The following is a 93,512-nucleotide window of genomic DNA, read 5'->3' as shown; positions in this document are numbered from 1 at the left end:
TGTGACGATACCAACGCAAACATAAATCCTAACGCTACTGAAATTGCGAATAATGGCTTTGATGACAATTGTGATGGAAATCAATTAACAGATGACTCGTTATTAAACATTGAAAATTATAATACAATTGACAATCTAGAAATTCAAGAAGGTATTTCAATCTACCCTAACCCAAGTAATAATGGGATATTTTTTATAAAACTTAAAGATGAAAACATTGAAAATAATGATTCTGAAAACATTGAACGTGTTTATATTTATAACACTTCTGGAAAAAAAGTATATGAAAAAGGTTTTCAACAAAATAACAGCGTTGTATCAGTTAATTCTTCTCTAAAAAATGGAATTTATATATTACAAATAAGAACAAATAAAAATACCTTTAATGTAAAAATAATGTCTAATAAAGAATAGAATCAAAAAACAATATTTGATTTTTGATATTTAAAAACGGTACAGAATTCTAAATTACTGTACCGTTTTTAAATATAAAGAGTTTACGAACTAATACCTACTTATAATCAAATTAAAAAATAAATACATTTTAGGCCGTACTGATCATTTACTCAATTAACTGATAGTATTAATTAATACATTTCCTTTTTCAATAATTCTGGAAATTTCTTTTTAAACTTATTTAATCTAGGAATAGACACCGCTTTTACGTAGCCTTGATTTGGGTTTCTACGCTCAAAATCTTGATGATATTCTTCAGCTTTATAAAACTTTGTAAACTTTATTACTTCAGTTGCAATTTCTCCATCATAAACATGTTTATTTAATTTAGCTTTTATATTATTAATTGTTACTTTTTCATCAGCAGTTTTATAGAAAGCTATTGAACGATACTGTGATCCATAATCCGGATGTTGACCATTAACAGTTGTAGGGTTATGGGAACCAAAAAAAACAGTTACCAAAGTTTCAAAACTTACTTTTTTAGGATCATAATATACAGCTACAGTTTCTGCATGTCCCGTTTTACCTGTTCCAATTGAATTATAGGTTGGTTTATTCGTTTTGCCGCCAGCATAACCAGAAATTGCCTCTTCTACTCCACTTACGCTTTCAAAGATAGCTTCTACACACCAAAAACAACCACTTGCAAAATAAGCTACTTTAATTTCTTTATTTTGTATATAAACTGATTTCTTCTTAACTTTTTCCTTATTGATAAATGCAAAACAAGACATTAGTAATAAACAAATACCAAGTACAACTTTTAAAAATTTCATTTGTCTAAATTTTATTTAGTTTACTGTTAAATTATAAAAAAACTTGCTCTCATAAAATAACTAGTTTTTATATTTAAAATAGTATCGAAAATTACTAGTTTTTCCGATACTATTTTATAGAACCTTTAATTCAAAAAAGATTGAATTACCTATTTGGTCGTAATATTACTTAGCTTCATACAATTGTTTACAACTTTAGCATTTTGTTAAGAAAGCTTCTTGTAAAACATGAAGTAGATACTTACTTTTGTTACACAAATTTAATTAAATAAATGGAGCATTTTATAGTTTCTGCGCGTAAATATCGTCCTCAAAACTTCGAGGATGTTGTTGGGCAACAAGCCATTACAAACACGTTAGAAAACGCTATAAAAAACAATCATTTAGCACAAGCTTTATTGTTTACTGGACCACGAGGAGTAGGTAAAACTTCTTGCGCAAGAATTTTAGCAAAAAATATAAACCAGCAATACGCTGAATTATCTGACGATGAAGATTTTGCTTTTAATATTTTTGAACTAGATGCTGCTTCTAACAACTCTGTAGATGACATTAGAAACTTAACCGACCAAGTTCGTATTCCGCCGCAAACAGGTAAGTATAAAGTATATATTATTGATGAAGTTCACATGCTTTCTCAAGCTGCTTTTAATGCTTTTTTAAAGACATTAGAAGAACCTCCGGCACATGCAATTTTTATTTTAGCAACCACAGAAAAGCATAAAATTATACCTACTATTTTATCTCGTTGTCAAATTTTTGACTTTAAGAGAATTGGTGTTTTAGATGCAAAAAACTATTTAAAAACAATTGCTGAAAAAGAAAATATTACTGCAGATGATGATGCTTTGCACATAATTGCTCAAAAAGCAGATGGAGCTATGAGAGATGCTTTGTCTATTTTTGATAGAGTTGTCAGTTTTTCTGGTAAGAATTTAACAAGAGAAGCAGTAACAGAAAATCTAAATGTATTAGATTACGAGACGTATTTTAATATGACAGATTTGTTACTAGAAAATAAAATTCCAGATGTTTTAATTGCCTTTAATGCTGTTTTAGGAAAAGGTTTTGAAGGACATCATTTTATAAACGGACTAGCAACTCATTTTAGAGATTTATTAGTAGCTAAAGATAAAGCAACCATTAGTTTATTAGAAGTTGGAGATACTACAAAAAAGAAATATTTACAACAAGCAATTAAAGCTGATATCCCTTTTTTAATGCAAGCCATTAACAAAGCAAATGATTGTGATTTAAACTACAGAACTAGTAAAAACCAACGATTACTGGTAGAATTAACGTTAATGCAAATTGCCTCTATCACTTTTGATGGAGAAAAAAAAAAGTCAGCTAACTACATAATTCCTGCAACTTTTTTTCAAGCACTTTCTCCTGCTGTTAAAGAAATTTCAAAACCTATTGAGAAGAAAGCTATTACAGTAAGCAAAGTTGAAGGATCAAAATCTAAACTTACAAAACCAATTTTAAGAACAACAGTAAGACGTTCTTCTTCCCTTTCTTTAAAAAGCGTTCATCAAAAAAAGGAGGTAAAAAAAAGTGTTATTGAAGAAAATTATGACAATCATCCAAAAGATGCTTTTACAGAAAAAACACTTCAAGAATTTTGGAAAAAATATACTTTAATCCTTCAGAAAAAAGGAGAAAGCAGTATGGCTTCTATTGTTGGTACAGATATACCTATTTTAGTAGATAATTTTAAAATTCAGTTTACGCTTCCTAATAAATTGATGCAAGATCAATTTAAAAAAGGAAGATCTAAATTATTGAATTTTTTGAGAGAAAAACTGAATAATTACGGAATATCAATAGAATCTAAAGTAAATGAAACTATTGAGAAGAAGTTTGCTTATACTCCTCAAGAAAAATATAATAAACTAAAGGAAATAAACCCTTTATTAGAAAAATTGCGTCAAACTTTTGAACTAGATTTGTAAGAATCTCCAATACTTTTACCTAAATAAAATAAAACAAAATTTTGTTTTTCTTCATCAGATTTCTCAAACTCTGGTATCAAATACAAACCTTTTCCTTTTTCAACAAATAATGGAATTGATTTTTCTTCTTGTGAAAATAAATCTAATATGCGATCATACTCTTCTTCTGATGAAATTTCTACTTCATTAATTTGAGGGTTTTCTCTATAAGCTTCACTTAAATTAATATAATCATCATGTGGAGTAAAAAAGCTTTCTCTTTCAACTTTTGTTGAATTAACTGCCTCTAATGAAGTTGCTAATCTATAAGAACCATGTTCTCCAAAAGCTTTTGAAAAACTTGTTATTGCATGATTATTTACGGTATCACTACCTGTCATTGCTATTAAATAACCTACATCATTCAACTCAATATTATTTGTTAAATTATCATCATAAATATCTACATTTAAAGCTTCTAAGTTTTCGTTTAAAGCTTTTTCTATAAAGTTTTTATTAGAATCTATCAATACAACCCTTTTACCTTTATCCTTTAAAAAACTTGCAATTAATCTAGTTGGTTTTGAAGCACCAACAAACATAATAGCATCAGAACTTGTAAGAAAAACTCCTACTATTTTCGCAAAAAACCTTGCAGTAGTAGCATTTAATAAAACTGTACCTAACACAATCATAAAAACTAAAGGTGTAATATACTCAGCTCCTTCTACCCCCTGTTTTAATAATTTACTTCCAAATAAAGAAGCAATACCAGCAGCAACAATACCTCTAGGCCCTACCCAACTGATAAATAGTTTTTCGTTTAGTTTTAATTTTGAACCTGTAGTACTTAAAAAAACAGCTAAAGGTCTAACTACAAAAACAACAACAGCAAATAAAATGGCCGTTTTCCAGGTATATAAAAGCATTAAATCATCAATATTGATATTAGCAGCTAGTAAAATAAAAAGAATTGAAATTAATAAAACGCTCAAAGATTCCTTAAAATATAATAGTTCTTTTATGTTTTTTAATTTACCATTTCCTAAAACCATTCCCATAACAACAACTGCTAATAAACCAGACTCATGGGCAAAAAGTTCTGATTCTACAAACACCAATAATACTGTAGAAAGTGATACTACATTTAATAAATAATGTGGAATTAATTTTTTATTAACCGCATATGCTAAAGCATGGGCAAAAGTAAACCCGAAACTTGTTCCAAATAACAAAATTTTACCAAACTCCATCAATGCCGTTTTTGTAAAACCTCCTTCACCACCAACACTAATAAATTCAAAGACCAATACAGCCACCAAAGCTCCAATTGGGTCAATTAAAATTCCTTCCCATTTTAAAACAGTTGAAATATCTTTTTTAAGTGGAATATTTCTTAAAATTGGTGTAATTACTGTAGGTCCAGTAACAATTATCAAACCAGAGAAAAGAAAACATAATTCCCAGCTCAAATCAAAAACAAAATGTGCAACAATACCAGCGCCAAAAAAAGTAACAGCAGAACCTAAGGTAATTAACTTTGTAATTACTGGTCCAACATTTTTTATTTCACTTCTTTTTAAGGTTAAACCTCCTTCAAATAAAATAATACTAATAGCTAGCGAGACAAAATAATACAAACCATCTCCAGGAAATAAGCCTTTTTTTCCATTCCAAATTGGCTCAATCCATTTACTTCCATCTTCACTTAAATATTCGGCTGCAATTGGCCCAACAAACAAACCAATTAAAATTAAAGGTAATATTGCAGGAATTTTAAACTTCCATGCAACCCATTGTGCTAAAATCCCTAATATAATGATACCTGCTAGCTCTAACATAAATTACTAAATATAATTAAAAAGTAAATTTAAGAATGTTTGAGCTTCTTAAAAACTTATTTAATAGTTTTTTCTTGTTTAAAGTTTGCTATATTGTCGAATTAACCAAATGATACTAACTTCTTGCAGAAAATAGATAAGATTCTAATCGGAATAGCCTTTTCACCCAACTTAAAACCAAACATTTTTGAAGCTGTTAGGCTTGCTAATATGTTTAATGCTGAACTGGTAGGTGTTCATGTAGGTAATAAAAATGAACAAAAAGTAGTAGCTTTAGAAAAGCTTTTGAATGAAGCAGATGCTCTACAAAAACCTTTTAATGCTATCTGGCAAGGTGGTAAACCCGTTGATGTTATTCTACAAACTTGTACTAAACAAAATATTGATTTATTGATTTTAGGTGCAATTCAACAAGAAAACCTATTTAAATATTATGTAGGTTCAATAGCTAGGAAAATTACTAGAAAAGCCCCTTGCTCTGTTCTTTTACTCATAAAACCTTCAGTTGAAAGAGTTATTTGCAAACATATAATTGTTAATGGTTTAAAAGACTTAAAAACAGAAGAAACTATTAAAACGTCTATATTTATTTCAAAAAAATTAAACTGTAAAAAATTAACCATTGTTGAAGAAATAAAACAAGAGGAAATTCATGTTGAAGTAAATGACGATAGGTCTTTAAGAAAAGTAAATATTGTAAAAGAAAGAATTAAAAATAGAGAAGATAGGCGTGTAAAAAATATATTAAAAGATGTAGATTGTGATAGTCTTTCAATAAACACGCAAAGTATTTTTGGAAAAAGAGGATACTCAATTGGGCATTATGCAAAAGTAAAAAGAGCTGATTTATTAATTATGAATGCACCCACAAAATTAGGTTTGTTAGATCGAATTTTTCCGCACGATTTAGAATATATTTTATCAGAATTACCAACAGACGTTTTAATTGTAAAATAAATGAAGAAGAAGAATACATTTAAAACATTTGTTTCAGATATTCCAAAAAACTTATTTTCCGGTTTTGTTGTTTCATTAATAGCACTTCCATTAGGTTTGGGGTTAGCACTAGCTTCTGGTGCTCCGCCAATTTCTGGAATTATTGCAGCAATTGTAGGAGGAACTGTTGTTTCATTAATTGGAGGGTCTAATGTTACAATAACAGGACCAGGTAATGGTTTAGTTGTTGTTATTTTAGCTGCAATTACAACGCTTGGTAATGGAGACATGCATCAAGGTTTTTTATTTACACTAGCAGCCATAGTAATTTCAGGAATTTTACTAATTATTTTAGGCTTTTTAAGAATGGGATCTTTAGGCGATTTCTTTCCATCGTCAGCAATACAAGGTATGTTAGCTGCAATTGGAATAGGAATTTTTGCAAAACAAATCCATGTTATGTTTGGAAACACATCTGTAAAAGGAAGTATTATCCAACTTCTAATAAAGGTTCCAGAGGGGATTATCAATCTAATTAAAACAGATAATTCTAGCATGTTTTATGCTGGTTTAGTTGGTATTGTAAGTTTATTGATTATGATTTTTTATAGCAAAATTAGAAATCGATATTTTCAATTAATCCCTGCCCCAATGTGGATTGTAGTTTTAAGTGTTGGTATGTATTATTATTTTGATGTTTTTGCTGCCGCTGAATATCCAATTGATAAAAGCATATTGATTAATTTACCAGATAACATTTTATCTAATTTTGCCTTTCCTGATTTTAGTAAAGTATATGAATTAAGTTTTATAAATGCTGTGATTTCAATTACTTTAATAGCAAGTATAGAAAGCTTACTAAGCATTAAAGCTGTTGACAAATTAGACCCCTTAAAAAGGCGTTCTAATGTAAATAAAGATATTAAAGCATTAGGTTTAGCTACCGTAATTAGTGGTTTTTTTGGCGGATTAAATGTAGTTACTGTAATAGCAAGAAGCTCAGTGAATGTTAATAATAATGGTTCTAACAGATCTGCAAACTTTTTTCATGCTTCATTTTTAGTTGCTTTTATATTATTATTTGCTACTGAATTACGTAAAATTCCATTGCCAGCTTTGGCTGCTATTTTGGTTTTTACAGGGTATAAATTAGCATCACCAGATAATATAAAAAAAGTTTTTAAGGTTGGTAAAGAACAATTATATATTTTCTTAATCACCTTGTTTACTACTATTGCAACCAGTTTAATTACCGGTATTTTAGTTGGAATTTTAGTAACATTTATTATTCATATTATCATAAATAAAAATGCGAATTTATTTTTTAAAAACGTTTTAAAACCAAATGTTTTAATGTTTAAAGAAGATGATATTTATTATGTAAGTGTTAAGAATTTTTCTAGTTTTTTAAACTATACCAAATTAAAATCTAAACTAAATCAAATTCCGGAAACAGAAGAAGCTATCATTGATTTTTCCTTGTGCGATTTTGTAGATGATTCTGTTATGGAAAATATGAGTAATTATGCGCAATCCTTTGCTAGAAAAGGCGGTCATTTAGAAGTTATTGGTTTAGACGACTCAAAATCTATAAGTAATCATCCGTTTTCTTTGCGTAAAATAATGCCAAAACAAATAAATCAAATCAATAAGGTTTTAACAAAAAGACAAAAATCTATTGAAAAAATTAGTGAAGAAATGCACTGGAAATACGATGCTTTTTCTGCACAAGAAATGGAAGAGCTACCAACTTTTGGGTATTTTAAAACAAGAGAAATTAGCAAAGTTACCAATGTACTTTCTAATAAAGATTGCACCATTTTTGATGCACATTTTTCTGAAGGAAAAATGATTGCAAAACAAACTATTAAAGCTACAATGTTACATATTCATACCCAAAAAAATATTCCAAATTTTACTTTAGACAAAGAAGGTATTTTTGAATATATTTTAGATTTTGCTGGTTATAAGGATATTAATATTGATAAACATTCAGATTTTAGTAAACGTTTTTATTTATCAGGAAAAAATGAAGAAAAAATTAGAGCCTTTTTTACAGATGAACTAATTTTGTTTTTTGAAAGCAATAAACAATACCATATAGAAGCTTCTAAAAACGGACTTTTAATTATTGGTGATGAACGTTTAGCTAGTGTTAAAGAAATGAAAGCCCTTGCCTATTTTGGTATTGGTTTAGAAAAAACATTATAATATTTATGTTAGGTTTACAATTTGAAACAGAAACATCTTGGGCGGAAATAGCCAAAGATAATCTTCAACAAATATTAACAGATCATGCTTTTTTAGAACAAAAAGCTGCTTCTAATGCTGTTTCTATTATTATAAATTATTCTGAAGAAACTGAGCTTGTAAAAGAAATGAGCAATATTGCTATTGAAGAAATGCAACATTTTAAAATGGTGCATTTATTAATGGTAAAACGAGGCATGGTTTTAGGACGAGAGCAAAAAAACGATTACGCCATTAGATTGCAAAAATTTTTTAATAAAACTAAAGATAGAACAAATGCATTAGTGCAACGTTTATTAGTTGCGGCTTTAATTGAAGCTAGAAGTTGCGAGCGTTTTAAAGTATTTTCTGAAAATATGGAAGATGAAGAATTATCTAAATTCTACAAAAACTTAATGATTTCTGAAGCCAACCATTATACTACTTTTTTGCAATTTGCAAGAGAATACCAAGACAGAGATATTGTAGACGAAAAATGGAATGCTCTTTTAAAATTTGAAGCAGAACTTATGAAAGAACGTGGTAATTCTGCTAAAATTCATGGGTAATTAACCTGTTAAACACTTGAAATAAAATGTTTTCTAAAGACGAAGCAGCGTTAATGCGCAAAGAATTTTGGACAAGTTTTGGAAAATCGTTTCCAAGAAAATGGTTATTGTATAACACTAAAATAAAAGGATTCTCTTTTAAGTTTGTTGGCGAAAGAAAAAAAGCCATGGTTTGTTTGGATATTGAACATCCAGAAGAAATTGCAAATGAACTTCTTTTTGACCAAATGATTTCTTTAAAAACTTTGCTAGAAGCTGAACTACCAGAAGTAGTTTTTAATGATGCCTATGAATTAGAAAGTGGTAAAATAATTCATAGAATTTATGTTCCTTTTGATAAAAAATTTAGCATTTATAATAAAAATACATGGAGAGATTGTTTTGAGTTTTATATAGAAACAATGTCTAAATTTGAGCTTTTTTTTTATGAATATGAAGATTTTATTAATCAGGCTATTTAAAATTACTTGTAATTACTGAACGAGTAAAAATCTATCTAAATAAAGCTTTAATCTTTTAGCTAATGATAGACTACTTTAAAAAGTCTGCGTTAAGGATTGGAGCTTTGTTTGAGCTCTTTTGTGAAGTATGAACAAAAAGCGAGTGCGTAAAGCCTGACTTGGTCCTGAATGCTTTCAGGAAAAAGTAACGCCCAAATACTCCTTAAACTAATATTTTATAAAGAGGAAAGACCTTGAAACAAACTCAGTGCAAAAAAAAATCGCCCTAAATGAGCGATTTTCAATTCAAATAAATATATAGGATTTAGCTTATAAATGATATGCTAAATGGATAATTTGGTGGTTGGTTATTACTTGCTTTTATGGCATTTGTAATTGGAAAAATTAAGTAAAAAATTGCAATTACAATGATACCAACAATACCTAAACCTAATAATAAAATTAATGGAATACAGATTAAAAGGTAGATAAACATTGATATTCTAAAGTTTAAAATGGCTTTACCTGTTTCGTCCATATTCCTGATTTCGTCTTTTTTTGTGAGCCACAATATTAGTGGAATCACAAAACCTCCTATACCAGAAACAAAATCTAATAATTGACTTAAATGTGTTAAAACTAATAATTGTTTGTTTTCTTTCATTGTTATGTTTTGTTGTTTAGTGTACTTATTAGACGCATAATTAACTGTTTTGTTACAAAAAAAATACACAAACCTTTAATTATCAATCTTTTTACTATTAAATAGTATTTAATAAAAACTACTTTCTTTAAGATTACACTTTTTTAAACTATAAAGTAATTCACTTTTGTTTTTCAGAAAAAATCTTTGTGTATTTTTGCAACATGATTCAACAAGATACTATTATTGCTTTGGCTACTCCTGCCGGAGTTGGCGCTATTTCTGTAATTAGACTTTCTGGCGAAAAAACTATTGAAATTGTTGATGCTTTTTTTAAATCGATTAAAAAAGAAAAGTCTTTAAGAAATCAAAAATCACATACTATTCATTTAGGTCATATTATTAATAAAGGTGTTATTTTAGATGAAGTGTTGGTGTCTGTTTTTAAAAACCCTCGCTCCTACACTGGCGAAAATGTTGTTGAAATTTCTTGTCATGGTTCTAGTTTTATTCAACAAGAAATTATTCAATTATTTTTAAAGAATGGTTGTAGAATGGCTGATAATGGAGAGTTTACCATGCGTGCTTTTTTAAACGGAAAGATGGATTTAAGCCAGGCTGAAGCTGTAGCAGATGTAATTGCGTCAAATTCTGCAGCAAGTCATCAAATGGCAATTCAGCAAATGCGTGGTGGAATTAGTAATGAGTTAAAAGAACTACGAGCACAATTATTAGACTTTGCAGCTTTAATTGAGTTAGAACTCGATTTTTCTGGTGAAGATGTTGAATTTGCTGATAGAACAAAATTTAAAGAATTAGTTGCAAGAATTACCTTTGTTTTAAAACGTTTGATAGATTCTTTTGCTTTTGGAAATGCCATGAAAAATGGAATTCCTGTTACAATTATAGGGGAACCTAACGTTGGAAAATCTACATTATTAAACGCACTTTTAAACGAAGAAAAAGCCATTGTTTCTGATATTGCTGGTACCACTAGAGATGCAATTGAAGATGAATTGATTATTGATGGAGTTGCTTTTCGATTTATAGATACCGCAGGAATTAGAGAAACGGAGGATGTTATTGAAAGTATTGGAATTAAAAAAGCCTACGAAAAAGCAGAAAATGCCCAATTAATTATATTTTTAATCGACTCTAATAAGTTTTCTTATTCTAATGAAGATTTTTTACAAGAAATTAAAACGATTCAAGAACGTTTTCCAAACAAACGCTTGTTAGCTATTGCTAATAAAATTGATACTTTATCTTGTCATGATTCTGCAATTTTACAATCAGAAATTGAGAATTTAATTCTTTTATCAGCAAAAAATAAAACAGGAATCGAAGCACTTAAAAACGAGCTAACTTCTCTTGTAAATACAGGTGCTTTAAGTAATAACGAAACTATTGTAAGCAATTCGCGTCATTTTGAGGCTCTAAATAATGCTTTACAAGCAATTACATCTGTTCAACAAGGCATTGATTTAGAAATATCTACCGATTTATTTTCTATTGACATTCGTGAGTGTTTACGTCATTTAGGTAATATTACTGGAGAATATGATGTAGATAAGGATATTTTAGGACATATTTTTTCTAATTTCTGTATCGGCAAGTAGTTATTGACTCATAAAAGCTAACAGAAGTCAATAAAAGTCAACCATTTAGTACTTTATCACACCTTCATAATGAGCTAAATTAGCTTCTATAAACTTCTATTGGTTAAATATTTGTATCTCCTGTGTACCTTTTACTAAAAATTGGTCATTTTTTACTAAAAATTTCTTCTTATTCTTTTTTAAAAGGAAACTTGATGAGACTTCCTGAGACTTGTGGTGACGAATAGAGACTTTTTGAGATAGTTTATTATTTTACCATATATGGTTTAAAAATTTCAACCAAATGCTTTTGAAGTTTCTCTAATTTATCTTGTGGTACAAATTTTTCGTTTTCAAAACTTGCTGCATAACCCCATCCTTTATTTGTGAAATTTAAGTTTTTAAATAATGTCTCTTTATAAGGTATTTCTTTTTTTACGAAAGCTATTAACTCAACCATTCTTCCATATTTATAGTTTGGCTTTTTTTCTTCAGGGGCTTCTTTATTATCTATAGTTCTTACTAAATGTGTAACATATTTTTCATTATTTATACCCATTGTTTGGTATAGAACTATGTAATCACCTTTGTTGGTTTTTAAAATATTACCTCGATATTTATCTGGATAATGTAACTTAAATTTATCTCCTACATTTTTACCAAAATATGCTTCTCTTTTGTCTTTCTCATGAAGCTTATCAGTGATGTTTTTAACCCTTGTAATTCTCCTAAAATCCATAAAATTCATTTTTTTGTTAACCCAAAGATAAAAAACTTGCATCTATATTTTTAAAGAAAGTATTGCTCATCAACAATTTCTTTAATAAAAATTGTCAAACCTGATAGAAGCCTAATATTTTGGCCCTTTTAATTTAGACAAAATGATTTATCGACATATTTGTAACCTGTTATGAGTAGTAATATTTACTTAAAAAAAACCTGTATAGAATGTGGCAATCAATTTATAGCTAGAACGACTGTAACTCTTTGTTGTTCTGGAAGATGTAGAAAAAGAATATGGAAAAGAAAACAAAGGGAAAAGAAAATTAAAAAAGCAATTGAAGTTGAAGAAAAGACGATACCTCAGCATATTAAAAATAGTGATTTAAAGGGTAGAGAAATCTTTTCTATACTCCAAGCATCAAAATTTATTGGGGTTAGTAAATCTACTATCTATAGATTATTTGATGATGGTAAATTAAAAAAAGTAAAAATAAGGAGTAGAATATTTATAACTAGAAATAACATCGAAAAAGCATTTAAAATATGAAGACTGCAAAAGTAAAAGTGAGATTTAAAATCTTAAAAAGTGGCTCAATGAAAAGTACTTATTTAGACATTTATCCTGCTATAATACATCCAATTTCAGGTAAAGTAACAAGGCGTGAGTATTTAAGAATGTATGTTTATACTAAACCTAAAAATGAAGTAGAAAAAATACACAATAAAAATGTTATACATAGAGCAAACATTATTTGTAATGAAAGACAAAACCAAATCTATAATAACGACTTTGGTTTCTTGGCTTCTGAGTTAGATAATAAGTGTTTCCTAGAGTATTTTGAATCTTTAGCAAGAAAACGCGGAAGAAGTAGCTCCAGTCAAGCCAAATGGTTAATCGTACTTAAATATCTTAAAGAATTTTCTTCTGAAATTAAAATGAAAGATTTAACTATTCCTTTCATTCATAGATTTAGAGATTTTCTTTTAACTAGAAAACACTTTAAAATAAAAGATCAAACCATTTCTCAAAACTCTGCCAGTTCTTATTTTTCTAAAATTACTTTTTCTATAAAATGTGCTTATAAAGATGGGATTATTAGACAAAATATAGCTCCAAAAATAGAACGCATAAAAGCTATTGATGTTAAAAAAGAGTTTCTAACTACCGAAGAAGCAACAAAACTAAAAAATACACCTAGCAAAGATAATGTTCACAAAAGAGCTTGTTTGTTTATGATGTATACTGGGCTTAGAGTTTCCGATATCATTAACTTAAAATGGTCTGAAATTGAACACTCTAAAGAATTGGGTCATTATATTAGATTTCAACACCAAAAAACTAAAAATCAACAAACATTACCCTTTAGTGAAGATGCTTACCAACTATTGCCTAAAAAGGGTGAGGGTAATGTGGGTGTTTTCTACAACTTCTCCAAAAAATATTCTTTGTTGAAAGCTTGGGCTAAAAATGCTGGTATCACAAAAAACATAGGCTACCATACTTTTCGGCACTCCTATGCAACTATGCTACTTAGTAATGATGTATCAATCTTTACAGTTCAACAAATGCTCAACCATCGTAGCATTTCCAATACAATGCGATATGTCAACCTTTTAAATGATAAGAAAATAACCGCAGCAAATGCAATTAAATTTTAATAATTATGAATAAACTAGAAATTTTAAACAGACTAAACAGTATTTCAATGGACTTGCTAATCTCAGCAGTAAAAATTGAATATTACCATGAAACTCCAACAAAATTAGCTTTACAGATCAAAGAATTACATCCAGATACAATTGAGCTACCTATAAAAAATATTGCAGTAACCTATAATGGGTTTGAAGACAAAAATCACTTTGAGCAGTATCTTAATAAAAAATATAGTTATTTAAAAACAATTCTCACCATTTACTCAACTACTAAAGGTCTTGATATTTATAAAAATGAATTTTCTAAAACAATTGGAGAAATTAGGGTTTGGCAAAACTATAGACACACTTTTTATTCTAGAAACGATTCGCAAATAACATATAGCCATCATTCTAAATTTGATAAATACGAAACCAATTCTGATATAGATATTTACCAACAAATACAAATTTCTGATTTTGTGAAAATTCAATTGGCTTATCTTAAAAAATTACATCAATTACTTACTATTGGTAAAGAACAATCCGAAGTTATTGAAAATATAGAAGATTTGATACCAAGCAACAGTAAAAGGGAGCATCTTAAGAAATGGTTAATTGAGAATGATTATTGTGATGATTCTTTTGTTTGGACTCATAAAACAGGTCCTTACAAATCTAAAGTAGCTTGTCTTTTAAGTTATGTAATTTCACTTAAGGGCTTCACGTATAAAAAACCGAATGATGATGAAATATTTAATGTCGCTAGAAATACATTTAAAATAACGTTTGGTAAAGACACATTAAGAGACGCTCCAAACAACAGTGAAATTCGAGCTGAGTTTAAAAATCTAAAGATTTAAAGATTTTCCGTTTTTCAGCTAACTATAAAACGGAAGGCTACCTCTAACTAATGTTCCAACTTTGCAGTATTAAAACTGTAAAGTATGGAACATTTTTTAATTATAAAGTCATCAGAATTAAGGAAACTAATTCATGAAGAACTAGTTGACTTCTTTCAGCACATACAAATTACTCCTATAAAAAAGGAAGTTGAATATTTAGGCATAGTGGAAGCATCTAAATACCTTAATGTTTCTCCTCATACATTAAGAAGAAAAGCTAGAAATAGTGAAGTCCCATGCTATAAAAGAGGTAACAAATGGTTGTTTTCTAAATCTGAACTTAAAGAATACATAGCAGAAGGTAAGGTACTAAGTTTAACTAATAAAGCAACTTGGTAATGGTAGATTACACTTACTTATATAAAGTTATTAGGTTAATTGATTGGTTGAAACCGCTTCCCTCTCATTATATTTTCAATGAGTTAACATTTTACCCTCATAGGAATAATAAAGGTGTTATAAATTATTATTTCGCTGAAGATGATTTAAAGTTAATGCATTTCATTTATCCAAATGAATATCGGATAAAGAATTCTCTACATAAAGCTTACGAATTGTTAATTGGCAAATCTGATAATAATCACTCTTATTTTGGATATGCTGAACTTCTAACTATTGTTGGTTACTTAGAAAAAAAGTACAAACTAAATCTTTCAAAAACTTATATCCGAAAAATTGAATTGGGTGTCAACATCAAAGTTTTAAATGATGCTATGATTTACATCGATAGGTTAAAATCTTACCAACATAGGAAAGAAGCAACAAAAATGATGTCTAGAACAAGTAAACATTATGGCAAGCAAGTAGATTTATCACAACAACGATTTAAACTCTATCATAAATCCTCTCCTCTCCTACCTTACAAATTAGCTACAGAAGATAATCTAATTAGGTTTGAGATGGTCTTTAAAAAGATCGTTACAATCAATAAGTATGCTTCAACTTTAGAAAGACTAATTAATCCTAAAAACTTTAATGATTTAGTAACCTTACTTCAAAAGAAATTTGATGCTCTACAATTTGAGAATACTCACAATCTATCTAACCTAACTAGTGCCGAACTCACTTTATATCATGCTGGTAATTCTACTAGATATTGGCAACAATACTATAAAAGTAAAAATAAACACACCTATGCTACCAAGAAGCAACGATATAATAAAATCATCAAGCAACTTGAACTTGAAACATCTAATCAAGATGAATTGATAATCGAATTAAAATCAAAAATAAAACAAGCCTTAGAAAAACAGAAAGCATCAGCTTGTTATATACCGTAAGAATTAACTCAAAACAATAAATATTAATCATAAAATTTTAAAAAAATGGAAACAAAAAACGAAAAACAAACAGTAGATCAAAAAGTGGATAGTTATAATGATGAAAACAAACCAAAGTTATTGATTATTCATGATCATCTTCTTAAATCTTATAATTTCAGACATAATGTTGTGAAAGGTGTAACAGAATATACACATCGTAAGGATGATAACGGAATCTATAAAGAACTTGATGAAATGTTTATTAACTCTCAGGTTTCATTGTTCAAATTAGGAGGGTTAAAAGCTACATATTCAGAAGTTTCTCAACTTCTTAATTCAAACTTAGTCGAAAAACATCATCCATTTGAAGAATACTTTAACAACTTACCGAAATGGGGTGAAACTAATCCAAGTGAAATAGAAAAATTAGCAAATACTATTGAAACTGATGAACAAGAACATTTTGAATTGTGTCTAAAAAGATGGTTGATTGCAGTTGTTGCTTGTGCTACAAAAACTGAGATAGTTAATCAACAAATGATTGTATTATCTGGTAAACAAGGTCTTGGGAAAAGTACTTGGATAGGTAAGTTAATCCCTAAAGAATTATCAAATTATTACTATTCAGGTTCTATTAACGCCAGTAATAAAGATACTTATGTCTATTTAGCTGAAAGTTTTATCATAAATCTTGATGAACTTACTAATATGAATAAAAAAGAATCTAGTAAATTTAAAGAAATCATTACACAAGGCACTATAAATATAAGAAAAGCATTTGCTAAAACAGCAAAAATTCTTACTCGTAGAGCTTCGTTTATAGGCTCTATTAATGAGTCTGAATTTCTTTATGATTTAACTGGTTCTAGAAGATTCCTTTGTTTCATCACTGAGAAAATCAACTATTCAAATGATGTAAATATTGACTTAGTCTACGCCGAAGCTAAATATCTTCTAGAAAAAGGAGAAAAATATCATTTTGATAAAGAAGAAATAGATTTAATTGATAAAATGAACGATAGGTTTAGGGTAAAAAATCCAATTGAGATTAAATTACTAGATCAGTTTAGTTCAATTAGACAAATCGAAATACCTAGTGAATATGGGCTTAAAGAAGAAGAAATTTTGCTTTCACTTAGACCAATTAGTGTATTGATGAAAATTCACCCTAACAAATATAAATATCAACCACCAACTATGGTAGAGTTAAAAACAATTGGTAGTATTTTAACTATGCATAAATTTAAATCGAAAATGATTAAAGGCAGAAAATATTACGAGCTACACAGGAACATTCCTAAAGTTGATGGACAAAAAATATATTTTGGTATAGATCCAAATGAAAAACATTGACGCTAAAAATTAAGTGGTTTAGACTAGTTTTAAGCCACTTTTTTATTGAAAAACTATCAGTGTTTGTATTTTGTTAAAAAGCTAGTATTGGTATAACTTAAATGGACATTCATAAAATAAAACTGTTAAAATACATTAACAGTTGGAGTACTTTTTAAAAAGTTAAAATCTGTTATAGAAGTTTAGTACATTTGCTATTGAAAATATTAGCGTTAGCTATTTATTCTTGTTATCGAAAACCGCCAATTTCAAAATACACACAAGAAAAATAGACTTAATGCTCATGCTTTGGCGTGGGCTGTGTTTATTTGTGTGTAGGGTGCTTGGCGGTACCTCGATAACAGTAAGCTACAGTACCCACGCTTTTCTGTTTTATAACCTACTCTTTGGGACTGAGGGTATAAATTAAATTTATATGAAAGTTTTAAAGTATGTATTAGCTGTAATCTTTATTCTTGGTGGTTTTTGGGGTATAGACTCTGATAACTATATTTCAGGTTTTTCTTCTATTCTATTAGGATCCATTCTAATTCCAAAAATATCTTCTATTCTTAGAAATAAATATAAAAGATTTAACCGTAAAAGAAATCGTTATTCCAATTATGCTGCTCTTATAATTATGATTGTACTTTTTAGTCAACAATCAGGTGTTATGGATAATACTAGTATTAATCCACAGAATAAATTTGCTGAAAGTCAACAAAAAAGAATAAAAGAGGAGCAACATATTAAGGACTCTTTAGATATTATCTTAAAAAAAATTAATTTGTCAGTTTGCAAGGTGTATACTGCTATTAATAGCATTGAACTACAAGCAATAAAAGATGCAGATAAAAAATACCCTAATTTTGGAGATCAACACTTTAAATATTCTGAAAAACTAAGGATTAAAAGAACCAACAACTATATAAAAGAAAAAGGTATATCAGAATTACTTGTTGACAAAGCTATTGTATACTCAACTGTATGTTGGGAAAAAGAAAGGTTAAAACGAGTTGAAGAAGCAATACAACAAAAGAAGGAAAGAAAGTACAGGAAAGAAAAAATCCAAAAATGCTATGAAAACACTTGTAATGAATTAGGCTATAAAATTAAGAAGAACTTAAACAGCCCTAAATCATTTGAATATGTTGATTGTAAATATTTGGGCGCTAATGGTTCTAATTTTACAGTTTTATATCGTTACAGAGCTACAAATAGTTTAAATGCATTGATTCTTTCAGAAGTAAAAGTTATCATAAATAGTGATAATTGTAATATTGTTGAGGTAATAGAATAAATATTATTTTGATGGAATGAAGTTGAAAAAGCGCCTTTTAGGTGCTTTTTTTATGCATTTTGTAGTTTTCTGTACTCAACTTGTACCTTCTAAACTGTTTTTATTATAAGGTTTATATGCTGGGTCAACAGTTAGGAGAAATTTTATACTTTCTGGTACAGAAAGTAATTGTATTTTTTTACTAAAATTTAATTTTCAAACATTATATTTGACCTATAACGGACAAGTCTAAAAAAGGTTTTATGATGCTTGGTAAAAAGCTTAAAGAATTACGAGAGGAAAAAGGCTTAATGCAGCGTGAGGTTGGTGCAATTATAGCAGTTGACGGTGCTTTTATTAGTAAAGTTGAAAATGGTGAAAAACCAATTAATAGAGACCATTTAAAAGCATTAAGTGAGTTTTTTAATATTCCTGAAAATTTACTTCAAACACTTTGGCTTTCAGACAAAATATATAACCTATCTAAAGATGAGCCATCAGCAATAGAGGCTCTTAAAATAACAATTAAACGTATTAATAAATACGAATAAAATATATGAAACACGAAAAAATAAAATTACCTCGATTAGAAAAGCTTCTAATGGATGTTGCGGATGATTTAAGGGGTAAAATGGATGCATCAGAATATAAAGAATATATTTTTGGTATGCTATTTCTTAAAAGAATGTCAGATGTATTCGACCAAAAACGTGAGCAATATAAAAAAGGAGAATACAATCACTTAGACGAAGAAACATTAAATGAAGTACTTGAAGATAAATTAACTTACGGTGATACTTTTTTTGTACCACAAAGAGCAAGATGGCACGAAGGTTTTATTGATTCAAATGGTGTGCAACAACCACCTATTAAACACTTGCAACATAACATTGGGCAAATGCTTAATATGGCATTAGATGCAATAGAAGAATCTAATCCAGATACTTTAGCAGGTATTTTTAAAGGTCGTATTAATTTCAATAAAGAGGTAGATGGTAAACAGATAGTTAAAAATGCAGACCTTAAAAAAATAATAGATAAGTTCAATCAATTTCCTGCTTTAATAAATGAAAATTTTGAATTTCCAGATTTACTTGGTGCAGCTTATGAATATTTATTAAAACACTTTGCTGACGAAAGTGGAAAAAAAGGTGGTCAATTTTATACACCTAATCAAGTAGTACGTTTATTAGTTCAGTTAATGAAACCAGAGGTTGGTATGTCAATTTATGACCCTACAGTTGGCTCAGGTGGTATGTTAATCCAAACACATCAATACATAGAAGAACAAGGACAGAATGCAGATAATTTAGAATTGTTTGGTCAAGAGAACGATCCTACAGTTGTTGCTATTTGTAAAATGAATATCATTCTACATAACATTACAAAATACAATATTGAATATGGTGATACTTTAGACGAACCATTAAATGAAAAAGATGGTCGTTTAATTCAGTTTGATAGAGTTATTGCAAATCCACCATTTTCTCAAAATTACAACAAAGCAACAATGCAATACCAATCTCGATTTAGTTATGGTTTTGCACCAGAAGATGGTAAAAAAGGTGATTTAATGTTTGTACAGCATATGCTGGCAAGTTGTAAAAAAACAGGTAAGGTTGTTGTTGTTATGCCTCACGGTGTTTTATTTAGAGGTGGTAAAGAAAAAGAAATTAGAGAAGCTATGTTAAGAGCTAATGTCCTAGAAGGTATTATTAGTTTGCCACCTCAATTATTTTATGGTACAGGTATTCCTGCCTGTATAATGATTTTTAATAAAAATAAACCTGATGAATTAAAAGACAAGGTATTTATTGTAAATGCAGACAAAGATTATGCAGAAGGAAAAAAACAAAACAATTTAAGACCAGAAGATGTAGAGAAAATCGATTATGTTTTTACAAATAAAATTGAAGAGGACAACTATTCTAAATTAATTGATGTTTATAAGCAAGAGGATGATAAGATTACTACAATTGAGGGTAATGATTGGACTTTAAATATTAGACGTTATGTAGATAATACACCACCACCAGAACCTGAAGATGTAAAAGCGCATTTATTAGGTGGTGTTCCAATTACAGAAATAGAAGCTGTTCAAAAATCACTATGCCCTAAATTTCGTTTTGATGGTTATCAATTATTTAAAGATAAAAATGAGATTTATAAGGATTTTAATATATCTGAAAAATCAAAAATAAAGCAGGCAATAGAAGAAGATAAAAATGTAGAGGAAACTTTAGTAGAATTAGGTGTGCATCTTGCAGATTGGTGGCAAATAGCAAAGAATGATTTCTCAACCTTAGCACCAAATGGAAATGGCTCTAAAGCAAATCTTCCTGCTGTTCGTTTAGAGTTGTTAGAAACAATCAAACAAAAGTTTGTACCTGTTGGTGTATTAGATAAGTTTCAAGTAGCAGGTGTTTTTGTGAATTGGTGGGATAATATTAAATACGACTTAAAAACAATTATGCAAAATGGATGGGATGCAGGTTTAATTCCAGACGAGTATTTAATAAATGAGTTTTTTAAAGAAGAAAAGGAAGCGATTGAATCTAAAGAAATAGAACAAGCAGAACACGAGGCTAATTTAGATGAATTGGTTGAGGAAGCTTTAAATTTAGTAGAATTTGAACCTGATGAAGAAGAAGGAGAAGTAAAACAAACACCTACATTAGCAAAGGCAGAATTAAAAAAACAAATTGATTATTTAGTTAACGAAAAAAAGAACTTAGAAGAAGCTAAAGAATTTCAAGAGGTTGATAAAAAAATAAAAGATTTAGAAGCTAATATCAAAGCCTGTAAAAAAGATATAAAAGAGAAAGAAATTGAACTTGCTCTTAAATTAGAACTAAAACGTTATGGTGCTGATGATGTAAAAGCAGAAAGCAATACACTTTTAAAAACAACAACTACTGAGTTATCAAATTTAGACAAAGATATTAGTGTTTTAATAAATGAATTTAAAGAAGATTTAAAAGATATAAGCAATTATGATAATATTAAAAAATCTACAACTGCATTAGAAAAAGAGTTAAAGAAAAATAATACATATGTTGAAAAATTAAATTTAGTATTAGAAGCTAAAAAACAATTTAAAGAAATTACAAAAGGTTATAACAGTCGTATTAAAGATCAAGGAATATTAAAAGCAAAAATTGAAAGTGTAGATACCTTATTAGTAGATATAGGTGGTATTATTAGTATAGAGGAGGCTCAAAAGCTAATATTAAAAAAGCATTTCGATATTATTAACGACCAATTACAACGCTACTTAAATGCTGAAAAAAGAGCCTTAGTAAGTGCATATGAAAATCTATTTGTTAAATATTTTGCTTCTGCTCAAAACATAGAAGAGAGTAGACAAACTACGATGAATGAGTTGAATGATTTTCTAACCAAATTAAATTATTTAAACTAATGTTAGAAAAGCAAATTAATAACCCTGATGGATGGATTTTAGATGAATTGGGTAAACTTATTTTAGAAAGAAAAAAGTCTTCTTTAAAAGTATCAGACGCAACTAATTTTGGTAATTATCCATTTTTTACTAGTGGTGATGCTGTTTTGAGGCATATTAATAACTTAATTGATGGGGCAAATATATATCTAGCAACAGGTGGTTTGGCTAATATTAAGTATTTTGAAGGGAAAGCAGCTTATTCAACAGATACTTTTGCTATAAGGACAATTGATAAAGTAAATACAAAATATTTGTATTATAACTTATTGCATATTATCTATTATATTAATGCGAATTATTTTCAAGGAAGTGGTTTAAAACATCTTCAAAAAAATGATTTAAGAAAGCATCAATTATTATTTCCTGAAAGTAATATAGAACAACAAAAAATTGCTGATATTTTATCTAAAATAGATATTGCTATTAATAATACTGAACAACTAATTTCTAAATATTCTAGAATTAAAAAGGGGTTATTGCAAGACTTACTTGTAAATGGGATTGACAAAAAAGGTAACATCAGAAATGAGAAAACTCATAGTTTTAAAGATAGTCCTTTAGGTAAGATTCCTGTAGATTGGGATTGGTCATACATAGGTGAATCTTGTTATGTCACAAAACTTGCAGGTTATGAATTTACAAAATATATGAAATATCGTGAAGATGGTGAAGTGATAGCTTTAAGAGCATTAAATATAAAAAACGAGAAATTATTATTAGATGATGTCCGACGTATTTCTCAAAAAGTATCAGATTTTTTGGTGCGTTCTCAATTGCATAAAGGAGATGTGCTGATTACATATATTGGAGCTTATATAGGTGATGTCGTAAAGATAAATGAAAGTAATAAATATCATTTAGCACCAAATATTGCTAAAATAGTTTCTGGTAAAAAATTGAGTTCAGATTTTTTAGAAAATATACTAAGGTCTGAAAAAGTTCAATCTTATTTCAAATCTTTGATTACAACTACAGCAAACCCAAGTTTAACAATGGGACAAATAAGAAAGTCTTATATAATATTTCCCAAGGATAAAGACGAGCAAACATTAATAACATCAAAAATTAAAAAAATGAAAGATTTTATAGATGTACTTTCAAGTGATTTGCATAAATATCAATCTTTGAAAGCGGGTTTAATGCAAGATTTATTAAGCAGTAAAGTAAGAGTTAATCATTTATTGGAATCTAAAGAAAAAGAAAACGTATGATATTAAGCAACGATACAAAATACAGAGGTAATATTGGTTCTACTTTAAAACTAGATGAATTAAGTCACGTAGAAAAACCATTTTTAGAGCAATTAAAAGGCTTGGGTTGGTCTAAAGCTAACAATGAGGTGTTAGAGTTGCAAATGCAACAAAAACCAGAGCAAAGTTATCGTACATCGTTCTCAGAGGTAATTTTAAAACCTAAATTACGCCAATCTTTAAAGCAAATAAATCCTTTTCTTACTGAGCCACAAATAGACGAAGTTGTTCGTAAAATAAGTACGTTTGATAAAAACAGCTTATTAGAAAATAATCAAAAAGTACTTAACTATTTATTAGAGAACACTACAGTATCTAAAAACGAACAAACGGGAGAGTTAAGTCCAACAGTAAGGTTTATAGATTTTGATAACATAGAGAATAATATTTTTACAGCGATTTCTCAATTTAAAGTTGTCGTTACAGGTACAGACCATCATATAATACCAGATATGGTGCTATTTGTTAACGGTTTACCTTTAGTGGTAGTAGAAGCTAAATCATCTAAAGTTAAAGAGCCAATTCCAGAGGCTATTGACCAAATATTACGTTATTCAGAACAAAGAGGAGATACAGGAGAAGGTAATAAAGAGTTGTTTTTTTACAACCAATTTGTAATTGCAACGTGCAGAACAGAAGCTAAATTTGGTACAATTACGACAAAGATAGAAAAGCACTTTTATAGATGGACAGATCCATACCCTAAATCATTAAATGAATTAGAACACGGTAAATCCTCACCAAACGACCAACAACGTTTAGTAGCAGGTATGTTAGACCCTAAAAATTTGTTAGATATTTTAAGGGTATTTATTGTTTTTAAAACAGATGATAAAGGAAGAAAAATAAAAGTAGTTGGTAGGTATCAACAATTCCGTGCAGTTAAAATAGCAACAAAACGTTTAATTGAGGGTAAAAATCCAATTGAAAGAGGTGGTATTGTTTGGCATACACAAGGTTCAGGGAAATCATTAACAATGATGTTTATGGTACGTGAAATGAAATTGATGCCAGAGCTTATGTCTTGGAAAATCATATTTGTAACAGACCGTACACAATTAGAAGAACAATTATCTGAAACAGGTCATAGTATTGGGTTTACTATAAAGTCAGCAAATTTTATTAATCCAAAATCTACACCTAATGGTAAGAGTTTAAAAGAATTATTAAGTAATGATAATTCAGATTTGGTAATGGCTATGATTCATAAATTCCAAGAAAATGGTGATTTAAATGGATTAGAAATATTTCCAGAGCTAAATAAAGGAACTAATATTTTAGTAATGACAGATGAGGCACATAGGTCTCAATATTCGTTGTTAGCAGCCAACTTAGATAGAGCAATGCCAAATGCTACATCTATTGGTTTTACAGGTACACCAACAAGTAAAACAGAAAAAAAATATAAAGATTATATTGATAAATACACAATGCGTCAAGCTATCGATGATGGTGTAACTTTAGAGATAGTTTATGAGGGTTTTACACATAATGCAGAGGTAGATGATAAGGAAGGAATGGACGCTAAATTTACGGATGTATTTAGTGAATATCAATTGACAGAACGTTTACAAATATTAGGTTTTGGTTCTCGTGATGCTTATTTAGATAATATTAATACCATACAAGAAAAAGCACAAAGTATGGTAAATCATTATGTAGACCAAATATTTTCAGGTGGGTTTAAAGCTCAAATTGTTGCCAATTCAAGAGAAGCAGCAGTACGTTATAAATCTGCTATTGATGAAGCTTTAAAATTAAAAGTAGCAGAATTAATGATTGATAATCCTTTGCTTATCAATTTAGATATTTTAAAGCAATTGGAGTGTGCTGTTGTTATTTCTGGAAGTCATAATGATAAAACACATATCAAAGCATACACAAATAGAGATTATCATAAAAAGAGCGTAAAACGGTTTAAATTACCATTTGAGGCAAAAGATGAAGAGGATACAACTCTAAATGGTAATGTAGGTATTGTAATAGTAAATAATATGTTGCTTACAGGTTTTGATGCACCAATTGAGCAAGTAATGTATTTAGATAGAGTAATTGTAGCACACAATTTATTACAGACAATAGCAAGGGTTAATCGTGTAGGTCCAGAAGGTAAGGATAAAGGTTTTGTAGTAGATTATGTAGGTGTAGGTCATCATTTAAAAAGAGCATTAGATACTTATGCCGAAAAAGAAGTTGAAGAAATTATAAGTTGTATTTCAGATGATGAAACTGAATTAAATGAATTAATAAAAGCACATAAAGATATTTGGGAATTTCTAAAGGATAAAGATTTAGACGACTTATCAGATTCAGATGCTTTTTTCGATGTTTTCTATGATGAAGATATTCGTTTTGAATACATTAAATTATACAATACACTTACATCTTGTTTTAATAATGTTTTACCACGTAAAGAAGCATTAGATTTTTTTAGTGATTGGAAGTCATTTACAGAAATTAATGCTTTAGCAAATAAACATTTTAGAGATGGTAGGTTTAGTATGAAAGATATTCCACCAAAATTAAGAGGTATTGCAGATGAGTTTTTAATTTCAAAAGGAATAGAACAAAAAGTAGCACCAATATCAATTATTGCTGATGATTTCTTTGAAAAAGTAAAAACAAGAAAAAGAACTAAAACAAAAGCAGCAGAAGTAGAACACGCAATTCGTCATTTTATTGATTTAAATATAGATGAAGATCCAGAATTATTTGCATCCTTTGCTCAAGCTCTAGAAGAAATACTAAAAAACTTTAAAGGTAATTGGAAGCTTATTTATGAAGAATTAGAAAAGTTAAGAGAGAAAATAAGAAATAGAGAGAAAGAAGAAACTTTTGGTTTAGACCGTAAAAAGCAAATGCCTTTTTTCAGAATATTTAAAGCTGAGTTATTTGAGAATAGAGATTTGAATGAAGATGAGGTTGCCCAAAACGTAAATCTAACACAACACATTTTTAATTTAGTTGCAACCGAAATTAAGCTTACAGGTTTTTGGGATAGTACACCAGCACAATTAAAATTAAAAGCTGAATTACAAAAACTATTATTATCACAAGACTTTAAAACAATACCTAATATCATAAAAAAAAGAAAGGAATTGATTTCAAGAATAATGGAGTTAGCTAAAACTAATCATTTTAAAATCGTTCGAGAATAATGGTATTGGAGTACAAAATAAAATATAGTAGTCGTAAAACTCTTAATATTACAGTAGAGAGAGATAGGACTGTTATTGTGCGTGCACCAAAATATTTAACAGAAGAAAAAATACATAACATAGTTCAATCTAAAAGACAATGGATTAAAGAGAAATTAAATCATTCTCAGAAATATCCTATAACATCAGAATTAAAAGAATTTGTATCAGGTGAATCATTAATGTATTTAGGTAAAAATTATCAGCTTTTAATAGTTGATGAAGAATTTGAAGGAATAAAATTTAATCAAAGATTTAGTATTTCAAAAAGCAATCAATCTAATGCCAATGAGTTGTTTAAAAATTGGTACTTAAAACAAGCATTAATAAAAATTGAGCCTTTAGCAATAAAGTATGCAGAAAATTTAGGAGTTAAATACAATGCTTTTAAAACTTCAGAAATGAAATATCGTTGGGGTTCTTGCACACCTGCAAATAACATCATTTTTAATTGGCGTATAATCAAAGCACCAATGTATGTATTAGAGTATTTAGTAGCCCACGAATTAGTGCATTTAATGGAAGATAACCATACACCACGTTTCTGGAATATATTATCAATACAAGTGCCTAATTATCAAAAAGCAAAGAATTGGTTAAAGAAAAATGGACAATTATTAGAAGTAGACTTTTAAATTAAAAAATAATATGGAAAAAGCAATAATAGTAGCATCAGGTAAAGCAGATATAGGAAAATCTTTGACTTTATCTAAACTTGGTAAAATGCTAAATCCTTCTCTTTCAATTACTAGAAAAGATTACCAAATCTGTTTTGACTATAAAAACATTAAAATCGGGCTACAAACTTTTGGAGATACTGAGTTTTATGTAAAAAATGGGTTAACTGATTTTCTGAAAGAAGATTGTGATTTAATAATAATTGCTTCAAAAGGTTTTGGGAAAACTGTCACAGCAATTGAGAATTTTGCTGGCGCTAATGATTATAGGGTAATATGGACTACTCCTTATAGAGTATGGGATGGTTCTATAACTACAGATGATATTAAAAGGTATAGTGCTTCTCACCTATTCCAAATGGTTGATGATGTAATTTCAAACATAATATAAATTTCTATGGTAAAAACCCCTTTATATCCAGAATATGGAACAGTAAAACAAGTACTAAAAATACTTGATGGTGTAAATGTTAATGATTTTAAAAATATGTGGAATTCCATTTGGGGTTTAAGAGGTACACCCCAAAATACAGTAAACTGGAAAGATCCTGACTTTTGGATAAAAGATCGTTTAGAAGGAAAGGATAAAGAATTAGCATTAAAAATTTGGATTGAGAGTAATAAAACAATTAACCCAAGATATATAAGAGGTACTCAATTCTTTATGAATGCCTATAATTTGATTCAAGAAAAAAATACAATTTTCGTTCTAACTAATGATGGTAAAGAGTTTATTTCAAAAACTGAAAATGATTTTATTTCTCTCATAGATAAAAAAGAAGGATTAGTGCAAATATTAATGCAATTATCATACTTAGAAAAAGAAAAAGTTAAAAGATCAGATTTATTAAATGATTGGAAAAATTACCTAATCAACAATTCTAATATAAAAAAAGACTCTGTTGTTAAGGATACTTTACGTAGAAGGATAGTTAACTTAATTGGAAGGGACTACATAAAAAAAGAAGGTAATCTCTACTCTATGACTAATAAAGGTGAAAACTACCTTACTAAAGTGATAAAAAATTCTTTATCTATTAAAGAAAATAATGAATCTAAATTAGTTAAACTAAAGGATCAACTTATAAAAGAGCAACGTAAAGAATTAAAATCCTTCTTATCAAAAACCCATCCATATCAATTTGAACACATAGTAAAGCATTTACTAGATGAAATGGGATACGAAGAAGTTGAAGTAACTTCTCCTACAAATGATAAAGGTGTTGATGTAACAGGAATTAGTCAAAATGGTATTACTACTGTAAAAGAAGTAATTCAAGTAAAACGTAATAATAAATCAAACATCACTAGAACAGTTTTAGACAAGCTAAGAGGTAGTTTACATAGATTCGATGCTTTTCAAGGTACTATTATTACTTTATCAGATTTTGCTAAAGGTGCAAAAGAATCTGCATTTGAAAAAGGAGCAGCTCCAATTACTTTAATTAATGGTGAAAAACTAATTGATTTATTGATTGAGCATAAAATAGGTATAAACCCTAAAACTGTCGAATACTATACTGTAGATGAAAATTATTTTAATGATGAAATAGAGGAAAATATAGAATAATTCACTCATTTGTATCTCCCAAAATAATTAGGCTAATAAATCATTGCTCACCAATACTTTCTTTAAATGGTTAACTTTCTGTATCGGGAAGTAAATTACTTTTCTTGATTAAATTTTAATATAAAGATCTTTAATAAAAGAAGGCTGTCAAAAAATGACAGCCTTCTTTTATTTATTTACAGCAAAAATTTCTTTTAATTGCTTTACCATATTACCGTTTCCAGAAACAGTAATCTCGCCTACTTTATCTGCTATTTTTTCTACATACTCCATTTCTTTTAATTTATACAACATTTGGTTGTCTTCCATTAATTTTGCAGTATTTAATAAGCTCCTAGTAGAAGCTGCCTCTTCTCTTCTAGTAATAACATTAGCTTGCGCTTTCTTTTGAGCAATTAAAACCTGATTCATGATTTCTTTCATATCACCAGTTAAAATTACATCTCTTATTCCGCAGTTAATAACTTGCACACCTAATTGAGTTGTATTTTTAGATACTTCATAAAACACTGCTGTTGCAATATTTTCTTTTTTCTCTAACAATTCATCTAACGTAAAACCACCTACATAAGTTCTTAAAGCTAATTGCATTAAAATGTATAATTGCTTTTCATACTCTTTATTTTCTAACAAAGCTTTTTCAATATCAACTACTTTATATTGTGTATAAAAATTGATTCTAATATTCGCTTTATCCTTAGTTAATAACTCTTGCCCTGCAATTTCTAACTGTAATTGCCTCATATCTGCTTTAGCAATTTTAATTGTAGTATCGTTTTTCCAAAATCGATACGTTCCGCCAGTTAAGGTTTTAGTATAGATGTCATCAACTAATAATATTGCTTTTTCATAAGCTGTTACTTCAAACAATCTAATATATTTGATAAATTCATAATTACTAAACAAAGCTTTATCAATCGTTTCTGTAATGTAAATTTTACTTATATCAATAGTTTGAAATTTTCTATTTATAAAACCTTTCCAGTAGAAATATCTTCCTGCTTGTAAAACTCTAGTAAAATTATCGTTTTCATATATCAATACTAACTCATCATCTTTTACATCAACAATTGCAAGCATATTTGCTAAAACGGTGTCTTTTAATAAAATTTCTATAGCTACAGTTGCATTAAACTCTTTTGTTAAATCATAAATGATTATATTCTGATTTAAGAATAACCAATGAGTTCCTTGAGTAATTACCTTTTGATAATCACCATTTCTAAAAACTAAACCTACTTTTCCTGCATTAATTCTTACTCTTTTCATTTTTTCTATTTTTTTATTCTGAATTTTCTATTTTTTAACTTCAGAATGATTCAACATTTAACAATCTCTGTAACGGAGAAATATGTTCTTTTTATTTAAAAACGATACGTTGAAATGCTCATCAACTAACGAAAACCTTTATTGAAAAAAATAGGTTATAATTCTTTTTTAAAAATGGATTAAAATCATAAATGAAATCAACTGATTTATAAAAAACCATTACTTTCTATAGTAACAATTAAAAACTTCAAGTACATTTTTGAGTGTTTATTAAAAAACACATTAAAACATATCGTTTTCTTTTTTGTTCATCAGTTTTACAAGATGATGAGCTTAAGGGACTTTACTCAAGTCATGAGGTCGGAATCGAACCGACTCGCCGTGAGGCTTACCATAGTTAATAGATTATCAGTCTACTGCGTTTGACCACTCCGCCATATCCTTTAGGATAGTGGGATTCGAACCCACGTACTTTTTCTATTGCTTTAACCGAACTGAGCTACATAACTTTCGTTATGGAAGGATTCGAACCTTCGTACATAGAGTTACGATTATTTTTTGGTGAATAATCAAAACCTTCAAGGCTAGTTGCATATAAAAACCGAATACAAAACTGTACGGATTTATACAATGGTGCTATACAGAAACACACAACAAGACTTGCTTGATGTAGAAGTGGTAGGACTCGAACCTACACATTTATAATAAAATCAGATTTTAACTCAATGAAACTATTTTTTTAAATCGGTTTCGTTGAATTAGCAAACTCATTTCAGTCTGACGAGCCAACCAATTGCTCAACACTTCCTTTATTTTAATGAACTTTTAATTAACCTCACTTTACTCCTTGTTAAAGTGAGGCACTACTCTACTATTTTGCAATTTTCCCACATTTATATGCAATTTTTTTCATAATTACACTACAAATATTATATCATACTACGTAATCTATCTGCGTAGTATAATTTATTTTACTTTTTCTTAGTTTTTTTTATTCTTTTTTGATGCTTTATTATTCTTTTTCTTTGACATTTTTCCTTTGATTCTAACTTTTTGATCATTAATAGTTTCAATAAATTCCGAATTAAAGGCGTACACTCTTGCTTGTTTTATAAAACTTAAAGCTATTTTATATTCTTTCAACTGTTCATTCAAAACTGCTTTTTTTGAGTATAACATGGCTTTGTCAGATCCTTTTACTGTTAATGCAAAATCTATAAAATCTTCAGCATCTTTTACATCTTCATTCCATAAAAGCACATTAATGTAATGCGAATACACTTCAAATGCATTAATATTTACTGATAAAACCTCTTTGTAGTACAAAATTGCTTCATCATATTTGTATAATTTTTCTGCATACACTCTTCCCATCAAGGTTAAAGCCATAGTGTTTTTATCATCATAAGATAAAGCATAATTTAACGCCTCCATTACTTCTTCTAAATCGTAAGGGTAGTTTTCTAATGCTTTAAAAACATAGTTGTTTGTTAATGTCCCCATTTTATTTTATTTTATTTGTTTTCGTAAATCGTTTTTTAATTGATTACGTGTTGCTTTAAAAAATTTCTCTTTCTTTTTTTGTTTAAAATCTGAACCTGTAAATATTCTTACCGGATTGCCTCTTTCTAAACTCAAATGGTTCTCCCATTCATTTTTTACAGATATTTTTAATTGATTCGTATTGTGTACCCTAATTTTTTCTTTTAATCGTTCTATTGCTATCTTTTTATTTTGATGTTGAGAACGACTATCCATAACCAAAACTTGAGTTCCTGTAGGGATATGTTTTGCTCTTATTGCAGAACTCACCTTGTTTACATGTTGCCCTCCAGCACCAGAACTGCGAATAGCTTGAAATTGAATTTCATTTTCATGGATATTTTTTTGTTGAAATTGATGCAACTCATAACATCCAATAAACCAATTTTTACGTTTATTATATTTTCTAAATATTGATGTTCCAATCCATTGAATTGAGCCCAACCAATCGTTTAAAAACACAGGAAGTTGCTTTCCTTTAATTTCTAAACTGACAGATTGTACTGTGCCATTTTCTATTCCGTTTTCTTTATGAATAATTTGATACGCAATCTTATTGTTTATCAATTCTTTTAAGAATAATTTTAGCACTTTGGCAACAACCCAAGCACATTCTGCTGGTCCTTTTGCTGCAGTAAATTGTATTATTTTTGTTTCCATAATTATTTGTCCATTCTTACAATCTTTGGTGTAAATGTTCCTAACACCTCTACCAATTCTTGCTGATTTGCCATTACTTTTTTAATGTCTTTATATGCCATTGGAGCTTCATCTATTCCACCACCTATAAGACTTACATCATTCATTTTTAATTGATGTTTAATTTCACTATTAGTAAATTTTTCTTTACACTTTCTTCGTGAAAATAAACGCCCTGCACCATGTGAAGCTGAGTTGATACTTCCTGTATTACCTAAGCCTCTAACAATATATCCCGGAGCCGTCATAGAACCTGGAATAATACCTAATTGCCCTTTATTTGCAGGAGTTGCACCTTTTCTATGTACTATTCTTTCTATTCCATTTACTTGTTCTTTCCATGCAAAATTGTGATGATTCTCAATTTTTGCAACTGGTTTTGCTCCTAACAATTTTCCTATTCGTTTATGAATATCATCATGACAAGCTTTGGCATAATCACCTGCTAAATTCATTGCCAACCAATATTCCTGTCCGTCGTGCGTGTTTAAATCTAACCACGCTAAATGCTGTACATTTTTAGGTAAAGGACATTGTTTTGTTGCCAAATACGTATAATGTTTTGCAATATTTGCGCCTAAACCACGGCTTCCACTGTGAGTCAATAGACCTACATATTCACCAACTGGCACATTAAACTCGTTGTTTGGTTCTGTAATATTTACAACACCAAACTCTACAAAATGATTTCCGCCTCCAGATGTCCCTAATTGTTGAAAGGCTTTTATTTTTAAGCGTTTTAGTAACGGAATATCTTTAAACTCAGTACGTTCAAATATTTCATGATCGTGTTTTATTTTGTGCGTTTCTCTCATTCCGAATTTTGTATGCTCAGACAAGATGTTTTCTAACTGATGTCGCTTTCCTTTTAAATAAGATGCTTTTATTGGATAGATTGTTAAACACATTCTACAACCAATATCTACACCAACTCCATAAGGTATTACCACATTATCTGTTGCCAACACCCCGCCAATTGGCAAACCGTAACCTGAGTGTGCGTCTGGCATTAAAGCACCTTGCACCGCAATTGGTAATTTTAAAGCATCATACAATTGATATTTTGCCTGGTCATCAATTTCGTTTTCGCCATAGATTGTAAAAGGAGCTCTTGTGTTTTTTAATTGATGAAATCTTACTTCTACTGGTTTTATTAACCCCTCAACAACTTTTCCCCAAATGGCATTTCCTTGAAATCTTTCTGGTTCTAAAAGCACCTGCTTCGCTTCTTCTAAAATGCGTTCTTTCTTTTCTTTTTTACGATATCTATTGATTTGACCTAAAGCAATATTGATACTATTGTTCTTTGGAAAGCCTAATTTTATAAGGTCTTTTCCTTTTAATTTATTTCCCATGATTTAATTTTGAGATGTTTAATTCTATAGAATCCAACTTTTGGTTGATTCCATAACTTTTAAATCGTACTTCGGAAAATCTTTAGGAAAAAATAACCATAAAAAAAGTCCGAAAGTTTACAACTTCGGACTTTTCATATATATAGCGTTTACTATTTATGTTTGTGAAAGTCGCGAAGTAAACAATAAAAAGAACCTGGTTCTCTTTGTATGTTTTTTGTTAATTGATTGTTGAACATTATACTTCGTTTTAATATTATTTGTTGCTTTATTGCGATGCAAACCTATAACGTATTTTTTAATTAAACAAATAAAATTTTAATTTATTTGATTGATAATCAAAGTTTTACATTATTTTTAAGCAATAAAATTCTTGTCCGCCATTGTGCAGATATTGTGAGTTTAGATAACTCTTTGATTGTTTGATATGTAGCTAAAACTTACACGATGTATTGGCATCTATTGGTTTTTGAAAAAAATCATAAAAAAAAGCGTCCAAAAAATTAATTTTGGACGCTTTTACTATCTTTTAAAAGTTTTTTACCTAAAACATCGACCAAAAAAGTCGCAGTTTAGCGCCCGTTTTATGTGATTTATATATGTTCATAGGTTATTACTTTTGTTTTTTACGTTTTATTGTGGTGCAAAGATAGAATTATATTTTATAATAAACATTATCATTTTGACCTATGTCTTCTTCAAATTTGACTTCAGAATAATATTCTTGACTAACTAAATCATAAGCTGCTCTGTTTTTTATATGTCCTTTATATCCTGAATATTTTAAAATGAGAATTGCTACTAAAAGATGTACTCTGTGTGCATATAAATTTAATTCAGGTAGTTTATCTTTAATTGAATCCTCTTTAAATGGAGTTTTACCATGCAAAAATTTATTTCTACTTGATAGAACGTCTTTTAGCCTTTTTGGTAGATCTATATTAAAAAAATCATAAGCTAAAATAAAAATATCTTTATTAGCTGGAGAATTTAAGTGATTCAATTTTTTAAACAAAATTTCATACTCTTGTTCTAAAACTTCATTTTTGTTATCCTTTAAAGAAAGTAATAATTCATTCTTTATATTATTTAATTCATTTATATTTTTTATTGGTTTAAAAAAATCTTTATTTTTCTTATGAATAATTCCTACAATTGTTTCAAGTGCAACAAAATATATAGAACATCTAATTATAGGCGATTCAATTCCATTCGCTTCGATTAACAAATCTATTGTTCTTTCTATTTCTTGATTTAATTTAAGGTTATTAACAAGATTAGATAATGATTTTTCAGGAAATAATGCTGAGGTTAATTTATAATCATTATTAAAAGAATTATTAATAAAACTTCTAAATTCTTTAGGATTAATTATTTCCTTTTCAGTAATTATAGAATCTTGTAATGATTCATAAAATAATTCTTCTCCAACACCATTTTCTGTAGAAAAAATAAACCTTTCTTTTTGATACCAATTTCCAGTAATGAATGCAAGTATTTTAATAATAGAATCAATGTCAAATTTAAAATTCTTAAAATTAGTTTCGCCTAAATTCTCAATTACAATATAGTTTTCATTTTTGTCATTATGGCTATATATTTGATATGAAACATCTTGAACATTAATTTGTACCAATCCTGAACCATAAAATGTTTTATCACAAGAATAACTTTTACTGCTAAAAAGTGTAGTAATATGATCTTTACTAATCTTATATATAGCCTTATAATATGAGTTCTTTTTTACTGGAAAGTTAGAATTATAGACTTCTCTTAATCTCCCAATTATTTTTTTGCTTTCGACAAATGATTTTCCTTTAAAATAAAAAACACTTTCTTTAGGAATTATATACTTTTGCTTTAAAGAAAAAACTTCAAAACTTTCGTCAAAGCCTAACTTTTTAAAAGTTGATTTTTTAGAACTAACTTTATCTTTTAAAATTAACTCAAACTTTATATAATTTTCTTCGGCAACAAAACTAACTTTAGAATTATTTATTGGAAAGTTAGAATTTTGATTTATTGTAAATTCATTTTTTAAGAAATTTTTAATTATTAGTAATTCCTTTTCTATACTCTTTCTTATTTCACTTTCCATTATTTTCTATTTCTTCTGCGCTTTTTCCAAGGCGCGTTCTTTTTCCAGTCACCAGCCATAATACAACCGTAAGGTAACACTTCATCAATAACTTTACCTAAACCAAATTCTTCCATTTGATTTCTAACGTTTTCTGCATTTTTATAAGCAGATGGCAATTCGGTAATATCTATCTCTTTAGAAAAAAATCTAACGTCTAATCCTTTCGTTTCTTCTTCAAAAATCTCTTGAATGGTTCCTGTTTTACTTTTTCTATGTTGTGTTCTACTTACATTTCGTCCTGCTCCATGTGGCGCAAAACCTAAATTAGTTTCTGTTGTTTTTCCTTCCACAATTAAAACAGGTTCGCTCATGTTTAACGGTATTAATCTAGGACCTGTAATATCTGGCATAAATTTAGAGTCTAAAGGAGTTGCGCCTTTTGCATGGTAAAACAAATCTCCATCTTTAAATACAAAATTATGCTCATTCCAAAATCTATTTTCCTTTTCTATTGCTAATTTTTCTAACGTTGCATCGTGCAAAACCTCATGATTTAACTTTGTCCATTTTCTTATAATTTGTAAGGCTTCCCAATAATTTTTTCCTTCTTCTGTATCAAAAGGAATCCAAGCATTTTGTTTTAAAGTTTCTGGTGATAATTCTTTCCTAAATTGTTCAGCAATATACATTCCTCTACTATACAAATTAGCGCCAAAACCTCTACTTCCATGATGTGTAATTAACATGGTATTACCTGTGTTCTTAGATTTTCCAACAAACAGAAAGTGATTTCCATCACCTTGTGTACCTAAGTGAGTTCTTGCAGCAGAAATACATTTTTGATTGTTTAAAAAAGGATTCGCTTCAATCTCGGCTAATAAATCAGTAGGTAGACGAAACTGAGTATTTCTATCTCTTCCTCCTGGTCCAAAATGTGTTATACTGTGGGCTGCATCTAAAACATCTTTTGGATTTGCCTTTCCAAAATCGGTTAACATTACAGAACAACAAATATCTGCAGAATGCATTCCTGGATGAATTGCATTTTTTGCAACTACAATTCCACCAACAGGAATAGTTCCTTTTGATCCTGTTGGACAAGCATCAGGCATAATTGCACCATTTACAACAGTTGGTGTTTTCATTAATGTTTCCATAGATGCAGTAACTGCATTTACATTAATTGCTTCTAATTCGTTTTCAGCTTTTATATTGATAATTACATCCGCAGGATTTTCTAATAAATCAATAGTTGGTTCCGTTTTAAATTGCTCTAAATATTCCAACATTTCAACTTTTGACAATTCATTTTTGTTGATAAATTCAATTGCTTCTGGAAACCATTTTCCAGATTTAAACCCTAATGTAATAATTTCTTTTCCTGATATTTTCATTTTATTTTCCATTTTCTAATTTTTAAGCTCTCTAAACTCCTTGTTTTACAGAGCGATTTTTTCTTTGAAAGAATATTCTTTCTTATAATTCTGATACAAACATCTTACATAAATACGCAATCATTTTGCGCAGTTAAAATTAATTATTATTTTTATTAAAATTATTTACAATGGCTTCTAATAAAAACGCTTTAATAAGATATAAAACAATTGACCAATGTCTACGAAATACAGGTAAACGCTGGACTTTAGATAATTTAATTGATGCTTGCTCTGATGCTTTATATGAATACGAAGGAAAAGACGTGTATGTAAGCAAACGAACTATTCAATTAGATATTCAATTAATGAGAAGTGATAAATTGGGTTATAATGCACCTATTGAAGTGTATGAACGTAAATATTATCATTATGCAGAAGAAGGATATAGTATCAAAAATATTCCTGTAACGGACAATGATGTAAAGATTATGAATGAAGCTATACAGGTTTTACGCCAATTTAAAGATTTCTCTTTATTTAAAGAAATGGATGGTGTTTTACAGCGTTTAGAAGATTCTGTATATTCATCACAAAAAGATAAAAGAGCTATTATTCATTTAGATAAAAATGAGCAATTAAAAGGACTTGAATACATAGATCCAATTTATGAAGCTATTCAAAATAAAAAGGTTATAAGAATTACATATCAATCTTTTAAAGCTCGAAACCCTAGTGATATGAGGCTTCATCCTCAATTACTAAAAGAATATAATAACAGATGGTTTTTATTAGCTACACATAAAAAACAATTTATAACACTTGCGCTTGATAGAATTTCTAATATTATTAAAGAAGAAACTGCTGAATACAATGATTTACAAATTGATGGTGATGAATATTATAAAGATGTAATTGGAGCTACTGTTGCAAATACTCGACCTCAAAGAATTCAATTTTGGATTGATAAACATAATGCTCCCTATGTAATTACAAAACCATTTCATCATACACAAAGATTAATAAAAAGAACTGATAATGGTGTAATTTTTAATATTCTAGTTCAAATTAACTTTGAATTAGAACGGAAAATTTTAGGTTTTGGAGACTCCATAGAAATACAAAAACCAGAAAAACTTCGTAAAAGAATGATTCATAAATTAAATAGGTCTATTAAAATATATTCTCAAAATAAAGATAACTCATAAAAATAATTTTACTATTTAATTTTATTTACACAACAGCTATCAACATTACACTTGCAATATTTTCTATTATAAATATGTAAAATTACCAGTGCTATTGCTGGTATATATATTGTTACTTCCGGTAAGTAAAAAAGATCTATTTTTTCATTTATAACTACTGTAAATAACAAAAACCAACTTATCCATAGCGCAAATTTCATCCATTTTACTTTGGTTAATTTTGTAGACCAATAAATAGAAAAAAAAGAAATTACTAAAAAAAATAGATCAATAAAACTCCACCAAATAGGAGTTTTTAAACAACAGGCACTCATACCTGTTTGTGCAATAAAAATAAAAGGAGTAGCAATACAATGCATTAAACATAAAGCACTTACAAAGCTTCCTAAAATATCCGATTTTTGTTTTAAAATTATCATTTTTAATTTTTTAAACAACTAAGTCAAACTCAATTTTTTTTATATTTAGTTTAACTTAGTTGCTACTATTTAAGTTATTATTAAGTAAAATGCTTTAAGTTTTTTAAAACTCCAAAACCTATTAATAATATTATAATACAAGACATATAAAGAATATTATCAAAAAGATTAAAAGTGGTTTTAGATTTATAAAACACTGGTTTATACCTAGTCCAATCTATGGAGTTTGCGGATTTTTTATCAAAGATTTTAGGATAGAATTGCAAGCGCAAATCTTCATGAAACTTTGTTGTTGCATTTAAAAACGCTATTTGATCTGTTAAACTTGTATTTGCAATAGCATTCATAGATAATTGTACTTGTAATGGCGGAAAAAATTGTGCAATCTTTTTACTTAACGATTCTCTTTTTTCGATTTTAAGATACATTTCGTCTCTTTCTTGCTTAGACTCATCATCGCCCATTTGTTGCATTGCATAATACCACAACCAAGAAAAACCTTCTTCTTGTAGTTCATAATGAGAAAATTGAGGATAATGTGCATAAAATTTATCTAAAGTTTCTCTTTTATCAGTATCCCATTTTTTATGATACTCATCTCTTTGCTTAATGGTCATTGTAAAAGCTTCATCTACAGGATATGTATTGGTAATATAGTTATTTACCAAAACAGGTAAAAAAACAACCAAGACCAACCAAGTACTTAACAATACAATTGCATTTGTATTTGACGATTTTCTAAATAAAATGATAAAAAAGCAAACTGAAAACCAAAATAATATATACAAATAACTCATTACTATCATTTGTAAAAAAGACCTATCAAAAGGAATTTCTAAAATAATTTTAGCTAAAAAGAATAATAGCCCTAAAATTATTGCTACAAAAATTACTCTTAATGCTATTTTTTGTAATAAAAATTTAAAAGTAGATTTTCCTTGAATCGTTATTAACTTCCAAGTACCATTCTCCTCTTCTTGTGATAAAATATTAAAATTTAAAGCAATTATAATCAGTGGAAAAAGAAAAATAATTAAAAAACTAATATCTAAATTACCAACACTTAATTTCATAGGGTTAACTAAGTCTGTATCATATTTTTGTCCTTCAAGATTTAAAATTGTTACATTTTGTATGTGAGAATTTAGATCGCTTTGCCCAATAGATATACCTGCTAACGAATTTACTGGGTTAATAAATGAAAACTTTAAATAATACAACAACAGTCCTAAATCGTCTTTATGAAGATTGGTTTGAGTTTTTATATGTTTCTCTTGCTCTACTTTTGTTTTAGCAATTACTTCTTGCTTTTGATTTAGAAATTGTTTTCCTGTTCCAATACCTAAAAATCCTAAAACCATCAATATAACAAAAGCCAATAAAACCGTTTTAGATCTAAAAAATTGTTTGATTAATATTGTATACATAATTAGATGATTTTAAAAAGATTAGAATATTTTGTTATAAATAACAGCATAAATAACAACCAAAAAACAAGGGCAATAATTGCCGGTAATTGTGTACTAATTGTTTTACTTATAGATATATATTCATAGTTAAATTTAGGCACAGTTTTCCAGTAAGACTTATCTATCACATTAATTTTACCCTCGCTACTTGTAGCTTTATTGCTAATGAACTTCATCTGTAGTTCATTCATATATTGAGATTGTTTATATCTGTAATCTTCTGTTTGTGATAAAAAACTTACATATGTATTAAAATCTGTACCAGAAAAACTCATCGATAAATTCTTAATTGCCAAGTAAGGATTAAATATGACCAAACCGTTGGTAATACTGTTTTGTTTTTTATAAGTATCTATTAACTTATTGTGCTGTTTATTATAAATTATGGCAGATTGCTCTTCCCCTTTACTCATTACAAAACCACTATAATTAATCGGTAAATCTTTAACATTTGTAACGTTATATACTTTTAAAATAGAATCTCGTAAACTATTAAAATAAGGATCATCTGGATTGTGGCTGTCTCCTTTTTTAGAAATTTCTTCTTCAACAGCCGCTTTAAATGCTATTTTAGAAAGGTTTGGGTACACAGAATTTCCTACAACTTGAGCCATTTTAGGAATAATTATAAAAAACAACAACCAAATACCTAGTAAACTTAATAATGCCTTATTAGAGTTCTGACTTTTACCAGATATAATTACAGTTACACAACATAAAATCATGTAAAACAAAATATAGCTTAGTGTAATCAATAAAGATCTTATGGCTACTGAATTCTCTAGATTATGATTCTCTAAAAAGCCAATACTCCATAGAGCAATAAATGCTGGTAAAAAGAAAATTGCCGAAACAAAGAACAAACCCAAAGATTTTCCTAAAAGAATTTCTTTAATTTTTGCACCCTGTATATGTATAATTTTTAAAGTTCCGTTTTCTTTTTCTGATGTAATTGCAGCATATCCTAAAAAAAAGATAATTAAAGGTAAAATAAGTTGCAACAACATGGTAATGTTTAAATCGCCAAAACGAACTAAGCCTGTTGATAAACTTGCTTCAGAAAAGTTAGCTGTATGCTGCTTATGCGCTTCTAAAAAAATGGCATTACCAGTATAACTTTCTATACCAGAATCAAAAATACTTAATGGATGTTGTGCACGAAACACAAATGATCCAAAATGTGCCATTCTATGAGGATGCTTATCAGGATTATTATCCCAGCTTTTTCTTGATTCATCTTGATGATGTTCAACAACATGTTCATGCTCATCAAAAGCAAGCCAACTATTAGTGGTTACATACGCTAAAACTGCTAGAAAAATAAACAATAGAATAAAAAGACCTTTTTGATGAAAGGTCTTTTTAAAAAATTGTTTTGCTATTAAAATAACAACTTCTTTTTTCATAAAAATTAGAAATTATAAGTAGCATTTAACAGTACATTTCTTGGAGCTCCAGGGCCTAATCTTGATGGATTTAAGCCACCTAACCAATAAGTACTATTAAATAAATTATTTACTTTTAGTGTTAATTGAACACCTGTATTATTTGGTTTGTAATAAACAGCAGCATCAAATACTGTGTATTCTGGTAATAAAACTCTATCTGTAGCATATGTTGGATTGTACCAAGTATATTTTTTATCTACAAACTGAGCTCCCAAACCAACACCAATACCTCTTAAATTTTTGCTTGTAAAATCATAACGTCCCCAAAAATTAAAATTGTGTTTTGGAGCACCTCCAATACGTTCTCCAACAAACTCTTCTATAGCATCTTCTACTATTTTTGCATCATTATAACCATAAGAAGCTGTTAATTGAAAATTTGGAGAAACATAACCAGAAATATCCATTTCAAAACCTTTACTACGTTGTTCTCCTCTTGTAGTTAAATTTTCTAAATCATAAGTATCTCCAAACAAAATATTCTTTTGAATGATATCAAAAAAAGCAATGTTTGCAAATACTTTTCCATTCAAAAATTCTCCTTTAGCACCAATTTCTTTTAAGCTACTTTCTAAAGGATCAAACTTACTTGGCGATGCTGACCAAAAGAAACCTTCTGCAGTTGAAGACAATGATACTGTATTTGTGTGAGGCTGAAAACCTTCTAAATAAGTTACATAAGCACTAATTTTATCACTTATTTCGTAAGTTAAACCAATTCTAGGTACAAAAGCACTTGTTTTAAAAGCTTCTTCATCACCTTCATAATCAAAAATATCTTTAAACCATTCGTATCTTAAATTTAGTAATGCAGAAAACTTACCAATCTTAAATTGATTTTGAATATAAATACCATCTGAAGTAGTTAAATTTGCAGGTAAATATTGTGATAAATTAGAAGTAGCATAATTACTTACATCTCTAGCACCATTAAAAGGATTTTCTAAATCAAAATACGCAGCAGCTGGTACAGGCATTGTTACACCATCTATTGTCATTTGCACATAGTTATCTGGATTTGATGGATCGTAATTTGCTTGCCCTCCATTTACAGTTAAATATCTTCTAGCTCTAAACCAACCAGCTCCAGTTTTTCTTTCCCAACGTGTGGCATCATATCCAACTAAAAACTTATTGGTTATATTTCCTTTTTTAATATCGTAATTAAAATAAGCACTAAAATTATCTGTCTGCCAAAATTGTTGCCTTTCATCGTATCTTAATCTTGCAAGCGTAGTTATTACGTTGCCATCAATATCAACCATTGTTCCACCAACTCTGTGTTCTGCTAAATCTTCATCCCAAGTTTGCTTCATGTATTGTGCATTAAAACCAAAGTTATCTGTAAACTTTTTGTTAAAGCTAGCCATAAAGGTTAGCTCCTTGGTTTTATAATGGTCATTAGACGCACCAACATTCATAGTAATTGGCGTACTATTAATATCATATTCGCCATTAATGGCACCAAAAATAGGTTGTCCTCTATCTAAATTACCTTCAGAGTTATTATAAATCATTTCTACATTTAATGATGTACTCTCATTTGGAACATAACTTAATGAAGGTGCAAATAAAATTGCATTGTTATTTACAACATCTCTAAATGAATCTGCATCTTGGTAAGCTGCATTTAAACGATATAATAATGTTTTTTCTTCATTTAAAGGTCCAGTAAAGTCAGCTGTTGCTCTAAACGTACCAAAACTACCTGTTGTTGCAGATACTTCGCTACGTTTTTCATCCAAAGGCTTTTTGGTTACCATATTTACTGTACCACCTGGATCTGCACTAGAAAACGTAACTGATGATGGCCCTTTAATAACTTCCACTCTTTCTAAATGTGAAGTAATAGGTTGTAAAAAGTAGTATTGACGTGTACGCATTCCGTTAACTACCTGTCCATCATCTGCTTGAGTTATACCTCTAATATTATAATGGTTGTAAATACCTGTTGCAGAAACATTACTTACAGTTTTTACAGCATCTACTAACTGAAAAGCTTGTCTATCTGAAATTAACTCTTTGGTAACTGTGGTAACTGCTTGTGGAAGTTCTTTATTTTTTATTGCCGTTTTTGTAGCAGAAAAAGAATAATCACTATTATAATCTTTACGGATTCGACCAACAACCTCTATAGACTGTAAAGATTCTGATGATTCTTTAAGTACGATTTCTCCTAAATTTATATTTTGATTAGCTAGTATTGTTACTTTTTTTGTAAAAGGTTGAAAACCTAGATAAGTAATACGAATATTATATGAACCTGTTTCATTAGTTTGGATTGTAAAATTACCATCTAAATCTGATGTTACCCCGTTTTGTTTTTTTGCTGAATTAATTAAAATTATGTTTGCGCCTTCTATAGAAACTTTTTCAGTATCTATAACTTTACCTGATATTTTAGCTTGAGAAAAGCCTAATTGTACAATCAGTAAAAATATTAATAATGTTGTGTATTTGTTATTCATTTTAAATTTGTGTTAGTGTTTTTAAATTGTTTTTATGTATAAATCTTGTAATTCTTGTGCTGTTATATTTTCTGTTTTGGTTGTATGTATTAAAGTACCTTCTTTCATGATTCCTATTTTAGAACCAATGTTTACTGCATTAAAAATATCATGAGTTGCCATTAAAATACCAACACCTGTTGCAGCCAATTTTTTACATGTTTTAGCAAACTCTACAGATGCTTTTGGATCTAAACCAGATGTTGGCTCATCCATTAAAATAAAAGAAGCATTTTTAGACAAAGCAACAGCAATACCTACTTTTTGACGCATTCCTTTTGAGTAAGTAGAGAGCTTTTTAGTGTAAGATTCTTCTTGTAAATTTGCCTCTTTTAAAAACTGAATCAGTTCTTCCTTTTGATATTTAAAACCAGCTAATCTGCTAAAAAAATCTAAATTTTCTAATCCTGATAAATTGCTATACAACTGTACAGTTTCTGGTATATAAGCTATTGAACTTCGTATAAATTTATTATCTAAAACAGAAACATCGTTAATAAATGCTTCTCCCGAAGTTGGCGCTATTAAACCTAAAAAGATATTAATAGTAGTGGTTTTACCTGCTCCATTTTGTCCAAGTAGACAAAAAATTTCACCAGGATTTACTTTAAGACTTAAGTCTTTGAGCGCAGAAGTATCATCATAGCGCTTACAAAGCTTTTTTGCTTGTAGCATAATTAAAATTTAAAATGTTAAGTTGAAAAAATGTTATTTAAAAGACAGAGTACTCTTTAAAAAGAACTAAATACTACCTAATAAATAGAAAAAAAGACATATCAAACAATCATCAAAAAATGGATTCATACACATTTTATTGTGTACAACATTTATTGATGCTGATTAGTATGTTAAACTGTAAAAGTTGGTGGTGCTCTCGATTTCTTTAAATAAAAAATGATGGAAGTAAAATCATCTTCTTTTTTAAAGATAGCATCTTTTATTAGTTTAGGAGCTAATAAACTGTAAGTAAAAGTTGGTGTTTTAGATATTTCTATATCTAAATAAATATCACATAAAGAACAATCTATTTCTGAATCTGATATCTGCTCTAGTTCTAAAGAAAAAACTGAACCTTGATTAGTACCTGAATGATCAAGAGAATGCTCAAGCGCTATAAGATGAGTCAATAAAATGACCGCAGATAAACCTAAACTAAATATCCTCTTTAAATAATTCACGCTGTAAAGATATAAGTTTCTTTTTATTTTGTTTTTAAAAAAGTATGATATTTTTTTTAAAGAACTAAAAAGCATTACTAATTAGAAGTATACCAAAATGATAACTTTAATAATAATTTGTAAACTTATGTAACAAAAAGACATTTAAAAAAATGAGAGATACAGCTTTAACAGACCTAAACTACTATAAAACCTGTAAAATGTAGCATATTAAATTGTATTATGATGGGTAGAAAAAAAATAAGTCCAACAAAATAAATTTTGAAGGACTTATTTTAAAAAAAACAATTATTATTTTTTACTAGAAGATAAAAACTTTGGTTTAATTACCAACATTGCCCAAGCCCAGTTTTGAGAACCTGCAGCAGCATCTTCTGTGATACCTTTTAATTCATACATTCCGTCTGTTGCAAACATTTGAGAATATCCAAGAACTAAAGCATAGCCTTTAAAAGCTTTCTTGTACACAATGTCTATTTCTGTCCCTAAAGATTTTTCTCCACTTGTTAAAGCTTGTTCTCCACTAAAGTTTAATAACTTTACTAGCAAGCTAGATTTTTCTCCTAATTTAAAGTTTGCACTTGCGTGTATATCTGTTAAACCAATTGAGTTTGCATGATTACCAACATAAAAATAATCCATAAAACCATTAAATTTATGATTGGTTCCGTATAAAGGAAAAAATGCTGCAGAATCATCTGTTGCTCCACTAATACTTTCTATACCTAAACCTAAACCAACTTTTGGAGACGCTTTATAAGAAAGGTCTAAACCTAATAAATGTGCACCTTTTACATCAACACTACCTTGTCTTTCACCTGTTTGTAAATAAGCATTTGCTGCCAAACCAAACTTTCCTTTTTTGTAGTTTAAATTAGTACCTAAAGTTGTTAAATTATTTACACCATCTGCTGCACCTAAATCATCATATTTTTGAAATCCATTATTCATTAACAAGAAACTTCCTTTAAAGTTTTCCCAAGCCTTGTTTAAATGTAGCATTTGCATTGTTTTGTATGAGAAAAAACCTGTTGTTGTATAATCTGTTCCTGTAGAAACAAACCCTGTTGGATTTGAATAATCTTGATTATATGCCAACGCAAAATCTAAACTAAATTTATCTTTTTTATACTTTAATAAAGCTGCATCATGATTACGACCTTGCTGTGCCCAATCTAAACCTCCTAGAATTCTTTGATCGTCATAAGATAATACTTGACGTCCTAATTTTGTAGACCAACCAGCACCTAATTGCAATTCTGCCCAAGCTTGAAAAACGGCAAAAGAATTATTTTGATCGTAAGGTAAAATTTGCCTGTTTTCTCCCCAAACCATAACGTCTTGTAAACTAATATATACTTTATATGCATCTGTTTTATAACCAGCATTTAATCTTGCTCTTGTAGAAATACCAAAACCAGCATCTGCATCGTCAGAAATTAAATTTCCAAAACCATTTCTATATTCTGTTCTTGGTCTAAATTCTGCATCTAATGTAAATTGTGCTTTTGCAAATTGAAAACTTGCTAACAATAGTCCTAAAATTATGTGCTTTTTTTTCATTTTTTATTTGTTTTAATTTTTGTGTGTTGTATTTATTTTAATGTTCTAAAAAATCTATTAAATGTTTTCTATATGCATAATAATCATTGTGTTCTAAAACTGATTTTCTTGTTCTAGGCCTTTCAAAATTGATATCTAAAACATCTCCTATTTTTGCTTTTGGTCCACTTGTCATCATAACTACTCTGTCTGCTAAAAAGATTGCTTCATCTACATCATGAGTAATCATAACTGCTGTAATTTTTTCTTTGTTCCAGATTTCTATTAAAATATCTTGTAATTCTCCTCTAGTTAAAGAATCTAACATTCCAAAAGGTTCATCTAACAATAATACTTTAGGTTTTATTGCAAACGCTCTTGCAATTCCAACTCTTTGTTGCATTCCTTGAGATAGTTCGCTTGCCTTTTTATGAAAAGCATCTTCTAAACCAACTTTCTGTAAATAGTATTTAGCAACATCTGTTCTTTGTTGTTTTGTTGCACTTGGAAAAACTTGATTTACTCCTAGCATTACGTTTTGTAAGGAGGTCATCCAAGGCATTAAACTTGGCGATTGAAAAATAACACCTCGGTCTGGCCCTGGTCCCTTTATATGTTTTCCTAATACAGAAATATTACCACCAGATATAGGGTTTAAACCCGCAATCATAGAAAGCATAGTTGTTTTACCACAACCTGAATGACCAATAATAGTAACAAATTCTTCTTTACGTATTTGAAGATTTAAATCTTCTAAAACCACATAATCTCCTTTTGGTGTTGGATATACTTTTTTTAAATCTTTTAGATCTAACATTACCTCATTAGAAGGATATTTCTTTGCTAAAACCTCTTTTGTACGACTACTTTCTGTTATAATGCTCATCTTTTTTATCTAAATTGATTAACAAAATCTTTTGGAGTTAATTCTGGTAGCACATATTCTTTTTTAGCTTCAGATTTTCTTTCTTCTCCAATTCCCATTAAATATTCAATAATTGCGTTTCTTGTCTTTTTAAAACTTTCGCTATCATTCATTTCTGTCTTATCTCTTGGACGCTCTAGATCAATCTTAAATTCTGGTCCTAAAGTTGCATTTGGTCCCGGACGTAATGGAATAATTCTGTCTGCCATATAAATACCTTCATCAACATCATTTGTAATTAATAAAGCTGTACGCTTATCTTTACCCCAAATATTTAGAATTTGATCTTGTAAATTTCCACGGGTTAATGCATCTAGTGCACCTAAAGGTTCATCCATAATAATCATATCTGGCTTCATTGCCAAAGCTCTTGCTACTGCAACTCTTTGACGCATTCCTCCTGATAATTCTTTCGGTAATTTATTGATTGCTGGCGTTAGATTAACCATTTCAATATAATAAGCAGCTTTACGTTTCCATACCGATTTTTGGCGTTTTGGAAACGCAGCTTTAACTGCCATAATAACGTTTTGTTCAACTGTTAACCAAGGCAATAAAGAATAGTTTTGAAAGATTACTCCACGCTCATGACTTGTACCAACAACAGGTTTTCCTTTAAACAAAACCTCTCCGCTGGTTGGTGCTATTAAACCATTAATTAAATTTACCAAAGTTGTTTTTCCACTTCCTGTAAAACCAACAATAGCAACAAACTCTCCTTCCTCTATTTTCAAGTTAATGTTAGACAATACTTCTGTCTCATTTTCTCCTTGACCATAGGTTTTATTAATATTTTTAAGCTCTAAATATGCCATTTTTTTGATGTTAAATTGTTGAACTGAATAAATGTTTAATTGATTTTCTTAATATTACTCTTTTAAACAAATAAACAATTACATGTTCTTAAATTGCATCTTGTTTATCAAAAGACACCCAGTTTTGAATACTTAACATTATTCTGTCTAACAAAAATCCGATGATACCAATTGCAAACATTGCTACAATAATTTTTGCATTAGAATCATTAGCTCCATTTTGAAATTCTTCCCAAACAAATAACCCTAAACCAGGACTTTGTGCTAATAATTCAATTGCAATTAAAACCATCCAAGCAACTGATAATGTAATTTTTAAACCTGTAAATATTAATGGTAATGAAGATGGTAAAACAACTTTAAATATTTTTTGAAACGTACCTAGTTTTAACACTTTTGCTACATTTATAAAATCTTTATCTACAGAAGAAACCCCCATAGCAGTATTTACCAAAGTTGCCCACATAGAACATAAACCAACACTTATAAATGAGATGGTAAATGAACTATCATCTGTAGAACCAATTAATACTGTTTTTACAATCATAAAAACCAACAAATACCAAACTACAGGAGATACTGGCTTAAAGATTTGTATAAACCAATTGAAAGCACTTTTTAAAGTTGGACTTAATCCTATAAAAATACCTAGCGGTACAGCTATTAACAATGCTAATAGAAAACCAGCAAATACGGTTTGCAAACTTCTAAATATTTGATCTACAAATGATGGTCTTCCTGTATACACAATAGCATCTTTACCTGCTGCAATTCTTTTTTCATTTAAAGCTGCCGTTTTTTCTATAAAAGCAGCTTTGTCTGCACTTATAATATTATGGTCTCTTAATAAAGATTGAAAAGATTCCCATACTTGAGCAGGAGATGGCAATGTATTTGGCTGACAACTAGATTCGCCAGAAGCTATACAGGTTTTTAAAGCTTCTGCTGCTGCTTGACCTTGATCTTTTAATGCTTTTTCAATTTTAAATTCGGCCTCAATATTATATAATGATTTTGAACCTAAATGCCACATACCTAAAAATAAGAAAATGGAAGCAAGAGGCACCACAGCCTTGCGTAAGAAGTTTTTAAAATCTTCTTTTTCTAACTTTCCAGTAAATAAATCTTTTATACTTGTTAAAAAACCTAAACCTATAAATTTAGTCACTCTTCCTAATGCTATACTTGCTTTCATAATTTCTTAAAAAAATGGAGATTATTTTTTATCCTTGTTTCCTATTTTAAAACTATTGATGTATCCAATTGGATCTTTAGCATCATAAGTAGTACCGTCTATAAAATCTGCTGTTGCTGGTTTGTAACCATCAGTTGCAGGAATATCTGTTGCAGGTATATTACCTTCTTCAACTAAAAGTTGTGCTGCTTTTTTCCAGATATCTGGTCTGTATATATCTTTAATAGTTGATGAATACCAATCTGCTGATTTTGCATCAGGAATTTGCCCCCATCTTCTCATTTGTGTTAAGAACCAGATTCCATCAGAATAAAAAGGATAAGTTGCATTGTATTTATAGAATACGTTAAAGTCAGGCATATCACGCTTATCTCCTTTTTCGAACTCAAAAGTACCTGTCATAGAATTTGCTAAAACTTCTACTGGCGCTCCAACATATTGAGACATTGATAAAATTTCTACAGCTTCTTTTCTATTTTCTGGTTTATCTAACCATTTACCTGCTCTAATTAAAGCTTTGGTTACTGCAATTGCAGTATTTGGATTTTCTTTTACAAACTTATCCGTCATTACAAATACTTTTTCAGGATTGTTTTTCCAGATATCATAATTTGTAACTACAGGAACACCTATTCCTTTAAAAACAGCTTGTTGATTCCAAGGCTCACCTACACAATATCCATAAATCGTACCTGCTTCTAGCGTTGCTGGCATTTGTGGCGGAGGTGTTACTGATAATAAAACTTCAGCATCAATTTGACCTTGTACGTTTTCTTTAGTGTACATACCTGGGTGAATTCCTGCAGCTGCTAACCAATATCTAATCTCATAATTATGAGTTGACACAGGGAAAACCATTCCCATTTTAAACGCTTTTCCAGAATTTTTATATTCTGTAATTACTGGTTTTAAAGCATCAGCTTTTATTGGATGAATTGGTTTTCCATCAGAATCTTTTGGCACATTTGGCTTCATTTTAGACCAAACATCGTTAGAAACAGTAATTCCATTTCCGTTTAAATCCATAGAAAAAGGAGTTACTAATTTAGCCTGACGTCCAAAACCAGCACCAGCTGCAATTGGCTGACCTGCTAACATGTGTGAGCCATCTAATTGACCATCAATAACTCTGTCTAAAACATTTTTCCAGTTAGACTGCGCTTCAACAGAAACAAATAATCCTTCATCTTCGAAAAACCCTTTTTCTTTAGCAATTGCTAAAGGAGCCATATCTGTTAATTTGATAAAACCAAAAGTTAACTGAGGCTTCTCAATTTCTAATGTTTTAGTTTTTGATGTTTTAGCAACAACCGTTTCTGTTGCTGTCTTTTTGGTTTCTTTACCCCCGCAAGCAAATAGTAACATTGCTGCTGGTAAAATGTAGGTTGATTTTTTAAATAAAGATTTCATTTTATGATAATTTAATAATATACGTATTAATACTTATTTTTTTAACAAATATATAAGTATACACACTTGCAACTTATGACAATACACATATTTATACCTCTTTTTTAAACATAAAAAAAGATGCTATAAAACATATAAAAACCACAAACAATTCATTATTAAATCTTTATTTTAAAAAATAAGTACGTATAAAGTTTACGTACTTATTTTTAATGTAAATTTTTATACGTAAAAAACCCTTCAAGTTTTTAAAACTTGAAGGGTTTGCTATAAGGATCAGTAAAAAAAGAATTTAATACACTCAGAAAGAAATATTTATTTAGGTGATTTAAGAATCTAAATAATAATTATGCTCACTAATTTCGTTTTTTAAATTTTGAATATTGGTGATGCTTATTTTTTTGGCTTGTGCAGTAATCAACCCTTCTTTTTTAAGTGCAGAAAAAATTCTAATGACTTGCTCTTCTGTAGTACCTGCATAATCTGCATATTCTTTTCTACTTAAAGGTAAGTTTAAAAAACCTCTTAAATTACCAAATTTTCTATGGATGTAAAGTAGCGTATCTATTACACGTTCACGAACCGTCATTTGAGAAATAGACTTTACTTTAGATTCGCTTTTATTTAATTCGTTTGCATAAAAAAGCATCATATCATATCCAAATTTTGGGTTTTTTAACAACGCTTCTTGTAAATCATCTTTAGAAAAATAACACAAAACTGCATCTTTTAAAGCAATTGCACCAATTGAATAATATTCTTCTGTACCAAAACCACGATGACCAATAATTTCTCCTTCTTTTGCAAAACGAACTATTTGCTCTCTACCATTAATACCGGTTCTAAAAACTTTTACAACTCCTTTTAAAATAAAAAACAAGCCGTTTACAGGAGCACCTTCAATAATGAATTGCTGTCCTTTTTTACACTTTAAAGTTTTTTTATTTTCAATAAAACTTGCATTTGTAACAGTATTAAGATTTTTTTTAATTAAACAATTTATATTAATACAAGAAGCACAAGAGAAATCAGTTATTACTTTTCTTGAGTTTTTTAATGCTATGTTTTGATGTAAAGTCAACTATTTTTTTTGATATTAAACTATTTATTTTACTAATACTACTTTCTTAAAATTGGTTTTAGGCGCTTCGCAAAGTGAACACTCATATGTTTCTGGTAACTCTTTAAAAAATGTTTCTGGAGCAATTTCTTGGGTAAAATCTCCAAAAGCTTCATCATAAATTGTTAAACAATCTTGACATTGATATACTTCTAATTCTATACTTTCTTTTTCTATTTCAATCTCTTGTTCTTCTTCTTTTTGACTACCTAATTGATCAAAATATAACTGACTCAATTCCATCAATAAACCAGGTAATTCTACCTTATCTACATCTTGAACATGCATAATGTATTGCCTTGTATTTGGATCAAAATTCTTAGCATACAATAAATTATAGGTATCCCTGGTTTGAAAATTTCCAATCATTTCTGGTTGTTTATTTTTTTCAATAACTATAGATGTAAAATAATAAGAAGCTTTGTTGTAATCGGTAATTCCAAAAGTTAAACCATACGTACTAATATCATTTTGATCAAAATTAGAAACTAAGTATTTTTTAAGATTTAATGCATCTTTATTTGCCACAGGTAAATGCCAGTTTAATTCTAACATTGAATGACGTACATTGATTCCTCTTTTTCCTAAAAACTTTTCCCAAATCAGTTTAGACTCTCTCGGAATTCCTTTTACAATAAAAGATTTCCAAGGCGTAATAGATATTTTACCAATCTTGTTTTCAGAACATAATTCGCACATATCTTTTAAGAAAGAAATATCATATTTATTATTTCTCCAATAAAGTCCCAACCAGTATTTATCTATTCCTATTTTGTTCATCCCTTCAAAATAAGGAAAAGGGTAAAAAGGAACCTCTAAAGGTTTATCTACAGTTCTATTATTTGTGTCAACTGCATCACTTACTAGCTCAAAAATAGTTTCAATTGTTTCTGGTTCTTCTTGAAGAATATCTTCAATTGCTGTTTCAATTTTATCTAAATCCCAACTATAAATTAATGCAGGATACATTTGTGTTTTTTTCCATTCTGGTAATCTCACATACAAATACCAATAGTCTTCATGTTCTGAGGCAATAAAGTTTATATGCCCTGTAAACAAAGGAACTAAACGTTGTTTTGGATCTGTGATATTTATTTTTAACTTGGATTTTGAACGAAACTGCTCTAAAAGATACAAATATCTGTCTCCAGTTAACCAAGAAGTACTCGGAAAAATATCTGCACAAACGTATGAAGAAACAATGTTTTCTATACCAACTTCATCAGCTTCTACAACTTTTAATTTTTCAAATTGTGCCAGGTCTTCAGTGTTTACTTTTTTGGGCAATAAAATATCTTGTCTAGAACCAAAAGAAATGGTTTTTAATCCTAAATTCTCTACAGATTCACAAATATATTTTAATTCTCCAGGAGATAAAACTCCACCTTTAACGATTAATCTATTTAATTGATTGCTCATACACCTACTTTTGTATTGTTTAGAATTTCTCTAACTTCTGTTTTACAACTTCCACAGCCTAAACCAGCACCTGTTTTGTTACATAATTCTGTAAAATTTGTACACCCTTTTTGAACGGCTTCTTTAATATTTCCTTCACCAACTTGACTACAAGAACACACTAATTTTCCTAAAACAGGAGTATCATTTGATGCGCCTCTCAACAATGTATTTCGCTTGTCAGACATTTCAATTTTGCTTTCAATCATGGTTTTGAATTCAGCAAACTCGTTTTTATCACCCATTAAAACGGCGCCAATTAACAAATCGTCTTTAACAATACATTTTTTATAATAACGTTTAGAAATGTCAGTAAAAATAATTTCTTCATAACTTGGATCATTTTCTGGAACCGTAATTTCTCCAATACTACATAAGTTTAAATCGTTAAATTTTAAAATGTTCATTAAAACAGAACCTTTGTAAGCTTCGCTAATATCACCCGCAATAAAGTTGGCTAAAATGCCCGCTTGTTCTTCTGCCGCAGATGTAATACCAAACAATTTATTGTCAAATTCCGCTATCTCTCCAATGGCAAAAATATCTGGATGTGAAGATTGTAAGTGCTGATTTACCTTAACACCTCTTCCGCAAACTATTCCGCTACTTTTTGCAATTTCTATATTTGGTCTTGTACCAATTGCATAAACAATTGCGTTTGCAGTAATATATTTTCCACTTTTTAGATTGATAGTTAATTCACCAGTATCTTCATCATCAAAAACAGTACTTACTTCATTATCAAAATAAATTTGAATACCTCTTTCTTGCACATCTAAAGACAATAATTTACTCGAAATTTTATCTAACTGACGCTCCATTAATCTTGATGCTCTTTGCACAATTGTAATTTTTACATTTTTGTGCTTCATAGCTGCTGCCAGCTCTAATCCTAATAAACCACCACCAACAATTACAACATGTTGTTCTTCTGGTGGTAAACCCGTATTGTCTAAATAATTTTTAAATCGATCTGCATCAATTTTATTACGCATTGTAAAGCGCCCAGGCAAATCTATTTGTACATCTTTAGGAATAAATGCTCTACTTCCTGTAGCTAAAATTAACTTATCAAAAGTGTGCGTTTCACCATTAGAATCTGTTACTATTCTAGTTTTCTTATCAATATTTTTGATAATTGTTTCTGGATGAATTTTAATATCTAAATTAGATAATTCAGTATTTTTAATCTTTAATAATTGCTCCCAAGTTAACTCTTCTGTAATATATTCTGGCAATAAAACTCGGTTGTAAAACAAGTTTTTTTCTTTAGAAAAAACATGAATTTCATCAACTTCATTATAATCTCTATAGTTTTGTAAAAATCTAAAAGCAGCAGCACCAGCACCAGCAATTATAATTTTTTCTTTTGGTTTTTTATATTTTGAAACAGATACTGAAGTAAACTTAAAATCTGGTTCTTTTGAAACTGGATCAACATGTACATTTGTTAAATTATTAGCTCTATTTAAATTACTTTGCAACACTTTACCCCAATGCATAGGCAAAAAAACAACACCTTCTTTAATAGCATCAGTAATTTTTGCTCGTACTCTAACAACTCCATTTTTACTTTTGATTTCTGTAATATCACCATCTTTAATATTATTTAAATAGGCATCTATAGCATTAATTTCTAAGACAGGTTTTGGGTAATGTGTTTTTAATCTTGATACTTTTCCGGTTTTGGTCATGGTATGCCATTGATCTCTAACACGACCTGTGGTTAAAATCAACGGAAATTCTTGACTCGTTTTTATAGAGGTATTTTCTATAGTAGATGGAATATTAAAAATTGCTTTTTGTGATGGTGTATAAAATTTTTTGTCTTCAAATAATCGAGGCGTTCCTTTATGACGATATTCATTGACTGGCCATTGAAAAGTACCTTCGTTTTTTAATCTATCATAATTTAAGAAAGAAACATCAATATTTGTGCCTTTGGTCATAGAAGCATACTCGTCGTAAATTTCTTCAGCACTATTATAATTAAAACCTCTAAAACCCATTCTTTGTGCAAAATCGCAAAAGATTTCTACATCTGGCCTTGCCTCTCCTGGCGCTTCAATTTCTTTAGGTAAATAAGAAATTCTTCGTTCAGAATTTGTCATGGTTCCTTCTTTTTCTAACCAAGCTGCAGCTGGCAAAACTAAATCTGCATAATTTACAGTATCTGATTTATGAGAAATTTCTTGTACCACCACAAATTTAGAATTTGCCATGGCTTTTTCTATTTGGTGTGAATTTGGCATACTCACTAATGGATTTGTACAAGCAATCCAAACAGCTTTTAGTTTTCCACTCTCTAAGGTATCAAACATTTCTGTTGCTGTTAGCCCTGGTTTTGCAGATATTTTATCAACACCCCAAAATTGAGCAACCTCTCTCCTATGCTCTTCGTTTTGTAAATCTTTATGAACCGCTAATAAATTTGCCATTCCTCCAACTTCTCTACCTCCCATTGCATTTGGCTGCCCTGTTAATGAAAATGGGCCAGATCCTGGTTTACCAACTTGACCTGTTATTAAAGATAAGTTTAAAAGCGATACATTTTTATCCGTACCAATTACACTTTGGTTTAAACCCATTGCCCACATACTGATAAACCCTTTTGAAAGACCAATCATTTCTGCAGCTTTTTTAATATCATCTTTAGAAACACCACACATTTTAGATGCTTGTTTTAAACTTGTATCAAAAATAATTTTCTTGTAATCATCAAAACCTTGGGTGTGTTTTTTAATAAAATCTTCATCAATTAAACCGCTACTGTATAAACATCTACCAATAGCGTTGTATAAAATTACATCTGTACCAGGGGTTAATTGTAAATGTAAATCTGCAAAATTTGCAGAATCTGTTTTACGAGGGTCAATAACAATGATTTTAACATTCGGATTTTCCTCTTTGTGTTTTTCTATCCTTCTAAATAAAATAGGATGACACCAAGCAGGATTTGCGCCAGTAATTAAAAAACAATCTGCTAATTCTATATCTGCATAAGAAATAGGTACACTATCTTCTCCAAACGTTTTTTTGTAACCAACAACTGCAGAACTCATGCATAAACGTGAGTTAGTATCTATATTATTAGTCCCTAAAAAACCTTTAGTCAACTTATTAGCTATATAATATTCTTCTGTTAAGCTTTGACCAGAAACGTAAAAAGCCACAGCATCTGGTCCGTGTTTTTTTATGATGGATTTAAAAACATTGGCTGCTCTATCTAAAGCGGTGTCCCAAGAAACTCTTTCACGAGGATGGGAACGAGACCAACGCATTTCAGGATATAAAATTCTATCTGAAGTATCATTGGCAACGTAATGTAAGTTCATTCCTTTAGAACATAACATTCCTTTATTTACAGGATGGTCTTTATCACCTTCTACAAAAACCTTATTATTGATGTCTTTTTTTACGATAATACCGCAACCAACTCCACAATAAGAACACGTTGTTTTAATTTCATTTTTCATCATTTGTAGACCAAGGTTTTATACTAAATACGATATTAAAATTTTATTAGCCAAGTAAAGAGTTTATTATTCTTAATGTACCAAAAAAGCATCCTTAGAATTTTTATATCAACAAAAAAGCACATCATAAATAATCAATTTTGTTATTCATTTCATTAATATAAAAAGTTGGGGGATTTTGTTTTATTAACTCTATACATTAATTGGTGTTATCTTAGGAGTAACTTCCTTTATAGCTTCTTCTTCTTTAAAAAACTTAATTAGTAAAGCAATAATACCTGTAACTACACTTGGTAAACATGTAAAAACAGTTACTAAAACTGCTAAAATGATAGAATTCCACTTTTGATTTGCTATTAACTCTATATCTTTTACAACATCATAACTCTTACAAACAAAATTAAGTATTTATACTTAATTTTACATTAAAAAATACGTATTTTTTAAAATATTATTAAATTATAAATTATATAATTAATTTTTAAGAATAACTTAAAAATGTAGTTAAAAAATGATTTGATAAGGAAAAGGGATACCTTTAAATAATTAATAAAGTTGATATTCTTTAGCTTTATTAGTCAATTCCATTAGGTTTTTAGCATCTAGTTTCTTCATGAGGTTAAAACGATGTACCTCTGCAGTACGCTTGCTAATTTCTAGTTCATCAGCAATATCCTTGTTATTTTTTAATTCTAAAACTAAACTAAGTATTTGTTTTTCTCTTTTTGTAAGTTTAAATGGAAGTTCTTTTGCAGCTTTTTTAGATTCAACAGCTTTATTGGTATTTCCGTTTACAAAATTGTTCATAATAATCGTAGAAACATCACCTGCAAAGTATTTTTTACCAGAAGCTACGTTATTTACAGCTTTTAAAAATTCCTTTTTACTTGCCCCTTTTAATAAGTAACCATCAGCACCAGCTTCAATTGATTTTACAACGTATTCTTCTGAATCGTGCATTGAAAGCACCAATGTTTTTACGTTTTTATGATGTTTGTTAATTTCTGTAACTACTTCAATTCCGTTCATTTCTGGCATTCTAATATCCACAATTAAAACGTGAGGTTTGTTTTTTGAAATCACTTCTAAGGCCTCTTTTCCATTAGAAGCTTCATCAATAACAGTAATTCCTGTTTGATCTTCTAAAAGTGCCTTGATACCATCCCTTACTAAAACGTGATCATCTGCTAAAACTACATTTATCATAATTATAAAACTAAATTGACACTTACAAAAGTAATATTTTTTTAAGTAAAACTACGTATTTACTAAATAGGGATATTTAAAGTAACTCTTGTACCTTTCCCTAATTCGGAATTTAAGAACAATCTACCATCAATATATTTAATGCGTTCTTTCATAAATGTCATTCCCATTCCGCCATTACCATTTTTCACTTTCTTCACTTTAGATGGCTCAAAACCTTTGCCATCATCGTCAATAACAATACTTAAAATATTTTTACTGTGAGAAATTGCTACTAAAATATTAGAAGATTCTGCATATTTAATGGCGTTGTTAATTGCCTCTTGCACAATTCTATAAATATTTATTTCTGTTAAAGAATCTAAACGTTGATTAAAATCGTTTTTATTAAAAAATAAGATTTCTTTTCCTGTTAATTTCCCTAATTCTTGGGCTAATTTTGTCATTGCAGGCACAACTCCATGATCTGATAATTCTGGCGGAGTTAAATTAAAAGTTGCAGTTCTAACCCCTTTTATAATACTAGTAGTTAACTCTTTAAGGTGTTCTATTTTTTTAGAAGTTTTCTCTATATCATTAATATTAATACTTTCTAAATTATATTTTAGCCCAGTAAGCATTTGTCCAATTCCGTCATGTACATCTTTTGCAATTCTGTTTTGTTCTTTTTCTTGATTTTCAATAATCTTGCTAGAAATTATTTTTTGTTGACTCATTTTTTCCTCAAAACTTTCTTTCGTCAATCTTTCAATTTCTAATTGCCCAGCTTTTCTTTCTGTAATTTCTGATGCAATTATCAGCAATTCTGATTTTTCCTCTGTAGGCCTATAAGGTATTATAGACATTTCTAACCAAACATCTTCATTCCCTTTAACACTTGCTTTTACTTCACCTTGCCAACCTGTTTTTTTATGTTTTATAATTAAATTTTCAATGATTAATTGCTCATTTTCATTGTTTGATAAGGCATTCCAAAACAGTGTATCTTTTTTAAATTTAGATAACTTAAACAAACGAGAAAACTTATTTCCCATATGAATTAAATTACCGTTTGATGAAATCCTGGCAAACAATAAAGTTTCATCCATTGCATGACTTAATGCGCGTAATTCTTTAATCGATTTTTCTTTTGCTAAACTTAATTCATCGGCATCAAAAGCCATTTTTTTAGCATTTTTTTCTGCTAACAACAATTGAGTTAATGTTGCTTTTACAGACTTAGCAGTTGGCCAAAAGATGAATAAAAATTCGCCCAAAAGAATGAGTAATGTTAAAAACATTAAAAAAGCTTCTAATTTTTTTAACCAAGTAACTTTTTCATCAGCTTCTAAATCATACTGATTTACAATTTGATCCATTATCAATAAAAAAGAGCCTTCATTATTGGTTACTTTTTTAATATCAACGGTTAAACTATCAATAGTTATAAATGGATTTTTTTCTAGTTTTTGTAGAATAGATGTTGTGGCACTTTGTATAGTGTTAAACACCGGATTTAGTTCTTTAAACTTGCTGGCAACAACTGAGCTATTTTTTTTAGGAAGCCCTAAACTATCATTCCCTTTTTGAAGTGCGTTGTGAGATAATTGCCACAAATAGAGCGTTTCTTTAATTTTATTTTTAAGTGAGATTCTGTTTTTTTTATCCGAATAAACAGAAATAGAAACAATTTCTTTTGTTAATTTCTGGCTTAACATTCTTTGTCTACCCGCAATGTTAATTACAGTAGAATCACTTTGTTGATTACTTAAATGATTACGAATAAATATTTGGCTAATTATAACAGAAAACGCAATTGTACTTAAAGCAATAATATATAAACGGCTTAATTTATCAAATGTTCTTTGATCTAAAGAATTACCATTTTTAGCCATAAAATTATAGTTTTTAAGAAATTGCTTGTTGTACTAAAGCTAAACTTTTTTCTGAAAATGGTATTTTTAAAGCTGCAGCATGTCCTTTGTCAGACATTTTTACCCATGTTTTTTTAAGAATATCAATAATCTTTTCATCGGTATGCTTTGCTGCAAATTCATCAAAATAATAATCTAAAAAAACCAAACAAATAGTATCTTCTAAAGCTTGAGATTCTTCATTCTTTTTGATGAGTTTTTTTAAAATAATTTTCTGAACTCTATCCACAAATTGATCGTCATAACCTACTTGTTGTAAAATCTCACCAGTAATTTTAGCATGCATTTTTTTTAGTTCTTCACGCCATTTTAAATACCCTATTCTATCCATTGGATATTCATTTCTTGGTATTTTCCATCTACAAATATGTTGTGCTCTAGCTGCAATTTGTAGTGCTTTTGAAGCATTTGGATCAAACTGAAGTAACTTTCTTGTCATCCTTTGAGAGTATAATAATTCTTTAGGATATTCTATATCAGCAACTTGGTAAGCGTTTGTATCTTCAGCGTTTTTTTTATCTATAAGTGCAATTGCAGTTTCAAATCTTGTAGGCTTCATCTTTTTAATTTATTCAGAAAAGCCAATATACACATTTTCTTCTTCTATTTTAACAGGATATGTAGCAATAGCGTTTAAATGGCCATTTAAATTTTCTCCTGTTTTTAATGAAAATGTTTTTTTATGTAACGGGCATGCTACTTTTGGTATTCCATTACTATCTCCAATCATACCTCTAGAAAGAACCATTTCCTCTTTTTCTGGAGATAAATTTTGACAAGCAAACCATTTATTAAGTCTAGAAAAGTTGAAAACTGCTATTTGCAAATCTTTGTATTTTACACAAGCACCACCATCTTTAGGAAAAGCGTTTACAGAAGCCGCTTTAAACCATACTTTTACTTCTTCTTCTTTAACTGTTTTGTATTTTGAAAGTAATAAACTCATCATTTTTAATTTTTCTTATTAATTACTCCAAGGTTCTGGCATTTTTTGATCTCTCATAGGAACAAAAACAATATTATCATCTTCATCATCGCTATTTACAAAATGATTAAAACGCTTCATAACCTCAGGATCATTTACTGCTTGTGTCCATTCGCACTCAAACTTATTCACCAAAGTTTGCATTTCATTTTCTAAATCCTCAACAATTCCTAGTTTATCATCAATAATTACCTCTTTTAAATAATCTAAACCACCTTCTAACCTTTCTTGCCAAGCTGCGGTTCTTTGTAATGGTTTTGCTGTACGCATGTACAACATTAAATATCTATCTATATATTTAATTACCGTTTCATTATCTATTTGCTCTGCAAACAACTCAGCATGTCGCGGGTTGGCACCACCATTACCCCCTAAATAAAGATTCCATCCACCATCAACAGCAATTAAACCAAAATCTTTACCACGTGCTTCCGCACACTCTCTTATACACCCAGATACGCCTCCTTTAATTTTATGAGGTGCACGTATACCTCTATATCTATTTTCTAACTCAATACCAAAGCTTACACTTTCATCCATTCCATAACGACACCATGTAGAACCAACACAGGTTTTAACAGTACGTAGAGATTTACCATAAGCATGTCCACTTTCAAATCCATGAGAAATTAATTCTTTCCAAATTAATGGTAATTGATTTAAAGTTGCACCAAATAAATCGATACGAACACCACCTGTAACTTTAGTATATAAGTCATATTTTTTTGCAATTTGCCCTAAGGCGATTAACTTATCTGGAGTAATTTCTCCACCAGGAACACGTGGTACAACAGAATACGTTCCATTTCTTTGAATGTTAGCCAAATACCTATCATTAGAGTCTTGTATAGCATATTCTTTATTAGCTGTATCTGCATTAATTGTAGCCATTAATGAAGCTATTAATGGTTTACACAACTCACAACCATGACCTCCATTACCATGATTATCTAATACTTCATTAAATGTTTTATAGCCTTTTACTTGAACAATTTTATATAAATCTTGTCTATTATAATCAAAATGCTCACAAATAGAATCTTTTACTTCTATCCCTAAAGATTTTAAAGTAGCATTTGTTAAATCTGCTACCATTGGCTTACATCCACCACAACCTGTACCTGCTTTTGTGCATGAAACTACGTCAGCCAAATCTTTTGCTTCACCACTTTCTATGATTCCGCAAATTTGCCCTTTAGTAACACTTTCACAAGAACAAACTTGAGCTTCATCAGGCAAATCCATTACATCTCCAAAAGCAGCACCTCCATCACTTGCTGGTAAAATTAATTGTGATGGGTCTTCTGGAATTTTCATTCCATTAAGATAAATTTGATGCAACATGCTATAATCTGAAGCATCACCTACTAAAATACCGCCTAATAAAGTTTTACCATCTAAACTAACATTAATCCTTTTGTATAAATATTGGGTTTTATTTTCAAAAATGATAGAATGCCCTTTTGAAGCTGGCATAAAAGGCTCTCCAAAACTAGCAACGTCTACACCAATTAGTTTTAATTTGGTAGACATATCTATATCATCTGGCATTATTTTTTCTTCATTTCCTATAATCTGATTTACAGCAACCTCTGCCATATCGTAACCAGGAGCCACTAAACCGTATATCATTTGATTATACAAAGCAACTTCTCCAATAGCAAAAATTGCCTTATCAGAAGTTTGCATTTTATTATCTACAACAATTCCTCCTCTAACCCCCATTTCTAAGCCACAGGTTTTTCCTAATTCATCTCTTGGACGAATTCCTGCAGAAACCACTAACATATCCACATCTAAAACATCATCTTCACCAAACTCCATTCCAGTAATACAACCTTCATCTCCTAAAATTTGATTAGTTGCTTTACTTAAGTGAATATTTAACCCTATAGATTCTAATTTTAATTGTAATACCTGGCTACTTCTAGAGTCTAATTGTCTTGGCATTAATTTAGGAGCAAACTCTACAATATGAGGCTCTAAACCCATATCCATAACCGCTTTGCCAGCCTCTAAACCTAATAATCCACCACCTAAAACAGCAGCTTTTGCATTAGAATTTTCTGCTTTAAGTTTTGCTGCATAAGCAAGCATACCTTCTAAATCTTCTATGGTTCTATAAACAAAAACCCCTTCTTTTTCAACACCTTTTATTGGTGGTACAAAAGCAGATGAACCTGTTGCTAACACTAAATAATCATAATTAAACACTCTATTTTTTGCAGTAATAATTGTTTTGGTATTTCTATGAATATCAGAAACTCTTTCACCTACAACTAAATCAATATTGTTTTCTGCATACCATTCTGATGGAGCCATTTCTAAGGCTTTTGCATCTTGATTTTCAAAGAATTCACTTAAATGAACTCTATCATAAGCAGGTCTTGGTTCTTCACCAAAAACGATAATTTTAAAGTCTTTGTTTTTAGATTGAGCTACAAATTTTTCGCAAAATTTATAACCAACCATACCATTTCCAATAACAATTACTGTCTGCATAACTACGTATATTTACAACAAAACTACGTAATATTACTTAATAAAGACAAGTTTATTATCTATTTTTAGGCTGTTTGATAAAGAATTATCAATATGATAAATTAAGTATTATTTTTTTTTCTAAATCTGATTTTTTTTAAATACTATTCTGTTTTTCCTTAGCTGAGGGTAATATTTTTTACTTATACAAGTTAAATTCTTATGATGAATTAACATTGTTTTTTATTGTTAATGTTAGTAAAAGTTGCTTTTAGAAAAGCATAAAACTGTTGCAACTAGTTTTAGTTTTTTTTAAAAAAAATCGAGAAATAAAAGTTTTAAATAAAAAAAATCTCAAGCCTAAACTTGAGATTTAATTTTTAAAAGTTTAATAATCTATCTTGCTACTTTTATAGAACAACCAATTGCTCTTGTTTCTGTTTTTTCAATTTTATTACCAGCCAATAATGCATCTACAGCATTCTCTACATATTTTTCGGTTACTTTATCTGGGTTTCTAGAACTGTTATCAATTGCACCTATATATTCTACTTCCATCGTTTTTTTACTTACAATATATACATGAGGTGTTTTTGTAGCTCCAAACTTTGGATACACTTTTTGCCCATCATCAAATAAATATGGAAACGTAAATTCTTTTTCAGAAGCTCTTACTTTCATATCTCCAAAACTATCTTCTGGAACAGCAGCAGGGTCATTTGGATTGATTGCAATTACAGGAAAACCTTGCGCTTTATATTTAGCATCTAACACATTAATTCTATCTTCATTTGCCACAGAATAAGGACAAGTGTTACAAGTAAAAACAATAATAAACCCTTTTGCATCATTAAAATCTGATAAAGAAACCATTTTGTCATCAATATTTTTCAGACTAAAATCTTCAATTTTGTCACCTACTTTATACCCTTTTTTTGTTGAAGTTGTAAATGACAAAGTTGCAATTGAAACAATTGCCATTACTAATATTATTTTTATTTTTTTCATGATTTAAATGGTTTTAAAAAGGTTTTTAATTCGTTTTCTAGAGTTTGATAATCAAATGATTGTTCATAAAATTTTCTCTTGCTTTTATTGTAAATTATTGTTGCAGGTATTGCACCACTCCAAGATTCTTCAATGTCTTTTATCCATACATCTTCGTTAATATCATTAAAGTAAATAACTTCAGATTTTAATTTTCTCTTATTAATAAAAGGTATTAGTTTTTTATCAACTTGTTTCGGAAAATCTAAACTCACTAATAAAACTTCTACATTTTTATCTGCATATTCTTTCGTTATCCTCTCAAAATAAGGCAATTCTTTTACACAAGGCGCACACCAGGTTGCCCAAAAATTTATAATATAAGTTTTATCATCTTTCTTTTCTAACAAAGGTTTAAGTTGATTGTAATTAACTGTTTTTACAGAAGTAATTTCTGTAAAACTACCTGTTAAAATTTCTTTCTTAGACTCTTTAATTACTTCTTTTTTACAAGTACTAAATATAGCAACAAGTAAAAAAATAAAAAATACTTTTTTTAACATTCTATAAATTTACAGTTTTTTAAAAAGCAAAATATTTATTTAACTGATTCTTAACAAAAAACCTCATAAACTAGACTTTTATGAGGTTTTAATTTTATAAGTTGTGTTTCTTAATCAAAAATATCATTTAAAACTTTTGCTAAACGAATACCACCTTTTTGCAATTGTTTTCTAACAGTGCCAAAGTGATTATAAGAATATTTATATCGTAAGTTTTCACCTACTTTAACAGAGTTATAAACCTCATTTGTAATCACATGCACTTCATTTACCCAATCTATAATGGATCCTTTTTCAATTGCTTCAATTTGTTTTTTTGATAAATCCTCTGCGTTTTCAGCCAATTCAATATAACTCATTTCCCAATCGTCTATCATGTTTTCATCCCAAACTCTGTGTAAATTTGTACCTCTACCAAACCACTCAACCTGAACTGTATTACCTCCTTTATCTTCTTTCCTACCAATATGCATTGGCTGATGTAAATCTCCTACAAAATGAACCAATAGTTTTAAATGAAAAGCTTTATCTTCATCAGTTGATTTTTTATCTTTTAAAACTGAAATACAAGTATTAATACCTGTTACTAAATCTCCCTTAGGATTTTTTTCAGCATCAGCATATGTTTGATCTAAATCCATATTAACATAATGCCAAGAATAATATTTGTTAAACTTTTTGTCAGACTTTATTTCATCTGCATAAGTAGAAACAAAAGCTAAACTTTGCCCATTTAACAACTTATTAATACATTTTTTAGCTTTTCTTGACAAATGCTTTTCTGCAATCTTACCAGTTGCTCTGTGCCCATTTTTCCCCCAAAAAACACTTTCATTTGATGAAGAACTCATCAAAAATAAAAAAGGAATCAATAAAAATAATTTAATCTTCATACGTTATTGCTAAAATTAATGTTTGGCTAAAGTAAAAAATAAAATCTATAATAATTTGGATTATTCAAAAAATTATATATATCTTTATGATATCATTTTAACATCATTTTAAACTTAAAGTATGAAAGCAGAAAAAATTATTAAACCAGCAAATGGTTATTTAATGTTATTAATCATTTTAGTCTTATTCTTTGGAGGAATAACGATGAGCATCCTAAAAGAAAAACCAATTTTTATTATCTCTTCTATAATAGGTTTTATAGGCTTTTTTGGCTTTATTTTAGTAAATCCTAATACATCAAAAGTAATTTTACTTTTTGGAAAATACGTTGGTACTATTAAAGAAAATGGACTGTTTTGGGCAAATCCTTTATACAGAAAAAAAACAATTTCTTTAAGAGCAAGTAATTTTGATAGTGAGCGTTTAAAAGTAAATGACAAGTTAGGAAACCCAATAATGATTTCAACTATTTTGGTCTGGAGAGTTACAGATACGTATAAAGCAGCTTTTGATGTTGATAATTTTGAAAATTTTGTACGTGTACAAACTGATGCTGCTGTTAGAAAATTAGCAAGTATGTACCCTTATGATAATTTTGCTGATGAAGGACACGATGAAGACATCACATTACGTTCTAGTGTAAATGAAGTTTCTGAAGCATTAGAAAAAGAAATTGATGAGCGTTTATCTATTGCTGGTATTGAAGTTTTAGAAGCTAGAATTGGTTATTTGGCTTATGCCCAAGAAATTGCATCTGCTATGTTAAAAAGACAACAAGCAACAGCAATTGTAGCTGCTAGACATAAAATTGTACAAGGTGCAGTTGAAATGGTAGAAATGGCCTTAGAAGAATTAAACAAAAAACAAATTGTTGAGTTAGATGAAGAGCGTAAAGCTGCAATGGTTAGTAATTTATTAGTTATTTTGTGTGGAGATAAAGAAGCTTCGCCTGTTGTAAATACAGGAACATTAAGCCATTAATTTTATTACATAAAAAGTATTCTGAAATGAATTTTAAGAGATAAAAAAAATAGGATTTTTACTTATCCTTTTTGATAATAATAAACTTATAAATGAAAATATTTAAAGAAGAACAACGTTTTACACATCTATGGTTAATAGTTTTAATGACTGTAAGTTTAATTGTACCAATTGCAATTATCACTAAAGAATACATGCAAGAAAACGCTAGTATGTCTACCAATGAGTTTATATTAACTATGAATGGAATTTTAGCTTCTGCATCAATTATTTTCTTCTTTAAATTAAAAACAAGAATAGACGAAAAAGGAATTCACTATCAGTTTTTTCCGTTTCACTTTTCATTAAAAACAATCACTTGGTCAGAAATTACAACAGCTAATGTAAGAACTTATGATCCTATTGGAGAATTTGGCGGTTGGGGTTTAAAAGGTGGTTTTCTTTGGAAAAAATCAAAAGGAAAAGCCATAACTATTTCTGGTGACATTGGCATTCAATTGGTACTTAAAACAGGTAAGAAATTATTAATAGGAACACAGAAAAAATTAGGAGCAATTAGCGTTTTAGAAACTTATAAAAACAAATTAGTATGATTAAATTTATAACCTATATTATTATTATAGTTTTTAGCATATCTACATCATTAGCACAAGTAAAGTCGGAAGAGATTCTAATTAAAAATGATTCAATTGAATTATCAGGAACCTTAACGTATGCTTCAGAAAAACTACCTTTAATTATTAGTATTCCTGATACTAGAATAGTTAATTTGTAAAAATAAGATGACTAAGAAAAAAGCTTTCGCGTTGCGAGTTAATGAAGATATGATAAAAGCTATTGAAAAATGGGCTGCGGATGAATTTCGTTCTACAAATGGACAAATAGAATGGATGCTAATGCAAGCATTAAAAGATGCCAAACGCCTACCTAAAAAGAAAGAAGAATAAACCTAAATTCTTTTCTAGCTAAAAACTACGCTCAATTTTTATTGAGCGTTTTCTATTTTGTATATTGTTCACTTTTAATAAAATTAACAAACCAAGAAATGAGAAAACTGCTAACCTTATTATTTTTGTGTACCACTACTCTACTCTTTTCTCAAGAGTTTTCTATGGATTTAGTAAAAAACATGAAACCTAGAAATATTGGTCCTGGTGGAATGTCTGGTAGAGTTACATCTATTGATGTAGTAGAAAATAATCCTGAAATTATGTATGTAGGTACTGCTTCTGGAGGGATTTGGAAATCTACTTCTGGCGGCATAAAATGGAAACCAATTTTCGAGAAAGAACTTACTGCTTCAATTGGTGCAGTTGCAATTCAACAATCAAATCCAAGTGTTATTTGGGCAGGAACTGGTGAAGGTAATCCTAGAAATAGTTTAAATGGTGGTTTTGGTATTTATAAATCTTTAGATGCTGGTAAAACATGGAAATCTATGGGATTAAAAAATACAAGACACATTCATAGAGTCGTTATAGATCCATCAAACCCTGATGTTGTTTATGTTGGTGCTATTGGATCTCCTTGGGGAGAGCACAAAGAACGTGGTGTTTATAAAACTGTTGATGGCGGAAAATCTTGGAAACAGATTTTATTTACAAATATAAAATCTGGTGCTGCAGATTTAATTATGGATCCTACAAATCCAAATAAATTAATTGCTACAATGTGGGAACACAAACGCGACCCTTGGTTTTTTAAATCTGGTGGAAAAGGAAGTGGTTTGTACATTACACATGATGGCGGTGAAAATTGGAAACAAATAACAGAAAAAGAAGGTTTTCCAAAAGGAGATTTAGGTAGAATTGGTGTTGCAATTGCACCTAATAATCCTGATGTAATTTACGCTCTAGTAGAAGCTAAGAAAAATGCATTATATAAAAGTGAAAATGGTGGTTTTAAATGGAAAAAAGTAAATGATAAACCAGGTATTGGAAATCGTCCTTTTTATTATTCAGAAATTTATGTAGATCCGCAAAATGAAAATAGATTATATACTGTTTTTACCTATGTAAATGTTTCACAAGACGGCGGAAAATCTTTTAAACAGTTAATGCCTGCTTATGGCGTTGATAATGGTGTGCATCCAGATCATCATGCCTGGTGGATTCATCCAAAGAACGGAAAATTTATGATTGACGGAAATGATGGTGGATTAAATATTACTAAAGATGGCGGAAAAACTTGGCGTTTTATTGGTAATATTCCTGTTGCTCAATTTTACCATATAAATGTTGATAATGAATTCCCTTATAATGTATACGGTGGTATGCAAGATAATGGTTCTTGGAGAGGACCAGCATATGTTTGGAAAGCGCAAGGAATTAGAAATTCTTATTGGCAAGAAATTAGTTTTGGTGATGGTTTTGATGTTGTGCCAGATAAAGATGATTCTAGATACGGTTGGTCTATGAGTCAACAAGGTTCAGTTGTTAGATATGATTATATTACTGGAAATAACTATTCAGTAAAACCAACACATGCAGATGCAAATGTAAAATTACGTTTTAATTGGAATGCCGCCATTAATATGGATCCTTTTGATAATTCAACTTTATATTTTGGAAGTCAGTTTGTGCATAAATCAACAGATAAAGGATTAACCTGGAGCGTAATTTCTCCGGATTTATCTACTAATAATCCTGAAAAATTAAAACAATCAGAAAGTGGTGGTTTAACCATGGATGCTACTGGAGCTGAAAATCATTGTACCATATTGGTAATCGAACCAACAGTTTTAGAAAAAGATGTTTTATGGGCTGCTACAGATGATGGACAAGTACATATTACAAAAAATGGTGGTAAAGATTGGACAAACGTTTCAAAAAACATAAAAGGGTTACCAGAATTTAGTTGGATTGCACAAATTAAAGCATCAAATAAAAATAAAGGTGAAGCACTTTTAGTAGCAAATGACTACAGACGTTTTAATTATACTCCTTATGCTTATAAAACAACAAACTATGGAAAAACTTGGAAACGCTTAGTTGATGAAAACGATGTACAAAGTTATGCTTTGTGTATTATTGAAGACCCTGAAAATGAAAATTTACTGTTTTTAGGTACTGATGATGGTTTGTATATTTCAGTAAATGCTGGTAATAAATGGACAAAATGGACTGAAGGGTTTCCTACAGTTCCTGTTAAAGATTTAGTAATTCATCCAAGAGAAAATGATTTGGTTATTGGAACATTCGGAAGAGCCGCTTGGGTTTTAGACGACATTACACCTTTAAGAGAAATTGCAAAAGGAGGCTTAAACACAAAAAAAATAAAACTATTTGAACCTCCAATAGCTTATCAAACCGCAAGACAACAACCTACAGGAAGTAGATTTGGTGCAGATGCAATGTATCAAGGAGAGAATAGAAAAAGTGGGGCAATCATTTCTTATTTTATCAATAAACCTGAAACAAAAAAAGAAAAAAATAAAAGCAAGAATAAAGATACACAAAAGAGCATTAAACACGACTCTATAAAACTAGAAATTTTTGATGGTGATAGACAAATTAGAACCTTAAAATTTAAAACACCTAAAGAAAGTGGTATTCATAAAACTACCTGGTACTTAAGAGAAAAAGGTGTTGCAAGAGCTTCTAGAAAAATTAGAAAATCTACAAGAGAACCAAGAGGTGTATCTGTAAAACCAGGAACTTATCGTTTAAAAATGACTTTTGGAAATGAAACATCTGAGCAAAACATAAAAGTTGAATTTGATCCAAGGTTACAAATTTCTAATGAAGCAATCAATCAAAAATATACTGCTGCAAAAGAGCTAGAAAGATATCAACAAAAAATATCTGATATTGTAAAACAATTAATAGAAAGTAAAAATACAGCAACTTTAATAAAAAACAAATTATCAAAAGAAGACAAGAAAAAGTATAAAGATAAAATTAAATCATCTTCTAAGATTATAAAAAAAATAGATACATTAATTGCAAAATATTTAGGAAATGTAGATAAAAGACAAGGAATTACAAGGAACCCAGAAATGACAGTAAACCAACGTTTTGGCACTGCAAGTTATTACGTTCGCTCTCGTTTTGGAGAACAAACAAATACTGAAAGGCAATTAATAAATCAATTTAAAGACGAGCTTAAATCTGCCGTTGAAGAAACCAACACATTTTTTAATAACGATTGGCTTTCATACAAATCTTCAGTAGAAAAAATACAAATATCTCCTTTTAAAGAAACTAAAATTTATTCATCAAATTAAAAATGAAAAAAATAAGTATACTTTTAATCTTAAGCCTTTTTTGTTTTAAAATTCATGCTCAAAATTCTGCTGAAGACAAATTAGGAACATGGTACATGTACAATGGTTCTCATAAAATATCAGAAAAAATTGCTTTAAAAACTATGGCACATTTTAGATATTATGAATTGGCTAATGAGTTTCAACAAGAAATTTATAGATTAGGTGCTAATTATACTTTTACCCCAAAAACAAATTTCACTTTTGGTTTAAGTTATGCAACTGCAGATACAGCTTATGATACACCTTCTCCAAACTTATATGAATGGAGATTTTATGAAGACTTAAATCTAAAATCTAAATGGGGTAACTTAAATGCAAAACATCGTTTTAGATTCGAACAACGTTTTATTCATAGAGATTTAATTACAGACCAATTCCAAAACTGGTTACGTTATGATTTAAATATAAGCTACCCTATTTCAGAAAATTGGCAAGCCTATGTTTTTAATGAACTTTTCTTGAATTTAGACAGAGGAAAACGATTTGCTCAAAATTGGACAGGTGCTGGATTAACACACAAAGTAAATAACCTTATCATATTAAAAATGGGGTATTTTCAAATAAAAACACCAGACAACATCTTTAAAAGATTGCAATTAGGAGTGATTTTAAACACCAATCACATTAAAAAAACTAAATAAAAATTATGACAGCACCAATTTTCACAAATGACGCCATTGTTTTCGGTATTTTAATGATTTCTTTAGGTTTTGTTTTTTATACTGAAAATTTAAAAACAGGGTTTTGGGCAAAATTTTATAAAATTGTACCTGGTTTATTTATGGCCTATTTTATACCTGCGCTTTTTACAACATTTAGAATAATATCTCCTGAATGGGAAACTGAAAATACAGTTGGTGAAATTGTAAAAAATAAATCTCAGTTATATTATGTTGCAAGTCGATTTTTATTGCCTGCCGCTCTGGTTTTAATGACCTTAAGTATCGATTTAAAAGCCATTTTTAATTTAGGTTCAAAAGCACTAATAATGTTCTTTACTGGAACTGTAGGAATTATAATTGGAGGTCCTATTGCAATTTTAATTATTTCAATATTTTCACCAGAAACTGTAGGTGGTGCAGATTTTGATGCTGTTTGGAGAGGGCTTTCTACTTTAGCAGGAAGTTGGATTGGTGGTGGAGCAAACCAAACTGCCATGTTAGAAATTTATGAATATACCCCTTCAAAATATGGAGGAATGGTTATTGTTGATATTGTAGTTGCTAATGTTTGGATGGCCATTTTATTAATTGGTATTGGTAAAAAAGATAAAATTAACAAATGGTTAAAAGCTGATACAACTGCTATTGAAGAACTTAAAGAAAAGGTTATCAATTTTACGCAAAAAGTAAAAAGAAATCCTACGCTATCAGATTTAATGATTATGCTTGCAATTGGTTTTGGAACTGTTGGTTTTGGGCATTTTGCATCTAAATACTTAAGTACATTTTTTGCAGATTTTGTAGCTTCATTTACTTCACAAACTTGGCGTAATATATTCTCTTTTTTAGGCTCAGGTTTTTTCTGGTTGATAAGTGTATCAACAATAATTGCAATTATTTTATCATTTACCAAAGCAAAAAATTACGAAGGTGCAGGTGCTAGTAAATTAGGGAGTATTTTTATTTACATTTTAGTTGCTACAATTGGTATGAAAATGGATTTAAATCAAGCTTTTGAAAACCCTGGATTAATTGTAATTGGTTTTGTTTGGATGATCATACATGCAGGTTTATTAATTTTAGTAGCTAAAATTATTAGAGCTCCATATTTCTTTTTAGCAGTTGGAAGTCAAGCTAACGTTGGTGGTGCAGCCTCTGCTCCTATTGTTGCACAAGCCTTTCATCCGTCATTAGCAACTGTAGGGGTTTTATTAGCCGTTTTTGGGTATGCAATTGGTACAATTGGCGCAATTGCTTGTACTATTTTAATGGAATTAGCTTCTACTTTTTAAATAAAATTCAGCATATTTGCATTCTTAAATTTATTTCATGAAAAAAGTTATTGTTGTTTTAGCATTGTCAATTTTAGTTTTTGCTTGTTCTTCTAAAAAAGAAGGAAATATGATTGTTTCTGGGCAAATAAAAGGCCTTAAAAAAGGGACTTTATATTTACAAAAAATGGTTGATTCTACATTAGTTTCTATTGATTCTGTTTCACTTTTAGGAAAAGATACTTTTAGGCTAAGTGATCATGTAGATTTACCGGTATTATATTATCTAACTTTTGATGGCAATACAACAAATAAAAGAATTTTATTTTTTGGTGAAGAAGGAACAATTACAATAAATGATAATCTTGAAAAGTTTGGCTATAAACCAGAAATTAAAGGCTCTAAAAATCAAATAGTATTAGATAAATACAATTTAATTAATAAAAAATTTCAGAATGAACGTTTAGAATTTATTAAAAAAGATTTTGACGCAAAAAAAGCAAAAAATACATCTTTAATAAAACAACTTGAAATTGATTATAAAAAATTAGTGAAAAGAAGAGTTTTGTTTACAGCTAATTTTATAACTACAAATGCTAATTCTGAAGCCGCACCCTATATTGCTTTAACGGAAATGTATGATGCTGCATTACCATTATTAGATACAGTAAATAAATCTTTTCCTGAAAATATAAAAAACTCTATTTACGGAAAACGTTTTGATGAATATTTAACTCAAATTAAAAAGACAGAAAAGTAAGCATTAAAATGATCTTATTATTTAAGAAAACCTCTTTTAGGGGAAAGAAAAAACGCTCAAGAAAAAAAATCTTGAGCGTTTAATATTTAAAAAAAATACTAAATTATTGTTTGATAAACTTTGCTGTACCCACAGTATTTTCTACTTGATATTTTATTAAATAAACACCTTTAGACAAATTAGAAACATCTATAGATTTGTTATTTTTGTTAATTTGTAAATACATAACCTGCTTTCCTAAAATATTATAAAGAACTACATTTTTAATTACATTATGTGTATTAATAGTTAAAATATTAGAAACTGGATTAGGATATAAAGATATATCTGACAATGTACTATCATTTAAACTTGCAGTTTCACAAGATGAATCAAACTTAACTGTTACAGGATCTTCTTTTAGTTGCCAATTACCTTCAAAAGATACTTTACTCCAAAGCACGTTAATATCAATATCATCAGTAGGCGTATTCTCCCAAGTTAACGTAACACTAATTTTTCCTGAAACTGATTCATCTTTTGCAGATACTGTTGGTGCACCTGTAACAGCTGGTATTACTATTTCATCAACTGCATCTGAATCATTTGACTCAATTGTCACTTTCATGGTTTTGGTACCCGAATTTTCAATAGTAAGTTTAATCGCAGAAGCAGTTTCTGCTTCAATTCCAAAATGAGTAACAACCTTTTCACAATAGTTTGAAGCTGACCCTCCACCACTTGTTGAGCTTCCATCACTTAAAACTACACTTCCTAATGAGGATTCATTATCTGGATTACCTAATGCTCCTTTAACTGAAAATCCATATTGAATAATATAACCTGAAACTAACTGTTCAGCCGTAGCAGAAACTGAAAATGATGTTACACCACTTGTTAAAGTCATATTTTCATTTACAACCGTTGCATAACCACTGTTTGGATCCAATGCTTTAATAAAAGCGACAACCGTATAACCTGAATCGATTGTGTGTGCATCTATCTTACCTGAAAAATTTAAATCTGCACCAGCTAAAGCATTATTTTCCACAAAAGAACTTGCTTCTATATATTTATTAGGTGTTGTGGTATTATCAAACCAAGATGCATTTGTATTCTCCGCTGTCCAAATTGCAAAGTTTGGCTGCAATGTTATTATACTTGCTTCAATTGTTGTTTTTAAATCGGCAACTCCATATTCAAATCCAAATGCATAACTATCATCTGATGTATTAAATGCATTTACATAGCCCTTCCAAGTTTTAGAACCATCAATACTAACATCATTTGATGAAGTTGCTCCTGTTGAATTTCCATCACTTAAAACTACACTTCCTAATGTTGATTCATTATCTGGATTACCTAATGCTCCTTTAACTGAAAATCCATATTGAATAATATAACCTGATACCAATTGTGCTGCTGTTGCAGAAATAGAAAATGATGTAACACCACTTGTTAAAGTCATACTTTCATTTACAACCGTTGCATACCCACTATTTGGATCTAATGCTTTAATAAAAGCTACTACCGTATAACCTGAATCAATTGTATGTGCATCTATATTACCCGAAAAATTTAAATCTGTACCTGCTAAAGTATTATCTTCTACATAAGAACTTGTTTCTATATATTTATTTGGTGTTGTTGCATTATCAAACCAAGATGCATTTGTATTCTCTGCTGTCCAAATTGCAAAGTTTGGCTGCAATGTTATTGTACTTGCTTCAATTGTTGTTTTTAAATCGGCAACTCCATATTCAAATCCAAATGCATAACTATCATCTGATGTATTAAATGCATTTACATAACCCTTCCATGTTTTAGAACCATCTATAGTTACTGAATTTTGTGCACTTAAAAAAGCAACAATAAAAAGAGTAAATAGTAAAGTAATTTTTTTCATTTATATCTTGTTTAAATTAATATATTCAATATTACATTTAAAAACTTATGAATTCAATAAATATACCCATACAAAAAACATACATACATAAAAAAACACCCCTTTACTTAACAATCCTTTACTGGATAAAGGATTTAAAAAAAAAAACAAAAAAGAGAAGAAAAAAACGTTATCCTACTAAAATTAATACTGTATAGGTAATGTATTGTTTAAAAAAACACTATAACTAAATAAAAAATATTTTAAAAATAAAAAGTTCAGTATAGCTAATTTATACTGAACTTACACAATCCATTTTTATGCCTAAAAACTAAAACTTTTTCTTACAATAATCCCTTTAAAAAACTATATTAAATTTTCAAATCAGCAAAAAAACAAATATTTAACTTTTTCTTACTTTGATTAATATCTACATTACAACTATAAACTAAAAGCTTACTTAATAACAATAACAGAATTAACACTAAGTAAATCAATCCTTTACTTACCTATTATTTTTATTTTTTTTAATACTTACATTATCTTTTCTTTCTGCTAATTCTCCTCTTATTTCAGTTGCCCGTTTTTCATCTATACTATAATCTTTCATTACCCACATTGCAACCAAAGTACCAATAAGTGGAAAGAAACAGAAAAATGCATGTAAACCATCTACTGAAGCTTCTTGATCTACTACTGGAGTATCAGGATTGAACCCTACAAGCCAGATAATTAATCCACTTAACGCACCGGCTATTGCAAAACCTACTTTAACCATCCACCAATATATAGCTCCAAAAGTACCTTCTCTCCTTTTACCAGTATTTAGCTCATCAATATCAATAACATCTGCTGTCATAGACATCATTATTGTAAATAAACTTCCTATACCAAATGAAAAAAATGGAAGCGCAATAATATATAACCAAGGTTTACCTGGGATGAATAAAAAGTACAATAAAATATAACCAATTATTGAAATAGTTTGCGCAATTAAAAATGCTTTCTTCTTACCATATAATTTAGATAACCAAGTTACAATTGGTATCACCAAAAATGTTGTTCCCAAAGCACCTAAACATCCAAATAATGAAACCCATATTCCTGTTGCACCTGCATCCCCATTAAATAATTTATATACAATTACAAAAAAAGTAAGTGAAGCTACCGTATTAAAAGCATTAAAAATAAAGAATGTAGCTATACATAATTTTCTAAACTCTTTAATTTTAAAAGCTTCAACAAAACTGTTTAATATTTTTTTAAAACTCCCACCTATATTTGATAGGTTAAGAGGCTCGAACTCATCTTTATCTAATGTAGATTCTCCTTTGATAAAAATTGCTGGCACTATGGCACAAATTGCACAAGGTATTGCCACCCAAATTGCCAACTCTCTTACTGCAACATCTGCAGAAGGAAACCATTCTGGATCGTACATTATCAACCAAAACCAAGGTGCAATAACCCAAGCCCATTGTCCTATCCATTGTGCAATTGCCATAATATTGGTACGCTCATGAAAGTTGTCACTCATTTCATACCCCATAGCAACATAAGGAACACTAAAAAGAGTAAGCCCTAAATAAAATACAATGGACCATAAAAAGAAATACCAAAAATTATATTGAAGAGAATTTTCTTTAAATAATTGCCACATAAAAATATAAGCAATCCCCATAATTATACCACCTATTAAAACATACTGCCTTCTTCTTCCCCATTTAGATCTTGTATTATCAGAAATAAATCCCATAATTGGATCTGAAATTGCATCAAATAACCTTGGAAATAAATAAATCATTGCCCACATTAAACCTGTAAATCTCAAATCTTCTACCAAGACTACCATGAAAATTCCAAGTATTGCAGGAAACATTTGATTAGCAAACATCCCTATTCCAAAAGCAATTTTTTTGCTCATTGGAACTTTATTTATTAAAGAAATAGCTTTTGTGTTTCTCATAATTATGGGGTATTAAATTGAGGGGTTAGGTATTACAATGGTTTGAATTGCTTGTCCAACTATATTTATAATCACATTTTTATTATGTAATTTTAGGTTGATTTTTTTTGGTTTACTTCCTTCATTAAAAGCTACAACAACAATAGAACCGTCTAAATTCTCTGCTGCAGTCATCATTAAGTTTTTATCAGAGTTTTCTAAACCAATTACTTTTGCTTCTGGTCTTATAAATCTACTAAAATGTGATAGTGTGTAATATAAAGGTGTATAATACACTTCATCTTTCATTGGATCTACAATTACAGGCGCAACACACCAATTCTTAAACCAATTTGGACCTCCTTGTGTATCTAAAACCATGTTCCAATCAATCCAACCATCTACATAGTTATTTAAACAACCAATAATATCTCTTGCATATCTGTTTACTGGTGCATATTTTGGATGCAAATGTTTATCTTTTTCAGGAGCCCAATCCCAACCCCAATCTGTTGCTTCTTTTTTCCAATACCAGGCATCATCTTTCCATTTTGGAATTTCAGAATCTACACAAGCTTCAGATTGAATTAAATATTTATTTGGTGCTTTATTGTGAGCATATTGTAATTCCTTTGGAAAATAATCATAAGTACTTGCATACCAATGAATAGCAGTTCCATCAAAATACTTTGAAGTTTCTTCGTTTTTAAATTGAGAATCTACCCAATCATTTAAGTGTTCTCTATTTTGATCATAACCTAAAATTCTAGTATTATGACCATCTCTCTCTAATTGTGGACCTAAATGATTTTGAACAAAATTGGTCATTTCATCAGGTGAATAATGCATACTTTCCCAATTATTACCATTTCCTAAAGGTTCATTTTCTATCGTAAACCCCCAAATATCAATTCCTTCATTTTTATAAGCTGAAACGTATTTAGAGAAAAATAACGCCCAAGTATCATAATATTCTGGTAATAATTTTCCACCAACCCATTTTTTATTATCTTTCATCCAAGGAGAAGCTGTCCAAGGAGAAGACAATATTTTAAATCCGTCTTTAGACACATTCATGGCATCTTTAATCATTGGAATTATATCATCCTTATCTTCTTCAATTGTAAAATATTTCAGTTCTATATCATCCTCTACAGGTGCATAAGAATACTGACTTATAGAAAAGTCACAAGAATTCATATGTGTTCTGGTTAATGAGTATTTTGCACCACTTTCTCCAAAATAAGCTTCAATAATTTGTGCTCTTTTCTCTTTACTTAAACGATTTAACAACGAAGCAGAAGACTCTGTAAAAGAACCACCAAAACCAGTAATTGTTTGGCGTTTATTTGTTGGCAATAATTTTACTAAAACTGTATTTTCTTTATTTTCAACCGAAGAAAAATTTTCTAACTTAGTTAAATTGTTTCCACTTGCAGAAGTTTCATAAACCTCAACAACTAATTTATCTTGCTTATTTTGACAACTAAAAACAAGAAATAATAGTAATAGGTATAAAAAATGTTTCATCCTTTTCATAAGTTTTTATCTTAAATATTCTGTATTTGGATTCAAAACAGTTTTCATTAACTCTTCTTTATCCCCATTAAAAGTTTTGATAATTGGATTCCCATTTCTTTTTAAGTCCTTAAAAATGCCTTTATCAACTAAATTCCAAATTGGGTATTTTGCTTTACCATTTAAAGTAAATAATCCAAAGTGGTTTTCAGAACCATCAGGGTTTTTAGCATCTTTCCATTGTTCATCAAAAGCTTCAAAATAAAAACAAGAAATACCTTCTTTGTTAGTCCAATCTCTTAATAAATTATAATACAAACCCTGCTTATACTCATCTGTTGCTCTCGATCCATTTACACCATAATGCCCGTTAGAAACAGTTGCCCAGCCTGTTTCACCAATATGAATCATTTTTGTAGAATCTATACTTTTTACGTAATCAGAAACATCTTTATATTGCTTTTTTGCAAAATTGACAGCACGTAACATAGCATTATCTACTTTTTGTTTCTTAGATAAGCTTTGTTCCTTTTCTGGAACTTTCCAAAAATCAGGATTATAATGAGAGTTATGATACGGATATGTATGCATAGAAATATAGTCTACAGCTTTAATAAGATCTTCTAAATCTTTTACTTTATAACTAGAATCTCCTCCACCCCAAGAAGCAAAATCGTCTGAACAAGTAATCCATAAATCATTAGGAAGTTTTCCTTCCTTTTTTAAATTTTGTAAATGATTTACCCATTTTAAAATAACATTTGGTCTTACAAAATAACTTGTAGCCCACCTAACCATTGCTTCATTACCAACAGCAATTATTTTAACAATATTTGGATATTTATTAGCCAACGCAACTGCTCTTTCAATTTCACCTTTATTTTGAGGACTCTCAATTTCGTGATTTGGTTCTTTGTTTGTCCAAGCGTTTAAACAATCTATCCAAGCTCCCAACATTACGTACATTTCAAAACTTTCATCTTCTTGTTTCAGTTGATAAATAGCTTCTAAAATATTAGCCGCATGTGGTAATTTAGGTTGTACATTATAAGTTCTAATTATACGAATACCTATAGCATGCATCAGTTTTAAATCTTCTTTTAACTCAGGGATAGTTGGTTGATTATCTTCTCTTGATTTCTCTCTATAACCTCCATAAGAAATTGCTAAATACTCTGGGTTACCTAAAATATTAGCAGCTGTCATTTTTTCTTTAACTACTTCTTTGTTTTCTTCATTTTTAGAGCTACAACTATAACCTAGATGCAGTATTAAAACTGTTATTATTATTTTTAAGTTAGATTTCATAGCTAAACTATTCTGTTTTATACTTCAAACCATATCCAAAAGGATATAATGGTTCTATAGAGTTATCCCAAAAATTAGGGCCATACTTACCTTTAAAATCATCGACAGATTTTGGCCAAGAATGTGGTAATTTGCCAGAGAAGTTATAATCTCCAAAAAGCACTTCTGCAACACCATCTCCTTCCGAACCTGGTAACCAAGCTGCAACAAAAGCATCAGATTCATTAATTTGATTTGTAACAACCAAAGGTCTTCCAGAAACTAAAACAACAACTGTTTTAATACCTTTTTCTTGGTATATCTTAATATATTTTTGATGCTCTTTTGTTAATGTTAATTTCAATTGATTCGACTCATGTCCAATATCTCCAAAAAACTCTGCATAAGGTGTTTCTCCAACCACAATAACTGCAACATCAGCATCAAAATGATTTTGTTTTCCATCTTTATCATATACAACATTACCTTTTACTTGTTTTTTAATTCCTTCTAAGATTGTGGTTGCTCCTTTATAATTCTCTTTTGTTCCTTGCCAATTTAATGTCCATCCTCCAGATTGTAAACCTGTGTTATTTGCATGCTCGCCTACTACAACTATTTTCTTTATCTCTTTTGATAAAGGCAAAATATTATTCTTGTTTTTTAATAAAACTAAAGATTCTCTAACTGCTTGTTTTGCAATTGACCTATGGGCTTTTATCCCAATTTTAGAAACTAAATTAACGTCTGAAAAAGGCTTCTCAAATAAACCTAATCTAAATTTTTGACGCAATATCCTTTTAACTGCATCATCAATTCTAGAAATTGAAACCATACTATCTTTAACTCCTTTTTTTAATCCATTTTGAAAAAAATCTAAATTACCATCAACAGCCATAACCATATCTACACCTGCTTTAATAATATCATTTTTACCAAAACGAGAATATCCTTGCCAATCAGAAACTACAATACCATCAAAGTTCATTTTAACTTTTAAAGTGTCTGTAATTAACACCTTATGTTTATGCATAGAAATATTAGAAACTTTGTTAAATGATGCCATAACAGCTCCTACTTTTTCTTTTACCGCAACTTTGTATGGAGCCAATAATCTTTCATTTATTTCACTATTAGTTAAAGATGTTTCTCCACCTTCTACTCCAAAATCTGTAGCGCCATCACCTATAAAATGTTTGGCTGTTGCCATTACAGTATTTACATCGGATAAAATTCCTTGATGACCTCTTACTGAAGCTTTTGTTAACTTTTCTGTTAACATTGTACTTTCAGAAAAAGCCTCGTAAACTCTTCCCCATTTTTCATTATACGGAATTGCAACACAAGGAGAAAAAACCCAATTAAAACCCGTTGCTTGACTTTCTATTGCTGTAATTTTTGCAATTTGTTCAACCAATTTTTCATTTTTAGTAGCTCCTAAACCAATATTATGAGGAAAAATAGTGGCTCCATCAAAAGTATTTTGACCGTGTACAGCATCTACCGCAATTAACAAGGGAATTCCTAACCTTGTAGATAAAGCTTTATTTTGTAATTCTGTAAACCTATTCTGCCAGTCTAAGGCTGCTTCACCAGGTTTTGGACCTTGTGTATGTATTACCGAACCTATAAATTTTTGAGTAATATTTTTATCAGAAGAGTTTTCAAAATGTCTTATCTGTGACATTTGACCAATTTTCTCTTCTAAAGTCATTAAATTTAATATAGAATCTACTTTATGTTCAATTTGTAAATCGTTACTTATTTTCACTTTATGATTACATGAAAAACAAATAATTAGAAGACAAAAAACTATATATGTTAAATAACTTTTTTTCATAAAAATTACTTAATAATTGAAACTTTTATATGGTTAATTTCATTTGTTCTATCAAACATTTTTGCACTTGTATTTTCATCTAATTGCAAAGAACTAATAGTATTGGTCGTATTATTGTTAAAAACAACCTCAACACTTTCATTATTTGATAATGTATAAATTATTGGTACTTGACAATAAGTGAAACACAATTGATTCTTATCAATATTTAATTCACATTTTTCATTATTAATATTGATATATTTAAACAGTTTGGCTTCACTTAAAAATTCAGATTTTTTTAATAGTCTTGGGTTGAAAATAATTTTTCCATCATTAACAAAAACACCTAATTCTCCAAACCTACTTAACAAATCTTCTTTTACTTGACCTGTCATACCTGGCTGTTGAGCACCTTTTGTTGCAGGTGTATGAGAGTACGCATCTGTAGGAAAAGCTCCATACAATTCTGGAGATTTATGAACTCCAATTCCTGCATTTATTTCGTAATAATGATCTAATAATCTTCCTACAACAACTTTGCTTTCATTATTTTTAATTGCCAATAAGCAATTTTCTTGTACTGCTAATGACAGTTTAGAAACCATATGCCAATAAATAGAACCTAAACCTTCATAACCAAAGAAAGTTCCAGATCGACCTGTAAAAGATTTGTGATCAAAAATTTCTTCAAAAATTTCTAAAATATAATCAGATTCATTTTCTACTAATAATTTATATTCTTCTGGAAGGCTTGATAAAGATTTTTTAACACTGTTGGCGTTATTAAAATTTCCATTAAAATGATAATTGCCATTTACATCTTTCTCAATTATTTCTCTATTTTCATCAATTAACAATTGCTGAAGTAATTTAGATTTTTCTACTTTATTTGCAGCAATATTATTCTTTTGAGTAAACCTTGGTAAATCTTTGTTTGGATATAAAATATAACTGTATTGATCTGGTCTAAACAAAGCAGATGCTTTTAATCCATCTAATAAATCTAAGGATTGTTGTGATGATAAATAACCAGAACTTAACGCAGCTACTTGTCCTTCTAACATTTCAGATAAATATGAAATTGACACTTCTTTATCATTTTCAATCGTCATTAAATTGTATGCATGATACATATTGTCAGAACGCTTGTTTGCTCTAATACTATGATCTAAATAATTTTTAGTAATCGTAAAAAAGTGCAGCAATGTTGTTTTTGAAACTGAAGATTTTTTAGTTGAAAATCCGTTTTTATAAATTAAATTTCTATAATCACTTGCAGGTTTTCCTAGACCATCTAATACTGTTTTTCTTTCCGTATCAGTTACTTTTCTTGATAAAATAGTTGCATTAGAATCTAACGTTGTTATAACTTTATGAAACAATGAAGATACCTCATCAGAAATTTGTACATCATTTATATTAGAATTTTCTACAACTTCTTCAAAGAAATTAATAAATCTTCTTAAATAATATAAAGTTACCATAGAAACACCATTACCAACTAAAGCGTTGTTAGCGTCATTCCATTCTGGTCTTTGTGTGTTTAACCAAATACCAGCTTCTGGTATAAAATTAGAAACTTTAGCTAGTACGGTAACTAAAAGTTTTTCAATTAAATTTACTTTATATGAACCGTTATTTTTATCCAATAATAAAGAACCATCAGCACCAATCCCAGCTCTTCTTTCATCAATTACTGTTTGTAAATTATGATTAAAATCTATAGTGTCTTTTGGATCTTTTAAGATATCAGAATACGGTTTTATTACATATGGTACGTTTGCATACACAAATACATCTTCATTAAATAACGTTGCTAATTTAGATGGATAATGTTTCTCTATAAACTCTAAAAATTTTAACAAATAGATAATTTGATGATCTCCCCAATAACCAATATAAGACCAAGGATCATGCTCTTCTATTACTTCCCAATCAAAACCATCTTTAGTAACTCTATAAGGATTGTAACCTTCAAAAGTTGTAGCATTTAAAAATTTGTGAATCATACTCTCAATAAACTGAGGATACGAATGTGCCAATGCTTCCCAGTTTTGAAAAATATCTCTCCAATTCCCCTCATAATCTAAAATTTTAGAACCATCAACCTCACTTTTTGTGTTGATAGAAAACTTGTTCCAAGGTCTACTTGGATCTCCATGCCTTCTACTAAACTTTAGTGGTAAATATTCTAAACACAATCTTTTAAAATCTTTATCGGAATCATTTTCAGCTAAATTCTTAATAAAATTTAAGTTGATTTTTTTTGGTAAACTATGTAAGGTTTCTTTTTTAACAGTAAATAACTGTTTATTGGCTTTTGATAAATATGTTATAAAATCGTCTTTTTCAATTGTATAGTTATCATCAAAAATTCCACCTCTCATTATATTAAAAAGTGTATTTGAAAAATGCCTTGTATTTACTAATGGATCATTAGATAATTGTAATCCATCTGAGGCTGCTGCTAAACTGATTAAGTTTTTTGTACCTACCTCAATACTTTCATTTATAATTTCCTTAATATTTTTACCACTTTTAATTAATTCTGAAATACGAGTAACATCAGAAACCGTTTGATTTACATTGGCAATTTGCATCCAAGTTTTATCTTGATTTACTTCTAAAGAAATTTCTGTATTTATAAAATATGCGCCTTTTTCAGCTTTCATATCTACCTCTTGTTCCAGATCAATTCCTTTTCTAAAATTAGAAACCTGCAAAGAAGAAAGTAAATAAGTTGGATTTTCTATACCAAAAGACCAAACTAAATTTGCTTTTAAAGCTTCACTTGGCTCTGCTTTATCAACAATTATTGCACTTAACGCATAAATTCCTAAACCAACTTCTGCCTCTAACTCGCATTTTTTATATGCGTCAACTAAATTACTTCTTATGCCTTGTAAATCTGAACCCACCCCATAAGGAATAATGTTTTGCAATCCATCTAAAACAGAAACCTTAATATTATCATCAGAATTATTTACAAATGTTGCCTTTCTAACAAAACCAAACTCATCGCTTGAGTTCCATTGATATCTAAAAGTTACTTGTAAATCTTCATTTATTTCTTCGAAAACAATTTTATTACCATAAATATTTTTATATAAATTTCTACTGATTTTATATAATCCATCTTGCCTTTCAGAAAATGGCTCCCACAAATTAGATGTACCGTTTTTATGAATTCTAAAAATTGATTTACTTCCGGTAGTTTCTACTAATTCAGTAATTTTATCATCTGTATAATAAGGAAATAAAGCTTTTTCTGCATTTTGTCTTCCTGCTGTTAAACCTCCATTACTTGAAATAAACATCCAATGATTTGAGTCTGAAACAATCGTCATAAAAAAAGGACGCATTGTGTGACTATTGGAAATCTTATAATAAGATTCGTTCTCAAAGTTTACTAAATCACCTTTACTCATTTGTATAATATTCTTTTATATTTTTTACTTAATACTTTTTTAAACTACTTTTTCTTTTTTAGAATTTTTTCTAAAATAGCAGTATCTACTTTTGCTTTATTATTAGCCTTTTTTATGCTAATTTTTTTAAAATGTTTATTTATTACTTTTAAATCAACCTTATGATCATAGGGGTTTAATTGATGAACCTCTTGTAGAGCATAATACGCTGCTCTTGGATAAGAAGTAAATAAACCTTTTGAATTTGTTGGACCTTTTGCACAGATTCCAAACCATTCTTCATTCATATTATTTTTCCCAGAAACCCAGTCTTTATTATAACCTTGGTTTGCCCAATTAGGTGTTTTATCATGAATATTTACGTTTCTTCTATGATCAAAATCATATTTCCACCAACCATCATTAAACTGAAAAGTAAAACCTCCAATTGAGTTTTGAGCTTTTTCTTTACCATAAGTATTTTGATAAATTTCTTTCCAATTAGCAATCAAATAATAAGCTTGACTGCATTGATCTTCTTTATTGCTTTTAGCATTAAAAGCATCTGCACCAAATTCTGTAAATAATAAAGGTTTGTTTAATTTCTGTTTTACTTCATTAAAAATACCTGTAAAAGAAACGCCTCTGTAAGTATTTGTTCCAAAAACATCAACGTCTTTACATTCTTGTGCAATAATGTCTATAAATAAAGTATCTCCATTACAAATTGCTACTGGATGGTTTTCATCCATTTTTTTAATTTTTTTTGCAGCTTCGTTCATTAACCTGTACATAGGTCTACCTCTAATTTCTCCTAAACGCTGTTTTTCTTTTTCATCATCAGGAAAATCTTCAGTTTCTGAACCTGCCCAAAAAAGACCATAATTGTTTTCATTACCTAATAAATACATTAACAATCCTGGTGTATTTTTATATGCTTTTATAAGTGATTCTATTTCACTTAATAGTTGTTTTTGTGCTTTTGGGTTTGAATAATCTGTAACCGGTATCCAAACTCCATCAATACTTAATCCATATCTTCCAAAAGGATGATTTAACATGGTATAAATTCCATAATTTTCATATATATACTGAATCCATTTTGCAGGAACACCTGTATATAAACGTAGGGTATTTACCCCCATATTTTTTAGTAAAATCATTTCAGATTTTAAAGCTTCTTTGATGATTTCATCAGAATTTTCCCAAAAATTTGCATCTAAAGGGTTTTTACCAATTGGAATATAATCCCAATTCATACCATTTATGATAAAATCTTTATCATCTACCTGAAGTTTAAAACCAAGTTCATTATTAACTATAGAAACCTGATTTGTTTGTGCAGAAACAGAAAATGTAAGAATGATTAATAAAAAATTAAAATAAATGATTTTCATCAATAGGTTACTTGTGTTTTTTTTCAAAAAAATGATAATGATTTAAATTCTTAAAATTTCAGAAAACTTTAAGCACAGCCTTTTTAAAAATATAAAAAATGATAGTTCTAATTTTTAAAAGAATTTTAATATTTTTAAAACAAGGCTAGCAATAAAACCAACCTTGTTTTAAATTTAAATTATAAAGATTATTGATATACTTTTATATAATCAATTTCCATAGAATCCTCTGTAAACGCAGCATCTATTGTTCCTCCAAGAGTACCACCCATTGCAATATTTAAGATAAAAAAGAAATCAGCATTAAAAGGTAAATCTGAATTATTTGCCAACTCATAAAAAGGAGCATCATCTAAATAAATTTTAATTGCAGAATCAGTCCACTCTAAAGTATACAAATGAAATTCAGTAGAAGCATTTGAAACTGCAGTTGTTTCTCCATAACTAGCTTTAGCATTTGTACCTAAATCAAACCAATGACATGTACCTAAAGTTGTGTTTTTGTCAGCCCCTGTTTGTTCCATAATATCTATTTCTCCACATGCTGGCCACCCAACTGTTGGAAAATTAGACCCTAACATCCAAATTGCAGGCCACGTACCTTGTGATGCTGGTAATTTCGCTTTTACTTCTACTCTACCATAAGTAAACTTTTGTAAACCTTGAGATTTTAATCTAGCGGAAGTATAGCCTCCATTACCATCGGCTTTTGCAATAATTTTTAACGCACCACCTTCTACAATTACATTTTCGGAATCATTCGTATATGTTTGTAATTCATTATTACCCCAACCTCCTGCACCAAGGTCATATGTCCAATTTGTGGCATCAGGCGCTCCATCTGTATCAAAGTTATCTTCCCAAACTAAAGTATTATATACATAATCAGAGCCTTGTACAGGTTTTGTAGATGTAAATTTGTGATACCAAGCTGCCCCTGTTCCTGTAGAAGGATCTTCAATTACTCTAACTATTAATTCATCATTTGATATTGAAATAATGTCATATGTACCAGAACCTACAAACCACCCCATAAAACCACCATCACCTATTTCAAAAGTAGTTCCTGTATATTCTTCATTATTATAAGTACCTTCTAGAGCTGCTTTTGATGTAGATGGACTAAAAGCTACTGTTTTTACACCAAACATATTTGTTGCAACAGTATCGTCATGACACTGATCTCCATCAACTCCTATAAAACCTGCATAAGTACCAGGCACAAATGCTGGACCAGCAGTTTGTTCAAAAGTTAATCCGTTTGCAGTTCTTGTAAATACAAACTCATTATCATACATACAACTTTTTTCTGTATCCCATGCTTTTATTCCATTCCACCAAGCTTCATAAGCGAATTCTCCATTTCCATAATCGTCTTCAACTGGCCCTAAACCAACATGTAAATCTACATTTGCTTGCCAATACCATTTCTTACTATCACCAACATTAGCACCACTTAACATGTTTTCAGAATCAACATCCGAAAAAGAACTATACACTTCTACATCTAATGTTTTTGTAGATGAAACTCCACCTGTACCATTTGCTTTAACTACAACAGTATATGTGTTTACACCAACTTTAGAAAACCTATTTGATAATATGCCAGAAGGAGAAGCTGAAGCAACTCCATCAAAATAATAAACATATGAAGATGCATTATCTGCAACAGTTGTAAAATTTACTGTACCACTACCATCTCCATAAGGATTAATATCATCTGCACCTACAATTTCTGCAGTAATAGTAATATTTGTTGGAGAAGTTACTTCTCCAAATTGATAATCATTTTCTTGACAGCCAAAAAAAGCTATTGATAAAGAAAAAAGAATTATATAAATATTTTTTAATTTTTTCATAATATATCTTGTTTTAATCTATTATTGCTTTACTAACTTAAATGTCCAAAATACACCACTACCAGCTTCAATAATGGCTTCCATTTCTGTATCATTATTTGAAAGTGTCACATTGTAAGTAATAGAATCAGGAGCATTTGCAGGATCATCTAATTCACCTGAATTATTCGCTTTAGGAATACCTAGATAAGAACCTTTACCATTTAAAGTAACAGTATTAGTTGAAGCATCATAAATAAAAGTAGCTGCTATTGAACCATTATGCGGTGCTACAGCTGAACCACAAGCATCTGCAGTACCTTGCCACCCTTCTAACCATGTATCCGCCCCTAAAACATTTTTAAATGTTCCATTTGAAAATACATATTCATCATCATAAAAACAAGCTCTTTGCGTTACACCTGCATCATCTATAGCCCACCAGTCTCCACTACCTGAGCTTGGCCCAACTTTTAAAGAACCTGCTTCTGAAGCAACTTTCCAAGTTCCATCAATAGGAGATGTTATTGTACTTGTTGCATCTTTTACTAATTTATAAGTCCAAAATACACCAGATCCAGCTTCTACAATAACTTCCATTTCTGTATTATTGTTAGAAAGTACTATATCATAAGTAATTGAAGAAGGCACTGCAACATTTGGTAATTCTCCAGCGTTATTTGCTTTTGGTAAACCAATATATGCTCCTAAACCATTTACTGTTAATTTATTATTTGTTTCATCATGAATAAAAGTTGATGAATTAGATCCGTCATGGGGAGCTACAGGAGTTCCACAAGCATCAGCTGCAATGCCTTGCCAAGCTTCTACCCAAGTGTCAGAACCTAAAACATTTTTAAATGACCCATCTTCACCAAATACATATTCATCATCATAATAACAAGCTCTAGCTGTTACTCCTGCGTCATCTATAGACCACCAGTCTCCACTACCAGAACTAGGACCAACTTTTAAAGAACCTGCTTGTGAAGCCAATCTCCAAGTACCTGTTAATATTGATGCTGCTGAAGGTGCTTTCCAAAAATATAAGTTATCTATAAAAACTGAGCCTGCTCCAACAAACTTAAATTGTTTTAAATCTGAAATTACTAAGCCCTGGTCTGTAAATTCGGTTAACGGTATATCAAAACTATTCCATTGATCTGCTACTAATTCTCTTGTTACTGAAAATTCTGCTGATGAAGAACTAATAGGATAAATATCTATTGAAGTTGCATCTGCTGTCCAAACATCAATATGTAAAGTTTCCATAGATGAAGCATCTTGTACATTATTTGCAAAATCAATTCCTTGATAATTTAGATTGCTATATTGAATCATTGCATCTCCATTTAAATCAAAAGCTGTATAAATAGTTTGCTGCCCCCAATTTGGGTTATAATCTATATCAGATATATCTGTATAAGCATCACTAAAAAGAGAAATAACATCTGCAACCTCTCTTGTTGGAGGTATTGTTGCCGAAGTAATAGGTGCTAAAATTGCCGTAACTTCAAATTCTATTGTGTATTCTGCAGTTTCTATTGCTCCACCTTTTGCAATTACTTTTACAGAATATGTTCCTGCATCAGTATATTGATAAGTTAAAGCTTCACCAATATTTGCGGTTACTACAGGCTGAGAAACACTATCTTCTCCTGAATAAAATTCATAGGTTACTGCAAAATCTGCATTCGCTAAAACATTAACTTGTTTTGAAATAGCTATATCATTTTCAATTGTAACCACCAAGTTTTCTGGCGCTTTAAAAGAAACAACAAGGTCTTGTAATGCCTCTGTAGAATCTCCATTATTATTATAAGCAACTATTTTTACTTGATAGCTACCTTCTAAATAAGTGTTTTGTACATTTTTACCTGCCTCAATATTAACCGGATCAGTAGTTCCATCTCCAAAATCAATATCAAATGTTGTTGCTCCATCTGCATACGGAGTTATAGTTACCACACCTGTGTTATCTTGGCTAATATTATATACTGCAGCAACATTTTCTGGAGCTTTAATAGCGTCTAAAAAATCTAGGCTTCTTTCGTCTGTACAAGCAATTATAACAAGAAATATTATTAATGCTTTATATATTGTTTTAATTTTTTTCATCTTTCTTTATATTAATATCCTTGATTTTGTGACCAATTTCCTTGTGAAAACTGTATTTCTTCTAAAGGAATAGGAAAAACCTCATGTTTACCAACTGTAAATCCTGAAATTTGAGTTCCTCTACCTGTTCTTACAAGATCAAAAAAGTGATGACCTTCTCCTACCAACTCAACTCTACGTTCTTTATAAATAGCTGCAGTTAAATTTGTACCTGTTGTTGTAATGTTATTATCTGCATTACCAAACGCCCTTTCTCTTACCATATTTAAGTACGTTTTTGCTTTATCATCATCAGGGTTTGACCTTCTGTTATATGCTTCTGCTGCCATTAATAATACATCTGCATAACGTATTGCCCTGTAATTATTTGGATTTGTAATATTTAAGTCTCCTGCTGCAGTTGCAGATCTTTTTCTAGGTAAATATTTTCTATTAAAATACCCCGTATGTTCATATCCAGTAGTATATTCAGCTCCTGTAGATGCTGCCCAAGCTTCAATATCCAAAATTGCAACATCTTTACGATTATCTCCATCTTCAAACTCATCTACGACTTCTTGGGTAGGCACATTAAAGCTGAATCCAGATGTAAATAAATCGCCATTATAACCTCTAACTCCTTGAAAACCTACTGCAACATTACCCTCACTACATTGTAAACATTCAAAACTTGCTCCTTGTACATCTGTATATTGTACTTCAAATACAGAACCCGTACCATTTTCTCCTGCAAATTCAAAAATAGTATCATAATCAGTTTCTAAAACATATGGTCCGTTTGTAATTACATTTTCTAAAACTGTTGCAGCTTCGTCAAACTTATCTTGAAAAAGGTAAACCTTTCCTAGTAAAGCTTGAGCAGAACCTTTTGTTGCTCTTCCAATTTCTGGAGCTGTATAAGTTAAATTTGCTACTGCATATTCTAAATCTTCTTCTATTAATGAGTATACATCTTCTTTTGGAGACCTAGGTATAGACTTTTCATCCCCAAAAACAAAACGCCCTTCTGGTTTGATAGGAATATCTCCAAACCATTTTACCAATTCGAAATTATAATAAGCTCTTAAAAAGCGAGCTTCCGCAATTATTATTTCTTTACCTTCAAAATCTGTTTTGTCTTGAAATTCTATTATATATGCTGCTCTATTAACACCACCAAACATCCAACCCCAAAGGTTTTGAAGGTCATCATTTACAGGTGTATGTATCATATCATCAATTTGCTGGTAACCTGGAACATCTGTTGCAGATTCTCCTCCACAAAGCGTATTGTTTGATGCTATTTCACCTAATAATACATTAACAAATGTTGACTGTAATGGATCATATGCACCAATCAATGCGTTATAGTAATCAGTTTCTGAATTAAAATAAGATTCAGAATCTTCTGCATAAATTCTAGAATTATCTAAATAATCGTCTGAACATGCACCTAATACAAGTAAACTTGTTATAAAGATGAATGCTAATTTTATTTTTTGTTTATAATTTTTCATCTCTTATTATTTTAAAATGTAATATTTAAACCTAGTAAAAACTGTCTAGCTGAAGGATATGTACCTCCATCAATACCTGATCCAATTGTTCCGTCATTTTCTTTTTCATTTTGATCTAAACCACTAACATGAGTTGGATCATAACCACTATAATTAGTTATAGTAAATAGGTTGTTAATAGAAGTATATAATCTAACTTTAGTTAACCCTACTTTTTCTAAAACATCTGAAGAAAAATTATACCCAACCTGTATGTTTTGCATTCTTAAAAACGAACCATCTTCCACAAAAAAATCTGAAAACAACTTATTGTTAGTTGCATCGTTTGTTAATCTTGGTACAGAGTTACTTGTACCAGCACCTGTCCATCTATCTAAATAATAAGCTGGTTTGTTAACGTTTGGTAAAAATCTTTCATAATTTCTTACAATCTCTTTTCCAATTTCTGAATATAAGTAAGTTGTAAAGTCCCAGTTTTTATAAGTTGCAGATACATTAAGCCCCATATAAAAATCTGCTTGTGGTTTACCTATATTTACTCTATCATCTAAATCTAAAACTCCATCTCCATTTGTATCTTTATACCTAATATCTCCAGGAGAAGTAGTTGCAGCCCCTAAACCAGATTGAGAAGGATGTGCATCTAT

Annotated in this window: 73 protein-coding genes and 3 tRNA genes (1 of these 76 only partly in view); 30 read left to right on the top strand and 46 right to left on the bottom strand. The window is 29.4% G+C overall.

Features of this window, described 5'->3' with window-relative positions:
• Window positions 1–414, top strand: a 414-nt coding sequence (locus Q0733_RS03690) for a T9SS type A sorting domain-containing protein (protein ID WP_298779094.1), incomplete at its 5' end; no start/stop codon positions are given.
• Between the two features lie 173 nt (window positions 415–587).
• Here the strand turns inward: Q0733_RS03690 and msrA are convergent.
• Complete coding sequence (gene msrA / locus Q0733_RS03685; RefSeq protein WP_298779091.1) at window positions 588–1,235, bottom strand: peptide-methionine (S)-S-oxide reductase MsrA; 648 nt, start codon at window positions 1,233–1,235, stop codon at window positions 588–590.
• Window positions 1,236–1,507: 272 nt separating this feature from the next.
• Here msrA and dnaX point away from each other — a divergent pair, with 272 nt between their 5' ends.
• The gene (gene dnaX / locus Q0733_RS03680; protein ID WP_298779089.1) at window positions 1,508–3,190 is read left to right on the top strand and encodes a DNA polymerase III subunit gamma/tau; all 1,683 of its coding nucleotides are present in this window, start codon (window positions 1,508–1,510) and stop codon (window positions 3,188–3,190) included.
• Here dnaX and Q0733_RS03675 read toward each other — a convergent pair.
• Window positions 3,166–5,010, bottom strand: a complete 1,845-nt coding sequence (locus Q0733_RS03675) for a sodium:proton antiporter (RefSeq protein WP_298779086.1) — start codon at window positions 5,008–5,010, stop codon at window positions 3,166–3,168. The two genes, dnaX and Q0733_RS03675, sit on opposite strands and share 25 nt — an antisense overlap.
• 123 nt (window positions 5,011–5,133) lie before the next feature.
• Between Q0733_RS03675 and Q0733_RS03670 the strand changes: the two genes are divergently transcribed.
• From Q0733_RS03670 to Q0733_RS03655, 4 genes are read left to right on the top strand one after another with little or no spacing between them, the layout of a single operon-like run.
• On the top strand, window positions 5,134–5,967 hold the full coding sequence (locus Q0733_RS03670) for a universal stress protein (RefSeq protein ID WP_298779084.1): 834 nt from the start codon (window positions 5,134–5,136) through the stop codon (window positions 5,965–5,967).
• Complete coding sequence (locus Q0733_RS03665) at window positions 5,968–8,157, top strand: SulP family inorganic anion transporter (RefSeq protein ID WP_298779082.1); 2,190 nt, start codon at window positions 5,968–5,970, stop codon at window positions 8,155–8,157.
• A gap of 5 nt (window positions 8,158–8,162) precedes the next feature.
• Window positions 8,163–8,744 carry a tRNA-(ms[2]io[6]A)-hydroxylase gene (locus Q0733_RS03660; RefSeq protein WP_298779078.1) on the top strand — a complete coding sequence of 194 codons (582 nt, stop codon included), beginning with the start codon at window positions 8,163–8,165 and terminating at the stop codon, window positions 8,742–8,744.
• Window positions 8,745–8,770: 26 nt separating this feature from the next.
• On the top strand, window positions 8,771–9,205 hold the full coding sequence (locus tag Q0733_RS03655; protein ID WP_298779076.1) for a DUF4268 domain-containing protein: 435 nt from the start codon (window positions 8,771–8,773) through the stop codon (window positions 9,203–9,205).
• A gap of 304 nt (window positions 9,206–9,509) precedes the next feature.
• Here the strand turns inward: Q0733_RS03655 and Q0733_RS03650 are convergent, their stop codons facing one another.
• Entirely contained in the window at window positions 9,510–9,848 is a 339-nt protein-coding gene (locus Q0733_RS03650) for a DUF4870 domain-containing protein (protein ID WP_298779074.1), read from the bottom strand.
• A 203-nt stretch (window positions 9,849–10,051) separates the two neighbouring features.
• Here Q0733_RS03650 and mnmE point away from each other — a divergent pair, with 203 nt between their 5' ends.
• Complete coding sequence (gene mnmE, locus Q0733_RS03645; RefSeq protein ID WP_298779072.1) at window positions 10,052–11,446, top strand: tRNA uridine-5-carboxymethylaminomethyl(34) synthesis GTPase MnmE; 1,395 nt, start codon at window positions 10,052–10,054, stop codon at window positions 11,444–11,446.
• A 247-nt stretch (window positions 11,447–11,693) separates the two neighbouring features.
• On the opposite strand, the gene Q0733_RS03640 is transcribed toward mnmE, so the two are convergent.
• On the bottom strand, window positions 11,694–12,164 hold the full coding sequence (locus tag Q0733_RS03640) for a hypothetical protein (RefSeq protein ID WP_298779070.1): 471 nt from the start codon (window positions 12,162–12,164) through the stop codon (window positions 11,694–11,696).
• A gap of 171 nt (window positions 12,165–12,335) precedes the next feature.
• On the opposite strand from Q0733_RS03640, the gene Q0733_RS03635 reads away from it, so the two are divergent.
• The 14 genes from Q0733_RS03635 to Q0733_RS03570 all read left to right on the top strand — a co-directional run bounded on the left by Q0733_RS03635 (window position 12,336) and on the right by Q0733_RS03570 (window position 28,715).
• A complete protein-coding gene (locus Q0733_RS03635) occupies window positions 12,336–12,695 on the top strand; it encodes a helix-turn-helix domain-containing protein (RefSeq protein WP_298779065.1) in 360 nt (119 codons plus the stop codon).
• Complete coding sequence (locus Q0733_RS03630; protein WP_298779063.1) at window positions 12,692–13,807, top strand: site-specific integrase; 1,116 nt, start codon at window positions 12,692–12,694, stop codon at window positions 13,805–13,807. The genes Q0733_RS03635 and Q0733_RS03630 overlap by 4 nt, the downstream gene beginning before the upstream one ends.
• 5 nt (window positions 13,808–13,812) lie before the next feature.
• Window positions 13,813–14,643, top strand: a complete 831-nt coding sequence (locus Q0733_RS03625) for a hypothetical protein (RefSeq protein ID WP_298779061.1) — start codon at window positions 13,813–13,815, stop codon at window positions 14,641–14,643.
• An 84-nt stretch (window positions 14,644–14,727) separates the two neighbouring features.
• The gene (locus tag Q0733_RS03620; RefSeq protein ID WP_298779059.1) at window positions 14,728–15,024 is read left to right on the top strand and encodes a helix-turn-helix domain-containing protein; all 297 of its coding nucleotides are present in this window, start codon (window positions 14,728–14,730) and stop codon (window positions 15,022–15,024) included.
• 47 nt (window positions 15,025–15,071) lie between these two features.
• Entirely contained in the window at window positions 15,072–15,965 is an 894-nt protein-coding gene (locus Q0733_RS03615; RefSeq protein ID WP_298779057.1) for a hypothetical protein, read from the top strand.
• A 45-nt stretch (window positions 15,966–16,010) separates the two neighbouring features.
• On the top strand, window positions 16,011–17,300 hold the full coding sequence (locus tag Q0733_RS03610) for a VapE domain-containing protein (RefSeq protein WP_298779055.1): 1,290 nt from the start codon (window positions 16,011–16,013) through the stop codon (window positions 17,298–17,300).
• A gap of 415 nt (window positions 17,301–17,715) precedes the next feature.
• On the top strand, window positions 17,716–18,579 hold the full coding sequence (locus Q0733_RS03605) for a hypothetical protein (RefSeq protein WP_298779052.1): 864 nt from the start codon (window positions 17,716–17,718) through the stop codon (window positions 18,577–18,579).
• Window positions 18,580–18,821: 242 nt separating this feature from the next.
• Window positions 18,822–19,109 carry a helix-turn-helix domain-containing protein gene (locus Q0733_RS03600; protein WP_298779049.1) on the top strand — a complete coding sequence of 96 codons (288 nt, stop codon included), beginning with the start codon at window positions 18,822–18,824 and terminating at the stop codon, window positions 19,107–19,109.
• Window positions 19,110–19,114: 5 nt separating this feature from the next.
• Complete coding sequence (locus Q0733_RS03595) at window positions 19,115–21,979, top strand: N-6 DNA methylase (protein ID WP_298779046.1); 2,865 nt, start codon at window positions 19,115–19,117, stop codon at window positions 21,977–21,979.
• Window positions 21,979–23,232, top strand: coding sequence for a restriction endonuclease subunit S (locus Q0733_RS03590; RefSeq protein WP_298779043.1), 1,254 nt, complete (start codon window positions 21,979–21,981; stop codon window positions 23,230–23,232). Before Q0733_RS03595 ends, Q0733_RS03590 begins: the two co-directional genes overlap by 1 nt.
• The gene (locus tag Q0733_RS03585) at window positions 23,229–26,429 is read left to right on the top strand and encodes a type I restriction endonuclease subunit R (RefSeq protein WP_298779041.1); all 3,201 of its coding nucleotides are present in this window, start codon (window positions 23,229–23,231) and stop codon (window positions 26,427–26,429) included. Before Q0733_RS03590 ends, Q0733_RS03585 begins: the two co-directional genes overlap by 4 nt.
• 5 nt (window positions 26,430–26,434) lie before the next feature.
• Entirely contained in the window at window positions 26,435–27,103 is a 669-nt protein-coding gene (locus tag Q0733_RS03580; protein ID WP_298779038.1) for a M48 family metallopeptidase, read from the top strand.
• A gap of 13 nt (window positions 27,104–27,116) precedes the next feature.
• Window positions 27,117–27,536, top strand: a complete 420-nt coding sequence (locus tag Q0733_RS03575) for a hypothetical protein (RefSeq protein WP_298779036.1) — start codon at window positions 27,117–27,119, stop codon at window positions 27,534–27,536.
• A gap of 6 nt (window positions 27,537–27,542) precedes the next feature.
• Window positions 27,543–28,715, top strand: coding sequence for a restriction endonuclease (locus Q0733_RS03570; protein WP_298779035.1), 1,173 nt, complete (start codon window positions 27,543–27,545; stop codon window positions 28,713–28,715).
• A 168-nt stretch (window positions 28,716–28,883) separates the two neighbouring features.
• Here the strand turns inward: Q0733_RS03570 and Q0733_RS03565 are convergent, their stop codons facing one another.
• The 9 genes from Q0733_RS03565 to Q0733_RS03525 form a co-directional block, all read right to left on the bottom strand.
• Window positions 28,884–29,984 carry a slipin family protein gene (locus Q0733_RS03565; RefSeq protein ID WP_298779033.1) on the bottom strand — a complete coding sequence of 367 codons (1,101 nt, stop codon included), beginning with the start codon at window positions 29,982–29,984 and terminating at the stop codon, window positions 28,884–28,886.
• A gap of 358 nt (window positions 29,985–30,342) precedes the next feature.
• Window positions 30,343–30,428: transfer RNA gene (locus tag Q0733_RS03560), tRNA-Ile, on the bottom strand.
• Between the two features lies 1 nt (window position 30,429).
• Window positions 30,430–30,495 (bottom strand) — tRNA-OTHER (locus Q0733_RS03555).
• A 159-nt stretch (window positions 30,496–30,654) separates the two neighbouring features.
• A tRNA-OTHER gene (locus tag Q0733_RS03550) sits at window positions 30,655–30,792 on the bottom strand.
• 173 nt (window positions 30,793–30,965) lie between these two features.
• Window positions 30,966–31,487: a hypothetical protein gene (locus Q0733_RS03545; protein ID WP_298779031.1), complete on the bottom strand. Its 522-nt coding sequence runs from the start codon at window positions 31,485–31,487 to the stop codon at window positions 30,966–30,968.
• A 6-nt stretch (window positions 31,488–31,493) separates the two neighbouring features.
• The gene (prfH, locus tag Q0733_RS03540; protein ID WP_298779029.1) at window positions 31,494–32,186 is read right to left on the bottom strand and encodes a peptide chain release factor H; all 693 of its coding nucleotides are present in this window, start codon (window positions 32,184–32,186) and stop codon (window positions 31,494–31,496) included.
• Window positions 32,187–32,188: 2 nt separating this feature from the next.
• A complete protein-coding gene (locus tag Q0733_RS03535) occupies window positions 32,189–33,580 on the bottom strand; it encodes an RtcB family protein (protein WP_298779027.1) in 1,392 nt (463 codons plus the stop codon).
• 655 nt (window positions 33,581–34,235) lie between these two features.
• Window positions 34,236–35,678 carry a hypothetical protein gene (locus Q0733_RS03530; RefSeq protein WP_298779025.1) on the bottom strand — a complete coding sequence of 481 codons (1,443 nt, stop codon included), beginning with the start codon at window positions 35,676–35,678 and terminating at the stop codon, window positions 34,236–34,238.
• Window positions 35,678–37,054 carry an RtcB family protein gene (locus Q0733_RS03525; RefSeq protein ID WP_298779107.1) on the bottom strand — a complete coding sequence of 459 codons (1,377 nt, stop codon included), beginning with the start codon at window positions 37,052–37,054 and terminating at the stop codon, window positions 35,678–35,680. The genes Q0733_RS03530 and Q0733_RS03525 overlap by 1 nt, the downstream gene beginning before the upstream one ends.
• A 170-nt stretch (window positions 37,055–37,224) precedes the next feature.
• Between Q0733_RS03525 and Q0733_RS03520 the strand changes: the two genes are divergently transcribed.
• Window positions 37,225–38,241: a WYL domain-containing protein gene (locus tag Q0733_RS03520; protein WP_298779023.1), complete on the top strand. Its 1,017-nt coding sequence runs from the start codon at window positions 37,225–37,227 to the stop codon at window positions 38,239–38,241.
• Window positions 38,242–38,252: 11 nt separating this feature from the next.
• Here Q0733_RS03520 and Q0733_RS03515 read toward each other — a convergent pair whose 3' ends face one another.
• From Q0733_RS03515 to Q0733_RS03410, 22 genes are all read right to left on the bottom strand, one after another.
• The gene (locus Q0733_RS03515; RefSeq protein ID WP_298779021.1) at window positions 38,253–38,660 is read right to left on the bottom strand and encodes a MerC domain-containing protein; all 408 of its coding nucleotides are present in this window, start codon (window positions 38,658–38,660) and stop codon (window positions 38,253–38,255) included.
• Window positions 38,661–38,740: 80 nt separating this feature from the next.
• Window positions 38,741–40,087, bottom strand: coding sequence for a DUF3526 domain-containing protein (locus Q0733_RS03510; RefSeq protein ID WP_298779019.1), 1,347 nt, complete (start codon window positions 40,085–40,087; stop codon window positions 38,741–38,743).
• 2 nt (window positions 40,088–40,089) lie between these two features.
• Window positions 40,090–41,535, bottom strand: coding sequence for a DUF3526 domain-containing protein (locus Q0733_RS03505; RefSeq protein ID WP_298779017.1), 1,446 nt, complete (start codon window positions 41,533–41,535; stop codon window positions 40,090–40,092).
• Between the two features lie 5 nt (window positions 41,536–41,540).
• Window positions 41,541–44,045: a TonB-dependent receptor gene (locus Q0733_RS03500; protein ID WP_298779015.1), complete on the bottom strand. Its 2,505-nt coding sequence runs from the start codon at window positions 44,043–44,045 to the stop codon at window positions 41,541–41,543.
• 21 nt (window positions 44,046–44,066) lie between these two features.
• Window positions 44,067–44,759: an ABC transporter ATP-binding protein gene (locus Q0733_RS03495; protein ID WP_298779013.1), complete on the bottom strand. Its 693-nt coding sequence runs from the start codon at window positions 44,757–44,759 to the stop codon at window positions 44,067–44,069.
• A gap of 173 nt (window positions 44,760–44,932) precedes the next feature.
• The gene (locus Q0733_RS03490) at window positions 44,933–45,262 is read right to left on the bottom strand and encodes a hypothetical protein (protein WP_298779011.1); all 330 of its coding nucleotides are present in this window, start codon (window positions 45,260–45,262) and stop codon (window positions 44,933–44,935) included.
• Between the two features lie 291 nt (window positions 45,263–45,553).
• Window positions 45,554–46,825, bottom strand: coding sequence for an alginate export family protein (locus Q0733_RS03485; RefSeq protein ID WP_298779009.1), 1,272 nt, complete (start codon window positions 46,823–46,825; stop codon window positions 45,554–45,556).
• A 37-nt stretch (window positions 46,826–46,862) separates the two neighbouring features.
• Window positions 46,863–47,690: an ABC transporter ATP-binding protein gene (locus Q0733_RS03480; RefSeq protein WP_298779007.1), complete on the bottom strand. Its 828-nt coding sequence runs from the start codon at window positions 47,688–47,690 to the stop codon at window positions 46,863–46,865.
• A 5-nt stretch (window positions 47,691–47,695) separates the two neighbouring features.
• Window positions 47,696–48,544 carry an ABC transporter ATP-binding protein gene (locus tag Q0733_RS03475; protein WP_298779005.1) on the bottom strand — a complete coding sequence of 283 codons (849 nt, stop codon included), beginning with the start codon at window positions 48,542–48,544 and terminating at the stop codon, window positions 47,696–47,698.
• Window positions 48,545–48,632: 88 nt separating this feature from the next.
• Window positions 48,633–49,739, bottom strand: coding sequence for an ABC transporter permease (locus Q0733_RS03470; protein ID WP_298779003.1), 1,107 nt, complete (start codon window positions 49,737–49,739; stop codon window positions 48,633–48,635).
• Window positions 49,740–49,760: 21 nt separating this feature from the next.
• The gene (locus Q0733_RS03465; RefSeq protein ID WP_298779001.1) at window positions 49,761–51,149 is read right to left on the bottom strand and encodes a CmpA/NrtA family ABC transporter substrate-binding protein; all 1,389 of its coding nucleotides are present in this window, start codon (window positions 51,147–51,149) and stop codon (window positions 49,761–49,763) included.
• A 328-nt stretch (window positions 51,150–51,477) separates the two neighbouring features.
• Window positions 51,478–52,230, bottom strand: coding sequence for a Crp/Fnr family transcriptional regulator (locus Q0733_RS03460; protein ID WP_298778999.1), 753 nt, complete (start codon window positions 52,228–52,230; stop codon window positions 51,478–51,480).
• A 24-nt stretch (window positions 52,231–52,254) separates the two neighbouring features.
• Window positions 52,255–53,688, bottom strand: a complete 1,434-nt coding sequence (locus Q0733_RS03455) for a rubredoxin domain-containing protein (RefSeq protein WP_298778997.1) — start codon at window positions 53,686–53,688, stop codon at window positions 52,255–52,257.
• Window positions 53,685–57,206, bottom strand: coding sequence for a nitrate reductase (locus tag Q0733_RS03450; RefSeq protein WP_298778995.1), 3,522 nt, complete (start codon window positions 57,204–57,206; stop codon window positions 53,685–53,687). Before Q0733_RS03450 ends, Q0733_RS03455 begins: the two co-directional genes overlap by 4 nt.
• A gap of 543 nt (window positions 57,207–57,749) precedes the next feature.
• Window positions 57,750–58,409 carry a response regulator transcription factor gene (locus Q0733_RS03445; protein WP_298778992.1) on the bottom strand — a complete coding sequence of 220 codons (660 nt, stop codon included), beginning with the start codon at window positions 58,407–58,409 and terminating at the stop codon, window positions 57,750–57,752.
• Between the two features lie 62 nt (window positions 58,410–58,471).
• A complete protein-coding gene (locus Q0733_RS03440; RefSeq protein ID WP_298778990.1) occupies window positions 58,472–60,283 on the bottom strand; it encodes an ATP-binding protein in 1,812 nt (603 codons plus the stop codon).
• Between the two features lie 13 nt (window positions 60,284–60,296).
• Entirely contained in the window at window positions 60,297–60,881 is a 585-nt protein-coding gene (locus Q0733_RS03435; protein ID WP_298778988.1) for a DUF4202 domain-containing protein, read from the bottom strand.
• A 9-nt stretch (window positions 60,882–60,890) separates the two neighbouring features.
• Entirely contained in the window at window positions 60,891–61,268 is a 378-nt protein-coding gene (gene nirD / locus Q0733_RS03430; protein WP_298779104.1) for a nitrite reductase small subunit NirD, read from the bottom strand.
• A gap of 18 nt (window positions 61,269–61,286) precedes the next feature.
• Entirely contained in the window at window positions 61,287–63,809 is a 2,523-nt protein-coding gene (nirB, locus tag Q0733_RS03425) for a nitrite reductase large subunit NirB (RefSeq protein ID WP_298778986.1), read from the bottom strand.
• Between the two features lie 375 nt (window positions 63,810–64,184).
• On the bottom strand, window positions 64,185–64,796 hold the full coding sequence (locus Q0733_RS03420) for a thioredoxin family protein (protein ID WP_298778984.1): 612 nt from the start codon (window positions 64,794–64,796) through the stop codon (window positions 64,185–64,187).
• The gene (locus Q0733_RS03415) at window positions 64,793–65,338 is read right to left on the bottom strand and encodes a TlpA disulfide reductase family protein (RefSeq protein ID WP_298778981.1); all 546 of its coding nucleotides are present in this window, start codon (window positions 65,336–65,338) and stop codon (window positions 64,793–64,795) included. Before Q0733_RS03415 ends, Q0733_RS03420 begins: the two co-directional genes overlap by 4 nt.
• Before the next feature lie 110 nt (window positions 65,339–65,448).
• A complete protein-coding gene (locus Q0733_RS03410; protein ID WP_298778978.1) occupies window positions 65,449–66,231 on the bottom strand; it encodes a S1/P1 nuclease in 783 nt (260 codons plus the stop codon).
• Window positions 66,232–66,352: 121 nt separating this feature from the next.
• Between Q0733_RS03410 and Q0733_RS03405 the strand changes: the two genes are divergently transcribed.
• The 8 genes from Q0733_RS03405 (at window position 66,353) to Q0733_RS03370 (ending at window position 74,173) form a co-directional block, all read left to right on the top strand.
• A complete protein-coding gene (locus Q0733_RS03405) occupies window positions 66,353–67,213 on the top strand; it encodes an SPFH domain-containing protein (protein ID WP_298778976.1) in 861 nt (286 codons plus the stop codon).
• A gap of 92 nt (window positions 67,214–67,305) precedes the next feature.
• Window positions 67,306–67,806 (top strand): hypothetical protein, encoded by a 501-nt coding sequence (locus tag Q0733_RS03400; RefSeq protein ID WP_298778974.1) that lies wholly within the window; start codon window positions 67,306–67,308, stop codon window positions 67,804–67,806.
• Window positions 67,803–67,988: a hypothetical protein gene (locus tag Q0733_RS03395; protein ID WP_298778972.1), complete on the top strand. Its 186-nt coding sequence runs from the start codon at window positions 67,803–67,805 to the stop codon at window positions 67,986–67,988. The genes Q0733_RS03400 and Q0733_RS03395 overlap by 4 nt, the downstream gene beginning before the upstream one ends.
• Before the next feature lie 7 nt (window positions 67,989–67,995).
• On the top strand, window positions 67,996–68,160 hold the full coding sequence (locus Q0733_RS03390; RefSeq protein ID WP_298778970.1) for an Arc family DNA binding domain-containing protein: 165 nt from the start codon (window positions 67,996–67,998) through the stop codon (window positions 68,158–68,160).
• Between the two features lie 98 nt (window positions 68,161–68,258).
• Window positions 68,259–71,438 carry a hypothetical protein gene (locus Q0733_RS03385; RefSeq protein ID WP_298778968.1) on the top strand — a complete coding sequence of 1,060 codons (3,180 nt, stop codon included), beginning with the start codon at window positions 68,259–68,261 and terminating at the stop codon, window positions 71,436–71,438.
• Window positions 71,439–71,440: 2 nt separating this feature from the next.
• A complete protein-coding gene (locus Q0733_RS03380) occupies window positions 71,441–72,121 on the top strand; it encodes a DUF2490 domain-containing protein (RefSeq protein WP_298778966.1) in 681 nt (226 codons plus the stop codon).
• A 5-nt stretch (window positions 72,122–72,126) separates the two neighbouring features.
• Entirely contained in the window at window positions 72,127–73,434 is a 1,308-nt protein-coding gene (locus tag Q0733_RS03375; RefSeq protein ID WP_298778963.1) for a DUF819 family protein, read from the top strand.
• Between the two features lie 37 nt (window positions 73,435–73,471).
• Window positions 73,472–74,173: a DUF4369 domain-containing protein gene (locus Q0733_RS03370; RefSeq protein ID WP_298778960.1), complete on the top strand. Its 702-nt coding sequence runs from the start codon at window positions 73,472–73,474 to the stop codon at window positions 74,171–74,173.
• 103 nt (window positions 74,174–74,276) lie between these two features.
• Here the strand turns inward: Q0733_RS03370 and Q0733_RS03365 are convergent, their stop codons facing one another.
• The 11 genes from Q0733_RS03365 to Q0733_RS03315 all read right to left on the bottom strand — a co-directional run.
• The gene (locus Q0733_RS03365) at window positions 74,277–76,058 is read right to left on the bottom strand and encodes a T9SS type A sorting domain-containing protein (RefSeq protein ID WP_298778958.1); all 1,782 of its coding nucleotides are present in this window, start codon (window positions 76,056–76,058) and stop codon (window positions 74,277–74,279) included.
• A 484-nt stretch (window positions 76,059–76,542) separates the two neighbouring features.
• Window positions 76,543–78,003: an MFS transporter gene (locus tag Q0733_RS03360; RefSeq protein WP_298778955.1), complete on the bottom strand. Its 1,461-nt coding sequence runs from the start codon at window positions 78,001–78,003 to the stop codon at window positions 76,543–76,545.
• A gap of 12 nt (window positions 78,004–78,015) precedes the next feature.
• Window positions 78,016–79,521, bottom strand: coding sequence for a glycoside hydrolase family 30 protein (locus Q0733_RS03355; protein WP_298778952.1), 1,506 nt, complete (start codon window positions 79,519–79,521; stop codon window positions 78,016–78,018).
• Between the two features lie 6 nt (window positions 79,522–79,527).
• Window positions 79,528–80,808: a glycosyl hydrolase family 17 protein gene (locus tag Q0733_RS03350; RefSeq protein WP_298778949.1), complete on the bottom strand. Its 1,281-nt coding sequence runs from the start codon at window positions 80,806–80,808 to the stop codon at window positions 79,528–79,530.
• A 7-nt stretch (window positions 80,809–80,815) separates the two neighbouring features.
• Window positions 80,816–82,558, bottom strand: a complete 1,743-nt coding sequence (locus tag Q0733_RS03345) for a glycoside hydrolase family 3 N-terminal domain-containing protein (protein WP_298778947.1) — start codon at window positions 82,556–82,558, stop codon at window positions 80,816–80,818.
• Between the two features lie 74 nt (window positions 82,559–82,632).
• Window positions 82,633–86,037, bottom strand: coding sequence for a hypothetical protein (locus tag Q0733_RS03340; protein WP_298778944.1), 3,405 nt, complete (start codon window positions 86,035–86,037; stop codon window positions 82,633–82,635).
• 44 nt (window positions 86,038–86,081) lie between these two features.
• Complete coding sequence (locus Q0733_RS03335) at window positions 86,082–87,413, bottom strand: glycoside hydrolase family 2 TIM barrel-domain containing protein (RefSeq protein WP_298778941.1); 1,332 nt, start codon at window positions 87,411–87,413, stop codon at window positions 86,082–86,084.
• 188 nt (window positions 87,414–87,601) lie between these two features.
• Window positions 87,602–89,272 (bottom strand): glycoside hydrolase family 16 protein, encoded by a 1,671-nt coding sequence (locus tag Q0733_RS03330; RefSeq protein ID WP_298778938.1) that lies wholly within the window; start codon window positions 89,270–89,272, stop codon window positions 87,602–87,604.
• Window positions 89,273–89,293: 21 nt separating this feature from the next.
• Window positions 89,294–91,369 carry a hypothetical protein gene (locus Q0733_RS03325; protein WP_298778935.1) on the bottom strand — a complete coding sequence of 692 codons (2,076 nt, stop codon included), beginning with the start codon at window positions 91,367–91,369 and terminating at the stop codon, window positions 89,294–89,296.
• Window positions 91,370–91,380: 11 nt separating this feature from the next.
• Entirely contained in the window at window positions 91,381–92,865 is a 1,485-nt protein-coding gene (locus Q0733_RS03320) for a RagB/SusD family nutrient uptake outer membrane protein (RefSeq protein WP_298778932.1), read from the bottom strand.
• 11 nt (window positions 92,866–92,876) lie between these two features.
• Window positions 92,877–93,512: the end of a TonB-dependent receptor gene (locus Q0733_RS03315; RefSeq protein WP_298778930.1), read on the bottom strand. It continues 2,397 nt past the right edge of the window; only the last 636 of its 3,033 coding nucleotides appear in the window; the start codon falls outside the window, past its right edge; it ends in the stop codon at window positions 92,877–92,879.

It is taken from the genome of uncultured Polaribacter sp. (genome assembly GCF_947500975.1).
GTDB lineage: Bacteria > Bacteroidota > Bacteroidia > Flavobacteriales > Flavobacteriaceae > Polaribacter.
The sequence above is the reverse complement of the archived record's forward strand: the minus strand, read 5'-3'. Positions and strand labels throughout refer to the sequence as shown.

Coding starts and splice junctions, on each gene's coding strand:
- msrA (WP_298779091.1), bottom strand. CDS start 1,235: ATGAAATTTTTAAAAGTTGTACTTGGTATTTGTTTATTACTAATGTCT.
- dnaX (WP_298779089.1), top strand. CDS start 1,508: ATGGAGCATTTTATAGTTTCTGCGCGTAAATATCGTCCTCAAAACTTC.
- Q0733_RS03675 (WP_298779086.1), bottom strand. CDS start 5,010: ATGTTAGAGCTAGCAGGTATCATTATATTAGGGATTTTAGCACAATGG.
- Q0733_RS03665 (WP_298779082.1), top strand. CDS start 5,968: ATGAAGAAGAAGAATACATTTAAAACATTTGTTTCAGATATTCCAAAA.
- Q0733_RS03660 (WP_298779078.1), top strand. CDS start 8,163: ATGTTAGGTTTACAATTTGAAACAGAAACATCTTGGGCGGAAATAGCC.
- Q0733_RS03655 (WP_298779076.1), top strand. CDS start 8,771: ATGTTTTCTAAAGACGAAGCAGCGTTAATGCGCAAAGAATTTTGGACA.
- Q0733_RS03650 (WP_298779074.1), bottom strand. CDS start 9,848: ATGAAAGAAAACAAACAATTATTAGTTTTAACACATTTAAGTCAATTA.
- mnmE (WP_298779072.1), top strand. CDS start 10,052: ATGATTCAACAAGATACTATTATTGCTTTGGCTACTCCTGCCGGAGTT.
- Q0733_RS03640 (WP_298779070.1), bottom strand. CDS start 12,164: ATGGATTTTAGGAGAATTACAAGGGTTAAAAACATCACTGATAAGCTT.
- Q0733_RS03635 (WP_298779065.1), top strand. CDS start 12,336: ATGAGTAGTAATATTTACTTAAAAAAAACCTGTATAGAATGTGGCAAT.
- Q0733_RS03630 (WP_298779063.1), top strand. CDS start 12,692: ATGAAGACTGCAAAAGTAAAAGTGAGATTTAAAATCTTAAAAAGTGGC.
- Q0733_RS03625 (WP_298779061.1), top strand. CDS start 13,813: ATGAATAAACTAGAAATTTTAAACAGACTAAACAGTATTTCAATGGAC.
- Q0733_RS03620 (WP_298779059.1), top strand. CDS start 14,728: ATGGAACATTTTTTAATTATAAAGTCATCAGAATTAAGGAAACTAATT.
- Q0733_RS03610 (WP_298779055.1), top strand. CDS start 16,011: ATGGAAACAAAAAACGAAAAACAAACAGTAGATCAAAAAGTGGATAGT.
- Q0733_RS03605 (WP_298779052.1), top strand. CDS start 17,716: ATGAAAGTTTTAAAGTATGTATTAGCTGTAATCTTTATTCTTGGTGGT.
- Q0733_RS03600 (WP_298779049.1), top strand. CDS start 18,822: ATGATGCTTGGTAAAAAGCTTAAAGAATTACGAGAGGAAAAAGGCTTA.
- Q0733_RS03595 (WP_298779046.1), top strand. CDS start 19,115: ATGAAACACGAAAAAATAAAATTACCTCGATTAGAAAAGCTTCTAATG.
- Q0733_RS03590 (WP_298779043.1), top strand. CDS start 21,979: ATGTTAGAAAAGCAAATTAATAACCCTGATGGATGGATTTTAGATGAA.
- Q0733_RS03585 (WP_298779041.1), top strand. CDS start 23,229: ATGATATTAAGCAACGATACAAAATACAGAGGTAATATTGGTTCTACT.
- Q0733_RS03575 (WP_298779036.1), top strand. CDS start 27,117: ATGGAAAAAGCAATAATAGTAGCATCAGGTAAAGCAGATATAGGAAAA.
- Q0733_RS03570 (WP_298779035.1), top strand. CDS start 27,543: ATGGTAAAAACCCCTTTATATCCAGAATATGGAACAGTAAAACAAGTA.
- Q0733_RS03565 (WP_298779033.1), bottom strand. CDS start 29,984: ATGAAAAGAGTAAGAATTAATGCAGGAAAAGTAGGTTTAGTTTTTAGA.
- Q0733_RS03545 (WP_298779031.1), bottom strand. CDS start 31,487: ATGGGGACATTAACAAACAACTATGTTTTTAAAGCATTAGAAAACTAC.
- prfH (WP_298779029.1), bottom strand. CDS start 32,186: ATGGAAACAAAAATAATACAATTTACTGCAGCAAAAGGACCAGCAGAA.
- Q0733_RS03535 (WP_298779027.1), bottom strand. CDS start 33,580: ATGGGAAATAAATTAAAAGGAAAAGACCTTATAAAATTAGGCTTTCCA.
- Q0733_RS03530 (WP_298779025.1), bottom strand. CDS start 35,678: ATGGAAAGTGAAATAAGAAAGAGTATAGAAAAGGAATTACTAATAATT.
- Q0733_RS03525 (WP_298779107.1), bottom strand. CDS start 37,054: ATGAAAATATCAGGAAAAGAAATTATTACATTAGGGTTTAAATCTGGA.
- Q0733_RS03520 (WP_298779023.1), top strand. CDS start 37,225: ATGGCTTCTAATAAAAACGCTTTAATAAGATATAAAACAATTGACCAA.
- Q0733_RS03515 (WP_298779021.1), bottom strand. CDS start 38,660: ATGATAATTTTAAAACAAAAATCGGATATTTTAGGAAGCTTTGTAAGT.
- Q0733_RS03510 (WP_298779019.1), bottom strand. CDS start 40,087: ATGTATACAATATTAATCAAACAATTTTTTAGATCTAAAACGGTTTTA.
- Q0733_RS03505 (WP_298779017.1), bottom strand. CDS start 41,535: ATGAAAAAAGAAGTTGTTATTTTAATAGCAAAACAATTTTTTAAAAAG.
- Q0733_RS03500 (WP_298779015.1), bottom strand. CDS start 44,045: ATGAATAACAAATACACAACATTATTAATATTTTTACTGATTGTACAA.
- Q0733_RS03495 (WP_298779013.1), bottom strand. CDS start 44,759: ATGCTACAAGCAAAAAAGCTTTGTAAGCGCTATGATGATACTTCTGCG.
- Q0733_RS03485 (WP_298779009.1), bottom strand. CDS start 46,825: ATGAAAAAAAAGCACATAATTTTAGGACTATTGTTAGCAAGTTTTCAA.
- Q0733_RS03480 (WP_298779007.1), bottom strand. CDS start 47,690: ATGAGCATTATAACAGAAAGTAGTCGTACAAAAGAGGTTTTAGCAAAG.
- Q0733_RS03475 (WP_298779005.1), bottom strand. CDS start 48,544: ATGGCATATTTAGAGCTTAAAAATATTAATAAAACCTATGGTCAAGGA.
- Q0733_RS03470 (WP_298779003.1), bottom strand. CDS start 49,739: ATGAAAGCAAGTATAGCATTAGGAAGAGTGACTAAATTTATAGGTTTA.
- Q0733_RS03465 (WP_298779001.1), bottom strand. CDS start 51,149: ATGAAATCTTTATTTAAAAAATCAACCTACATTTTACCAGCAGCAATG.
- Q0733_RS03455 (WP_298778997.1), bottom strand. CDS start 53,688: ATGAGCAATCAATTAAATAGATTAATCGTTAAAGGTGGAGTTTTATCT.
- Q0733_RS03450 (WP_298778995.1), bottom strand. CDS start 57,206: ATGATGAAAAATGAAATTAAAACAACGTGTTCTTATTGTGGAGTTGGT.
- Q0733_RS03445 (WP_298778992.1), bottom strand. CDS start 58,409: ATGATAAATGTAGTTTTAGCAGATGATCACGTTTTAGTAAGGGATGGT.
- Q0733_RS03440 (WP_298778990.1), bottom strand. CDS start 60,283: ATGGCTAAAAATGGTAATTCTTTAGATCAAAGAACATTTGATAAATTA.
- Q0733_RS03435 (WP_298778988.1), bottom strand. CDS start 60,881: ATGAAGCCTACAAGATTTGAAACTGCAATTGCACTTATAGATAAAAAA.
- nirD (WP_298779104.1), bottom strand. CDS start 61,268: ATGAGTTTATTACTTTCAAAATACAAAACAGTTAAAGAAGAAGAAGTA.
- nirB (WP_298778986.1), bottom strand. CDS start 63,809: ATGCAGACAGTAATTGTTATTGGAAATGGTATGGTTGGTTATAAATTT.
- Q0733_RS03420 (WP_298778984.1), bottom strand. CDS start 64,796: ATGAAAAAAATAAAAATAATATTAGTAATGGCAATTGTTTCAATTGCA.
- Q0733_RS03415 (WP_298778981.1), bottom strand. CDS start 65,338: ATGTTAAAAAAAGTATTTTTTATTTTTTTACTTGTTGCTATATTTAGT.
- Q0733_RS03410 (WP_298778978.1), bottom strand. CDS start 66,231: ATGAAGATTAAATTATTTTTATTGATTCCTTTTTTATTTTTGATGAGT.
- Q0733_RS03405 (WP_298778976.1), top strand. CDS start 66,353: ATGAAAGCAGAAAAAATTATTAAACCAGCAAATGGTTATTTAATGTTA.
- Q0733_RS03400 (WP_298778974.1), top strand. CDS start 67,306: ATGAAAATATTTAAAGAAGAACAACGTTTTACACATCTATGGTTAATA.
- Q0733_RS03395 (WP_298778972.1), top strand. CDS start 67,803: ATGATTAAATTTATAACCTATATTATTATTATAGTTTTTAGCATATCT.
- Q0733_RS03390 (WP_298778970.1), top strand. CDS start 67,996: ATGACTAAGAAAAAAGCTTTCGCGTTGCGAGTTAATGAAGATATGATA.
- Q0733_RS03385 (WP_298778968.1), top strand. CDS start 68,259: ATGAGAAAACTGCTAACCTTATTATTTTTGTGTACCACTACTCTACTC.
- Q0733_RS03380 (WP_298778966.1), top strand. CDS start 71,441: ATGAAAAAAATAAGTATACTTTTAATCTTAAGCCTTTTTTGTTTTAAA.
- Q0733_RS03375 (WP_298778963.1), top strand. CDS start 72,127: ATGACAGCACCAATTTTCACAAATGACGCCATTGTTTTCGGTATTTTA.
- Q0733_RS03370 (WP_298778960.1), top strand. CDS start 73,472: ATGAAAAAAGTTATTGTTGTTTTAGCATTGTCAATTTTAGTTTTTGCT.
- Q0733_RS03365 (WP_298778958.1), bottom strand. CDS start 76,058: ATGAAAAAAATTACTTTACTATTTACTCTTTTTATTGTTGCTTTTTTA.
- Q0733_RS03360 (WP_298778955.1), bottom strand. CDS start 78,003: ATGAGAAACACAAAAGCTATTTCTTTAATAAATAAAGTTCCAATGAGC.
- Q0733_RS03355 (WP_298778952.1), bottom strand. CDS start 79,521: ATGAAAAGGATGAAACATTTTTTATACCTATTACTATTATTTCTTGTT.
- Q0733_RS03350 (WP_298778949.1), bottom strand. CDS start 80,808: ATGAAATCTAACTTAAAAATAATAATAACAGTTTTAATACTGCATCTA.
- Q0733_RS03340 (WP_298778944.1), bottom strand. CDS start 86,037: ATGAGTAAAGGTGATTTAGTAAACTTTGAGAACGAATCTTATTATAAG.
- Q0733_RS03335 (WP_298778941.1), bottom strand. CDS start 87,413: ATGAAAATCATTTATTTTAATTTTTTATTAATCATTCTTACATTTTCT.
- Q0733_RS03330 (WP_298778938.1), bottom strand. CDS start 89,272: ATGAAAAAATTAAAAAATATTTATATAATTCTTTTTTCTTTATCAATA.
- Q0733_RS03325 (WP_298778935.1), bottom strand. CDS start 91,369: ATGAAAAAAATTAAAACAATATATAAAGCATTAATAATATTTCTTGTT.
- Q0733_RS03320 (WP_298778932.1), bottom strand. CDS start 92,865: ATGAAAAATTATAAACAAAAAATAAAATTAGCATTCATCTTTATAACA.